106 protein-coding genes and 1 riboswitch (2 of these 107 running past the window's edge) are annotated in these 115,343 nt (G+C 50.7%); of the genes, 36 read left to right on the top strand and 70 right to left on the bottom strand.

Features of this window, described 5'->3' with window-relative positions; translation table 11 throughout:
• The 3 genes from E1H14_RS01745 to umuC all read left to right on the top strand — a co-directional run.
• Nucleotides 1–226, top strand: partial view of a tyrosine-type recombinase/integrase gene (locus E1H14_RS01745; protein ID WP_149389723.1) — the end only. It extends 1,007 nt beyond the left edge of the window; only the last 226 of its 1,233 coding nucleotides appear in the window; its start codon lies off the left edge, out of view; the stop codon is at nucleotides 224–226.
• A gap of 167 nt (nucleotides 227–393) precedes the next feature.
• Entirely contained in the window at nucleotides 394–828 is a 435-nt protein-coding gene (gene umuD / locus E1H14_RS01740) for a translesion error-prone DNA polymerase V autoproteolytic subunit (RefSeq protein ID WP_149389722.1), read from the top strand.
• A 3-nt stretch (nucleotides 829–831) separates the two neighbouring features.
• On the top strand, nucleotides 832–2,100 hold the full coding sequence (umuC, locus tag E1H14_RS01735; RefSeq protein ID WP_149389721.1) for a translesion error-prone DNA polymerase V subunit UmuC: 1,269 nt from the start codon (nucleotides 832–834) through the stop codon (nucleotides 2,098–2,100).
• Nucleotides 2,101–2,270: 170 nt separating this feature from the next.
• On the opposite strand, the gene E1H14_RS01730 is transcribed toward umuC, so the two are convergent.
• From E1H14_RS01730 to E1H14_RS01710, 5 genes are all read right to left on the bottom strand, one after another.
• Entirely contained in the window at nucleotides 2,271–3,287 is a 1,017-nt protein-coding gene (locus E1H14_RS01730; RefSeq protein ID WP_149389720.1) for a helix-turn-helix transcriptional regulator, read from the bottom strand.
• 292 nt (nucleotides 3,288–3,579) lie between these two features.
• A complete protein-coding gene (locus E1H14_RS01725) occupies nucleotides 3,580–7,257 on the bottom strand; it encodes a DEAD/DEAH box helicase (RefSeq protein WP_149389719.1) in 3,678 nt (1,225 codons plus the stop codon).
• The gene (locus E1H14_RS01720; RefSeq protein ID WP_149389718.1) at nucleotides 7,254–9,194 is read right to left on the bottom strand and encodes a phospholipase D family protein; all 1,941 of its coding nucleotides are present in this window, start codon (nucleotides 9,192–9,194) and stop codon (nucleotides 7,254–7,256) included. The genes E1H14_RS01725 and E1H14_RS01720 overlap by 4 nt, the downstream gene beginning before the upstream one ends.
• Nucleotides 9,191–10,591 carry a hypothetical protein gene (locus tag E1H14_RS01715; RefSeq protein ID WP_149389717.1) on the bottom strand — a complete coding sequence of 467 codons (1,401 nt, stop codon included), beginning with the start codon at nucleotides 10,589–10,591 and terminating at the stop codon, nucleotides 9,191–9,193. The genes E1H14_RS01720 and E1H14_RS01715 overlap by 4 nt, the downstream gene beginning before the upstream one ends.
• Before the next feature lie 419 nt (nucleotides 10,592–11,010).
• Nucleotides 11,011–11,853: an SIR2 family NAD-dependent protein deacylase gene (locus E1H14_RS01710; protein ID WP_149389716.1), complete on the bottom strand. Its 843-nt coding sequence runs from the start codon at nucleotides 11,851–11,853 to the stop codon at nucleotides 11,011–11,013.
• 127 nt (nucleotides 11,854–11,980) lie between these two features.
• Between E1H14_RS01710 and E1H14_RS01705 the strand changes: the two genes are divergently transcribed.
• Nucleotides 11,981–12,664, top strand: a complete 684-nt coding sequence (locus E1H14_RS01705) for a hypothetical protein (protein ID WP_149389715.1) — start codon at nucleotides 11,981–11,983, stop codon at nucleotides 12,662–12,664.
• Between the two features lie 296 nt (nucleotides 12,665–12,960).
• Here E1H14_RS01705 and E1H14_RS01700 read toward each other — a convergent pair whose 3' ends face one another.
• From E1H14_RS01700 to E1H14_RS13200, 18 genes are all read right to left on the bottom strand, one after another.
• Complete coding sequence (locus tag E1H14_RS01700; protein ID WP_149389714.1) at nucleotides 12,961–13,308, bottom strand: DUF2493 domain-containing protein; 348 nt, start codon at nucleotides 13,306–13,308, stop codon at nucleotides 12,961–12,963.
• Nucleotides 13,309–13,713: 405 nt separating this feature from the next.
• A complete protein-coding gene (locus tag E1H14_RS01695; protein WP_149389713.1) occupies nucleotides 13,714–14,061 on the bottom strand; it encodes a hypothetical protein in 348 nt (115 codons plus the stop codon).
• 81 nt (nucleotides 14,062–14,142) lie between these two features.
• Nucleotides 14,143–14,667, bottom strand: a complete 525-nt coding sequence (locus E1H14_RS01690; protein ID WP_149389712.1) for a hypothetical protein — start codon at nucleotides 14,665–14,667, stop codon at nucleotides 14,143–14,145.
• Nucleotides 14,664–15,503: a hypothetical protein gene (locus E1H14_RS01685; RefSeq protein WP_149389711.1), complete on the bottom strand. Its 840-nt coding sequence runs from the start codon at nucleotides 15,501–15,503 to the stop codon at nucleotides 14,664–14,666. The genes E1H14_RS01690 and E1H14_RS01685 overlap by 4 nt, the downstream gene beginning before the upstream one ends.
• An 85-nt stretch (nucleotides 15,504–15,588) precedes the next feature.
• Complete coding sequence (locus tag E1H14_RS01680) at nucleotides 15,589–16,050, bottom strand: hypothetical protein (RefSeq protein WP_149389710.1); 462 nt, start codon at nucleotides 16,048–16,050, stop codon at nucleotides 15,589–15,591.
• A gap of 2 nt (nucleotides 16,051–16,052) precedes the next feature.
• Nucleotides 16,053–16,403 (bottom strand): hypothetical protein, encoded by a 351-nt coding sequence (locus tag E1H14_RS01675; protein WP_149389709.1) that lies wholly within the window; start codon nucleotides 16,401–16,403, stop codon nucleotides 16,053–16,055.
• Nucleotides 16,404–16,524: 121 nt separating this feature from the next.
• Nucleotides 16,525–17,412, bottom strand: coding sequence for a hypothetical protein (locus tag E1H14_RS01670; RefSeq protein WP_149389708.1), 888 nt, complete (start codon nucleotides 17,410–17,412; stop codon nucleotides 16,525–16,527).
• Between the two features lie 88 nt (nucleotides 17,413–17,500).
• On the bottom strand, nucleotides 17,501–17,893 hold the full coding sequence (locus E1H14_RS01665) for a hypothetical protein (protein ID WP_149389707.1): 393 nt from the start codon (nucleotides 17,891–17,893) through the stop codon (nucleotides 17,501–17,503).
• A 122-nt stretch (nucleotides 17,894–18,015) separates the two neighbouring features.
• Nucleotides 18,016–19,596 carry a P-loop ATPase, Sll1717 family gene (locus E1H14_RS01660; protein ID WP_149389706.1) on the bottom strand — a complete coding sequence of 527 codons (1,581 nt, stop codon included), beginning with the start codon at nucleotides 19,594–19,596 and terminating at the stop codon, nucleotides 18,016–18,018.
• A gap of 248 nt (nucleotides 19,597–19,844) precedes the next feature.
• Complete coding sequence (locus E1H14_RS01655; RefSeq protein WP_149389705.1) at nucleotides 19,845–23,000, bottom strand: type I restriction endonuclease subunit R; 3,156 nt, start codon at nucleotides 22,998–23,000, stop codon at nucleotides 19,845–19,847.
• A gap of 133 nt (nucleotides 23,001–23,133) precedes the next feature.
• A complete protein-coding gene (locus E1H14_RS01650) occupies nucleotides 23,134–24,114 on the bottom strand; it encodes an Abi family protein (protein WP_149389704.1) in 981 nt (326 codons plus the stop codon).
• 5 nt (nucleotides 24,115–24,119) lie between these two features.
• Nucleotides 24,120–25,148, bottom strand: coding sequence for a RhuM family protein (gene rhuM / locus E1H14_RS01645; protein ID WP_149389703.1), 1,029 nt, complete (start codon nucleotides 25,146–25,148; stop codon nucleotides 24,120–24,122).
• Entirely contained in the window at nucleotides 25,145–26,476 is a 1,332-nt protein-coding gene (locus tag E1H14_RS01640) for a restriction endonuclease subunit S (protein WP_149389702.1), read from the bottom strand. Before E1H14_RS01640 ends, rhuM begins: the two co-directional genes overlap by 4 nt.
• The gene (locus tag E1H14_RS01635; RefSeq protein WP_149389701.1) at nucleotides 26,466–28,172 is read right to left on the bottom strand and encodes a class I SAM-dependent DNA methyltransferase; all 1,707 of its coding nucleotides are present in this window, start codon (nucleotides 28,170–28,172) and stop codon (nucleotides 26,466–26,468) included. Before E1H14_RS01635 ends, E1H14_RS01640 begins: the two co-directional genes overlap by 11 nt.
• The gene (locus E1H14_RS01630) at nucleotides 28,169–29,137 is read right to left on the bottom strand and encodes a WYL domain-containing transcriptional regulator (protein WP_149389700.1); all 969 of its coding nucleotides are present in this window, start codon (nucleotides 29,135–29,137) and stop codon (nucleotides 28,169–28,171) included. Before E1H14_RS01630 ends, E1H14_RS01635 begins: the two co-directional genes overlap by 4 nt.
• Before the next feature lie 418 nt (nucleotides 29,138–29,555).
• Nucleotides 29,556–30,926 carry a Fic family protein gene (locus E1H14_RS01625; protein WP_149389699.1) on the bottom strand — a complete coding sequence of 457 codons (1,371 nt, stop codon included), beginning with the start codon at nucleotides 30,924–30,926 and terminating at the stop codon, nucleotides 29,556–29,558.
• A gap of 38 nt (nucleotides 30,927–30,964) precedes the next feature.
• Nucleotides 30,965–31,210: a hypothetical protein gene (locus E1H14_RS13120; protein ID WP_200834001.1), complete on the bottom strand. Its 246-nt coding sequence runs from the start codon at nucleotides 31,208–31,210 to the stop codon at nucleotides 30,965–30,967.
• Complete coding sequence (locus E1H14_RS13200) at nucleotides 31,207–31,389, bottom strand: hypothetical protein (RefSeq protein WP_235017357.1); 183 nt, start codon at nucleotides 31,387–31,389, stop codon at nucleotides 31,207–31,209. Before E1H14_RS13200 ends, E1H14_RS13120 begins: the two co-directional genes overlap by 4 nt.
• Nucleotides 31,390–31,574: 185 nt before the next feature.
• Nucleotides 31,575–31,715: riboswitch (yybP-ykoY riboswitch) on the top strand.
• Between the two features lie 73 nt (nucleotides 31,716–31,788).
• On the opposite strand from E1H14_RS13200, the gene E1H14_RS01610 reads away from it, so the two are divergent.
• Complete coding sequence (locus E1H14_RS01610) at nucleotides 31,789–32,310, top strand: manganese efflux pump MntP (protein ID WP_327436772.1); 522 nt, start codon at nucleotides 31,789–31,791, stop codon at nucleotides 32,308–32,310.
• 68 nt (nucleotides 32,311–32,378) lie between these two features.
• On the opposite strand, the gene E1H14_RS01605 is transcribed toward E1H14_RS01610, so the two are convergent.
• The 5 genes from E1H14_RS01605 to E1H14_RS01585 all read right to left on the bottom strand — a co-directional run bounded on the left by E1H14_RS01605 (nucleotide 32,379) and on the right by E1H14_RS01585 (nucleotide 36,994).
• Nucleotides 32,379–32,810, bottom strand: coding sequence for a DUF411 domain-containing protein (locus tag E1H14_RS01605; protein WP_149389697.1), 432 nt, complete (start codon nucleotides 32,808–32,810; stop codon nucleotides 32,379–32,381).
• Nucleotides 32,811–32,821: 11 nt separating this feature from the next.
• Nucleotides 32,822–34,381, bottom strand: coding sequence for a multicopper oxidase family protein (locus tag E1H14_RS01600; protein WP_149389696.1), 1,560 nt, complete (start codon nucleotides 34,379–34,381; stop codon nucleotides 32,822–32,824).
• Nucleotides 34,382–34,435: 54 nt separating this feature from the next.
• Complete coding sequence (locus E1H14_RS01595; protein WP_149389695.1) at nucleotides 34,436–34,825, bottom strand: hypothetical protein; 390 nt, start codon at nucleotides 34,823–34,825, stop codon at nucleotides 34,436–34,438.
• Nucleotides 34,826–34,957: 132 nt separating this feature from the next.
• On the bottom strand, nucleotides 34,958–35,977 hold the full coding sequence (gene arsB / locus E1H14_RS01590) for an ACR3 family arsenite efflux transporter (protein ID WP_149389915.1): 1,020 nt from the start codon (nucleotides 35,975–35,977) through the stop codon (nucleotides 34,958–34,960).
• Between the two features lie 84 nt (nucleotides 35,978–36,061).
• Nucleotides 36,062–36,994, bottom strand: a complete 933-nt coding sequence (locus E1H14_RS01585; protein WP_149389694.1) for a sodium-dependent bicarbonate transport family permease — start codon at nucleotides 36,992–36,994, stop codon at nucleotides 36,062–36,064.
• Between the two features lie 173 nt (nucleotides 36,995–37,167).
• On the opposite strand from E1H14_RS01585, the gene E1H14_RS01580 reads away from it, so the two are divergent.
• Nucleotides 37,168–38,115, top strand: coding sequence for a LysR family transcriptional regulator (locus E1H14_RS01580; RefSeq protein WP_149389693.1), 948 nt, complete (start codon nucleotides 37,168–37,170; stop codon nucleotides 38,113–38,115).
• Here E1H14_RS01580 and E1H14_RS01575 read toward each other — a convergent pair.
• The 5 genes from E1H14_RS01575 to E1H14_RS01555 all read right to left on the bottom strand — a co-directional run bounded on the left by E1H14_RS01575 (nucleotide 38,112) and on the right by E1H14_RS01555 (nucleotide 40,960).
• Nucleotides 38,112–38,513, bottom strand: coding sequence for a GlcG/HbpS family heme-binding protein (locus tag E1H14_RS01575; protein WP_149389692.1), 402 nt, complete (start codon nucleotides 38,511–38,513; stop codon nucleotides 38,112–38,114). The two genes, E1H14_RS01580 and E1H14_RS01575, sit on opposite strands and share 4 nt — an antisense overlap.
• A gap of 13 nt (nucleotides 38,514–38,526) precedes the next feature.
• Entirely contained in the window at nucleotides 38,527–38,757 is a 231-nt protein-coding gene (locus E1H14_RS01570) for a DUF2798 domain-containing protein (protein WP_149389691.1), read from the bottom strand.
• A gap of 42 nt (nucleotides 38,758–38,799) precedes the next feature.
• Nucleotides 38,800–39,681 carry an EamA family transporter RarD gene (gene rarD / locus E1H14_RS01565; protein WP_149389690.1) on the bottom strand — a complete coding sequence of 294 codons (882 nt, stop codon included), beginning with the start codon at nucleotides 39,679–39,681 and terminating at the stop codon, nucleotides 38,800–38,802.
• Between the two features lie 137 nt (nucleotides 39,682–39,818).
• The gene (locus E1H14_RS01560) at nucleotides 39,819–40,394 is read right to left on the bottom strand and encodes a YceI family protein (protein ID WP_149389689.1); all 576 of its coding nucleotides are present in this window, start codon (nucleotides 40,392–40,394) and stop codon (nucleotides 39,819–39,821) included.
• Nucleotides 40,391–40,960: a cytochrome b gene (locus E1H14_RS01555; RefSeq protein WP_149389688.1), complete on the bottom strand. Its 570-nt coding sequence runs from the start codon at nucleotides 40,958–40,960 to the stop codon at nucleotides 40,391–40,393. The genes E1H14_RS01560 and E1H14_RS01555 overlap by 4 nt, the downstream gene beginning before the upstream one ends.
• A gap of 77 nt (nucleotides 40,961–41,037) precedes the next feature.
• Between E1H14_RS01555 and E1H14_RS01550 the strand changes: the two genes are divergently transcribed.
• Nucleotides 41,038–42,000, top strand: a complete 963-nt coding sequence (locus tag E1H14_RS01550; protein ID WP_149389687.1) for a LysR family transcriptional regulator — start codon at nucleotides 41,038–41,040, stop codon at nucleotides 41,998–42,000.
• A gap of 1 nt (nucleotide 42,001) precedes the next feature.
• On the opposite strand, the gene fghA is transcribed toward E1H14_RS01550, so the two are convergent.
• The 3 genes from fghA to E1H14_RS01535 form a co-directional block, all read right to left on the bottom strand.
• Nucleotides 42,002–42,850 carry an S-formylglutathione hydrolase gene (fghA, locus tag E1H14_RS01545; protein WP_149389686.1) on the bottom strand — a complete coding sequence of 283 codons (849 nt, stop codon included), beginning with the start codon at nucleotides 42,848–42,850 and terminating at the stop codon, nucleotides 42,002–42,004.
• A 65-nt stretch (nucleotides 42,851–42,915) separates the two neighbouring features.
• Nucleotides 42,916–44,034, bottom strand: a complete 1,119-nt coding sequence (locus E1H14_RS01540; protein ID WP_149389685.1) for an S-(hydroxymethyl)glutathione dehydrogenase/class III alcohol dehydrogenase — start codon at nucleotides 44,032–44,034, stop codon at nucleotides 42,916–42,918.
• A 175-nt stretch (nucleotides 44,035–44,209) separates the two neighbouring features.
• A complete protein-coding gene (locus E1H14_RS01535; protein WP_149389684.1) occupies nucleotides 44,210–45,097 on the bottom strand; it encodes a LysR family transcriptional regulator in 888 nt (295 codons plus the stop codon).
• A gap of 63 nt (nucleotides 45,098–45,160) precedes the next feature.
• Between E1H14_RS01535 and E1H14_RS01530 the strand changes: the two genes are divergently transcribed.
• On the top strand, nucleotides 45,161–45,817 hold the full coding sequence (locus tag E1H14_RS01530; protein WP_149389683.1) for a TIGR01621 family pseudouridine synthase: 657 nt from the start codon (nucleotides 45,161–45,163) through the stop codon (nucleotides 45,815–45,817).
• Nucleotides 45,818–45,826: 9 nt separating this feature from the next.
• Here E1H14_RS01530 and E1H14_RS01525 read toward each other — a convergent pair whose 3' ends face one another.
• Both E1H14_RS01525 and E1H14_RS01520 read right to left on the bottom strand, forming a co-directional pair.
• Nucleotides 45,827–47,017, bottom strand: coding sequence for a response regulator (locus E1H14_RS01525; RefSeq protein WP_149389682.1), 1,191 nt, complete (start codon nucleotides 47,015–47,017; stop codon nucleotides 45,827–45,829).
• A 101-nt stretch (nucleotides 47,018–47,118) separates the two neighbouring features.
• Nucleotides 47,119–47,475 (bottom strand): Hpt domain-containing protein, encoded by a 357-nt coding sequence (locus E1H14_RS01520; protein WP_149389681.1) that lies wholly within the window; start codon nucleotides 47,473–47,475, stop codon nucleotides 47,119–47,121.
• Nucleotides 47,476–47,639: 164 nt separating this feature from the next.
• Here E1H14_RS01520 and E1H14_RS01515 point away from each other — a divergent pair, with 164 nt between their 5' ends.
• Nucleotides 47,640–48,710, top strand: a complete 1,071-nt coding sequence (locus E1H14_RS01515) for an META domain-containing protein (protein WP_149389680.1) — start codon at nucleotides 47,640–47,642, stop codon at nucleotides 48,708–48,710.
• Nucleotides 48,711–48,823: 113 nt separating this feature from the next.
• Here the strand turns inward: E1H14_RS01515 and E1H14_RS01510 are convergent, their stop codons facing one another.
• The 6 genes from E1H14_RS01510 to E1H14_RS01485 form a co-directional block, all read right to left on the bottom strand.
• The gene (locus E1H14_RS01510; protein WP_149389679.1) at nucleotides 48,824–50,593 is read right to left on the bottom strand and encodes a PQQ-dependent methanol/ethanol family dehydrogenase; all 1,770 of its coding nucleotides are present in this window, start codon (nucleotides 50,591–50,593) and stop codon (nucleotides 48,824–48,826) included.
• A gap of 127 nt (nucleotides 50,594–50,720) precedes the next feature.
• On the bottom strand, nucleotides 50,721–51,656 hold the full coding sequence (locus tag E1H14_RS01505; RefSeq protein WP_149389678.1) for a quinoprotein relay system zinc metallohydrolase 1: 936 nt from the start codon (nucleotides 51,654–51,656) through the stop codon (nucleotides 50,721–50,723).
• 40 nt (nucleotides 51,657–51,696) lie between these two features.
• The gene (locus E1H14_RS01500; protein ID WP_149389677.1) at nucleotides 51,697–52,464 is read right to left on the bottom strand and encodes a quinoprotein dehydrogenase-associated SoxYZ-like carrier; all 768 of its coding nucleotides are present in this window, start codon (nucleotides 52,462–52,464) and stop codon (nucleotides 51,697–51,699) included.
• Nucleotides 52,465–52,568: 104 nt separating this feature from the next.
• Nucleotides 52,569–53,504: a substrate-binding periplasmic protein gene (locus E1H14_RS01495; protein ID WP_149389676.1), complete on the bottom strand. Its 936-nt coding sequence runs from the start codon at nucleotides 53,502–53,504 to the stop codon at nucleotides 52,569–52,571.
• Nucleotides 53,494–53,937 (bottom strand): cytochrome c-550 PedF, encoded by a 444-nt coding sequence (gene pedF / locus E1H14_RS01490; RefSeq protein ID WP_149389675.1) that lies wholly within the window; start codon nucleotides 53,935–53,937, stop codon nucleotides 53,494–53,496. The genes E1H14_RS01495 and pedF overlap by 11 nt, the downstream gene beginning before the upstream one ends.
• Nucleotides 53,938–54,075: 138 nt before the next feature.
• A complete protein-coding gene (locus E1H14_RS01485; RefSeq protein WP_149389674.1) occupies nucleotides 54,076–54,528 on the bottom strand; it encodes a cupredoxin domain-containing protein in 453 nt (150 codons plus the stop codon).
• A gap of 177 nt (nucleotides 54,529–54,705) precedes the next feature.
• Here E1H14_RS01485 and E1H14_RS01480 point away from each other — a divergent pair, with 177 nt between their 5' ends.
• From E1H14_RS01480 to E1H14_RS01460, 5 genes are all read left to right on the top strand, one after another.
• Entirely contained in the window at nucleotides 54,706–55,884 is a 1,179-nt protein-coding gene (locus E1H14_RS01480; RefSeq protein ID WP_149389673.1) for an ABC transporter substrate-binding protein, read from the top strand.
• A gap of 14 nt (nucleotides 55,885–55,898) precedes the next feature.
• A complete protein-coding gene (locus E1H14_RS01475) occupies nucleotides 55,899–56,870 on the top strand; it encodes a YVTN family beta-propeller repeat protein (protein ID WP_149389672.1) in 972 nt (323 codons plus the stop codon).
• Nucleotides 56,871–56,885: 15 nt separating this feature from the next.
• Complete coding sequence (locus E1H14_RS01470; RefSeq protein ID WP_149389671.1) at nucleotides 56,886–57,620, top strand: ABC transporter ATP-binding protein; 735 nt, start codon at nucleotides 56,886–56,888, stop codon at nucleotides 57,618–57,620.
• Complete coding sequence (locus tag E1H14_RS01465; RefSeq protein WP_149389670.1) at nucleotides 57,620–58,417, top strand: ABC transporter permease; 798 nt, start codon at nucleotides 57,620–57,622, stop codon at nucleotides 58,415–58,417. The genes E1H14_RS01470 and E1H14_RS01465 overlap by 1 nt, the downstream gene beginning before the upstream one ends.
• A 74-nt stretch (nucleotides 58,418–58,491) precedes the next feature.
• Nucleotides 58,492–58,869 carry a SirB2 family protein gene (locus E1H14_RS01460; RefSeq protein WP_149389669.1) on the top strand — a complete coding sequence of 126 codons (378 nt, stop codon included), beginning with the start codon at nucleotides 58,492–58,494 and terminating at the stop codon, nucleotides 58,867–58,869.
• 89 nt (nucleotides 58,870–58,958) lie between these two features.
• On the opposite strand, the gene rfbD is transcribed toward E1H14_RS01460, so the two are convergent.
• The gene (rfbD, locus tag E1H14_RS01455) at nucleotides 58,959–59,864 is read right to left on the bottom strand and encodes a dTDP-4-dehydrorhamnose reductase (RefSeq protein ID WP_235017356.1); all 906 of its coding nucleotides are present in this window, start codon (nucleotides 59,862–59,864) and stop codon (nucleotides 58,959–58,961) included.
• 412 nt (nucleotides 59,865–60,276) lie between these two features.
• Between rfbD and E1H14_RS01450 the strand changes: the two genes are divergently transcribed.
• From E1H14_RS01450 to E1H14_RS01440, 3 genes are all read left to right on the top strand, one after another.
• Nucleotides 60,277–61,290: an LLM class flavin-dependent oxidoreductase gene (locus E1H14_RS01450; RefSeq protein ID WP_149389667.1), complete on the top strand. Its 1,014-nt coding sequence runs from the start codon at nucleotides 60,277–60,279 to the stop codon at nucleotides 61,288–61,290.
• A 186-nt stretch (nucleotides 61,291–61,476) separates the two neighbouring features.
• Entirely contained in the window at nucleotides 61,477–63,291 is a 1,815-nt protein-coding gene (gene atzF / locus E1H14_RS01445; protein WP_149389666.1) for an allophanate hydrolase, read from the top strand.
• Nucleotides 63,292–63,293: 2 nt separating this feature from the next.
• A complete protein-coding gene (locus E1H14_RS01440; protein WP_149389665.1) occupies nucleotides 63,294–63,998 on the top strand; it encodes a GntR family transcriptional regulator in 705 nt (234 codons plus the stop codon).
• An 87-nt stretch (nucleotides 63,999–64,085) separates the two neighbouring features.
• Here the strand turns inward: E1H14_RS01440 and ssb are convergent, their stop codons facing one another.
• Entirely contained in the window at nucleotides 64,086–64,610 is a 525-nt protein-coding gene (ssb, locus tag E1H14_RS01435; protein ID WP_149389664.1) for a single-stranded DNA-binding protein, read from the bottom strand.
• 148 nt (nucleotides 64,611–64,758) lie between these two features.
• Between ssb and uvrA the strand changes: the two genes are divergently transcribed.
• Nucleotides 64,759–67,593 (top strand): excinuclease ABC subunit UvrA, encoded by a 2,835-nt coding sequence (gene uvrA / locus E1H14_RS01430; protein WP_149389663.1) that lies wholly within the window; start codon nucleotides 64,759–64,761, stop codon nucleotides 67,591–67,593.
• Nucleotides 67,594–67,719: 126 nt separating this feature from the next.
• Here uvrA and E1H14_RS01425 read toward each other — a convergent pair whose 3' ends face one another.
• Nucleotides 67,720–68,985, bottom strand: a complete 1,266-nt coding sequence (locus E1H14_RS01425) for a malic enzyme-like NAD(P)-binding protein (protein WP_149389662.1) — start codon at nucleotides 68,983–68,985, stop codon at nucleotides 67,720–67,722.
• Between the two features lie 212 nt (nucleotides 68,986–69,197).
• The gene (gene rpmE / locus E1H14_RS01420; protein ID WP_149389661.1) at nucleotides 69,198–69,416 is read right to left on the bottom strand and encodes a 50S ribosomal protein L31; all 219 of its coding nucleotides are present in this window, start codon (nucleotides 69,414–69,416) and stop codon (nucleotides 69,198–69,200) included.
• Between the two features lie 248 nt (nucleotides 69,417–69,664).
• Between rpmE and E1H14_RS01415 the strand changes: the two genes are divergently transcribed.
• The 8 genes from E1H14_RS01415 to E1H14_RS01380 all read left to right on the top strand — a co-directional run bounded on the left by E1H14_RS01415 (nucleotide 69,665) and on the right by E1H14_RS01380 (nucleotide 78,542).
• Complete coding sequence (locus E1H14_RS01415) at nucleotides 69,665–71,872, top strand: primosomal protein N' (RefSeq protein WP_149389660.1); 2,208 nt, start codon at nucleotides 69,665–69,667, stop codon at nucleotides 71,870–71,872.
• A gap of 150 nt (nucleotides 71,873–72,022) precedes the next feature.
• On the top strand, nucleotides 72,023–73,783 hold the full coding sequence (gene argS, locus E1H14_RS01410) for an arginine--tRNA ligase (RefSeq protein WP_149389659.1): 1,761 nt from the start codon (nucleotides 72,023–72,025) through the stop codon (nucleotides 73,781–73,783).
• 3 nt (nucleotides 73,784–73,786) lie between these two features.
• Nucleotides 73,787–74,680: an SPOR domain-containing protein gene (locus E1H14_RS01405; protein ID WP_149389658.1), complete on the top strand. Its 894-nt coding sequence runs from the start codon at nucleotides 73,787–73,789 to the stop codon at nucleotides 74,678–74,680.
• A gap of 71 nt (nucleotides 74,681–74,751) precedes the next feature.
• On the top strand, nucleotides 74,752–75,294 hold the full coding sequence (gene hslV, locus E1H14_RS01400) for an ATP-dependent protease subunit HslV (protein WP_149389657.1): 543 nt from the start codon (nucleotides 74,752–74,754) through the stop codon (nucleotides 75,292–75,294).
• Complete coding sequence (gene hslU, locus E1H14_RS01395) at nucleotides 75,294–76,622, top strand: ATP-dependent protease ATPase subunit HslU (protein WP_149389656.1); 1,329 nt, start codon at nucleotides 75,294–75,296, stop codon at nucleotides 76,620–76,622. The genes hslV and hslU overlap by 1 nt, the downstream gene beginning before the upstream one ends.
• 50 nt (nucleotides 76,623–76,672) lie before the next feature.
• Entirely contained in the window at nucleotides 76,673–77,050 is a 378-nt protein-coding gene (locus E1H14_RS01390; protein WP_149389655.1) for a gamma-butyrobetaine hydroxylase-like domain-containing protein, read from the top strand.
• A gap of 72 nt (nucleotides 77,051–77,122) precedes the next feature.
• On the top strand, nucleotides 77,123–77,881 hold the full coding sequence (gene ubiE, locus E1H14_RS01385; RefSeq protein ID WP_149389654.1) for a bifunctional demethylmenaquinone methyltransferase/2-methoxy-6-polyprenyl-1,4-benzoquinol methylase UbiE: 759 nt from the start codon (nucleotides 77,123–77,125) through the stop codon (nucleotides 77,879–77,881).
• A 28-nt stretch (nucleotides 77,882–77,909) separates the two neighbouring features.
• On the top strand, nucleotides 77,910–78,542 hold the full coding sequence (locus E1H14_RS01380; RefSeq protein WP_149389653.1) for a ubiquinone biosynthesis accessory factor UbiJ: 633 nt from the start codon (nucleotides 77,910–77,912) through the stop codon (nucleotides 78,540–78,542).
• Here E1H14_RS01380 and E1H14_RS01375 read toward each other — a convergent pair.
• The 4 genes from E1H14_RS01375 to E1H14_RS01360 form a co-directional block, all read right to left on the bottom strand.
• On the bottom strand, nucleotides 78,515–78,934 hold the full coding sequence (locus E1H14_RS01375) for a CopD family protein (protein WP_149389652.1): 420 nt from the start codon (nucleotides 78,932–78,934) through the stop codon (nucleotides 78,515–78,517). The two genes, E1H14_RS01380 and E1H14_RS01375, sit on opposite strands and share 28 nt — an antisense overlap.
• A gap of 61 nt (nucleotides 78,935–78,995) precedes the next feature.
• Nucleotides 78,996–79,646, bottom strand: coding sequence for an ABC transporter ATP-binding protein (locus tag E1H14_RS01370; RefSeq protein WP_149389651.1), 651 nt, complete (start codon nucleotides 79,644–79,646; stop codon nucleotides 78,996–78,998).
• Nucleotides 79,639–80,397, bottom strand: a complete 759-nt coding sequence (locus E1H14_RS01365; protein WP_149389650.1) for an ABC transporter permease — start codon at nucleotides 80,395–80,397, stop codon at nucleotides 79,639–79,641. The genes E1H14_RS01370 and E1H14_RS01365 overlap by 8 nt, the downstream gene beginning before the upstream one ends.
• A complete protein-coding gene (locus tag E1H14_RS01360) occupies nucleotides 80,394–81,419 on the bottom strand; it encodes an ABC transporter substrate-binding protein (RefSeq protein ID WP_149389649.1) in 1,026 nt (341 codons plus the stop codon). Before E1H14_RS01360 ends, E1H14_RS01365 begins: the two co-directional genes overlap by 4 nt.
• A gap of 171 nt (nucleotides 81,420–81,590) precedes the next feature.
• On the opposite strand from E1H14_RS01360, the gene E1H14_RS01355 reads away from it, so the two are divergent.
• Together E1H14_RS01355 and E1H14_RS01350 are read left to right on the top strand one after the other, a co-directional pair.
• Nucleotides 81,591–82,247: a rhodanese-like domain-containing protein gene (locus tag E1H14_RS01355; RefSeq protein ID WP_149389648.1), complete on the top strand. Its 657-nt coding sequence runs from the start codon at nucleotides 81,591–81,593 to the stop codon at nucleotides 82,245–82,247.
• A gap of 73 nt (nucleotides 82,248–82,320) precedes the next feature.
• Complete coding sequence (locus tag E1H14_RS01350; RefSeq protein WP_149389647.1) at nucleotides 82,321–82,995, top strand: response regulator; 675 nt, start codon at nucleotides 82,321–82,323, stop codon at nucleotides 82,993–82,995.
• Nucleotides 82,996–83,031: 36 nt separating this feature from the next.
• Here E1H14_RS01350 and E1H14_RS01345 read toward each other — a convergent pair whose 3' ends face one another.
• From E1H14_RS01345 to ercA, 5 genes are all read right to left on the bottom strand, one after another.
• On the bottom strand, nucleotides 83,032–85,623 hold the full coding sequence (locus E1H14_RS01345) for a hybrid sensor histidine kinase/response regulator (protein ID WP_235017355.1): 2,592 nt from the start codon (nucleotides 85,621–85,623) through the stop codon (nucleotides 83,032–83,034).
• Between the two features lies 1 nt (nucleotide 85,624).
• On the bottom strand, nucleotides 85,625–86,776 hold the full coding sequence (gene nosP, locus E1H14_RS01340; RefSeq protein ID WP_149389646.1) for a nitric oxide-sensing protein NosP: 1,152 nt from the start codon (nucleotides 86,774–86,776) through the stop codon (nucleotides 85,625–85,627).
• A gap of 214 nt (nucleotides 86,777–86,990) precedes the next feature.
• A complete protein-coding gene (locus E1H14_RS01335; RefSeq protein WP_149389645.1) occupies nucleotides 86,991–88,055 on the bottom strand; it encodes a porin in 1,065 nt (354 codons plus the stop codon).
• A gap of 337 nt (nucleotides 88,056–88,392) precedes the next feature.
• Entirely contained in the window at nucleotides 88,393–89,730 is a 1,338-nt protein-coding gene (locus tag E1H14_RS01330) for an ATP-binding response regulator (protein WP_149389644.1), read from the bottom strand.
• Entirely contained in the window at nucleotides 89,714–90,877 is a 1,164-nt protein-coding gene (gene ercA, locus E1H14_RS01325) for an alcohol dehydrogenase-like regulatory protein ErcA (RefSeq protein ID WP_149389643.1), read from the bottom strand. The genes E1H14_RS01330 and ercA overlap by 17 nt, the downstream gene beginning before the upstream one ends.
• Before the next feature lie 181 nt (nucleotides 90,878–91,058).
• On the opposite strand from ercA, the gene E1H14_RS01320 reads away from it, so the two are divergent.
• The gene (locus E1H14_RS01320) at nucleotides 91,059–92,363 is read left to right on the top strand and encodes an NAD(P)/FAD-dependent oxidoreductase (protein ID WP_149389642.1); all 1,305 of its coding nucleotides are present in this window, start codon (nucleotides 91,059–91,061) and stop codon (nucleotides 92,361–92,363) included.
• 76 nt (nucleotides 92,364–92,439) lie between these two features.
• Here the strand turns inward: E1H14_RS01320 and E1H14_RS01315 are convergent, their stop codons facing one another.
• From E1H14_RS01315 to E1H14_RS01270, 10 genes are all read right to left on the bottom strand, one after another.
• Nucleotides 92,440–94,392 (bottom strand): alpha/beta hydrolase family protein, encoded by a 1,953-nt coding sequence (locus E1H14_RS01315; RefSeq protein WP_149389641.1) that lies wholly within the window; start codon nucleotides 94,390–94,392, stop codon nucleotides 92,440–92,442.
• Entirely contained in the window at nucleotides 94,358–95,485 is a 1,128-nt protein-coding gene (gene pqqE, locus E1H14_RS01310; RefSeq protein WP_149389640.1) for a pyrroloquinoline quinone biosynthesis protein PqqE, read from the bottom strand. Before pqqE ends, E1H14_RS01315 begins: the two co-directional genes overlap by 35 nt.
• Complete coding sequence (gene pqqD / locus E1H14_RS01305; protein ID WP_149389639.1) at nucleotides 95,478–95,762, bottom strand: pyrroloquinoline quinone biosynthesis peptide chaperone PqqD; 285 nt, start codon at nucleotides 95,760–95,762, stop codon at nucleotides 95,478–95,480. Before pqqD ends, pqqE begins: the two co-directional genes overlap by 8 nt.
• Nucleotides 95,759–96,526 (bottom strand): pyrroloquinoline-quinone synthase PqqC, encoded by a 768-nt coding sequence (gene pqqC, locus E1H14_RS01300; protein WP_149389638.1) that lies wholly within the window; start codon nucleotides 96,524–96,526, stop codon nucleotides 95,759–95,761. The genes pqqD and pqqC overlap by 4 nt, the downstream gene beginning before the upstream one ends.
• Nucleotides 96,527–96,550: 24 nt before the next feature.
• Nucleotides 96,551–97,471, bottom strand: a complete 921-nt coding sequence (gene pqqB / locus E1H14_RS01295) for a pyrroloquinoline quinone biosynthesis protein PqqB (RefSeq protein WP_149389637.1) — start codon at nucleotides 97,469–97,471, stop codon at nucleotides 96,551–96,553.
• Nucleotides 97,472–97,541: 70 nt separating this feature from the next.
• On the bottom strand, nucleotides 97,542–97,613 hold the full coding sequence (pqqA, locus tag E1H14_RS01290) for a pyrroloquinoline quinone precursor peptide PqqA (protein WP_003243383.1): 72 nt from the start codon (nucleotides 97,611–97,613) through the stop codon (nucleotides 97,542–97,544).
• A gap of 310 nt (nucleotides 97,614–97,923) precedes the next feature.
• Entirely contained in the window at nucleotides 97,924–99,444 is a 1,521-nt protein-coding gene (exaC, locus tag E1H14_RS01285) for an acetaldehyde dehydrogenase ExaC (RefSeq protein ID WP_149389636.1), read from the bottom strand.
• Between the two features lie 161 nt (nucleotides 99,445–99,605).
• A complete protein-coding gene (locus tag E1H14_RS01280; protein WP_149389635.1) occupies nucleotides 99,606–101,876 on the bottom strand; it encodes a putative bifunctional diguanylate cyclase/phosphodiesterase in 2,271 nt (756 codons plus the stop codon).
• Nucleotides 101,877–101,981: 105 nt separating this feature from the next.
• The gene (locus E1H14_RS01275) at nucleotides 101,982–102,650 is read right to left on the bottom strand and encodes a fumarylacetoacetate hydrolase family protein (protein WP_149389634.1); all 669 of its coding nucleotides are present in this window, start codon (nucleotides 102,648–102,650) and stop codon (nucleotides 101,982–101,984) included.
• 57 nt (nucleotides 102,651–102,707) lie between these two features.
• Nucleotides 102,708–103,889, bottom strand: coding sequence for an MFS transporter (locus tag E1H14_RS01270; protein WP_235017354.1), 1,182 nt, complete (start codon nucleotides 103,887–103,889; stop codon nucleotides 102,708–102,710).
• A gap of 91 nt (nucleotides 103,890–103,980) precedes the next feature.
• Here E1H14_RS01270 and E1H14_RS01265 point away from each other — a divergent pair, with 91 nt between their 5' ends.
• The 7 genes from E1H14_RS01265 to dbpA all read left to right on the top strand — a co-directional run bounded on the left by E1H14_RS01265 (nucleotide 103,981) and on the right by dbpA (nucleotide 111,885).
• Nucleotides 103,981–104,853, top strand: coding sequence for a LysR family transcriptional regulator (locus E1H14_RS01265; RefSeq protein WP_149389633.1), 873 nt, complete (start codon nucleotides 103,981–103,983; stop codon nucleotides 104,851–104,853).
• A gap of 66 nt (nucleotides 104,854–104,919) precedes the next feature.
• Nucleotides 104,920–105,201, top strand: a complete 282-nt coding sequence (ppnP, locus tag E1H14_RS01260; RefSeq protein WP_149389632.1) for a pyrimidine/purine nucleoside phosphorylase — start codon at nucleotides 104,920–104,922, stop codon at nucleotides 105,199–105,201.
• 160 nt (nucleotides 105,202–105,361) lie between these two features.
• Entirely contained in the window at nucleotides 105,362–106,594 is a 1,233-nt protein-coding gene (gene serA, locus E1H14_RS01255; protein ID WP_149389631.1) for a phosphoglycerate dehydrogenase, read from the top strand.
• A 269-nt stretch (nucleotides 106,595–106,863) separates the two neighbouring features.
• Nucleotides 106,864–109,041: a malate synthase G gene (locus E1H14_RS01250; RefSeq protein WP_149389630.1), complete on the top strand. Its 2,178-nt coding sequence runs from the start codon at nucleotides 106,864–106,866 to the stop codon at nucleotides 109,039–109,041.
• Nucleotides 109,042–109,121: 80 nt separating this feature from the next.
• Nucleotides 109,122–109,562 (top strand): NUDIX hydrolase, encoded by a 441-nt coding sequence (locus tag E1H14_RS01245; protein WP_149389629.1) that lies wholly within the window; start codon nucleotides 109,122–109,124, stop codon nucleotides 109,560–109,562.
• Nucleotides 109,563–109,692: 130 nt separating this feature from the next.
• Nucleotides 109,693–110,349 carry a 2OG-Fe(II) oxygenase gene (locus tag E1H14_RS01240; protein WP_149389628.1) on the top strand — a complete coding sequence of 219 codons (657 nt, stop codon included), beginning with the start codon at nucleotides 109,693–109,695 and terminating at the stop codon, nucleotides 110,347–110,349.
• 156 nt (nucleotides 110,350–110,505) lie between these two features.
• Entirely contained in the window at nucleotides 110,506–111,885 is a 1,380-nt protein-coding gene (dbpA, locus tag E1H14_RS01235; protein ID WP_149389627.1) for an ATP-dependent RNA helicase DbpA, read from the top strand.
• A gap of 7 nt (nucleotides 111,886–111,892) precedes the next feature.
• Here the strand turns inward: dbpA and nirD are convergent, their stop codons facing one another.
• The 3 genes in view from nirD to E1H14_RS01220 are tightly spaced (at most 25 nt apart) and all read right to left on the bottom strand, a layout consistent with a single transcriptional unit that may run on beyond the window.
• Nucleotides 111,893–112,243 (bottom strand): nitrite reductase small subunit NirD, encoded by a 351-nt coding sequence (gene nirD, locus E1H14_RS01230; protein WP_200834000.1) that lies wholly within the window; start codon nucleotides 112,241–112,243, stop codon nucleotides 111,893–111,895.
• A complete protein-coding gene (gene nirB, locus E1H14_RS01225; RefSeq protein ID WP_149389626.1) occupies nucleotides 112,240–114,753 on the bottom strand; it encodes a nitrite reductase large subunit NirB in 2,514 nt (837 codons plus the stop codon). Before nirB ends, nirD begins: the two co-directional genes overlap by 4 nt.
• Nucleotides 114,754–114,778: 25 nt before the next feature.
• A protein-coding gene (locus E1H14_RS01220; RefSeq protein ID WP_149389625.1) for an NAD(P)/FAD-dependent oxidoreductase crosses the window boundary here: on the bottom strand, nucleotides 114,779–115,343 show its end. It continues 668 nt past the right edge of the window; the window shows 565 of its 1,233 coding nt (coding positions 669–1,233); its start codon lies beyond the right edge, outside the window — the gene reads right to left on this strand; the stop codon is at nucleotides 114,779–114,781.

The raw sequence follows: 115,343 nt of genomic DNA, 5'->3' as shown, positions 1-115,343 counted from the left end.
GCGCACCCTACTGGATGAAGTCCTGAACTATCGGATCGAGTGGATAGAGCAGCAGCTTGCCCACGAAGTAAAGGATGCGAACGGGAGGAGCTATAACAGGACCAAACATTTGGATCAACGGCGAGAAATGATGCAGCATTGGGCTGATTACATGGATCAATTAAAATCGGCAGCTGGTAAAAACAATGTGATTTGTGCCATCGAAACCAAGAAGGCCTCAGCATGATTGAAGCCAGATGGCACCTAGTAAATCTCATCCTCTCATAGCTGGGTCACTTAGGCTGCCCCTCTGTTGCATGCTGTGAATCCAAAACCGCGAGTTGATAACACTCGAATCCTTTTGATATCTCTCTTATACTGTATATATAAACAGTATCCGCTTAGGTGTCTTTTATGACCGTCACTTTATTAGGATCAGTCGACGTAGACGCACTCAGTAAAACAGCCGTCCCGTTTTACAGCGAATCGGTTCCCTGTGGCTTTCCGAGTCCTGCCGCAGGCTATGAGGATACGCGTCTTGATCTGAATGAACTCTGCATCCCCCGCCCGTCTTCAACCTATATGGTGCGCTGTGATGGCGATTCGATGAATGGGATCGGTATCTTCGCGGGCGACATCCTGGTAGTTGATCGTTCGATCAAAGCCAAGCATGGCGATACCGTTGTAGCAGCGGTTGATGGCGCTTTTACCGTCAAAACGCTGGCATTAAAACCCAAAGTACAACTGTTACCTCAAAATCGACGGTATGCACCGATTGAGATCAAAGAGGGATCTGACTTACAGCTCTTTGGGGTGGTGACACACCTAGTGCGAGCCATGCAGAGGTAGCGCATGCCAATCTATGCCTTATGTGACATGAACTCCTTCTATGTCAGCGCTGAGTTGTTGTTTCGTCCTGACTTGGTCGATAAGCCCTGCATTGTTTTATCGAATAATGATGGTTGTGCGGTCGCTCGCAACGCACCCGCGAAAGCGCTCGGCATTAAGATGGGCGCACCGCGATTTGAGATAGAAGAGATCATTCAAGATCACGGCGTGATCACCTTTAGCTCGAATTACACCCTCTACGCCGATATATCCAATCGAGTCATGACGACCCTTGAGCGTTTGGCACCGAGTGTATTCATTTACTCAATCGATGAAGCCTTTCTCGACTTATCCGGCATGGAAAATCTAGGCTCACTGGCATCCTACGGAAGATCCGTTGTAGATACCGTGAAAAGAGAGGTCGGCATCCCTTGCTGTCTTGGCATATCCACCACCAAAACTTTGGCAAAACTGGCGAACCAAGGTGCTAAGAAATACCCTAAGACAGGCGGTGTAGTCGACCTAACCGATCCACAACGCCAACGGCGCTTGATGGCCATAACCGATGTGGGTGATGTCTGGGGCGTGGGCCGACGCATTGGCAAACGGCTTAAGGCGTTAGGGATTTCTACCGCGTTGGATTTGGCCGATGCAAACCCTGCATGGATTCGAAAACACTTCTCTGTAGTACTCGAACGCACTGTTAGAGAGCTTAACGGAATTGCCTGTATTCCCTTTGATGACAACCCACCCCACAAAAAACAGATCTTCGTGTCACGCTCGTTCGGGCAACGTATCACGCAGTTATCCGATATGCGCCAAGCAATCAGTAGCTATATGACTAAAGCCGCTGAAAATCTGCGTAACGAGGGTATGAATGCCGGCATGGTGACAGTGTTTCTGCGCACCAATGTTTTTAATCAGAACCAGCCTCAATACTCCAATAATGTGTCCAGAACCTTGATGCATCCCTCTAGTGATACACGCGTGCTTGTTACCGTCGCCAACGAACTGCTCAGTAGTATCTGGAAAAGAGGCTATGCATTTATGAAGGCGGGCGTCATGCTCAGCGACTTTTATGAGCAGTCGATTTCACAACAGGGATTATTTGATGTGGCGCCTATTGATAGCCGATCCACACAACTGATGGCCACCTTAGACAAGATCAATCGCCAGAAAAAAGGCCAGGTGGTCTTCGCTCGGGATGGTGTTTCACAAAGCTGGCAGATGAAGCGTGAAAACCTATCGCCCTGCTACACAACGCGGTGGAGTGATTTACCGAAAGTACGGTGACCGATGAGGAGTTTACCTGGAACTACGAAAAAATCTTGTATCGTTGCTCTTCAGTCAGCTGCCGATAACTCATGTGGAAAAACCGTTTTTTTGGTCGAAAAAATGCTAAAACATTTCGGCGGTTGGCCTTCTTCCGATTTGATTCAGCACATAAGTGTTGCGGTTATTATCTAAATTGAAGAATCAATATATTGTTGATGCATAGTTTTGATGAGATCTGCTATCCTAATTCTTAGTTGTAGTGGCTCAAGAACATAAATATCCCCCCCAAACCCCATCACCCACCACTGCGTCTGTAAGTCATCCGGAACTATGGCTTTTAGAGTGATCCATCCATCATCGTCTGGTTCAGACAATGACTGCTGCTGACTCAAGGGTGTCTCGGATAGCAACCAGGCTATTTCTGGCCGTATCTTGGCCACCAACTCTATGTCTTGTTCACCTAGTCGATAACCAAATACACCTTTCTTTAAGTATTCATCAATATCAAAATCTAGCAGTGGCTGATAGACAAGACTGCTTTGTTTAACCAGTTTGATGCGATGAAGAGCAAAATGTCTGATGTCTTCATAGCCATCTACAGTGGCGAGTAGGTAAGTCACACTGTGCCTAACCACTAGACCGAGTGGATGAAGTGTTAGCTGTTTTTCCTCCATTTTTGCTCGGCTTAAGTAGGTCACATCTAAGGCGATGCCTTTTAGCAGTGCATCGGTTACTTCTGCCCAGATAGACGAGTTAATTGGAGCCGGAATCAGCGCTTTACCGTTAGGAATAGCTTTGACATGTCGAGCCCAATCACTAAAACCACTTTCTTTCAATTGTTCTAGGTATTTTCGAGCGGCAGTAAACTGGTTATTGAGCTGAACGATGGCCACTTGAGGAAGCAAACCTTTGAGGTACTCTTCAGCAAGTACTAGTGTAAGCGCCGTGGGTGTGTCGAGAGCAGGAAGGTTACTTTTGAATGCAGAGTCGAATGACCAGCGATAAGGTTTTTGAGACTTATCACAGAGCAAAGGGAAGTTGTTCGACATTTTCTCAAGGTCACGCTGAACACTTCTCAGGTCAACTTGAAACCCACGTTCCTCTAGCAAGGCCTGCAGCGTCGGTGTGGCTCTATAACCCGGTAATCTAGGTATCAGCTGAAGCAACGTGAGATACCTAAACAAAGTATTGTGCTGACTACTCATCCTGATACCATTACATGTTCCTAATTAATTCATAATAACTATTGAGTCCGAATAATACAAAAAAGACTTAAGTCGAAAAAATATTGATTTGATCGATTATTAGACATGTGTTTATGATTACAAAACCAAACACAGTTCTTGCGTAATTGAGCACTGTTTCAAAACAATGTAACTGTTAGCTGTCTCAATTGTTTTAGACATAAGACGCAAAAAGATCTAACAAACCTATATAAATCCAATCGCACGACTTCGACCCAACGTAAAGTAGTGTTAGCAACCATAGGAAAATTGGTTAATTATTCTCCTGCTCTTTAGAGGGAGATTGCGATATGACATAACTAAACCAGCGCTGAAGCAATCTCCGTTGTGTTTGTTGATTGACTGCTGCAGGGGCACACAAGCCAACTCTCAACGCCATTTCATCTTTCTGCTGCGGCTGCCAACAAAAATTCATGAAAGGCAAACGGCTATTCAGCATTAAGCACTTGACGATCTTACATTCTTCAGTAACAGTATCAAGACAGAATATTTTCAGCAGGTCTTTAATTCTGTCAACAGATACAGTGTTTTCGAGATAGTCAGCCTGCCCGTGGAGTGCTTCCAGGCTTTTCCAATCAACCAAGTTTGATGACGGATCTCCAGAAAAGCTTTCTGGCAAGGGAGCAGGGCCGGGAATACGCTGACTCTGATCAATGTGCTGTTCAATGCTCGCCTCCTGGGACAAATAACTTCTCAGCTCATTCGTAAAATCAGCCACTTCCTCTAACCCCTGCCGGATCACGTGAGGCGACAGTACAGCTGGTTCATTAGCCCGCATCAGCAACGGGTAATTCAAGCGTGTATTCAGGAAGAACGGGTGACCTTTTTCTTTTTCAAGCGCAAGGCGGACTAGAGGGTATTTTGAGCTTAACTCAGCTATCTTCTTGTCTAGTTCAGTCTTGCAAAGTTGTTCGATATTTTTAAAGTTGGCCACATGGGCACTGAGGGAAACGATATAAACGGTTTCCGTGACCAAGGCGGACAGTCTCGGCATAAAACCAAGCGTGACGAATATCGGTGGCGTGTTGGATTGCGAGTGCGGCTGGCTAGTGGTCAGGTCAATTTTCAGAAGTGGTCTGGGAGCGGTCTGGCTGGTGTCGACCGGCTCAACCTTTCCATCTTTTTCTTTAATCGCCTCCTTAAACCAGGCTGCCACTTGATCATCCAAAGCTTTTCCAGTTGCGAACTTCACAGGGTAGGAGTCTGGCTGGTCAAATTTTGCTGGATAGGGGTCAGTAATGCCTATCTGCTCTATGGGCACTGGCGTTCGCAAATATTCTTTCCAGTTTTCCAGAGAAGTTGTTTTGACCTCCGGATCAAAGTCACTTTCCAAGCATAAGTCCATACGATCTTCAACCGAGCGCTTTCTTTCAATAAAAGAAGCCACCTGGTCTTCATCAACCGAGTTTTGAAGAAAAGGGTAATGGATGCCGAGCTCCCGTTCCGGCACACCTTGCTCAAGCTTGCGGTGAACACAGCCAAAGAGTCGATCCAGACGGCCTACTCGCTGTTCATTGTCACCCGGCGAGCCCGGCAATCCATAATGATGCACCTGGTCGCAATTAAGATGCAGGTTCACCCCTTCCTGAAACACGGAAGTAGCAACCAGAACATGGGGGTAAAAGGGACTGTTAAAACCAATCATCAGTCGCTTGCGGGAGTGGCCACTTTCACCGCTGGCATACCAGGCAGGGCTCGTCAGCCCAGTGAACACACTCCAGTCATTACGCCAGTCACTCAGTTTCTTACCCGCTATTTTTTCACAAACACTCTCAAAGGTTTCCAGTGCTGCAATGAAGTAAGCCAGCATCCGCGAACCTTTAATCTTTGGCTTAACAAAACCAAAAAACTCCTGATAGCTCTTCTGAGCATCAACTGAGACTCCAGTATCCCTTCGAAACTCAACAAACCATGAGTAAATTTCTACTATGACGGGGCTGGCATAAAGAAAGCCGACTTTCACATAGTTGGAAAAGTGTTCAGCGACTGCTTTATCTTCTTTGGCCCAACGCTCAAGCTTCTCGCGCAGATGGCTAGGAAGCCCTTCGGTCAGCAGCGCCCAGACACTGAAGAGCGTCCTATTTTTATCAAAGAGCTTATCGGGCTTCCGAAGATCACCCACAGCTGCACGCAAATCTGTGGGACTATCCCAGGCTTTAAAACGGCAGTACTCAGCGGCTTTTTTATAGTTCGGCTTTTTACCTTCTGAACCCTCGTTGCTGTAATAATATTGATACCCCCCTTTCAGGTAGTCACTGGAAGGCTCTAAAAATAGTGAAAACAAGCTGTCAGGCCGTATGAAGCGCAAACGGACAAGCGTAGCGTCTGTTTGCCCACCTACCTCTTTCTTTTTCGCTACAAAGAGCTCTGCAATCCGTGAACTGAGGTGGCTCTCCTCAGCAATACCTTCATCTGAGCCTTCATCATCATGTATCCCGGTTTCAGACTCCCCCCTGGCTTTGACATACTGTTTAAAAGCCTCCCTTGAATGCCAAGAGGTTTGATCTAATTCTACCGACGAGCCGGTGTCACCCCAGGCATGAGCGATTTCTTGCCATAGCAACTGGTCATAGCGCTCATTGAGCCTCTGTGTCAGCTCTCTGACTGAAGGAATCCTGCGTACAAAGATCAGATGCTTATAGTTATTGGATTGAATGGAATCAGGTGCTGGTAAACTGGCGACGCATTCCTGAATCAAGGAGTCATATTTAGGATGCTTGGGTAACTGCCCAGTTTTTTTCTGATAACTGGCAGTCAACGCCATAATCAACTCGGTATCCGCTGCCCTGGAAAAGCTGGTTTTATTCTCTTCACCAACACCCTGTACATCGTCCTCTTGCTGGTTCACCCTAAAAGACTCAAACCCCTCAAGGTAGCCATACATCAAGCGAATTCTTTTACCACGCTCTTTACTTGCCCGTGCTTCAACCAGTCGTTTCTGGTAAAGCGCAAAGAACCCTTCCTCTTCAGGACTATTGAATTCTGCGGGCAAGGCCTTTTCACGGCGGTAATGCAGTTTACTGTAGGACTTATCCCCCGCTTCAAGCACTCGCATACGACGCAAACCATATTGCGTCAGGTAGTCTCTGGCACGCTCTGCTTTTTTATCGTGTTTGTAAATAGCGGGAATAAAATAACCCAGAATATTGCCCACATCATCCAGGCGGCTGTGTGTTGGGGTTGCGGTGAGCAACAATACTTTTTGAGCCAAAGGCGGATTCGGATCACTGCCGAAGAAGGCTTTGGCAGCTTCGACCTTTTGAGAGCCACCCCTGACATTTCGAAGATAGTGCGCTTCATCAATGATGAGCAAATCAAAGCCCTCAGCACCTATGACTTCTGCATTCTTGATTTGTTTGTGGATTTCACCTGCTATTTGCCCCACCAGAATTTGAACAGCTTCTGACTTTCCATCCTTGACCTTTTCCCTGTCCTCCTTGGTAAGCAGGTGACTCAGGGCATGAATAGTGGTTAGGTAAAGGTGTGCAGTGCCCAGCTCAACCTGCTCTGCTAGATGCGTTAAAGATCCACAAACCTGAACACTGGGAATGGGGTCGCCATCCACGCCACTTTTTACTTGGTGATCGGTATGCGGATAGTGCCTGGTCACCAGATCAGAAAATTCACGCTTCCAGTTGAAGCAGAGGTCACGGTTAGGTGCCATGACTAGAATTCGGGCATCAGGTTTGATTTTCCAAAGCAGGGCTGCAACACCAAGGGCCTGGAAGGTCTTACCGGTGCCCACTTCATCAGCCAGAAGTGCAACTCCCTGACTAGATAATAGATTCCACAGGTAGGCAACGCCTTCAATTTGTTTGGCTGGCATCGAGTGTTTCTGGTCAGCTGGATCGACCCCCTCCTTTGCCTGCCCAAAATCGATCCATTGAGCCACTGTTTTCGGTGTGAGATAACCCCAAAATGGCTGGCTCATTTTGTGCCCTCGCTGGTTGATCTCGAATACTCTTCTTCAAGCCATTCCTGGTAAACGTCGGAGAGCTCTTTTGGCAAGCTTGGCAGCCTGATTTTAAGATTACTCAAACACTGAGCCAAAGAGCCTTCGGCTTCCCCGCCAAGTTTTTTATTGCGGTCACTTGCCTTAGCCACCAGTAGATTCACTTCCTGCACCAGAAACCAGTTAAAGAGGCTTGGCTGTTCTGCCTTAATGCGTGCCTTTACTTTCTTGTGAAGCTCTAGTAGACACCCAGGCCTTATTCTCACCCAACGATCCAAGGTTTGCGGGTCTTTAACGTTCTCCAAGGTCTGTGCGTAATGCTGGCTGAAAGAAAACATTCGAAAGTAGCTCAGCTGATCTTGCTTACTTTTCGGTTCAGCCGTGGTTGCCATCAAACTTTCACCGGCTTCCTCTTGTTCGCCTTCATCTTGAACTCGGTAGGGCGCGCTATCTTCAGTGGGGTTGCCACCGGACAGCTCAAAGGCATCAAAAAGCTCTTTTAGCCCTGGGTACTCCTGGGCTCTTCGATAACCCGTATGCAACTCAATAATCAGACCAGCATATTGGTTCTTATCCAGCATGGCGGTGTAGCTACGTTGCTTGAGCAGTGCCTGAACTTCTGACACTTCAGCCTTGCCCTCTAGCCTAACTTCACCTTCTGGATTTTCAGCTTGCCAGTATAGAATCATCTCATGGGCAAGATCTGGCAGCGTTAATGTCAGAGGTTGAGGTTTTTCGGAACCAAGCCAAATGCCCTTCACGCTATAGGTGCTGTTCGACCAGTCAAAAAACACCTGGATATCAAAGGGCGGGGTTGGCGGAACAGTCAGGCTTTCTTCATCAAGCAGAGCCTGACTCGCAAATCGACTTTCATTCACCTCCAGCGGTTGTCCGAGGTAAACCTCAAGATCCGTTTTGCTGTCATGAAAAATAAGACCTGCCTCAATATTGCAGTGTTTGTCCTGCCCTTTGACCAGATTGCTTCCCGGTTGAGTAAAGTTCCATGACCCGACAGCTCTTCGGCTCGGTGTTTTCCAAAGCTTGGCATGCGTCATGGCACACTGATCGTCTGAGTCAGCTCCTGATGTAAGAGGGTTAAGAAAGAAACCTAACTGCTGTTGCTCACAGAGCCTTTTTAAGTTTTCGTGCCACCCCGTTCTGATATATTGGTTTTGCACGAGATCAGGCACCAGGCGTACCCAAGAAAACCGCTCTTTCAGCAGCGCTTCTACAAATCTACTGAGATCGCGTGGGAAGTAGGGTGACCAGACAGCAAGGGACTCTCCCTTTTCATCAGCAAGCTGATCTAAAAAGGGTTTGCCCGCTAGGCTATGGCAGAAAACAGGGGCTTGTGAAGAAGAGCCGGAAGGCATTGGAAAGTCTTGAGGAAAAGCCTCACCTACATGGCTCAATAAGGGCTCAAAGAAGCTGCGGATAGAGGCTGCCAAGCCACCATCATCAACTGGAACAAAAGAAAAAACCTCGCGGTTTCGCGCCCAACCGCTGATTGTCAAGTTGGCGCTGCCAGCGCCAAGCTGAGCCCCATTAGTTCCCTCAATGTAAATCACCTTGGGATGAAAAAGGCTATCTTTGGTGAATTTTACTGACTCATTGGAAGCAAGCCGTTCGGGCACTACCGTATGCACCGGCAAGGCCGTACGCTTATTCTGGCTCAATTCAACAAAATGCTTATCACAAAAAACACGAACATCTAGGTTCTTTTCACCCAGCACCTGCTGCATGGCTTCGTAATCCATTCGCGTCCTTGGCTTTTTTTCCAAATGCGAAGCATGCAGGATCAACGGCAGGAGATAGGTTTCTACCAACTCAATATTCAGGTTAAAGGTGGTCATCCAGACACGCTTAACCTCGCCGACCAGTTTTATTGCTGTTTCAAACTCTTTCAATAGTTTCATACACCGTCACCTAAACCCGTCAACAGATGACGAAATTCACGCAGGTAGTAGGTGTTGACCCATCCAGATACATTTTCCTTATCCAGCGGGCTTGAGGTGCGTCCATAATTAACGACCTCGGACTGTTCTAGCCGCAGCCAGGGCAACTGTCCTCGCTGCCCCATAATTTCAGCGTGATATTCCAGTAGAGACTCAAGCTGACTAGTCACGCTTGGCTGCTTTGCAGCACTTAACAGCTTGCCCAAGCGCTTTTTGCCGGTTGCATTCAATGGCTCCTGAATAGCAGATGTCCTCTCAATACTTAAAGCTAAATCAGGCAGGGTGTTGTCGTATAGCCCTAGCTTTTCCCAGCTCGCTTTAATGTCATCTAGGCTTTGCGTTTGTTTCTGCTGAGCAACTCGAAACAACAGGTCCAGTTTGGTCAAAAAAGGCTCTATCGTCAGGACATAGTCAATTTTTTCTCTTTCGGTATCATCTGCAACCATCTTTTGTTGAGCCAGACTAAAAACCTCTTGAGGCTTGACGGAGCCGTTTTCTTTCGAGATTTCCGCGATGGCTTGTGCAATGGCTTTTGCAGCGCCTTCATTCAATCCAGTCACCGACAGCCAGAAATCACGGCTTATTCTCCCTACATTCTGACTGGTTTTAAAAACTTCACGATAAGCTTGTTTTAGATCCTCAGGGACTTCTGCCCAACGCAATTGCTTGGTGTTTTTTTCTAGGGGCACCAGCTCTTTCAAGTGCTCCACCGCTTTCTCAAAGCAACTCTTTAGCTGAGTTTTTTTATCTAACAGCTTATGGAATTCATCCCAAAGTCGATCAGCTTTTGGACCAGTGTAACTATAGCTGGAGTTGAAAAACCCCATATTAACAAAAGGTGTTTTATAACGACCACTAACGCCAAGACCAAGCTGACGAACTAGCAGAAAGTCCTCACCCTCTTTCATGTTACCGTTAAATATCAGCTCTGGGTTCTTATCCTCTTTATCCAAGTTGGTGTGGGCAGTAGAACTCCCATACAAGTTGGTGTGAGCCTTAGAACTCCCAAGAATACCCTGGGTTTGTACTTCAGGATCGGTCGAACTGACTAGAGCGTAGGTAACAAGGTTTTCAAGATAAATCAAGCAGGCGTGGACAAATTGCAGGCTATCCTTCCAATCAGCCTGAAAGGTTTCATCCCTTTGCAGGTAGCGAATCACACCGTGATGCAGAAGATTCAGCGTGTAATTGCGGACATCGTTAGATACAGAGTTCAAGCGACCCTTGAAAATTTTCTGGCCATACGAAGACCAGATTACTAGCTGTCCCAATGGGTCTAAGTATGTTTCACCACCAATATCATCATTATATTCTGTGACAAAGGCTTTAAAAAAACTCTGATCAATTTGAGTTGACACCTAGCACTCCTCGACCGATTGGCAAACAAACCTTAAACATATATAAACAGATATTCCCAGTCACCAGCAATGTTAACTTGTTGTTTAATTGGAATATGTCGACCCACAGCTAACGCACAATTTTGCGTTCGGTGTGCGCAATGGCAACCCACATTTGTTGCAGTCTGGACCATAGTGGTTGAGTTGAAAATATTGGATCAAATGCCAGTCCTCGAATGGAAGATTACCATTCGTAAGTGTGTTGTAGGCATCCACCATCTTTTTGTGCAGGATTATTGCGGCTTGTTGTTTTGAAATACCCTTACTCTGCAATGCAATAGTGTTTGCCAGCGTACCTTCAGACAACGAACGAATCTGCTGCCACTCATCTTCGTTAAGCATCATTTCTGGTTTACTCGTTCTCCAGCAAAACCTCATTTTCATTGAGACACCCCGAAATCGTGACAAAGGGAATCATCTAATGCCATCAACGTTGCTAAGGCACTTCCATTGAGATTGATCCATTCACTATCACTTTCTGATGGTGCGGGTTTGTTTGGATTAATTTGGATGACCGCACTGGCGACCTTAGATAACTGCCAAGTGACATCTTCAACGGTAGTCACGGTAGAACCTGCCCCTATCTCTAAAACCACTAGATTGTCTGTTCGCTTAATCGACTGGAGAAATGTATTCCATCTTTCAATAGCCTGATCATTTGCTGAGTGATGAAAACTTTGATCACCGAACATCATGACATGCGGCCTCATGATTTGACCACATGAGCAGATAGGCAGAGCTCCATTATGAATTTTTAGAAGCAGCTGCTCCGAATTATGTTTAAGACCTGTTTGCCGGCTCTGACAACTCTTGTCACTACAATACATAAAATCGAGAGTACCGTGACAGTGATAGATCTGCTGGTCAGCAAAGCCTGCCTTCAAGAAAAGCTGATCAACATTAGAGGTAAATACAAAACAATTATCCTCCCCCAGCCGTTTGCACCAGCCATGAAGAATTTCATAGCCAAGATGCGGCTTTGAAGCTCGGTAACTACTTATTCGATCAGCATAAAAACTCCAGGATACAACGGGATCATTGAGAAAAGTTGTGTAGCTCGCCATCTTGAAATGATCTATAGATGCATTTTTCCAATAACCTGACTTATCACGAAACGTTGGTAGTCCACTGTCTGCGCTCATGCCTGATCCTGCCAGAATAACGATTTTCTTAGCTTGTGTGATGAAGCCTGCTGCCAGCTTAATTTTCTTTTCTTGTTCCATGAACCTACCTAAAGAGTGTTTCGATGGGATCCAAATATTCAAATTAGAGTTTAACGATTAATGCGACAAAATATGTCGTACAAGGCGGATAAAATAAAACCAAGTGCTGATCAATGATGAGATTTAGATGAACTCCATAAAACAGATCTTACAAGAATGCTTAGGGAATCGTTTTTCCAAACAGGAAATCGATGATCTCGTTTTTCACATACGTGAAAGTTTGCATGAATTAGCTGAACTCAAGCGAGTTCTGGATTTAGTTGAGACGACCGACCTTGCATACACAAAGGAGCCTCGCCGAGAAGTCAAAAAGGTTTTCACAAACCTGATTGTTCATGGGTCAAATCATTTAATCGCGGCTGGTTTTCTCTTCCACCAACTGCCGTTAAACGATCGCTTTGAATGTCAGATCTTCGAAGACGATCCAGAAATTGAGGAAGCCCTGTTTATTCCTTGTCCAGACATCGATTGTGAGAGACCCATTGATCAATGCATTTGTAGAGCCTATGCGCCTATACCGCTTGATCAACTAGAACCCATTCAAAGGTGTCTCTATATCAATTTGTTCAATGGTGACACGGAACCCGATCGACTGAGAAAAGTAGCTGATCACATGACTGCATGGAAAAAGGAACTCGCTAATTGGCTCAATCTCTTTCATAGCTCAACCTCAAAAACTGATCTTCCTTTGAACGCGATTCAGATACTGAATGAATTTCTATCAGTAGTACCAGAGCACTTAGCCGCAGTACAAAAACTCTATCACCAAACAGCCATCATCGATGTGTTTGGACTTGGTCTGATCAATTAGAATGGCAAACAAGGTACTGAAACCTGATGGTTTGCTATTAATGCCACCAGCACTTGGTCTACCAATTTGTGCTGAGCTCTATCCGACCCCAAATCTAACCGCTATCGCCGCTGTTCACACGTTGTGTCAGTAGAGAGCGCGGTTCGATGGGCAAAAGTCAACAAGACCAGATAAGTCTTGGTCGATGATGATCATTATCTTCATCAAGAAGTAGCTACTGTCGGTCAATTAATGGTTTCAATGATTCAAAAACTCGTGGTTAATTGAATATAAGAGAGATCGGATAGCAGTTATCATTAGGGGTTCGTAATGAGCTTAATTATGACTTGTTTGTTTTTCTGTTCCGCATAGTCCAGAGCTGATTTTGTCCCTTTGGACTTGCCATCCCAGAAAGCGATCACAAGATCAGCGGCATCGACGATATCCCGGTTTCGAATCGGACCGGCACCACGACCATATTTTTTCCAATCGGGTTTAAAAACAACTAGCTCAATGCCATGATTCGTTGCATACCGCTCAGCCAGTGAATCGGCACCCTTTGCACCACCAGATATGAGTTTGCTTATCTGATAATCCACTAACGTCTCCTCTAACAGACCATAATCGGCAAATGTTCTTGATCCGATAACAGCAATGCTTTTCATGGTTTATCCTCAATGATGTGCTCAATTGAGTCCATCATATCTACTGGTACGACATTTCCTGTCGCTTGAATGAAATCTGTATCCATTGCTTGATCCTGGGACTTTAAAGTAACCCGCTTTTTTTAATAGGACAGATGCTGGTTAACCGATGAGTGTCAAGTGCCCCAAGCCAAACAGCAAGGAGCTACTCGGCTTGGCAGTGGTGAACCACCAAGTTAAGTGGGCCTCAATAGGCGACCGCAGGAAGTGCCCGTGGTATTTTTGCTGTAACCCACCAACAGCCAACGATGACAGATGAAGTAGGATCACTGGCTCAGGGACTTGATGTTGGCCGCTGACGCGGCCAACAAAAAACCTGCGGCCTATTGACAGGTAGAAGGCTCATAGGTGTTAGGCAACTCTTCGTCAGCGACAATTGCTGTGAAAATATTCAAGTGCGTCTCTATCAGACACCCAATAGTCTTCAACCCAAACTCGCATTTCACCGCGCCCGTCGATATAGATATCTTTGAATCCATAAGAGTGAATTTCACCGAATACTTTATCGCCTTCCCAAATAGTCACCACACCGCCATACCATTCAAGCAGCGAGTAGCCTCCACTTGTTTCGACCACAAAATGGTCGCAGCCCGGCGTATCTTCTAGCACTACAACCCCAGTTACAGACGAAGACACCGCTACTAAGGGGAAAAACACGAGAAACGCGAGAAGGATAAATGTGGCCGTGCATTTTTTTGTTTGTCTTTTGAGCATACTTTCTCCGTGATGGATGCCTAACGCTTGCAGTTGCGGCAGGTGTGGAGTGCAACTACACTGTCCGACAACCTGCACTTGTTAACGGTCATTCGACCTTTTCCTGATCTGAAACCTCGCCAAGAGCATACTTTGTGCACCCAGCACAACATGCCAGCATTCCCTCACTGTCAGGCTAGAAAAGAAGAACAAGAAAAATGAGATCAAAAAATATAGGTAATGATTCGAGCAGATTGGCCACACCATATCAAAAACGCCAAGACCGGCTATCGCCCAAAGAATCAGCGTAACTAATATTAGAAGAATGGCTGCCTGAAAGGTATAGACATACTCTACATACCCGCCGTCTCGAAAAGAGGACATATTTTCGATTTCTGTGCTTTGAAGCAATGCTTGGGCGTTTCCACCCCAAGCAAAGGACAGCCCAATAAATATCCCAGCTACTGGTAATAATAGCGTAACCGCCGCGTCTTTGAGCGGTATGGGGATAAGAAAAGCCAGCGCAAGACCAACAGCAATATGTAATAGAATCCAGCGATCCAGAAATCTTTTAAGACCAGCTCCATTTCCTGAGCCTTTAAAGAGCCATGACCAAAACGTAGTCATGTTTTATCTTGCCCCCGAATCCGCGCATAAGCTTCACGAACCCTCTCCATCAAACCTTTTGGCTCTTGTCGCTCCTCCTCGTCAAACGCAATACTGACCGGGTCGCCTCGTAAATGGCGTGTGACGGGCCGTTGCCCTTCCTTGTGCCTTATCCTCGCTGAGGCATCATTGCCCGTTGATGCAACTGATCGAGTCACTTTCTCAATACTATTTCGATCAAGGTCGTCGCCTTGAACAATGGTTTTTCCCTTTTGTCCACCTGTTGCTTCTATGTACTGCTCCATCGGCTTGTGAAAATCAGCCTCGACGTCGAAAGGATTCGGCTTGCTAAACTCAACAGTGAAACCAACCACGGAATAGGCGCCCCGTATTTGTTTAAGAAAATCCTCTGGGTCCCATATTTCCGATATCTCTATTTTCGCTCCGTAGTCATGCACTAAAGCTTGCTGGTTAAAAAGCTTCTCTAGGCTATTTGCTATACCCTTTACCGTGGGAGAAAGCTTTGATTTTGGTTCTATGGCTAATACGCTGAATTTTTTGTCAAAGTAGACATAGGTGAATGGAGACTCTTCGTCATCCACCTGAGTGAAATCCCCGGTTTCTTCATCATAGAGCTCTTTGCTCTTTTTGGTCGTCCGGCCAGCCGCAAATAAAAGTCCATCATCTCCCACATTCAACACATTACCGACATGCCAAACATAACCTTCTCGAAGCTCTTCAGAAGGCTTGCTCTCGATAACCGTGGTTAAAAACTCTTCTCTTGAAGTGCCGCTTTCAAAGAGAGCACCTTGAGCAGTTTTTATTGCTTTTAGCCGAAAAAGATAGATGCTTGGCACGAATTGCCCTCCTCGTTAACGCCCGCCATAAACGGCGCAAGGAGCGAGCGTCCGGCGACCGCAGGGAGCGAATTTAATGGCCTTGTTATGCACTGACAGCATCTATTCTGACTTTAGTTTTGGTGTAGTTTATTGGCGGATATTCACCGTGATTTTGAAAGTACCACCACAAAAACTGCCCTTCAGCACCAAGCAGAGTGTCGCCAAACTTGCGGTAATCACAAAAGGCGATTTCTATTGCCCCGTAATTTTTTATTACCATGTCAAATTTCAACGAGTTGGCTTTCGATGTGGCATGCAGGCTTGCATGGCGGAAATATCTGGATTTGAAGCTGGTTTTTGTTTGGCCTATGTAAAGGATGCAACTCTCTCCATTGAGGCGAGGCACTGGCTTTGAGGACAAGAAAAAATAGACTATGTTTTTTGCCTGAGCAGCCGCTTCCGAGCCATAAACATTTTCAAAAGCGGACTTTGAAAGCTCACTGATTTGACCCGGTAGGCGCTCAAATTTGGTCACCAAAGATGGCAAGTCATGCTTTGTAATCAAACCTACTGCTCCGTACCCAGATGATCTGATAAATGGGTAGACCCATCAGGCAGCCACTCGATGCTCAAATCACCATCACCAAAACGAACTATCCCTTCTTTTTTGAGCAACTCATTACATTGGCCTCGGTGTGCAATAAAATCATCGAGAAGCTCAATCAGATGCAACTTAAAACCAGACTCCGTAACCTGATCGAAAATATCTTCTTCAAGTGTCCAAGAAGTACCACTCAAGCGGTCTTCATCATCTTCCGCACGGAAAACCACCTCTCCTGTAACTTTTACAATGTCTGAATGTTGTTCGGCCAACGAGGCAAGACGTGCAGCTTCAAAATTTTGATCGAAATTTGACATACATTTTCCTTTTTGCTTATTACTCTTTCAGCTTACGCGACCTGAGCGACAGATTGCGTCACAGAGGTGCATAACGACCAAGGTAAGCCGACCCCTTTTCCCTTTCCGGTGCAGTAAATTGTTAGCTGCGCTGCACATGTTTTGAAAGATTCGAGACGATTATTTTTAGGTGATCTATCAATGACATAACATCATTTGCAGTAATCGAAACCTTTTTCCCTAACCGTTCTGGATGAGTGCCCGTTTTCTTTATATATTCTTCATCAACTACACCCATCTTATGCGCAAGAAGGTGGCGCTTTTGAAACTGATTTACGACGAACTCCCATTCGGATCTATCGAGACCTTCAGCAATATTAATTCCGGATTCTTCGAGTTTTTGCTTGGCTACGTAAATATTCTGAAAGGACAGCTTAGGATATCGGTCACAACAACGCTCTCGTGCAAACCCATCAAATGCCGAAATGCAGTCTTCCAGCCCATTTTCAATTAGCTTACTTTTTATATCTGATGGTGCTTCTTTAGCCAGATCAAGGATTTTTATGACCAGATCAAAGTTTGCCTCGGCTATCTGTTGGGAGTTGTGCTCTGCACAATCAGGGCAGTACCCGAATGCACCATAGATAGCGTACTGCAGGGTGCAGTTTTTGCATTCGACTTTTTCTTCAAGTTCTTTCTCAGAGTAGTAGGTAATGGGAGTTGGCCTTCCCTTTACGGTTATGCCAATAGAAATAAACTGATTTCTTTTTGGCTTCTTCTCCATCTTCTTCATCATCTTTAGAAGATCGCCAGAAACCTTATTCAGAACGACTGACTGGGCATACTCAATCTGCTGTTTTGTCCAAAAATGGTCTTGCGGACCCAAATGCTGACAATAGGGGCAATAACAATCAGAGAAATCAGGGATACCAGTACCCGGCTTTATCTTGAAGTACTTTTCACACTCGGGGCACTCTCTACCCAAGTAGCCTTCTTCGTCTTTTTTGATATCCACAGAGTAGGTTTCCACTACTGATTCCTTTTTTCAGCTAACGCTCATAACACTTGACCGAAAAAGTGTAGCTTTTTCGGTCAAGTGCTTATGCTTGTTAAGCGATTCATTTGCACTGACTAAATTCGATTTCAAAGTTGTCGCCATCCCATATCGTCAACTTACCAGTCCAATCTTTTTTTGGATGGAAAGTATTACCCAAATTGCTAGCAGGTTCTCCAGCAGCCACCGCTTTAGGATTTTTTGACTTAGCAATAATCGCCCGAACAGGGAGATCTTTTTCTTTGGCTATATTTAGGTTTTCTATGAACTCCGAATTTCCGAGCCCCTTCCAACGACTTACTTGGTCTGCGTATGTCATTGTTCCCTTGCTACGTTTCTCAAAGAACTGGTCCCATAGGCTAACCACTAGTTCATTATTTTCACTAATTGCTGAAACAGACCACTGAACATTCTTTTGCTTGGCCTTGAATGCTGCGAAAGACTCCGAAATTAGCATGACTCTCCTTTCCGCTTAACGCTCGCCTCAACTGCCGGAGGCTACTGGCGCTTTTTGTGCGGATTATTGCACAAAAAGTGACAGTAGCCAGAGGTCAGATTGCAGGCGCTTGTTACATGTGTTTAATATTGCTTGCCTAGATTCAAGGCTTTAGCCAACCCATAAAACACTTGATATTCAAGGTCGGTTTTAACTTTAGGAGAAATATTGGAATAATTTCTCTCTTTGAAACACCAATGGATGTGGGCTTTTCCTTCTTTTGGCCGTTCTAGATAACAAAGAACATTTAAGTCATATAGAAATTGCAAAAACTCATTTCTTGAATGCATAAACTGTGGAGGATATCTATTGACAGATTTCAAGTAAGCAATCATTTCTTCATATGCATTACTATATTGCTTATATGTAAACTTATCTTTGCCTTTTAAGAACTCAAAAAATTTAAGAAACGTCTCATAATCATTACCCTGATAATAGAAAGAAAGCTGATCTTTTATCTCACCTAAAAGGTAATTTGAATATGCACGTTGAAAATCCCTAGCTTCAAAATCATCTAATGTGAAACTGTCTTTCGATTTATCTTTGGTGTGATCTTTTATTAATGTCAATAACGTAACAATGTCACGCGGCCTGTAATATGACCAGCGCAAAAAATTAATGAACGAGGTAGGACATTCATATGTATCGAAGACGTTTGGAGAATTCCAAGGAAAATAGTGATCCCAATTTTCACCTAAAGTTTTTGCCTCTCCATTTTGTTGCACACCTAGGAGGTGGTCAGATACTTCAAATATTTTAGATGTTCTATGAGATATGTAATCAGTCTTCCAATCTAAGAAAACTGAATTATCTCGTATTTTTGCATTCTGATTCTGCAGGCCTACAGATTCAAAAATATCCGGTCTTATTAATAGCACAACCCTACAGCGACCCTTTCCTCCTTTAATTGATGGGAAAAAATCAGTATTAACTTCCCATACAGCATTTGCCAACCCTTTAATGCATTCAAGATACTCTTCATAAGGTATGCCAGATGGACGAATGTCGATTCCATCAATAAATAAAAGGTAATTGCTATCTAGTCTGATTTGCTTTATCGCATCTTCAAATTTTTTCTGTATATAAAAAAGATTTGCTTGAAACCGACTTTCGGTGAAAGTGAAAGTTTCACTTTGTTCACCTTTTAACTTGGCATGTTTTGCTAATAATTCGGCTGCCAGCTTGGAATTTTGAACAAATTCTAAGGCTTGAATGATTTCTGGAGAAAATGCACTGTAATAATATTCATTGATAGTTTCTTCAATTGCCTTAAACTTACCAAACTTAGCAAAACTAAAACTATCACCTTCTTCTTCATTGATCTTCTGACACAAAAGAAGATAAATAATAACTTTCCATATATTTGTATAATCAGATAACTGAAGGTGCTTCTCTTCTTTTAAAGTTATAAATTTTCTATACTCAGTTTCTCGAATGTATTTTATTTCTGACCTGTTATTCTTATAAGCACTATTAGACATATATACGGCATATGCTGTTTTTCCAGTGCCTTTTTCGCCAATTAAAAAAGAGATATTTGGTTTACATAGAGACTCTAGATAATCATTTTTTATAAAAACACGATCAAATAGATTCTTGTTTTCACGCATTTTATAATTTTGTGCATCGGCGAAACCAAAATCTAAATTTTCAATATATTTCATCATGCATCCTTTAATATTCAATGCCTTCAACTCCCACTGGCATGTAACAGTCTGTTAATGAGGTCTTCGACCTCATAATAATTATTAACGGGTATACCCTTTAACTCCACACTTTCGCCCACAACTATTTGTTCTAAATGACATTTTTATATCACTAGAAACATAAACAGGTAACCGCATCCCCAAGCCATGTTTCAATCGGGTACCCCCCCCACGAACACAGCGGAGGCACACCACTACTCGTGCCCTCACATCGTCCACGCGTTGGAAAGCACCTCTGCCTGCTTCAGAATCAGTTCAACAGCAATAGGTGCCTCATCCGGCGGATATTTAAACCGCTGTAGGGTGCGCCTGACTAATATTCGCAGTCTGGCTCGTACACTTTCACGTACCTGCCAGTCCACGGTTGTGGAGGCTCTGAGTTTTTGCGTCAGCTCGATGGCGATGGTTTTCAGGATCTCATCACCCAGTTCTCGCACGGCACTTTCGTTATTGGCCAGTGCGTCGTAAAAGGCCACTTCATCCGGGTTCAGGCCAAGGGCTTCATCGCGGGCGAGTTCGGCCTGAAACTCTTTTGCCATGGCGATCAGCTCTTCGATCACCTGTGCCGTTTCAATGCCGCGATTATTGTATCGGCGCAGGGTGTCTTCCAGGCGGTCGGCGTATTTCTTTTCCTGCACCACGTTGTTGCGGGTTTTGGCTTTGATGTTGTCCTTGATCAGCTTTTCTAGCAACTCCACCGCAAAGTTCTTGTAGGGCATACGCCGCACATCCTCCAAAAACTCCTCCGACAACAGGCCGATGTTGGGTTTATTCAAACCGCACAGATCAAACACATCATCCACGCCACCGGCCACGATGGCATTGTCCAGTATCTGTTTCAGGGCGGTGTTTTTTTCTTCCTGCGTTAGTTTCTTGTCGACGCTGGTGTGCTTACTGATGGCGGCTTTGACAGCAGAGAGAAAGGCGATCTCTTTGTGGTACTCACGCGCTTCATCCAGCGTGCTGCACAGTGAGTAGGCTTTGCTCAGGGCCAACACATTATCCAGAAAACGCTTTTTGCCATCATCAAGGCCCAGCACATGGTTGGCGGCGGGAATGAGGACTCGATTAGGGTCTTTTTCAAAGTCGCTGTAATCAAACCCTGCACTTTTCGGGCTGGGTGCAAACATGCCGTGGATGATATCCAGTTTTTCCAGCATCACCGCGAAGGCTTCCTCTGCACTGTGGGTGGGCTCTCCCTTCCCCTTGGCATCGGTGTAGGTTTTCAGTGCCTGTTTCAGCTCGTTGGCGATACCGATATAGTCCACCACCAGGCCACCCGGTTTATTCTTGAACACGCGGTTCACACGAGCGATGGCCTGCATCAGGTTGTGGCCCTTCATGGGTTTGTCGATATACATGGTGTGACAGCAGGGAGCGTCGAACCCGGTCAGCCACATGTCGCGCACAATCACCAGTTTCAGTGGGTCATTCAGATCCTTGAAGCGTTTTTCCAATCGCTTCTTGGTCTGTTTATTGTAGATGTGCGGCTGTAACAGTGGCTTGTCGGATGCAGAGCCTGTCATCACGATTTTGATCGCGCCTTTTTCAGGGTCTGGGTCGTGCCACTCAGGGCGAATGGCCACGATGGCATTGTATAGATGGGCGCAGATATCACGGCTCATAGCGACGATCATCGCCTTACCATCCGTAGTTGCTGAGCGGGTTTCAAAGTGTTTGATCAGATCGGCGGCAACTTCCTGCAGGCGCGGATCGGCACCCACCAGCTTTTCCAGTCGGCTCCATTCGCCCTTGGTGCGTTCACGCTGGCCGACATCTTCTTCATCCTCAACCACCTCTTCCACCTGATCGGAGAGTTCATCAATCATTTCACGATTGATATCGAGTTTGGCCAGTCGAGACTCATAGTAGATCGGCACCGTAGCGCCATCATTGACGGCGTCCTGAATGTCGTAGATCGACACGTAGTCGCCGAATACAGCGCGAGTGTCTTTATCCTCAGTGGCGATAGGCGTGCCCGTAAAACCAATAAACGCTGCATTAGGTACCGCATCACGCATATGTTTGGCATAGCCGAATTTGTAGGTGCCGTCTTGCTTGAGCGTTGCCTTAAGCCCGTATTGGCTGCGGTGGGCTTCATCCGAAATCACCACTATATTGTGGCGATCATTCAGAATCGGGTGCCCCTGCTCCTCTTCCAGCAGTGCAAACTTCTGCACCGTGGTGAAGATGATCCCACCTGAGTCACGTTCGGCCAGCAGTTGTCGCAAGGTATCGCGGTCATCCGCCTGCACAGGTTCCTGTTTCAGTAACTCTTTGGCCGCGCTGAAGGTGGCAAACAGCTGGCCATCCAGGTCGTTACGGTCAGTCACTATGATCAGCGTCGGGTTGTTCATTTCCGGCTGCTGGAGCAATTTACCGGCATAACAGCACATAGAGATGCTTTTGCCTGATCCTTGCGTGTGCCAGACCACACCGGCTTTCTTGCTGCCAGGTACCACTTCGCTGCCATAGGTGGCGCGTCTTTCACCCACACCTTCCTGCTCAGGCGCTTGAGCAGCAATGACTGTGGCATTGACCGCCTCACGCACCGCATGGAACTGGTGATATCCGGCAATCTTCTTGATCAGCCGTTCAGCATCCGTCTCGAAGATGACGAAGAAACGGATGTAATCCAGAAAGAGTTCTGGGTCAAAAAAGCCACGCACCAGGGTTTCCAGCTGCCAATCCAGCAATGGCCGATCATCTTCATGTTTAATGGTACGCCAAGGCATGAAGCGTTCTTGATTGGCGGTCAGCGAACCCACACGGGCATTAAAGCCATCACTGATCACTAGTGCTTCGTTGTAGGCAAACAGATCCGGCACTTCATCTTTGTAGGTTTGAATCTGATTAAAGGCATCCCAGATATCAACGTTTTCGGCATTGGGGCTTTTCAGTTCCAAAACTGCCAGAGGCAGACCATTAATAAAGCAGATAATATCGGGACGGCGCAGCTGCTTGCTGCCTTGCAGAGTGAATTGATTGATGGCCCGAAAACGGTTGAACGCCAGGGTGTCAAAGTCGATGAGGAAGGCACGATCATGGATTACCTGGTCGTCATGCTTGTACTCAACCGGCACCCCTTCCAGCAACAGGCGGTGGAAGGCGCGGTTATTCACCACCGTATCCAGACTGTCAGGCTTGCGGACGATCGCAACCACTTGCTCTACGGCGCTTTCAGGCAAGTGAGGATTGATGCGCCGAATGGCCGCATCCAGATCAGCCTGCAACAACACCTCTCGGTAGTCTGTCCGTTCCGGGGTAACCCCGTCTGGTGCCAGATCAGGCCCGTGAGCCAGCTCCCAGCCTACCTCAGCAAACCAGGCCAGACAGTGTTGTTCCAGTTGATCTTCAGTCATCGGTCAATCCCTTAACAATCTGCGCTTAGGCACAGGGGGCTGAAAAATTATTTGACTACTTAGGTCAGCAGCTTATACTTGTTCTCAATACGCCCGGCGCCTCTTCACAGTCTTACTGTGTACGCGCCGGCTCTCATTTCTGGGCCCATAAATTCCAAGATTGCCACCCTTCAACAACGCCAAAGTCTTCAATTCTCACTGCCCTAGAGGGTGATTCCGGAAATTCAGCGATCACCGCTGCTAAACGCTTATACCAGCGCGTATTGGGGCAAATCACCTTTAACATGAGCTGCATCAGGCAGAAATAATAAAAAGGGCGCGCGTTGTTCATATACTGCCAATAGGCCGCATCGGTTGGAATCGATGCACGCTCCAACACGTTAATATTCCAAAGACGACTATGGTGTGCTGATACGTTTCGAATAAAGTTCAGGCTACGAAGCCAAGACGCAAAAGTATCGCCACTTGGCGCCCCATATTTCAGAGCAATTGAGTCTCGATCAGCAATCTTCATCCCAGCATAGAGTTTGGACATCATGCCAAAATCCCAGACCTCTACAGCCACCCAAATTGGCAGCCTGCCATAATTATTCAGGTAATGCTCAACAAAGGGTTCACGGCGTGAACGCCAAAGATGGCTGCGATACTTCTCAAGCCAAAGCTGATGTTCTGTTTTGCCTTTGGCAAGACCACTCTTTTTAACCTGCTTACTGAAATGGCCATGTAAGCACTTAGGGTTCTCATGTGCGTAGGGGTCATTTCGCCCCAGTTTGTGAGCAATATCCACACGCACGGCCATCTCAATACGCTCCAGTGCATCCAGAGCCAACAGCCGCAGCTTCTTATCAAATACGTAAAGCTGCACCACATCCGCAAAATGGCTCCCTGCCATAAAACAATCTAAACGTCGTGGCGTCTTACTACCCGGAGCTTGCACCGGATCCAATACTCTAAAGGGATACCAATACCCACTAAGACGATAGTAGCCGAGGCGTTCAAGATAGCTTTTGGCGGCTTCCTGATTGTCAGTAAGCATTCCTCGCTGCTTCAACAAAGCAAGCTGGTCATCAAGAGACTTCCAGGGCTTGGATGGATTTTCAAGCTCAACTTTCATAAGTGCTAACCTAACCTACACTGATCCTGTTCGGGTGTATCGGCCTTGAGCAATATAAAGTGTTCGATCAGGCGGATCATCAGTTCTTTCTGATCCGGTAGGCTTTCCGCTACCAGCAACGCCAAAGCCACCAGTGTATTGTCGTTGATCAGCTGCTCGACGGGCTTGGCCAACAGGTGTTGATTCAGGCGCAAGTACCACAAAAACAGAAAGGAACCGCTACGCTTATTGCCATCGGCCAATGGGTGGTTCTTGATCACAAAATACAGCAGGTGTGCGGCGCGGCTGGCAACGTTCGGATAGAACAACTCATCACCGAAGCCTTGCTCTATGGTAGCCAGTGCCGATGTAAGACCATCGCCACGTAATTGACCAAACAGCGCGGTTGCCTCGCCCTTTGCGATTAGGGTTTGCTTCAATTCCGTGATGGCCGCCAACGCTGCATCCAGATTCAGTGACCGCATATCCAGCTGCTTGATGTTCACTTCGGACAATTGTTGTTCGTCATAACCCTGCAACAAGCTCCAAGAACGAGCATAGTCACTGATCACAGCGGCCACCGCTTCACCTTGCGGCGATACCAGTTGCTGATTGCTCAAGGTGCGACTTAACAAGCTTACAGCCTGCTCAAACTCGATGCCTCGTTCAGCGAGACGCTTTTGATTTAGCGTGTAGCCCTGCACCAGATGTTGCTTGAGTACACCCGTTGCCCATTGGCGAAACTGTGTGGCGCGTTTGGAACTGACGCGATAGCCGACCGAGATAATAGCATCGAGGTTGTAGTGCCTAATCTGGCGTTTGACCTGTCGCTTACCCTCTTGGCGAACTACTAAGAATTCCTTAGTAGTTGCCTCTTCGACTAACTCCTTATCGCTGAAGATATTTTTAAGGTGCATCAGGATATTTTCGGGTGTGGTGCTAAATAGCTCACCCATCTGTGCCTGACTGAGCCAAACGGTTTCCTGATCCAACGCAACCTGTAATTCGGCTTGACCATCCGCGCTGGTAAAAATCTGGACTTGTTGTGTGGTCATGCTTCCACCTCGCTTTCAATGTCTGCAACTGACAATTCGCCGGAGAGGAGCTTGGGGAGGAGAGTATCGCGAAGCACCCTTAAGTCTTCGTTTTGATCAATGTTATTGACGATGTGCTCAAAAAGTGAGCTTGCAACGCTTTCGAATTTTATTAGTGCTCTGGCACCTGGATTTAATACTGCTATGGAATGGACAAAGTTCCGATTCAGGCTTGGAACCGCTGATCCAGAATTCAAAGCTTTCAAGTCTAGTGTTTTGAGCAAATGATAAGCATAGTAAGGTCCACATAACCTGAATTGCCGGACATAAAGGGTTGTATTCAGGGGCCAATATTTCTTGAGGCTAAGATAAACATTCCCAATCACGCCACTCCTGCCTGTTATAATTCCAGGAGGCTCCATTTTGTATTCACTATGTGTTCCATGAAGACCACCTGCAGCGTAGATCTCATAAAGACCGTCTTCACGGCTCTTTTGCGGTAGATCAAAACCACGGTGCAACTCGAATAAACTAGACAAGGGAACAGACGACCACCCCTTCGGTACTTCACCCAATTCACTATCCTGCATAGCAGACGGGAACAACTCGGCGGTAGCGTAGAGCTCCGCATACTCTTCTGGCTTTTCGACCTGCATCTGGGCCAGTTGCTTAGCATCCTTACCTGAAATCGCTTGCATAGCGGCGTAATTCATGTAGGTGTCGAGGTCGATATTGATAGGCTGGCCTGCTAACTCACCGGCATAGCAGGCGGGCGAAGCGGACTCATTACCCGATTGTATGGCATGCCAGCGTTCACGGGCAGCGATCTTAGCCTTGACCGGCTCGAAGTCGACAAACCAGCTTTTGAAAATCACCTGCGCCATTTTTTCAAGGTTTTTGCTAATTTGGTTGTTGAGATCTATTTTGTCATCAAAATCACCAAGTATTTTGGCAATCTCATCTTCAGATTTACGGCCTTTATTTTCAACCAATATTGATGAAAGATGATTTCTATTTAAAGTGGGAACACCTGAACCTACATTGAATGAGGTAAAATCAATATTCTTTAGTAAATAATATACGAATCGTTCATTGTGGCCTTTAAAGTCTTTAACCCACAAAGTAGTATTCAACGGCCAAAAGTCTTCAGTTATGTATTGACCACCACCTATACTTCCACTTCTACCAATAACAACCCCTGGAGATTTTGCTTTTGCTACATTGTGATAGCCAGTAATGCCAGTAGAGGCAACAACAGGAATATTACCTTCAACTCTATCTTTATGAGGTAGGTCATGTCCTCTTTGAAGGGTTATAAATTCATTTAGAGGAACAAGATTACCAGTCATAGCCTATCCTCACTAGATTATGCTTAATCGCCTTTTCTAATCGAGCAGAATCTTCGAACTGGGATTTTAATTGCGCTGTTAGTCGCTGCATTTTATCTGGAAAGGGTTCGTTATCCTCTTCAGCATCCGCTACACCAACATATCGCCCTGAAGTGAGTACAAAATCATGCTTTTCAATCTGCTCAAAACTTGCTGATGCACAGAAGCCAGAAATATCTTCATAGCCGATACCTTTCTGCCAAGCATGATAGGTATCAGTAACTTTTCGAATATCATCAGCAGTGAAATCTCGAAGTACACGGTCTTTCATATAGCCAAGGTTACGGGCATCGATGAACAGCACTTGGTCACGGCGGTCACGCTTTTTACCGTCCTTACCCGACTTATCTTTGGTCAGGAACCAGATACAGGCGGGAATTTGGGTATTGGTGAACAACTGCCCAGGCAAGGCGACCATGCATTCGATCAGGTCTTCTTCGATCAGACGTTTGCGAATCTCACCTTCATTGTTGGTGTTGGAGCTCATCGAGCCGTTGGCTAACAGCAGTGCCATGCTACCAGTGGGTGACAGGTGGTGGAGCATGTGCTGCATCCACGCAAAGTTGGCGTTGCCCTTGGGGGGAGTGCCGTACTTCCAGCGCGCATCTTCTGCTAGCGATTCACTCCACCAATCCTTCATATTAAATGGCGGGTTGGCCATGACAAAATCAGCGCGCAAATCTGGATGCTGATCATCAAGGAAGGTGTCGCCGTTCTTTCGGCCAAAATTGAAGTCGATCCCCCGGATTGCCATGTTCATGGCCGCCAACTTCCAAGTGGTTGGATTGGATTCCTGCCCGTAGACAGAAATATGTTTCTTCTGCTCGGCGGGGTCGTAATGCTGTTCTTTCGCATGCTCTTCAATAAATTTGCCACTGGAGACGAAGAAACCACCGGAACCCATCGCAGGATCGTAAACACGACCACTGTAGGGTTCCAGCATCTCGACGATCAGGGTGACGATGCTTTTCGGGGTGTAGTACTGACCACCCTGCTTGCCTTCCGCTAGGGCAAACTGACCCAGAAAGTACTCGTAAACATGGCCCAGTACATCTTTGCTGTGCAGGCTAAGACGCTCACCGTTATAGACCGGCTTGGTGAAAGACGTATCAGAAAAGGTGTTTATCAGGCCCAGTAGCTTGTCATTGTCCAGTTGGTACTGGCTAATGCGGTTGAGGATACCCTTGAGCTTAAGATTGCTCTTTTCGATCTCCTCCAGTGCGTTGTCGATCAACCAAGATACGGAGCGCAGCTTTACGTCATGCCCAGCATCGTCCTGCCACAGCACGGAACCGATCGGCAATACCGCTTTTTCTTTTAGTGTATTCCAGCGTGCGGCTTTGGGCACCCAGAACACATTGGCCTCACGATAGTAGTCCAGTACTTCCAGCTCGTCTCGGAGCGCCTGCTGGTAGTCCTCGTCACTGTCGAAGTCGTCACGCGGTAGATAATAGATGTTGTTGTCGTCATCGTTTTGGAACAACTCTAACAGAGACTCCTGACGCTCCTCGAAGGCATCGGACACATACTTTAAGAAGATCAGCCCAAGGACCACATGCTTGTAGTTGGCCGCATCGAGGTTAGATCTTAGCTTGTCGGCGGCCTTCCAGAGTTTCGCATCTAGGTCGTTTAGGAATTGCTGTTCCGTGTTGTTCATTTGTACCTCGTCATGTCTGAGTCAGACTGGGAAACGCTGAAGTCGGTGTCGGACATCATAAAGCCAGGAGCCAGTCGTAAATTGGTTAAAGGGTACGCAGCATTGCGACAAAGTGTGTCGCTGTTGCGCAGCCATAAATGATACTGATTGGGGGGTAAATGATGGTCAGGGCTCGCATCGACCTGCCAGTGTTGCAGCAGGTAACCGGCTCGCGCAGCACGTGTATTGAGCCGCAGCAGAGGTTGCCCATCCTCTTCGGACATGGAAAAGTCCAGCGCGATCGCCTCTGGATGTTGATGCCCTGGATGGGGAACCAGATCAAGGGTGATGTACTGATTCCACTCTGCATCCGCACCCTGGCGTTCTGACACAGCGACAGGCTTCTCGACCGCGTCCAGCTGAGTAATTCGGGTGCAGACAAAATCCCTGAACTCGCCACGGCTGCGACAATAGCCACGCAGATGCCAGCGCCGACCATTATTCACCAGACTATGGGGTACCACTTGGCGGCGTTTATGGCCAGATGCCAAAGAGAGGTAGGTCATCTCCACCACCAGCCCTTGGCTAATCGCTCGGGTGAGAATCGCCAGAGTTGCTTGTGGGGGTGTCATCAGTGCAGGCGCCTCTTCACAGAATCCAGAGCCCGAGGGAGTCAGGGACAACTTATCACCAAATCCATGAGCCAGTGTGTTCAGGACTGCATGGGTGTCGTGCTGAAACAAGGGCTGAAAGCGGTCGGTGCGGTAATAGCGTTTGTTGTCGAGGCGCAGTATCAGATTATCCGGCGCTAGTTCGCGGTAAAGGGCGAAATCACGCGTACCGGAGGCGACGGCAATGTCGAAGTGCCGCATCAACTCGATGCGGCTCACCGAGCCGTGGTATTGCAGTGAGAAGTCGATGTACGCGAGGCGCTCACGCTGCGCATAAGGCTGACTTTGCAGTATAGACTGACTATTCTCTGGCACGTCCCTGACCTGATTTGATCTAACAATCAGACAACCTTAGTACAGGCACCCACATGATGCAATCATTTTGATTGCGGATATGGAGGCGTAAAGAAGGGTTAACATAGTTTAGTGAGTGTTTGACCTGACATATGCAGATCAAACACCCTAAATAGTAGGCCACTGACCTCCACCACATACCCTTCCCCCCATTCCCAGAACTTCCCAAGACACCAGAAAATACAGGCCTTCCAGCCCATAATGGCTCCCAACGGTTCCCATCCGTACCCAGCAAAGCCGGGGTACATTGGGGGTATAATTGGGGGCACATTCGATACCCCCAGAGGTGATACCCCCAACCCGAATTGAACAGGGGCTATCCATGCCACTGAGCACAACACTTTATAGTTGATTGTTATCATGCTCCATGAAAATGTACTCAGCCTTGATTAGACTGGCGCTCAGCCTTCCATGCGGAAAACTCCGATGGGCGCAAACCGTAACGAGCCAACACACCTTCATGCAACCGTCTCAACTCTTCTATAATTAACGCCTGTAAATCTATTTGTTCGGATTCAGGAATTTTCGCTTTAACGACTTGCTGTATCACAACATAGGGGTCTTGCTCGGGGCTGGTAACAATCAAGTGAATCGTTTGCTTAATAAAATCTCGCCAGGTTAAACGCAAGGGATCTGGCTCTACTAAATCTTGCTTGATAGCCAAATACTCTTGCGTAGAACGCTCATAAGCCCACACATATAGATCACGCAACAATTCGACCCGCGCCATTTCGTATACTCCTAGCGTCGCTCGACTGTAAGCTTGTTCGGGTACATCGAGAAACGTCAACGGACATAGGTTGGCGCGAAACAATGGTAGATTTGCAGCCAAGCGGGAGGTTCGCTTATTGATATCGGCAAATGGCTGTAAATAAGGTAAATGCACCATCATAAAAAAAGACTGTTCAAAGGCGTCACCAATTTGGTTGGCCTTATTTAATACTACCTTCAAAGCATCTTCGATTTGTGCCGGTACCGACAAGGGCCTGTATACGCTCTTACCAATATCAACAGCGTGCTGACGAATCCGCCCCTCATCGGCTGGGTTAGGCAGCAAGTTTTCTGACAGTGCGCTGTGTATATTCATCAAGGTATAGTGATTGAATTCAGCTGTATCGATATTTTCTACCAACAACTCGATAGCGAACTTGTGATTTAAAATCATTTGCGTTTCAATCGCAGCCTTACCCTGAGCCGACTTGCCATGCTCAATGAGTTCGCGTGTATCCAAGCGGGAATAGGTATTCCCCTCTAAATGGCTTGAGGCCCAGGATAAATCTATCAGTAACCGATTCAGAATAGCGCGAGAATAGGTACCAGCCGGTTCTTGGCTATCCGTGGTTTTGCCCATTTTGTGTAATTGCCGACGCAATGACTCTGACAAATACCAGGTTTTATTTGGCTGATAGGAATTCAGAAAATCCTGTTGATAACCTACTGGCTTGCGGGCTTCAAGCGGCAGATTGATGTAACTTAAAATATCCTGGCTATCAGCGGATACAGGAATGAAGGAAGGAAATGCATCTCTATTATTTGTTTGTATGTCAGCTTTGAGCGGGACATCCACACCAAAATATCGGCGGGCACGACCTTCTCCGTGGGCAATCACCAACCCTTCATCAATGAACTTCGCAATTTGACGCTGGGCTGTACGCCTCGCAACATTTGGAAGTTGCGTTAAAAGCTCTGCCAGCGTGACACCTTGAGGAGACTCTTGGATGCAAGCAAGAAGTTCAGTGTTAGAAGACATTGTCGGTTTGGCGCCTTTAAAGGTAATAGATGGCGCAATTATGGCGCAGTTTTCAGAACTGCGCCAAATTTATCGTTTATTATGGCGTGGTTTATAATTTCTTCGAACAGTCGTATTGAGACTCGGGAATTCAAACTAAATGTAGGACGACCTGCATTATTCTTGAAATCATCGGCAAAACTCAGCACATTTCTACCACCTTGGAAGCCAGCCAAATAGCCCACTAACCTTTCGTACAAGCTCAACTTGAGTACATTTATTTGATCGACTTGAGCTTCGCTCATGATTCATCCCCCAGCAAATCCTGCCATGGATCATCTGAAAGACTTTTCTTCGTATCTTCATTTGAAGGTTTTTTCATCTGAGACGCATGCATCGTGCCTGACGCGGAACTCTTCTGTTCAAGTAGCGCCATAACAGCACCAAGCTTCTCCTTGGGTATGAGCATAAGCTCGCTATTCAAGCCCTTAGCGATCAACTCCAAGATATGGCGTGTTTAGCTTTTTGCCAGTCTAACCTTGAGCGAGTGATGCTTAGCTACAGCCTCCCCCTAACTAAATGGATTTTCTGCTTGGTTTTGGGGCTGCTAGTGGACTGCCGGAAGCATCTCGCCTCACCAGGCTGTCCTCACATATAAATTATGCTATTCTTGCGACTTCTTTGGGGAGTAGCCTGCTTCTGTCACAACGGAAGTGTCTGTATCAACATTCTTGGCCTCATGCCATGGTACAGACGCCACGCGGTTGGCGAGACCATCGAATTGACCATGCCGATGTCGGGCGTGTGGTTAATTCGTGGACTCAATTGCCCGACCGGATTCTGATCAATGTCATTTTTTTCGCTTCTTATTCTGGCGCTTGCCATGTCTACCGATGCTTTTGCGGCGGCGGTTGGGAAAGGCGCTTGTCTGTATAAACCGAAATTCCGCGAAGCCCTACGCATGGGGGTAATTTTTGGCACGATTGAAGCCATCACGCCTCTGCTCGGCTGGCTCCTCGGTCAAGTCGCCGTGACCTTTGTGGAAAGCTGGGGACACTGGATCGCATTTGGGCTGCTCACTGCGATTGGTCTGCATATGATTCACGAGGGTTTACAACCGGTTGAAGCCTGTGAGAGCAAACCCACCAGCCACTCCTTCTGGAAATTAGGCCTCACGGCGGTGGGCACCAGCATTGATGCGCTGGCGGTGGGTGTTTCCCTAGCCTTCCTAGATGTGAATATCTTCTGGGCGGCAAGCATGATTGGCTTGGCGACCATGACGATGGTCACACTGGGCGTTCTTTTGGGGCGCACTTTAGGCGCGTTGATTGGCCATCGTGCCGAGATCCTGGGGGGATTGGTACTCATCGGTGTCGGTGCCACCTTACTGATCACACAGCTTTAAGCACCCCTTCCTTGGCAAGAAATAGAGAGAATCCTGGTACTGGTTGCACCAGGATTCTCTACGCAGTCTTAATACTCCGCCCAAACCTCTAGGCTTTTCTTTTCCACGTCAAATGCCAACACCTGATAAGCATCTACACGTCCTGTCTCCATGCCGGGTGAACCATGCGGCATACCCGGCACACTCAACCCAGTAATTTTAGGACGCTCCTGTAACAAACGCAGAATATCACTCGCAGGCACATGCCCTTCAATTAGATACCCCTCAATAATTGCGGTATGGCATGAGGCTAATTGCGCAGGCAAACCGAGCGCTTGTTTCTTCTGATTCATATTTGCATGGTTGATTGCTTCCACCTCAAAACCCGCCTCACGCACATGATCGATCCAATCATTACAACAGCCACAGGTCTCAGATTTATAAACCTTCATACTCTCCGCCAAGACATCTGCCGAGATAAGTAATGAAGCCACACATCCAAGCAAAACTGATTTCAGCATATACTTTCTCCTTACACCACACGAATACTCGACATCATGCCGAGTTCTTCATGCTCAATTATGTGACAGTGGAACATCCACTCACCGGGCTGTTCAAAAACAACGCGCAACTTTAAACGCTGCTTAGGCTGAAGATTCACCGTATCTTGCCAAGCACGGTAGGCCGGTGCTGACCAAGACTGGCCATCCTCCTGCAGCGCCACAACCTGGAATTGTGTTCCATGAATATGGAAGGGATGATCCATATGCGACTGGTTAAAAATCTCCCACTCCTCAACCTGTCCCACCTGCCCTTCAAACATGACTCGACCGGGTTGATAGGTCTGCCCGTTGATCATAAAGCGCATATTTTCATGCGGCTTAACCAGAGGTGGGTGGCCGCCATGATCAGCCATCTCATGTCCTGCCGACAAGAGCGCATCGGAGCCCATCTCCTCACTGAGCGTTAAAGTCCGATAAACGCTCGGGTTCTGCATTTCAGGGATTTGGGTCAAATACTCAGGCAATCTAATTTCTGCTTCGACGGCAAGATTCTGCGTGCGTAACAACATTAGATTTTCAGTGCGACGGTAGTGCTCCGGCTCTTCTCCCATCCAATCTCGATCATAGGGTAGATTCTGTAGCGCAAAGTTTTTGTGACTTTCTGTGGTAGCACGTACCAGAAGGTCACAACGCTGCCCTGGAACCAGCAACAACTCACTCATCAAGACAGGCTGTTCTAGATACCCACCATCGGTTCCTATCAGATGGAAATCATGCTCCTGTAGCTGTAAGCGTAGATAACGCCCCGCACACGCATTAATCAATCGCAGACGAAAGGTGGCACCCGGTGCCACTTCCAGCATGGGATTTCGCAGGCCATTCACCAAGAGAATGTCACCTTCACGCCCATTCATCCAATCCAGATGTGAATGGGCATCCACATGACCTTCAACATCCAAGCGCAAATCCGTCACCATCATTAGATATGAGCGAATTTCTTGAGGTATGGGATCATCTTTGGGTTTGACCCAAAGCACTCCGGCTAAACTCCTGGCAATTTGTTCGGCCAGATATCCATGCGCATGTGGATGAAACCAATGTAAGCCCGCATTACCTTCCGGTACACGGAAACGGTACAGGTGCTCACCTTGCGGAGGGATCACTTCATGTGGCCCTCCATCTTGATCCGCGGGGACTTTGACACCATGCCAATGAATGGTCGTCGGTTGATTGAGCTGATTTCTGACCCGCACCTCAACCTGCCCACCTTCCTCTACTTCTATGACCGGCGCCAATTTGCCATCGTACAACCACAACTCTGATTGCAGATCATAGGTCAACTGCGCCGAGGTCGGCGCGATATCAAACTGACTCTGAAAATTCGGCCACTCGACCTGATTTTGGATTCTGGGTAAAGGCCGTAAATCTAGATGCTGAGGAAAGGCCGCTGCCCAATCTTTTAATGATTTTGCAGCATGTTCCATTAAATGATCGGCCATTTCATGATCATGATCTTTTGGCATGCATGCATATAAAGGTGCAACCATCACACCCGCAAAACTGATGCGGAGAAAGTCTCGACGTAACATAGGAAAACCCTCGTTCTAGTTTTAGCAATTCAATCTAGTGAGCTAAGGAAGAAATCAGGCTTTAGGAGGACGTTCGATACCGAGGCTTTGTTGATCTGCTGGCATGATCGCCATTAGAGACAATTGGACATGAGTTTTTTCGTGTGAAAAACCATAATGATGAATGAGGCCGGTACAGAGGATGCAACAACCGGGGTCGTTACACTCCAGCTCTGGCGCAACGCCATCCGCTGCAGCAAAGCTAAGTGCTTGTTGCTTTTCTAGGGTCAGATGCGATTCACAAGGCGCTTGAGGATATAACGCATTTTCTGAAGCGTGATGTGACGAGGTCATGCCTAACACCGGGGTTGAGATAGGCAGAATCAGCGCCCACAAAAAGGCCGCCATCAAGATGAAGGTCGTAGCGCGGCGATGTATTGTTAGGCGACTGACTGAAGATAACATCAGACCATCTCTTACCTTGAGAAAAAATTAGACTCAGAATAAAGCAAAGAGTTGCAAGCAGGCGGCTTTTTTCTAGAGTCTAGACTAAGGAAACGGAAAGTGAATATTTTCTGGGCAGCAGGCATAACGGGATTAACGATCAAAACACCCCTGTGTGCGATTCGCAAACGCCACCAGCGATAGCATCACAGGCACCTCCACCAGAACCCCGACAACAGTTGCCAAAGCAGCTCCTGAGTGCAAACCAAACAACGAAATTGCGACCGCGACCGCCAGTTCAAAAAAGTTTGAGGTGCCAATCAAACAAGCGGGGGCTGCGATCTTATAGGGAAGACGCAACCAATACGCCGCCCCATAGGCCAGAAGAAAAATACCATAGGTTTGAATCAGCAAAGGAATCGCGATCAATAGAATCGCTTGGGGTTGCTGCAAAAGCGTTGGGGCTTGAAAACCAAAGAGTAGAACCACAGTCGCGAGCAAACCTAAGGTTGACCAGGGTTTGAGCTGAGCCAGGAAGGCTTGAATGGCTTGGTCTTTATGGCGCTGCTGTAACCGATGACGCGTCCAAATGCCGGCCAAAAGCGGCAGAACCACATAGAGCACCGTCGAGATCAACAGCGTTTCCCAAGGCACAATAATATCGCTGATGCCGAGTAACAATGCAGCGATCGGAGCGAATGCAAAGATCATAATGACATCGTTAATCGACACCTGTACCAGAGTGTAGTTTGGATCCCCCTTCACTAATTGGCTCCAAACAAACACCATCGCAGTACAGGGTGCGACACCCAGCAAAATCATCCCCGCGATATACTCACCCGCGGTTTGTGGGTCCACCCAATCGGCAAAAATCACACGAAAAAATAGCCAACCCAGTAATGCCATACTGAAGGGCTTAATCAGCCAATTGACCACCAAGGTCAGGAACAAGCCCTTCGGACGTTTACCCACATCCTTAATCGAAGCAAAATCGATCTGCACCATCATCGGATAGATCATGATCCAAATACAGATCGCCACCACAAAGTTGACATGGAAGGCTTCAAGTTGAGCGATCCCTGCAAACAGTCCAGGTATCGCATTTCCCAAGAGCACACCGACCAAGATGCACAAACCCACCCACAGTGTGAGGTAGCGCTCAAACACACCCATACTCATCTCACTTCCAGATATATTTCTTTTATCATATATCTGGAATATCGAATACTCAAACCCTAATCGATGAGTGTCTCAAGGTTAAAACATCAGCAGCCACTGATGGTAAAAAGGTATCCCTAAGATCACATTAAACGGGAAGGTGATCCCCAGCGCCGCCAACATCGCCAAACCTATATCCGCTTCAGGGATGGCTTGGCGTATTGCCGAAGGAGCCGCTATATAAGACGCACTGGCGGTCATCGCCGCTAAAATCAACACCGAACCTTCCGGCAGCCCCAATGCCACACCCAGCAGGATGCCCGCAAACGCTAAGACCGGCGGGACGGCCAAGGCAAACATAAGTACCGGCCAATGCTGGCGTGGAAAAGGGCGCAAACTGGCCGCAGCCGTTAAGCCCATATCCAGAAGGAAGAGTGCCAAAACCACTTGGAAAGCTCCGGTCAGCAGGCCCGTGACATTTACGCCTTGCTCAGGCCCATACATCCAACCAATCAAAACACCCCCGACAAGAAGAATCACACCACGGTTGGTCAGAGCTTCATGCCAAACCCCAGCAATCTTCTCTCCTGAACTCGGCTGAGCACGGCGATAGAGCCAGATCGCCATGATGATGGCAGGCAATTCCAGCATCACCAGATACAGGGTCACTTCAGGCCCGGTATTCAAGGCATGCGTTTGTGTATAAGCCAAGGCCACCGCAAAGGTCCCGGCACTAACCGAGCCATAATGTGCCGCCAAACTGGCACTGTCTGCCCGATTCAGCTGCACCAGCTTGCGCAGGATGGGGTAAAGGAGACAGGGAATGAGCGCCCCCAGGGCCGCCACTAATAAAAGTTCAGGCAAGAGCGAAAAACGTAATTGACCGTGCAGTGCAAACCCACCCTTAAGACCGATGGTTAACATCAGCATCAGACTCAAGAGATCATAAGCGGCTTTGGGAACGCTTAGATCCGATTTGACCCAACCGGCCACCAGACCCAGCAAAAAGAACATCACCACTATATCCGGCACGGGTTCACCTCCTTTTTTTACAGGCTGAAGCTTCAAGTTTAGGCACCTATCCTGAGAACACCCAAACGCGGATAGGTTGGCAAGGAGAGAAGTTTGCCCTGGACTAATTATTTATACTAATTAAACTTTATAGAAATACTTATAGATGATTATCAATATAGAAGCTGTCTTACATGAAACTTCGCCATCTCACTTTTCGCTTATTGGAAGTTTATGTCGCGGTGATTCGCTCCGGCAGCCTCAGTGAGGCGGCACGCCGTTTACACCTGACTCAGCCGACCATTTCCTTACAACTGAAAAGGCTCAGCGAAGCGGTGGGTGAACCCTTGATCGAATTTCGTCAGGGACATTTATTCATGACGGCAGCGGGTGAAGCACTTTTCAGTGCCTGCCAAGATATGCTTGGGCGCTTTGAAGAACTGCAAGAGCAGTTGCAGGGCCTTCAAGAGGGGCGTAGCGGTCATTTCAGCATTGCTTTAGTCAACACGGCGCAATATATCCTGCCGCGTTTACTCGGGCCTTTTAGCCAAGCCTTCCCGGAAGTGGAAGTCACGGTTGAGATAGGCAACCGCGCCCAGATGATGGAACGCTTCCAGCGCCAGCAAGATGACATCTATATTTTTAGCCACCCCCCCAGCTTAGAGCATGCACTCGCGGCACGCTTTCTGCGCAACCCTCTCGTGGTGATTGCACCGGCCCAACATCCTTTGGCCCAAGCCAAAAAACTGCCACTCAGCGCGTTACAACAGGAGCGTTTTTTGCTGCGTGAACCGGGTTCAGCAACACGTATGCTGTTTGATAGCTGGTTACAAACGCATGGCATGACCCTTCAGCGCAGCATACAAATGGCCAGCAATGAAGCAATCCGTGTTGGGGTTGCCGCAGGGATGGGCATCGCTGTGATCTCACAACATGCCTTACCCGCTGGTAATCAACACCTCGTGGAGCTGGATCTAGACACCCCACCCAGTGAAAGCTATTGGCATTTTATCGTGCGTCGTGAGCATCGACTGGCTTACAGCGCGCGCAACTTTTTACACTTTGTCGATCGGCATCTAGAAGAACATCTCGATGCTCGATACGTCTGCCATGATCTTCACGAATTGTTAAACAGTGTTTAATCCTGGCCACTCAAGGCTGCAATTGCCGCCCGTGCGATCTGCTTGTCTTGCTCCGCACTGGCACCAGACACCCCCACGCCTCCCATCAGCTGACCTTGCAGCCGAATCGGCTCACCACCGGCAAACAGAATCAAGCCTGAGTTACTCAGCTCAAGGCTCTGCAACTGCTCCTGACGCACTAACTCACCCAAAGCCTCCGTTGGCAGCGGGAAGAGCACCGCAGTTTTCGCTTTACGCTGCGCGATATCCACTGAACCTAAGAGCGCTCCCTGCATCCGGTAAAAAGCCAAGAGATGCGCACCTGCATCCACGATCGCGATATTCACCGCGACACCAAGCTGTTCCGCTTCGGCACGCGCCTGCTGCAGCATACGATCTAATTGTTTTTCATTGAACATGCTTACATCCTTTTCAAGGCTTGCGGATTAACTTACCTGCCCAGTGTTGGATTTTCGGTCCACCGACCAGTATCAGAGTGAACGCGACCGGCCAGGCAATATAAAATGCACGGAACCAACGCGCTAAAAAACCCTCATCGATCCCCGTGTTCACCCAGGTAATCACCGCCGTCATAATCACAACCATATAGATTGACATGAAAAAACTGACGACAAAACGTGCCATCTTCGGTGGAAAAACCATACACAACTCCCATTCAATTTAACTAGCCAAATCCTGCAAGGCTTAAACGATTTTTCGATACGTGCGCGTACGTCGCCACAAACCCGCTACAAAGAACGCCAAAGCGATCCAGATCAGCAAAAAAGTCACCATACGCTGTGGCGGTGAGGTTTCTTGCAGCACAAAAACAGCAATCAGAAACTGTAAGGTAGGATTGATATACATAATAAAACCTACCAAGGATAAATCCAGGCGCTTAGTCGCCGCGTTGTAGAGCAGCAGCGGTACAGCCGTCACCACTCCCAGCAGCAGAAGCATCACACTGGTTTTCATCTCACTTCCCAGCGCCAATTGATACTCACCCTGGCTCCAAATCCAACCCAACCAGATCAACGCCATCGGTGTCATCCACAGGGTTTCAACGGTCAAGCCGTTTAACGCATCCACGGGAAACTGTTTGCGCACTAAACCATACAGCCCAAAGCTAAATGCCAAACCCAGTGAGACCCAAGGCAGGTGTCCGAGACTGAACATCTCCCAGAGAATAGCACTCGCAGCGATCACAGCCGCCACCCCCTGCAAGGGATGCAAACGCTCCTTCAAGATTAACCAACCCAGCAGCAGACTGACTAAAGGAGTAATAAAAAACCCAAGACTGGCTTCGACCGCACGCTGCTGTCCGACGGCCCAAATAAACAACAACCAGTTACCGGCAAGAAGCTGTGCGCTCACCGCTAACCAGAACATGCCCTGAGATTGACCCAATAGCCGCCAGAGATCGGTCATGCGCCCAACAATGAGTGTGAAAATCAGCGTCATCGCCAAAGACCAGACAATACGATTGGCCAGAATTTCCGGCGGACTGACATGGCTCAGATGATAGAAATACAGTGGAAAACAACCCCAGAGCACATAGGCTCCTAGGGCCAGCCAAATACCAGGCATACAATCAACTCAGCTAAGAAAAGGCTGACTAGAGTAAGCCCTAGACGACAAAAATACACCTATGTATTGTTTATGATATCCATAACAAAAAAGCCCGCTGCGAAGACGGCGGGCTTTGGACAAACGCTCGACAGGTGTTACTGACGGATACCTTCCACTACGAGATCCAAGTAAACCTTCTCAGCCGCAGGCCCGAGATTAAACTTCATACCAAAATCTGGCAGATTCAGTTCTGTGGTGCCGGTAAAGCCTGCACGATACCCCCCCCAAGGATCTTCTCCCTCACCCACTTTCTCTACAGCGATGGAGATAGGCTGTGTCTGGCCATAAAGCGTTAACTCACCGTCCAACGTGCCTTTGCCTTCACCCAGATCGGTATAGGCAGTACTAACAAAATTAGCCTGAGCAAAACGACTGACATCCAAATAATCACTGCTGCGCAGGTGGCGATCACGCTCAGCATGATTCGAATCAATCGAGGCCACATTCACAGTCACTTCAACCGAGGTGGCATCAAGATTGTCGGCATCATAGTGAAAACGCCCTTCAAACTCATTAAAACGCCCAACCACATAACTCACACCCAGGTGATCGATACGGAAGTTGATCGATGCATGTGCGCCCTGAGTATCGATCACATAATCAGCAGCCAGAGCCGGTGTGCTCATCAAGGCGCCTGCCAGTAAAAGACCATAAACCGGTTTCAACTTCATTCTTTTGTCTCCTTAGTTAAGCCCAGCATACGCTTGAGCGTAAAATCGCGTTCGATAAAATGATGTTTGAGTGCCGCCAACAGATGTATCCCAACTAATAACATCATGGCGCTGGCCGCATAAAAATGTATCTCACCGGCCAAATCCTCTTGGCGATGGAACCAGGGTGATGCCGGGACTTGAAACCAATTAAATACTTGGATACTGCGCCCATCCGCTGTCGACAGGAAATACCCTGAAGCCAGCACCAGCATCAACAACAGATATAAGCCCAAGTGCCCAAGATGCGCAGCCCACTTTTCCCAAGCTTGGCGTGCCAAACTCTCCGGTGTCGGATTGATCAGACGCCAGCTCAAGCGCAGCAGCAACAGCAGAGCCAGTAAGATTCCTAAACTGCGATGCCAATGCGGATAGATGCGATAACCCGGATCGTAGTATCCCAAGGACACGATATATAAACCCAAGGGGTACATTGCCAGAATCAGTAAAGCCATCCCCCAGTGCAGGGCAATACTGATCCAACCATACCCCTGTTGGTCATTACGCCAGTGTGTTTGCCACGCCATCACTTTTCTCCAATTGATCTGCTTGCAGCATAGCCGCGCGATCACTATTCTTCTAATGAATTAAGTGGATACACACTATGCAAAAAGTGAATTTACGTAGCTTAGATCTCAATCTACTGCTCATTCTGGATGTGCTGCTGGAAGAGCGTCATGTCTCACGTGCCGCCTTGGCGTTAAACATGAGCCAACCTGCCGTCAGTCGTGCTCTAGGGCGTTTACGTGAGGGATTAGGCGATCCATTATTGGTCAGAACCGGAGAGGGTTATGATTTAAGTGCACGCGCTCTGGAGCTGAAAGCTCCCTTAAAAGCACAACTCAAACAGCTGCAACAACTTATCTCACCACCTGAATTTAACCCCGCACTGGATCAAAGTTGTGTGCGTATCACCGGTTTGGATTTAGAACTGTCTTTATATGTGCCAGGGCTGATTCGCCATCTGCGCCGTTTAGCACCACAGATGCGCTTTGAAACCCTGCGCCAGGATGGCGACAGTTTTATGATGCTGGATCGAGATGAGGTGGATTTTTGTTTAAGCGGTCTGGCTCCCGCTCATTTTGAAGGCAGCCTGCATCGTTTTTTAGTGGCGGAGATGCCAATTGTCTGTTTGATGGATCAACAACACCCCTTAGCCCAGTCACACCTTAGGGTCGAAGACTACGCGCAAGCACATCATGGCTTGGTCTCCATTACCGGTCGAGGGCCAGGGTTTATGGATAAGATCCTGGCGCAGCGTGGTTGGCAGCGCCAGGTCATGCTCAGACTTTCAGGGTTTACCTCAGTGGCCGATTTTTGCGTCGACAGCAATCTGATTTTTACTCTCCCCCAAGCCGTTGCTGAGCGTATTGCGGCCGGACATCCTCTCTGCCTGCGACCTATGCCTGCAGAGCTGGAGCTTCCACCCGTGCGTTTCTACTGGTATTGGCACGCACGCAACCATCAAGATCCGCGTTGTATCTGGATACGAGAGGAGTTTCAGCGCTATCTATCTGCACAGGAGTCTTCTCTCCACACGGCAGGCCGCAGCACAGCCGTGTATTGATTCACTGCAACAGATGCTGGGCGTGGAAGCGTAAATGCTCCTCAATGAAACTCGCGATAAAGTAATAACTATGATCGTAACCTTCGCGATAGCGCACTGGCACCTCAAGCCCGCGCGCCTGACAAGCCGCCTGCCAGTCGGGTGTGCGCAGCTCCTGCTCAAGAAAATTATCGGCCAGCCCCTGATCGATCAAGGCCGGAAGCAACTCAGCCCCCTGGCGCAACAGCTCAACACTGTCCCAGGCTTTCCAGCGCTCTGGGTCCTCACCTAAATACCGGCTGAACGCCTTTTGCCCCCAAGGGCATGCACTGGGATGCACAATCGGTGCAAAAGCACTCACACTGCGATACCGGCCTGGATTGCGTAGCGCGATCACCAGTGCCCCATGACCGCCCATTGAATGGCCGGAAATAGACTGCAACTCACTCAGCGGCAGATGCGCCTGTAACAGCGCAGGCAACTCCTCCACCACATAGTCATACATTTGATAATGCTCTGACCAAGGCGCTTGAGTGGCATTCAGATAAAAGCCGGCTCCCAAACCAAAATCCCAATGGCCTTCAGGATCATCGGGCACCCCCTCCCCGCGCGGGCTGGTATCCGGCATCACCAAAGCCACCCCCAACTCGGCCGCTACACGCTGCGCACCGGCCTTGGTGCTAAAGTTCTGATCGTTGCAGGTCAGCCCGGATAACCAATAGAGCGCGGGCACCTTCTGTGTTTGCGCCTGCGGCGGCAGATACACGCTCAATTGCATACTGCAGCCGAGACGTTTGGAGACATGCCGGTACTGACGCTGTTCACCCTCAAAACACCGTACCTGGCTGAGCAACTCTAATTCAGACATCATGCCTGCTCCTTAAAACCGAGCAGGGCAAAACCCTAAGGCGGATTTAGCCCTGAAAGAAATGAGCGTTAGAAGTGGATAACGGTGCGGATCGACTTACCTTCATGCATTAAATCAAAGGCTTCATTGATCTGCTCCAAAGGCAAATTATGGGTAATAAAGGTATCCAGCTCATATTCGCCGCGCAGATAACGCTCGACATAACCCGGCAGCTCACTGCGCCCTTTCACGCCACCAAACGCACTGCCACGCCAAACACGCCCAGTCACCAGCTGGAAAGGACGTGTCGAGATCTCCTGTCCGGCACCGGCCACCCCGATAATCACCGACTCACCCCAACCCTTGTGGCAGCACTCCAAAGCCGAGCGCATCACCTGAACATTCCCGATACACTCAAAAGAGAAGTCCACCCCCCCCTCAGTAAGATCCACAATCACTTCCTGAATGGGCTTATCGTAATCTTTGGGATTGACACAATCTGTGGCACCCAGTTTGCGGGCGATCTCAAATTTGGACTCATTGATATCCACGGCAATGATCCGGCTCGCCTTAGCCTGCACGGCACCGATAATCACGGCCAGGCCAATCCCGCCTAAACCAAAGACGGCCACCGTATCCCCCTCTTTCACCTTAGCGGTGTTATGCACAGCCCCCATGCCGGTCGTCACGCCACAGCCGAGCAGACAGACCTTTTCCAACGGCGCTTCAGGATTAATTTTGGCCAGAGATATTTCCGGTACCACGGTGTATTCAGCGAAGGTAGAGGTGCCCATGTAGTGATAGATCGGCTGTCCATCTTTATAAAAACGTGTGGTGCCATCAGGCATCAACCCCTTGCCTTGAGTGGCTCGCACCGCTTGGCAGAGATTGGTTTTGCCCGATTTACAAAACTTACACTCGCCACACTCCGCGGTGTAAAGAGGAATCACATGATCACCCACCTGCAAGCTGGTGACACCCTCACCCACGGCTTCCACGATACCGGCACCTTCATGGCCCAAGATCGCCGGGAACACCCCTTCAGGATCTTCACCCGATAAGGTGTAAGCATCGGTATGGCACACTCCCGTTGCCACGATGCGCACTAAGACTTCACCCTTTTGAGGTGGCATCAGATCGACCTCTTCAATAGAGAGGGGTTGACCTGGGCCCCAGGCCACGGCAGCACGTGTTTTGATCATCTCCATGATGACTCCTTCAATTGAATCAGACAGGCTTATAAAAAGGCATGAAATGCGTATCTCAACGCAAAACTCAGGCTAACTTGTTGATCGCATTATAGAGAGTCTAGTCGTTGAGATTATCGTCTGCCGAACAAATCATTGTTGCTCTAAAGAAATAATCACTCTCAGCGGCCAACACTCAGGCCTGCAGATGTTTGGCTTCAAATTCCGTGCAGAGATAATCGATCAACAACCGCACTTTAGGTGATAGATAACGATGATGTGGATACACCACCCAAACGGCGGAGTCACGCAGTTGATAGGCATCCAACACCGAAATCAACGCTCCCGAAGCCAAGGCTTCTTGCAGATAATATTCAGGCAACTGCGCCAAACCCAAGCCCTTCAAGGCAGCATCTAACACAGCTTGGCCGGAATTGGCTTGATAGCGCCCGGAGACACGCACCTCACGGCGCTGCCCCTGCTCAGCAAAACTCCACTTATCGCGCGAACCCAATAAACACTGATGCTGAGCCAGATCGGTAAGCTTTTGCGGTTGTGGAAAACGTTGGAAATAATCCGGGCTGGCCACCACCCGCTCATTTCGATCCCACAAACGTTTGGCGACCAGGCTGGAGTCATTTAAAGCGCCCATGCGGATCGCCACATCAAAGCCCTCTTCAATCAGCTCGACACAACGATTGGTGAAATGCATCTGCACCTCTAATTCGGGGTAACGCAGCATAAAGTTATGCACAAGCGGGGCGATATAACGCTCACCAAACGTGGTGCCTGCCGTTAAACGCAACAATCCCCGTGGGCTGGCTTGCAGATCGCGAATCTGAGCACGCGCGGCCTGAAAACCGGCAATCAGATGTTGGCAATGCTCATAATACACACGCCCGGCTTCGGTCAGACTCACTTGCCGTGTGGTGCGATATAAAAGTTGAATGCCGAGATCCGCTTCCAAACGGGCGATTAAACGGCTGATGTGTGAGGTCGAAACCTCCAACTCACGCGCTGCCGCAGAAAAACCGCCTAAACGCACCACCTCAACAAAAGCTTCAGTTTGATCCCAAGGCTGCATAACTCTCCCAGCCGCTAAATTCACGTTATACTCAGCGGCCTTGATCCCGCTGGAGCCTTGCTAATGTATCACCTCGTCGCCGACTTGACCGATTTTCTTGTCGTGGATAAGTGCGCCGGCGTGGATTTCCACAGCCAATCCGGTCAGGCCGGTTTGGCAGCCCAGTTAGCGAACGATTTAGCTTACCCGATCTGGCCGGTACACCGACTCGACAAGCTCACCTCCGGTCTGCTGATTTTTGCCAAAAGCGCAGAAGCCGCCGCCGAATTTGGTGAGCTGTTTGCCCAACAGCAGATCGAAAAAACCTATCTCGCCCTGGCCCGAGGCAAACCGAAAAAGAAGCAGGGACGGATTCTCGGGGATATGGCCAAATCACGACGTGGACAATTTAAACTCCTACGCAGTCGTGAGCATCCCGCGATCACCGATTTTATTTCGATCAGTTTAGGGGAGGGATTACGCCTCTATCGACTTCACCCTAAAACAGGCCGCACGCATCAGTTACGTGTCGCACTCTCCAGCTTAAGCGTGCCGATTCTGGGTGATCCTTTATATGGCGGTGAGGCGGCAGAGCGCATGTATCTGCATGCTTGGCAGTTAGCGTTTAATTGGCGCGGTGAAAGGCTACACTTCACCCGAGCACCGAGTGAAGGGGATCTCTTCACTCAGTCTCAAGTCATGGAAATCTTGCAGATTTGGGCAAATACAGGGCCTCAATAACACCTCGCTTCAATGATGATGCGTGTGCAACGCCTCTTGCACCTTCTCCAAAAGCTGTGAGCGATTGTAAGGCTTGATCACATAATCAGCGGCGCCCAACTTCACACACTCCAAAACGATATCACGCTCATGTAAGCCACTGATAACAATGATCGGAATCCGGCTGAGCAGGGAGTTCTGACGAATGCGCCGTGTGGTTTCGATACCATCCAGATCCGGCATCATAATGTCCATCAGAATCAAATCGGGCTGACTCTTTTCCAGAAACTTGAGGGCAGCCAACCCACCATCGACACACTCCACCTGATAGTGTGCTGCACTCAACAACTTACTTAACAAGCTACGCTGGAAAGGATCATCATCCACCACCAGGAGTGTCGGTTGATATTCAGTGGGACGACTCACCTTGGCCGCAGGTGTCGGCTTGCTGCTCACCGCCAGTTCTTCGGCGGCACGCAGCTGCCGGAACATCTGTAACGAAGCCTGTAATTCGGCAAAGAGTGTATCCGCCACCCTTTGTAAGGGCTGTAAGCGCTCGACGCTTTCCACCGCCTGCAACTGCGACAGGGTTTTTGAATACTGCGTGAGAATTTGATCGAGTTTTTGTAATGCAGGCGCCAAGTCATTGCTGCTCGGCGCAGGCGGCGTTGGGCGCTGGGGCTCAGCGAGAGGCAGTGGTTCAGACAGCAACTGATCCGGTAAAGGCCTGGCCGCCGCTTGCGCTTTGAGTTGCTCAATGCTGTGTTTTTGCTCCTCCAGCTGACGCAAAAGAAGCTTAGATTTCTGATTATGTTCCAGATCATCCACCGCGGCAGAGATCGACATCAGCAAACGGTAGGGATCATAACTCAGCGGCCAAAAGACAATATAGTCATTAAATTTGCGCGCCTGACACAAGTCAAACGCCTGGCGCACATCCGCTTTTTTACACAGGGTAATCACCCGATAGGGTTTCAACGGCTGTTGTAGATGGCGTTCAAACACCAAGTCAGCCAAGCGCTCAGCCGCTGCCAAGGATTCATAACCCAGCACCAAAACATCAGCATAGGATTTGGCGAACTCCTGCACGAGGTCGTGCTGTAGATCCGACACCTCAAAGATGCATTTCTCATAGTACTCATGCAACTGCGCCTCTAACACCTCGACTAGGCTTTTACTGTCCGTAGCGATAAAGAGGGTAGACCGCGAATTCTTTAACATGATGTTGTGCTACCTGTCACTGCTATCAATCCCTAGTCCTTCTTTCCCGCTTCAGCCTAGGCAAGGCCTAGGGTACGGCGAATAGCCTAGAACTCTGTTCCTTAAAGCCCGGCTAACGCCTGCTCAACCTGCGCCAAAACCGCCGCCACCGCTGCAGGCCCCTGTGCGCGCATCTGCTCTATAGTCGTCAAATCAGCTGTTTTTGCCGCCTGCTCTAACTGCGCAAACCAATCACCTATCGGCAGGGCCCCGACCGAGCGTGAAGCCGATTTTAATCGATGTGCACAGAACTGCACGCGCGCGATCTCAGTCTCAGGCTGCCAAAGCTCGAGGCTGAGGCTGCGTAAAGAGGCTTGATACTCCTCTAAAAGACTACAAAGAATTTCAGGTTCATCCCCTACCAGATCTTTGAGGACCTCAAGATCTAACATCGCCCACTCCCTCTCTTCTATAACCATGCCTTCTCTTCCTTTGCTGAGCTGTCCGCGCGAAGTGATCCATTCATCTGCTAAGATTGAACAACACTTCACTGAGCCGACTCTAAGCCAGTGCTCGCTGGGTTGAGACAGACCCGGCTGAGTCGGTGATTCTCTCTATTTTTATACTGCCAAGGAACTGCCCCATGTCTCGGAACCCCTGCAAAATCATCGGCCTGGGTGCCACGCTGATGCTCTTAACGGCCTGTGCTCAAAACTCGATCCATCTCGACTTAGCCGCCCCAGATAAGGTCAAAGTGCCGCAAACGGCCAGTTCCTATCAAGGCACTTTACCCTGTGCCGACTGCCCAGGCATTGATATGCATCTAGATCTCTTACCCGATGGACGTTATTTCCTCCAAGAAGTTTACCAAGATCGCAGCCCAGAACCGCTGCAAAGCTTTGGCCGCTGGCAGCTGGATGGCACACGCTTGATCTTACAACAGCCGGAACAGGAACTGATCTTTTTTGCGACCCGCTCTGGCGGTTGGTTAAAAGCCGATACTGAAGGGCGTCCGATCCAATCACAACTCAACTATAGCCTGCAACCTGTACCTTGGCAGCCACTGAAACTGGAAGGGCCGATCCAGGGTATGTTGCTCTACTTTGCAGACAGTGCGATCTTAAGCGAATGCCGCACTGGAGCGCTCTACCCGATTGAGATGAATAACACTTGGCTGGAGTTAGAGCGCAGTTACCTCAGCAGTCGTTCCGGTGCTGGAAGTTACCTCTACCTGGAAGCTCAGGGGCAACAGATCTGGACACAACCGGAAGAAGGCCCGGCACGCCACCACCTGCATCTGCAACAGGTGCAGAACACCACAGCCAATGCCACCTGCCCCGTCAGCCCAGCTGCGATTGAGGGACAAAGCTGGCAGCTGAGCGCCTGGTCACCCTTGGCTCTTGATCTGCCCGACTTAACCCAGTTTCAAGCCGAGCAGTTGCCACAGCTCACGCTAACAGGCCAGCAGATGTCGGGTTTCACCGGCTGTAACAGCATGGCAGGGCCTGCATTATTTGAGGGGAATCGTTTGAATTTAGGCCCCGTCGCCAGCACTCGGCGTTATTGCCACGACACGGCCGAGCTGGAAAGTCAGTTTCTGCCTCTTCTTGAGCAAGTCACCTACACCGGTCTCGAAGGCAATGCCTGGGTTTGGTATGACGCCGACATGCGCCGCTTAGCCAGCTTTCAAGCTCAGACACCCGAAACGCCCTGATACTCAGGTGCTTGGAGAGTGATTCGACGACCCTCAAAACGAAAAAACCGGTTGGGGCGAACCCCAACCGGTGATAGGTAGAACACGACCTTGCGAGTAAGACTAGACCTGAATCACTCGTAAGCTTTTGGCAGTTTAAAGGTAAAGACCGAACCGCCTTGGTTGAAGTTGCTCACACGCTGAGCCACTTCACCTCCCCACAGAGGAACCGCACCACCCCAACCGGAAACGACAGAGACATACTGCTCGCCATCCATTTCCCAGGTGACAGGTGTACCGACGATGCCCGAACCGGTGTTAAAGCGATACAGCATTTCACCTGTTTTCGCATCAAACGCCATCAGATAACCTTCTGGGTTACCCGTGAAGACCAGATTAGACTTGGTGGTCATGACACCGCCCCACAGAGGTGCGTAGTTGTTATGACGCCATACTTCTTTTCCAGTTTTCGGATCGATCGCGCGCAGTACGCCGATGTAATCATCATGAATTGGACGAATCGTGAAGCCCGCACCTAGGTAAGCCGCACCTTTGCGGTAAGCAACGTCTTCGTTCCAAATGTCCATTTCCCATTCGTTAGAAGGTACGTAGAAAAGACCGGTTTCCTGGCTATACGCCATCGGCATCCAGTTTTTACCACCCAAGAAAGAAGGAGCTGTGGTCACCGTTGCCCCCTGAGGGCCATCGGTTTTAGCAGGGTTACCTGGACGGTTTTCTGGAACAAAGATCGGACGACCGTTTTTATCCAAACCGGAAGCCCAAGTGATCTTATCCACAAATGGGAAACCACGGATAAAGCGACCATCTTCACGGTTCAAGACATAGAAGAAACCGTTACGGTCAGCGGTTGCCACCGCTTTAATGGTTTTGTTGCCTTCTTTGTAGTCAAAAGGAATGACTTCGTTCACGCCGTCATAATCCCAACCATCGTTTGGAGTAGTCTGGAAAGACCAAACGATTTCACCCGTATCTGGGTTCAACGCCAAACGTGAAGAAGAGTAGAGGTTGTCGCCAGGGCGCAGATGTGAGTTCCAAGGTGCAGGGTTACCGGTACCGAAGAACAGCAGGTTGGTATCGGGATCATAGGTACCGCCTAACCAAGTCGCCGCACCACCGGTTTTCCACAGATCACCTGGCCAGGTTTTGCCAGCTTCACCGCCGGTGATGCCTTTCTCGACCTGTTTGCCATCTTCATAGACATAGCCCATATGGCCTTCTACTGTCGGACGCGTCCACAGCAGATTGCCGGTTTTAGCATCATAGGCTTCAACTTTACCGATGACACCAAACTCACCCCCAGCCACACCGGTAATCACTTTACCGTTGACGATCAGAGGAGCGGCTGTGATGGAGTAACCTTCCTGGTAATCCGCAACGGTTTTACGCCAAACAACACGACCTGTGTCCTTATCCAGCGCGACTAAACGCGCATCCAGCGTACCGAAGATCACCAGGTTGTCGTAGACACCCACACCACGGTTGATCACGTCACAGCAAGGCATGATGCCATCGGGCAGACGTGCATTGTACTCCCACAGCTCTTCACCCGTGCGCGCGTCTACCGCAAACACACGTGAATAAGAGGCCGAAACGTACATAACGCCGTCCACGACAATCGGCTGAGCTTCTTGACCGCGCTGTTTTTCACCGCCAAAAGAAAACGCCCAAACCGGGCGCAGATCTTTAACGTTGTCTTTGTTCAGCTTGGTCAGCGGGCTGAAACGCTGTTTTTGCAATCCCATACCATCAGTGACGATACGATCAGTCGTCAGATGATCTTGCAGGATGTCTTTATCGGTTACTGCCGCTTGCGCGTGCATACCCAGCGTCATAGCTGCGAAAAGTGCACTGACAGCGAAGTATTTACCATGGCCTAATTTCATCTTAATCACCTTTACGGAATTATTTTTTATTTTTCCCAGATATACATCAGGAGCCTGTTCATTGTTGGCCGCGACCACAAGTCACACCATCCATCCCTCGTTTAGAATTTCTAGTGCGTTGGTATTACTACTGTGTAAAAACGGCCTGCTCATAGTGTCGATAAAGATGCGTGACACTGCGCTCGAACTCCTGGCGTACCTGTGCCAACTCGCTAAACGCCTGTGGAATAGGCAAACGCATCACCTCACTGCTACTCAGCCCCTCGGCGGCAGCCCCCTGCAGAGTTTCATGCAACCAAGCAAGATAGGCTGAAGTCTGCTTGAGCGCCGTTAAGTCACTCACCACCTCACCATGACCCGGCAACATCTGCCGAAACTCCATCTGGGCCAGTCGCTCCAGATCCTGTAACCAGATCTCTAACCCTGGCGTATCCGGGGTGGTCGCTGCACGCTGGTAAAAGACTAAATCAAACGGAAATAACACCCCGGTGGTGTGATCCAGCAAAACCAGGTCGGCTCGCTCGCCAGAGTGTCCAGAAAAGGCGAACCACTCAAAGCGATGTCCGCCGATCTCTTCAACACCCGGCTGAATCGTCTGAGTCGGCACCACCACCTCGGTCCCACGCATCCAGTCACCCACTAGGCGGTACATATTCTCGGCATAGGTTTCACCGCGCTCGGCGATGAGGCGCTGGGTCGCTTCTAGGGACAAAATCGGTGCCGGTAAAAATGCCTGATTGCCAAAAAAATGATCCGGATGATGATGGCTGTTGATCACTTTTAAGATGGGCTGATCAGTGATCTCCGTGATCTTTTGTTTGAGTGCCTCACCATATCGCCGCGAGGGACCGCTATCTAAAACGATCACGCCTTCGGAGGTGACAATAAAGGCACTGTTGACGATATCCCCACCATTCTGGCGACTAAAGTCTTCGGTGGTACCTATGACAACCCAGGTGTTTTCAGCAATCTGGCGCGGTTGTAAATCATAGTTCAGCGCCCAACTGGCACTGCTCAAAGCCGCGCACATCAGCGCCAAGAGCCAGGTGATTAACGTTGGCATAAACTTTCCTCTCTATCTTGTCTGCAAACCGATGCCTAGGTTAAAGCGCGCGCTCAAATTCATTACCATCGTTATCACGCAACCACAGCGTGACATCCGCTGCACCGGTCGCGGTATCAAAGGTAATCACTGGATTTTCAGACACAGCAGGAGAGAGTTGCATCTGAATCAGCACCTCACCACTCGGTCTGCGCACTTGCAGTTCTTCGAGGTAAAAACTGGGGATATTGGCGACCAGACCCGAATCCATCGGATGCATCACCTGCAACTTAAAACGATCGCCGCTAGCGCGTGAGAAACGCCCGGCACTGATCTGGCCAAGAGAGCTGACCCAATCATCTTGCATTCGGCTCTCACTGGGCAGAGTACATCCACCGCCAGCGGCATCCACATAACCACTGCCCACGCGCCATTCACCGGAGGTCAACTGCACGGCGACACGCACTGGAGTACTCTGTTGTACTTTAAAGGGCAGGGAAACTTGCGGTAACACCCCGGCTTGTGGGCGGTAGGTAAAGATGTGTTGAATAGGGTTATAGTCAGCCCAGGCGATCATCTGTTGAATGGGTTCATTCAGGCCGCTGGCATCTACCCCTAAGGGAACCTGCATAGAATCTTCAGCAAAGCTTGGCAGCTCAACGCGGATACGCTCATCAAAGCTGTAGGTGGCATCACCGATAAACATCTTACGGGTGTAATCCCACATCACGCTGTCTTCTGTTTGCGCAGCAACGAGGGGGCTGATGGCTAAGGCAACCACCAATCCGGCTCTGGACCAACACGCAGCCCAGCTTTTTCTCTTACACATAGGGCATCTCCTAATTATTATGTATGCCACAGTCTTGGTAAGCAGCAACACTTCCGACTGAGGGGCAGCCGGAAGTGTTGTGTTATTGCGATTGAATCTTGAGATCAGAAATCAAAAAACGCAGGTTTTTCATAGGTCAGGCCGTAACGCTGGTAGATCTCTTGCAGCTCCCCGTTTAAGACCAGGGGTTCTAAAATACCCTCGACTAGATAACCCAGTTGACGATCAGCTTCACGCACCGCGATACCAATATCCCAATGGGGTTTGCCCATCGCGGGGAAGGTGGTATCCCCCATCTTAAAGCGCTCATCAGAGTGCTGATTAAGTAACCATTCCAGCTCACCCCGCATCCCCATGGCAGCGGCCACCTCACCTTCGGTCATGGCCAGAAACGCCTGTTCAGGGCTGCGGAAATGGCGAACATTTTTACGCAAATTGCCGTTAAAAACCGATGTCAGCATAAAGGCAGGAACGGTTTCCATTTCCACCCCAATCGGGTGGTATTGAAACACGGCGAGAGTGCGCACCTGTTCAAGGCGCTGAGTATCATGCGCTAGCTTCCAGGTTTCACGCTGGTAAGGCGACATCATCACAACTAAATCATTCTGATAGGCATAAACGCCCTCTCCGATGTAACCCCGCATGTAGTTGAAATCCTTGTCATAGGGCACACGCAACATAACGTCCGCCACTTTTTTACCCGACAAGCGTTCATGCTTATGCTCATGATCTAGGACGTGACCACGCCAGAGATAGTTGCGCAGATCATCACTCAGATCCTCATCAGGCAACATCCAGAACAGATCCAGTTCAAGCCCCATCTCATCCGCAATCAGGCGTGCGATCTCAACGTCCACCCCGGCAGGCTCACCGGCATCATTAATAAAAGAGTAAGGCGGGAAATCTTTGTAGACAGCGATACGGACAAAGCCTGATGCCATCAATTCATCGAAGGGTCGTGCACTTGCCTGCCCCCAGGGGAGCAGGACAAGTAGCAAAGTTAAAGCAGTACAGGATTTCAGCAGTCGCTTAATGCCCATGACTCACAGTCTCCAACCAGGCTCTGATCGCCCAGACGGCTTCTTGGTCCATATAATCCGCCATACGCGGCATATAGACACGACCGTCACGAACAGAACCTTCGCGTACACGGTAGAGGTACCATTCATCTCCTTCGATACCATCTTCCATCTCACGTAAATCTGGCGCTATGCCCCCTGAAATCGCTTCCAAACCATGGCAACGTGCACAGTTTTGGTTGTAAGCCGAAGCACCGATTTTCACCGCTGCGTCATATTCAGGATGTCCAGGACGGTAAGGGTTCTCTTCCAACCACTCAGTTCCCAGTGGCGTTAAACCCTTAGTTTCGACGGCCTGAGGTGTCACATCTCCATGCGCCAGAACCAAGCCGGACAAACCGGCAGAAAACAACGCAACAGTGAACAAACCGGCTTTTTTGCTAATTGGCTTCATAATGCTTCACCCATTTTTAGACTTATTAAATTGATCTCTATTTATGCTTGTAATAGTGATCAAAATCGGCTCGGTTTTTCATTCACCCTTGGGTGGCTTTATTTGATACTTAGGTACTAAACGAAACGACCTGAGTATTTATTCAACGATGATATGACCTTCCATACCCCGTGATTCATGGCCTTTGATGAAGAAAGGAAACTTACCTGGGCGAATCGGTACAAAGAAAATTTCAGCCTCACCCTTGGCTTCAAACTCGAGCTCATTCAGACCGACACCCTTAATCTCAACGCCGCCCGCTTCGACCTTGCGGATATAGATGTTTTCAAAGAAGGCCGGTGCACGCAGGGCATACTCTTTTAAGCCGGAGGCCTGTATCTTGAGGCGGTAGGATTTCCCTGTTTCCAGGCGATACTCTTTAGGCTCCATAAAATAGTCGAGCAACTCGGCATCGGTGAGCTTACCCAGTGTCAGGGCGGGCAAACGTTCAGGGCGCTGAGTTAAATCCCCCGCTGCAAACGCCACACCCGAAAAGGACAAAGCCAAACCCAAAATCAGGGCTTTAGCTGGAAAAGCGATACGTGCAGACATAGTGTCTACTCCTTTATTATGTTTATCAGGATTTTGTTATATCAGCCTATCTCAGCCCCCTTTTAAAAAAATGCTACTTAAGAAGTAAATAATTACTACTTTACTAACATTTCCCTCCCCAGCCCCGGTGTCTAGCATGAATAAGGTCATTACCTAATTAAAAAACGCATGAATCTTATGAAAACAATAAAACACTCTCTGCGTTCTTCCGTACTGTCTGCGATGACGCTCCTCGCCTCTTCAGCACTGAGCGCCAGCGAACTGGACATACGCATTGCGTATTTGGGCTACTTAGAAGATCGGGGGCCGGTGCTCTCAAACAGTTTTCCTGAGCCTGAGGATTCGGGTTTGCGCGGTGCGGAAGTCGGCATTAAAGACAACAATACGACCGGACGTTTCTTAAAACAGCGTTATCATCTCGAGGCGCTACAATCTGACAACCCTGAACAACTGCTGGAGAAAGCCCAAAGCCTCTATGCCGAGGGTGTACGTTTTTTTGTCGCCAATCTCCCCAAAGCGGAGCTTAAAGCACTGCATAGCCAAGTCGGAGAGGGTTCGATCATCTTTAATGCGGGCAGTAAAGATGATGCCTTACGGGTCAATGAATGTATCCCGGATATGCTGCACACCATCCCTTCACGCGCCATGCTGGCCGATGCTCTAGGGCAGTGGCTGGCGGCAAAACGTTGGAATAAATGGTTATTAATCACCGGACAACACCCTGATGATCAAGCCTATGCCGCTGCCGTTAAACGTGCCGCAGAACGCTTTGGCAGCCGCATCATTGAAGAAAAAAGCTGGAGTTTCGACACAGACCTACGCCGTACAGCTCAGCAAGAACTGCCCGTCTTTACCCGCTCGCGTGACTATGATGTGGTGATTGTTGCCGATGAGCGCGGGGATTTTGGTGAATATCTTCCTTATAACACCTGGCTACCACGCCCTGTCGCCGGCACTCAGGGCATGACGCCTGTAGCCTGGCATAAGGTGGTTGAAGCTTGGGGGGCGGCTCAACTGCATAGCCGCTTTGAGGATCATGCCGAGCGCTGGATGAATGAGCAGGATTATGCCAGCTGGGCGGGTGTACGCACCCTCGGAGAAGCGGTGACACAAACGCGCAGTGATGATCCGGAAACTCTGCGTGAGTTTATCCTCTCCGATAAATTCCAGCTCGCCGGCTTCAAAGGCCGTCGTCTGGAATACCGTCATTGGAGTGGTCAGCTGCGCCAACCCATCCCCTTAGTGCACCCACGTGCGCTGGTGTCCCTATCTCCACAAGAAGGTTTCCTGCATCCAGTCACAGATCTTGACACCCTAGGGTTTGATGCCCCGGAAAGCCAATGCCGAGTAAAATAACAAGAGGTTCTATCATGTTTAAAAAACGTCTTTTACCCACTCTCCTTGCCAGTGCTTTGCTGGCCAGCAGTTCTGTGTTTGCAGGCACCGCGTTTGTTTCCAACGAGCGCGACAACACCATCACCGCGATCGACACCAAGAGTTGGGAGGTGATCAAAACCTTTGATGTAGGTATGCGCCCTCGCGGCATTTTGCTTAATAGTGATTACAGCAAACTCTATGTCTGTGCCAGTGACTCAGATCGAGTTGAGGTCTATGACGCCAAAACCTTCGAGTTCATCAAGGATCTACCCTCTGGCGATGATCCTGAGCAGTTTGCTTTGCATCCGAATGACCGTTTGCTGTTTATTGCCAATGAAGACGATGACATCGTCTCCGTCATCGATGTCGAAACCAATCAGGTACTGCGCCAGATAGAAGTCGGTATTGAGCCTGAAGGGATGGGGGTGAGCCCCGATGGTAAATGGGCGGTGAACACCAGTGAAACCACCAATATGCTGCACTGGATCGATACCGAAACACTGGAGTTGGTGGATAATACACTGATTGATCAGCGCCCTCGTCATGTCGAATTTACCCATGATTCCAAACTCCTCTGGGCTTCTGCTGAGATCGGTGGCACCGTCACCATCTTTGATGTGGAAACCCGTCAGGAAGTACACAAAATCAATTTCGCCATTAAAGGTGTTCACCCAGATCGCATCCAGCCCGTTGGCATCCAGCTCACCCAAGATGGCCGTTATGCCTTTGTTGCCTTAGGCCCGGCAAACCATGTCGCGGTGATTGATGCCAAGACCTATGAAGTACTCGACTATCTTCTGGTCGGACGGCGCGTTTGGGGGGTGGGTCTGACACCGGATGATAAATACGTCATCTCGACCAATGGTGTGAGTGGTGATGTTTCGGTCATCGATGTGGATAAAATGCAGGTGATCAAGACCATCCAGGTCGGGCGCTATCCTTGGGGTGTCGTGGCGGCCCCCTAGTCCGAGGACAAGAGCATGAGTATCGAAGTGCGTGATCTGAGCTTTCATTATGCTCAGCGAGCCGCCTTACACGACCTGAACTTCAGCCTTAAAACTGGAGAGTTTGCGGCCTTACTGGGTCCGAATGGCGCGGGAAAAACCACGCTCTTCTCTCTGCTCACGCGTTTACATCGTCTGCAACAGGGACAGATCCTAATCGCCGGTATCGATCTGGATGTCAAACCACGCCAGGTGATGCGTCACCTCGGCGTGGTCTTCCAGCAAAGCACACTCGATCTGGATCTCAGTGTCCTGCAAAACCTGCAATACCACGGCGCTCTACACGGCTTATCCGCCCAGGAAACGCGGCAACGTGCCTTAAAAGCCTTAGAACCCTGGCAGTTAGCGGATCGTCTGCATGAGCGTGTGCGGAATCTGAATGGCGGCCACCGCCGTCGTGTCGAGATTGCCCGCGCCCTGTTACACCAACCCTCTGTCCTACTACTTGATGAAGCCACCACCGGTTTGGATACGCGCGCTCGGCAAACCCTGAATGAGCATGTTCGAGAACTCTGTCAGCAGGAGGGATTAAGCGTGCTCTGGACCACTCATCTGATCGATGAAATTCAGCCTAAGGATCGGGTGTTGATTTTACATCAGGGCCAACTCCTAGCCGATGATCAAGCCGCTCACCTGTGCCAGCAAACAGGCCAAGCACAGATGCAGCAAGCCTTTGAGCAGATCACGGGTTTATCGAAGGAGATGAACTGATGTTTAAACTGGGTCTGCATGCCTTTAACGGTATTCTACGCCGTGAATTCCAACGCTTTGTCCAGCAGCGCTCGCGCTTTCTGAGTGCCCTGGTGCGCCCACTGTTATGGCTGGTCGTGTTTGCGGCAGGCTTTCGTGCCGCGCTGGGCTTATCGATCATCCCGCCCTATCAAACCTATATCACCTATGAAACCTATATAGTGCCTGGGCTAGCCTGCATGATTCTGCTGTTCAACGGTATGCAAAGTGCGCTATCCATGGTGTATGACCGTGAGATGGGCAGCATGCGGGTGTTGCTGATGAGTCCTCTGCCACGCAGTGGATTATTGCTGTGTAAGTTGATGGCCATCGCTCTAATTTCATTACTCCAGGTGTATGCGTTTTTTGCCATCGCACTGCTGATGAACATTCGCTTACCCTATGCCGGCTTGTTTGCCGCACTCCCTGCGCTGGTGCTCACTGCGGTTTTACTGGGTGCCATCGGTTTATTCTTATCCTCGCGTATTCGCCAATTGGAAAACTTCGCTGGGGTGATGAATTTTGTTATCTTCCCCATGTTTTTTATGTCTTCCGCTCTCTACCCTCTCTGGCGTATGCGCGAGAGCAGCGAATGGCTCTACTGGATCTGTAGTCTCAACCCCTTTACGCATGCGGTGGAGTTAGTCCGTCATGCCCTCTATCTACAACTGAATACTCAAGCGCTCCTCATTACACTGGCGACCACTCTAGTGTTTTGTGTATTGGCTGTACTCGGTTTTCGTCCGGAACGTATTACCCAAAGCGCAGGACGCAAATAAGCCGAGAGAAGCTTGCTTGCCAGAAAGGCTTGTGACAGAGTCTGGCGCTGACTTGATTATAGGGGTATCTATCTATGTATATGGCGTTCAAACACCTGCATCTCACCTTTGTGGTGCTGACTCTCGGTTTCTTCCTGCTGCGTGCGTTACTTTTGCTGGCTTATCCTAAGGCGTTAAAAAAGCGCTTGCTGAAAATCCTGCCGCATGTGATCGACACTCTGCTGATTCTCTCCGCCTTGGGTTTGTTGGGGGTGATGCAGATGAATCCTTTCCAAGTGCCTTGGGTACTGGCTAAGATTTTGGGGTTGCTGGCTTATGTAGGTTTTGCGCTCTACGCCTTTAAATGGGCTGCGAATACTCAAGGGCGTTTACTGGGCTTAGTCTTAGCCGGTGCGAGCCTGGCTTATATTCTGCTGGTCGCTGTACAACGCACCCCTCTGCCTTTTTTCTAAGGCTCGCTCTCTAAGGATCTCAAGCCAACCAGATGAGGCCAAGCGCCTGTAGAATCGGGGCTTGAGGCTGCAAGCAGGGCAGTCCGCGGTTAGAGGCGGATCTGCCCATAATACTCACGAATCAAACGCTGTAGCTCACTGCGCCAAGGGCGCTGGCGAATCCCAAAAACATTCAGTATTTTTTTGCATTTCAGCACTGAAGTCGCAGGGCGCAAGGCTTCATAAGGCAGATCTGCCGAGCCGACCGGCTGAATTTTTGCCACCTTCAAATCTTCATACTGCCGCGCCGCCGCAATCAACGCCTCGCTAAAACCATAACGCGTCGTCACTTCCGCACCACAATAGTGAAAGATGCCCCAGGGTTCTGCCCCACAACTGAGTTGCTTCAGGATTGCCAAAACAACACGTGCTAAATCATGTGCCGAGGTCGGGCAACCGCGACGATCATCCACCGCCTGCAGCACACTCTGCTCACGTGCTTCATTCAGCAAACGCAGCATAAAGTTATCCCCACGCTCGCTGAAAATCCAACTACAGCGCAGAATGATATGCTGAGGTAATAACTGCTGGAGATACAACTCCCCTTGTAGACGGGTCTGCCCATACACCCCCAGCGGCGCGACCGGATCTTCTTCGCTATAGCCACTGGCATAATGACCATCAAAAACATAGTCCGTAGACAGATGGATCACGGGAATGGAGAGTTCTCCACAAGCCAGCGCCAAATTCCGAACCCCTTCGGCATTAATTTGCAGCGCTTTTTCCGGCTCACGCTCGGCACGATCGGCACTGTTAAAACCGGCGGCATTGATCACATAGTCCGGTAGATAACGATCCAATTGAGCCATGATCTGATGCGGCTGGGTGATGTCTAACTGCTTACGCGGCAGCGCCGTGACCTGAAAAAACGGATCGGACTGCGCCAGACGGGCAATCGCTTGTCCGGATTGGCCATCGCCTCCGGTAATCAGAATTTTGATGGGATCCTGAGACAAACTGTGCCCTCTAGAGATGAAGGAGATAGGTAATGTTTTGCACGATTTCTTGCACTGCACCATATCATTCTCTCACGCCGATGCAAAACCTTCATAAGTGTTTAAATTGCCGTGTTTAAATCTGGAGGTTTGCATTGGGAAAGGAGGGTGCTGCACCTTGGGCTAAACGCCTTGATCTACTTAAGAAGTCTACAAGATTATAAGATTCCTTGGCTATGGATACGAGGCGACAATCTGACTGTTTACCCGCCTCACGGCGGCCTGATCCATCTCGCGTCGCTGTCACCCCAGGGTGGTGAACTCCAATAGCTTGCGCACTGAGGACAGATCGGCTGCAAAGAAAGGATAGCCCCAGAACTTTCCTCTCGTTATACATACACCTTAGCTTTTTAATCACCTATCTGGATGCGGCATGACACTGAAACTGAACGTTGTGGATCAATCCCCGGTACAAGGGCAACCGAGTGACCTTTCTCCTGTGCACCTGAGTGTTGAATTAGCCCGTGCCTGTGATCGTCTCGGTTACCATCGTTACTGGTTGGCAGAACACCATAACAGCCTCAATTTTGCTGGCCCCTGTCCAGAAATACTCATCAGCCACATCGCCAGCGTGACACAACGTATCCGTGTCGGCAGTGGTGGGGTGATGCTCACCCACTACAGCCCTTATAAAGTCGCAGAACAATTTAGCCTCTTGGCCACGCTCTTCCCCGATCGTATCGATCTCGGCATCGGCCGTGCCCCCGGTGGCGATGCGTTGGCCACTCAGGCTCTGGCGTATCCAGCGCGTCCAGGACAGGAAGACTATGCTGAGCAGGCCTGGTTATTACAAAATCTACTCGAAGGCACCCTACCCGCTAACCACCCCTATCAGCGTCTGCAGCTACTCCCCGGCCAGAGGGCAAAACCGCAAACCTGGATGCTGGGCTCTAGCGGGGGCAGCGCGGCACTGGCTGGCCAGGTTGGGATGAAGATGGCGCTGGCACTCTTCATCAGCCCTGATCCAGCACCCGTGAGTGTGATGCACGAATACAAACAGGCTTGGTATGCCGCCGGGCATTCGGGTGAACCTGAAGTCAACCTTGCCGTCGCCGCTCTGTGCGCCAGCAGCCGTGAAGAGGCGGAGTATTTAGCCGGCCCGGCCGTGTATTGGAAAGTCCGCCTCTTCCGCCAAGGTATCCGTGAACGTGTGCAGAGCCCTGATCAGGTACAGCAACTGAAAAACCATTTGAGCCCCTCGGATCGAGCGTTTTATGACGCTCTGATCGACTCGATGGTCTTAGGCAGCCCAGAAGAATGCGCGCATAAACTGGAACACCTGGCCGACCACTACGCTACGGAAGAGATCGCGATTCTGACCGTCACCTATGACTTTAAGGATCGTCTGCACAGTTATGAGCGCTTAGCGCAGGCGCTCTTAACCTAAACCACCGCAGGTGAGTAAAACGACCCAAAATAAAACAGACACGCCTTCTATGCGATCTGTCGGTGCAGCCTGCCTTTAGATGCCGCGACAGATCGACTCTTAACCTTTTGAAAAAAGGTGCTTTTACATCCGTGGCACTCATTTTGCTTTGTCTTGTATACAAGATGGAATACTAGTGAGAGCATCATGACATCCTTAAGCACCCTCGGCTGGACCTTGAAAGACTGGCAAACAGCACACCAAACCCCTCAAGGTTATGCCTACCTTACAGAACTCATTGAACAGATAAATCAAGCGACAGACTGTGCTTGGATCAGCCGCCTTTCCTTAACCCAGCTGCAAACAGATTGGCAGGCACTGCAGGAGCGTCGTGAGCAGGGTGAAGCCTTACCCCTGTTTGGCGTGCCCTTTGCGGTTAAGGATAATATTGATGTCGCGGGTTGGATCACCACCGCTGCCTGCCCCGCCTTTGCCTATCTGGCTGAGAAGGATGCCAGCGTAGTACAGCACCTGAAACAAGCCGGTGCGCTCTTGATCGGCAAAACGAACCTAGATCAGTTCGCCACCGGCTTAGTCGGCACACGCTCACCTTATGGTGCGGTTCCCAATAGCTTCAATCCTGAGTACATCAGTGGCGGCTCTAGCTCAGGCTCCGCTTCAGTGACGGCTCGCGGGTTAGTGCCTTTTGCTCTAGGTACGGATACAGCAGGCTCTGGCCGTGTCCCCGCTGGTTTTAACAATATCGTTGGCCTGAAACCGACTCGCGGCTGGTTCTCAATCCAAGGCGTAGTGCCTGCTTGTCGCTCTCTCGATTGTGTCTCGGTGTTTGCGCTTACCACAGCAGATGCCCTACAAGTGGCGCAAATTTTAGGGCAGAAACAGGATCTCGAAGATGCTTACTCACGCCAACCACCCGCTGCTACACCGACCCGAATGCCTGAGCGGCCTAAGTTTGCCATTCCCGCACAACTTGAATTCTTTGCCGACCCCTTCGCCGAAGAGGCGTTTGCGAAAGCACGCGCCGAACTGAGCCGCTTAGTGGATTGGGTCGAGATCGATTTTTCACCCTTCACGGAACTGGCTGAACTTCTCTATCAAGGCCCTTGGGTGGCGGAAAGAACGCATGCCATCGGGGAGTTATTGCAGCAAGCACCTGAGCAGATCGAGAGCACGGTGCGCAGTATTGTGACAAAGGGATCGGACTACTCCGCCATCGACTGCTTTGCCGCCGAATACCGCCGTCAAGAGCTGGCACGGATGATTCAGCATACACTTTCTCAGGTCGATGCACTGGTGGTCCCCACCTCGCCCAGAATTCGCACCCAAGCAGAAATGCAGCAAGAACCGGTGTTATACAACTCCCAATTTGGTACCTACACCAACTTCACCAATTTGGCCGATCTCTCAGCATTAGCCTTACCAGCCCCCTTCCGTGCAGACGGTCTACCTGCCGGAATCACGCTGATTGCCAATGCCTGGCATGATTTTGCCCTGGCCGACTTCGGCCAACGCTGGCAAGCCCATCTAGCCCTGCCACTCGGTGCCACCGGCCAGGCCTTCCAACCTGCAGCCGAGGATGTCAGCACTCTAGCCCCCGGTGCCGTCAGGGTGGCCGTGGTCGGTGCCCACCTGCGGGGCATGCCGCTCAACTTCCAGCTAACGAGCCGCCATGCCGCCTTTGTCGAAGCCACCCAGACCGCACCTGAATATCGTCTCTATGCCCTAGCCAACACCACCCCCCCCAAGCCTGGATTAGCACGCGTAGCGGACAAGGGCGCATCGATTCTTGTCGAGCTTTGGGATATCCCTCTGGCACACTTGGGTGCCTTTGTTGCCGAGATCCCTGAACCCCTAGGCATTGGCAATCTGTTGCTGCAAGACGGGCGTAACGTGAAGGGTTTCATCTGTGAGCCGCTGGCACTGGAGAGTGCAAAAGATATCACCCACTTCGGCGGCTGGCGTGCGTACATCACCGATTTGAAAAAATCTCAAGAAAACTGAGCATGCAGCGCGCCCGTGTAAAATCTCCCAGACAAAACCTCGCAGATCGTCTCTATCAACAGATCAAAGAGCTGATTTTTAACTTTCAACTTTTACCGGGAGAGTATTTCAGTGAAGCAGAGATTGCGCAGCGTTTTCAAGCCAGTCGCACGCCGGTACGAGAAGCGCTCTACCGCCTACAACAAGAGCAATATGTTGAGGTACATTTTCGTAGCGGCTGGCAGGTGAAGCCCTTTGACTTCAAAGTTTTTGAGGAACTTTATGACCTGCGTATCCTGTTGGAATGCAGCGCGATTGAACGCCTCTGCAGCCTGCCCTCATTACCCGATAGCCTGCAGGCCCTGACCCAAATCTGGTGCCTCAGCCAAGATGAGCGCCGAGCAGATCTCTCTCTCTGCGAGGAGGATCGGGAGTTTCATCACCAATTGCTGGCCGCTGCCGGGAATGGAGAGATGACGCGCATCCATACAGAGATCAGCGAACGGATTCATATCATTCGACGTTTGGATTTTACCCAGCCAGAACGGATCCAAGCGACTTATGACGAACACGCCGCGATTTTGTCTGCAATACAACAAGCGGATAGCGAACAGGCCAAATTTTTACTGCAGACTCACATCCGCCAGAGTCGTGATGAAGTGCGTAAAATTACCCTGCATCGACTGCAAGAAGCACAGCGCCAGCAGGCGTCATCCATGTCAATCTAAGGCTGATAACAGAGAGGCTGATAACAAAAAGGGCCACTGTTTAGCGGCCCTCTCTTTTTTCAATATTCTTGATTTTGTCTTAGTCATTCAGAAGGGTATGTCATCATCAAAATCATCAAAGGCGGGCGGTTGGTTCTGTGCCGGTGGCTGATTCTGAGGACGAGCTGGTGCACTCTGGCGCGCTGGCGGAGCCATTTGTGCAGCCGGCTGACCATAACCCATCGGGTCCGGTGACTGGCTGTACCCTCCGGGTGCCGCTCCCATCCCTTCACCACCACGTCCTTCCAGCATCTGCATCTCGCTGGCCACGATTTCGGTGGTGTAACGATCCTGGCCCTGTTGATCCTGCCATTTGCGCGTGCGCAATGAACCCTCAACATACACCTTAGAGCCCTTCTTCAAATACTCACCCGCGATTTCAGCCAAACGGTTGAAAAAGACAACACGATGCCACTCGGTGCGCTCCTGCGCCTGACCTGTCTGCTTATCTTTCCATGTTTCGCTGGTTGCCAGGTTGATGTTCGTTACGGCGTTGCCATTGGGCATATAACGAACTTCTGGATCTCCACCCAGATTTCCGATCAAGATTACCTTATTGATACCTCGTGCCATTTCTCTCTCCAGTCAACTATTTTTGTCGACCCCTTGCTCTCCTTGCCCGGGGTGGTGCGTAAAAAATCAGAATAACACAGCCAGTGCGTTTTGGCTGAACTTCTAAAAGCCTATAATACTTCTTTTTTTCACTTCACCCGGAGCGGTAATGGATAAAATACTGGTGAGGGGTGCGCGTACCCACAACCTGAAAAATATCGACTTGGATATCCCTCGTGATCAGCTCATCGTGATTACAGGCTTGTCCGGTTCCGGCAAGTCCTCCTTAGCATTTGATACCCTCTATGCAGAAGGCCAGAGGCGCTATGTAGAATCCCTCTCGACCTATGCTCGACAGTTTCTCTCGATGATGGAAAAACCGGATGTGGATCACATCGAAGGTTTATCACCGGCCATCTCCATTGAACAGAAATCAACATCACACAACCCGCGCTCGACGGTGGGGACCATCACCGAGATCTATGATTACCTGCGTCTATTGTTTGCACGTGCGGGGGAGCCTCGCTGCCCAGAACACGACCTTCCCCTCGCCGCGCAGACGGTTTCACAAATGGTGGATCAGGTTTTGGCGCTTCCAGAAGGCAGCAAACTCATGCTTCTGGCTCCTGTGGTAGATGGGCGTAAGGGCGAACATCTGCACACCCTGGCCGAACTGCGCAGCCAGGGCTTTGTACGTGCACGCATCAACGGCTTAGTCGTTGATCTCGATTCCGCACCGGAGCTGGATAAGAATAAAAAACACAGCATCGAAGTGGTGATTGATCGCTTTAAGGTCCGTGCCGACTTACAAACTCGTTTGGCGGAATCCTTTGAAACCGCACTGCACCTTACGGATGGTCTGGCACGCATCGCCTGGATGGACGATGAAGAGCAGAGCGACATCATCTTTTCCGCGCGTTTTGCCTGCCCAACCTGTGGTTACAGCATCCAAGAACTGGAACCACGCATGTTCTCCTTTAACAATCCACATGGTGCTTGCCCGAGCTGTGATGGTTTAGGCGTCAAACAGTACTTTGATCCAAACAAAGTTATACAGGATGCCAGTCTAACCCTCTCTGAAGGCGCGATTCGGGGTTGGGATCGACGCAGTCTGTATTACTACCAACAGCTCTGTGCCGTGGCAGCGCATTATGGTTTTGATATGGATACCCCCTATCAAGACCTCAGCCCCAGCCAGCAAAAAGTGATTCTTCACGGCAGTGGCCGAGAAAATATCGAATTCCGTTACGCCAATGATCGTGGCAGCCTGATCAGCAAGCATCATCCGTTTGAAGGGGTACTAAACAATTTAGAAAGACGCTACCGCGAAACCGAATCGGACATGGTGCGTGAGGAGTTATCAAAATACATCAACATGCAGCCCTGTCCCAGCTGTGAGGGGACACGTTTACGCCGTGAAGCCCGCCATGTTTATATCGATGGCCGCACTCTGCCGGAAATCGTACGGATGGCGATTGGTAATTGCCGCGACTACTTTGAACAACTGAGTCTCACCGGCAAACAGGGTGAAATTGCCGATAAGATTCTGAAAGAGATCCGCCAACGCCTAACGTTTCTGGTCAATGTGGGTCTTGATTATCTGTCGATGGAGCGCAGCGCCGAAACCCTCTCGGGCGGTGAAGCGCAACGCATCCGTTTAGCCAGCCAAATTGGCGCAGGATTGGTCGGTGTGATGTACATCCTGGATGAACCTTCAATCGGCTTACATCAGCGCGACAATGATCGCCTGTTAGAGACCCTTAAGCACCTGCGCAACCTAGGCAACACGGTGATTGTGGTCGAGCATGATGAAGATGCGATACGTCTTGCGGACCATGTGATTGATATTGGCCCTGGTGCTGGGGTACATGGCGGACGTGTGATCGCTGCCGGCACACCTCAAGAAGTGATGGACTGCGAAACCTCTTTAACCGGCCAATACCTCAGTGGACGCCGACGTATTGAAGTGCCGAAACAGCGCCACCCCGTGAATCCAGAGCAGATGCTGAAACTCTTTGGTGCACAGGGCAACAACCTCAAGCACGTCAACTTGGAGATTCCAGTCGGCCTACTCACCTGTATCACCGGTGTCTCGGGATCCGGTAAGTCTACACTTATTAACGGCACTCTCTATCCGATTGCGGCCACCGAGCTGAATCATGCCACCACGCTCGATGCAGAAGCCTATGAGCGCATCGAAGGTATCGAGCATTTTGATAAGGTCATCGATATCGATCAAAGCCCGATTGGACGCACGCCACGTTCCAATCCAGCGACCTATACCGGCATCTTCACCACAATTCGTGATCTTTTTTCAGGCACTCAAGAAGCACGTTCGCGGGGTTACAAACCCGGACGTTTCAGCTTTAACGTCAAGGGTGGACGCTGTGAAGCCTGCCAAGGCGACGGGGTGATCAAGGTCGAGATGCACTTCCTACCCGATATCTTTGTGCCCTGCGATGTCTGCAAAGGCAAACGCTACAACCGCGAAACCCTGGAAGTCAAATACAAAGGTAAAGGGATCGATGAAGTTCTGGACATGACCGTTGAAGATGCACGTGAATTCTTTGATGCCATCCCCGCACTGGCGCGCAAACTGCAAACCTTGATCGATGTAGGCTTGAGTTATATCCGCCTCGGTCAAAGTGCCACCACCCTCTCTGGCGGTGAAGCCCAACGTGTGAAGCTGGCTAAAGAGCTGTCTAAACGCGACACTGGTAAAACCCTGTATATCCTGGATGAACCGACCACTGGCCTGCATTTCTACGATATTCAACAGCTCTTGAATGTCCTCAATCGATTACGTGATCATGGCAACACCATCGTCGTCATCGAGCATAATCTGGATGTGATCAAAACCGCTGACTGGATAGTGGATCTAGGACCAGAGGGTGGCACGGGAGGGGGTGAAATTATTGCCACCGGCACGCCGGAGGCGATCGTCGAAGTCGCTGCGTCCCATACCGGTCGCTTCTTGAAGCCACTTTTACAGGCGCAGGCTTAAGGCGCGTCCTGACCTTTTGACTGCACACAAAAAACCCCGTGAGTCCAAAACCTTCACGGGGTTTTCAGTCTTTGCTTAAGTACGACCTGAGGTCGCACTTAGAGCCAGATGTTTACTGAGCGCTGATTAACCCAATTCCGCTTCGCTACGGATTGGATAGTGTGCAGGCATCGGCAAACGTGCCACACCGCTATTGATCGCCGCTTGCGCCACCGCATAAGAGATGCGGCCCAGCAAACGTGAATCTGTCGCTTTTGGCAGGATATACTCGCGGCCGAATTCCAATGAGTCCAAACCATAGGCTGTCAAAACTTCCTGGGTGACTGGCTCACGTGCCAGTTCTGCCAGAGCTTTCACAGCTGCAGCTTTCATCTCTTCGTTAATGGCGGATGCACGCACATCCAACGCACCACGGAAGATGAAAGGGAAGCCCAATACATTGTTAACCTGGTTCGGGAAGTCGGAACGGCCTGTTGCCATGATCACATCGTCACGCGCCGCTTTGGCCACTTCTGGACGAATTTCAGGATCAGGATTCGCACAGGCGAAAACAACGGGATTAGCCGCCATTTTCTTCAGCTGTTCAGGTGACAGCAGGTCTGGACCAGACAGACCCAAGAATACATCGGCACCCTCGATGGCATCATCCAGAGTACGCTTATCTGTTTCAGTAGCGAACGCCGCTTTTTCGGCGGTCAGGTCATCACGACCAGAGTGGATCACACCCTTACGGTCGATCATGTAGATATTCTCGACTTTCGCGCCCATGTTAATGAGCAGCTTCATACAAGCGCTGGCAGCCGCACCGGCTCCTAAGCAGACAATAGAAGCCTCTTCCAGCTTCTTGCCCGCCAGTTCCAAAGCGTTGATCATACCGGCCGCCGTCACAATCGCGGTACCGTGCTGATCATCGTGGAACACAGGAATGTTGCAGCGTTCAATCAGGGTACGCTCGATTTCAAAACACTCAGGTGCTTTGATATCTTCGAGGTTGATACCACCGAACGTTTCAGCAATACGTGCAACGGTATCGATAAAGGCCTGCGGGCTTTCCGCATCGACTTCGATATCGATTGAGTCAATATTCGCGAAACGTTTGAACAACAGCGCCTTGCCTTCCATGACAGGTTTGGAAGCCAAAGGACCCAGGTCACCCAGGCCTAGAATGGCTGTCCCATTGGAAATCACGGCAACCAGGTTACCCTTTGAAGTGTAACGGTAAGCGGCATCAGGATCCTTGGCGATTTCACGCACCGGTTCTGCCACACCTGGAGAGTATGCCAGAGCAAGATCACGAGCAGTCTCAGCAGACGTTGAGAGCTCCACACTGATCTTACCGGGACGAGGAAACTCGTGGTAATCAAGAGCAGCTTGTTTAAAATCTTGAGACATGGTTGCTGTTTCCAACTAAGGTTGTAGTTAAACGGCCTTGCATCATATCGAAAAGCTATGTAGTGAACAACCGCCAAAAAGGCGCAGACACCTTCTACTTACGGCTTTATGCATGAGCTTATAGCCGTAAGTAATAACCCTAATCCGCAGGCCGTGATAAACAAAAAACCTCCCGCAGGAGGTTTTTTGAATTCTAAGCACGCAAGAGGTGCTTATTTTTTCAGTGAACGCGCACCAAAACGCTTGTTGAAGCGGTCTACGCGGCCACCAGAAGTCGCTTCTTTCTGCTTACCGGTGTAGAAAGGATGGCACTGGCTGCATACGTCCAAGCTCATCTCGGCAGCGCCCAGAGTAGACTTGGTAGTGATGACGTTGCCACAAGAGCAGGTCATTTTGATTTCAGTGTAATTTGGGTGGATGCCCGCTTTCATGATTAAAACCTCATTGGATTCATGATGTGCCGCCACCTGATCATTTAATAAGTGTGTCAGGCACCGCACTGATAAGGACTGGCTGACTGCAAGGCACTGCACCAACAACCAGGGATCTAAAACAAGGTGGCAGATTATACGGATGCCGAACACGTGCCGCAAGCGTATCACTTGGTTTACAGCTATTTTATCCTGGAAAAATTCCCTCTAGACTGTCCTCTATCTGAACTGACAAAGACCCCCCACTTGTGATTATCCAAGTTGCCTTACCCACCCCTTTGCATCGGCTGTTTGATTACCGCTTAGCTGACTCGCTCGCCGCCAAGATTCAACCGGGTTGCCGGGTGCGCGTACCCTTCGGCAAACGCCAACTCATCGGCTTGGTCGTGGCCTGTGATGTTGAATCCGAGTTTGAGCCGGCACGCCTGAAACAGGTACTGGAAGTACTGGATCACTCAGCCGTTCTGGATGCGGAGTTGATGCAACTCGCACGCTGGGCAGCACACTACTACTTTTATCCCGAGGGCGAGGCGCTGATGCAGGCCTTACCCAGCCTACTCCGTAAAGGTGAGCCCGCGCACTTTGTCCATGAAACCCTTTGGCGCGCCACTCCTATCACCGGCACCCTTAAACTCGCCGCGAATGCGGCACGTCAACAAGCCTTACTGGATCTTCTTTTACGCAACCCTGAAGGCGTGAGCCGTGATCTGATTAAACTCGAAGGCATCAGTAGTGCTACCTTGCGCACTTTTGCCAGCAAAGGCTGGGTCGAGTCCTTTACCCACCACCCGCGTCCTCGGCACGCCGATGATGTCCAGGCAGGGGATCTTCTACGCGAAGCGCCCATGACACTTAACACAGAGCAGGCTCTGGCACTTCAGCAATTTTTGGCACCTAGCGGCTTTCATATACACCTACTCGAAGGGGTCACCGGTTCAGGCAAAACCGAAGTCTATCTGCAGGCCATTCAACACTGTCTAGAAGCCGGTCAGCAGGTGCTCATTTTAGTCCCAGAAATTGGCCTCACCCCGCAAACGGTTGCACGTTTTAAAGCGCGTTTTAATGTGCCTGTTTTGGCTCTACATTCAGGCTTGAGTGATCGTCAACGCTTAGATGCTTGGTTACAAGCACGCGATGCCAGTGCCCGTATTCTCATCGGTACACGTTCCGCCATCTTTACCCCCCTGGCGCGCCCTGGGCTGATTATTCTAGATGAAGAACATGATGCTTCCTTTAAGCAACAGGATGGTTTTCGTTACTCCGCACGCGATCTGGCCTTGGTGCGTGCGCGCAATCTACAAATTCCGGTACTACTCGGCAGTGCCACGCCCTCACTCGAGAGCCTGCACAATGTTGAACTGGGCCGTTTTCAACTCAGTCGTTTACAGCAACGAGCCGGGGGTGCCGAAGCACCGCGCTTTCATCTACTAGATCTGCGCGGCCAAAGCTTACGCGCAGGGATATCCGACCCTCTACTCAAGCGTATTGCCGAGCACTTAGAAGCAGGCACTCAGGTCTTGGTGTTTTTAAATCGTCGTGGCTTTGCCCCTTCACTCATCTGTCATCAATGTGGTGCCGTGAGTGAGTGCACACGCTGTGATGCCCGTATGACGCTGCACCGCTCCCCGCCCCATCTACACTGCCATCACTGTGATCGGCAAACGCCGATTCCGCGCACCTGCCAGCAGTGCGGCAGTGAAGATTTACGCCCTAACGGTGCCGGTACCGAGCGTACGGAAGACTTCTTAAGTCAGCAGTTCCCGAAAACCGAAATCCTGCGCATCGATCGCGACAGTACCGCCCGCAAAGGGGCAATGGACAAATTGATGCACAGAATCCATCAAGGTGCGCCTTGCATTCTGGTCGGCACCCAGATGCTGGCGAAAGGCCACCACTTCCCTAAAGTCACGCTGGTGGCGATCTTAGATGCTGACAGCGGTCTCTTCAGCGCAGATTTTCGTGGCATGGAAAAAACCTCACAATTAATTCTTCAGGTCGCAGGACGTGCCGGACGCGCTCAAGATCCCGGAGAGGTCGTATTGCAGACACATCACCCCGACCACCCTATGCTGCACGCACTGATTCATCAAGGGTACAACGCCTTTGCCAGGGATGAATTAAAACTGCGTGCCGCCGCCGGTCTACCCCCTTATAGCCACCACGCTCTGCTTCGAGCTGAAGCGAGTCAGAGCGGCTGGGCCGAAGCTTTTTTACGCGACCTACGACACAGCCTAGAAGACAGTCTGCAACGGCCTAGCGGCTGCCACTGGTCAGGCCCCTTTCCAGCCCCAATGGAAAAGCGCGCCGGACTCTACCGCGCACAACTGCTCATTCAAGGACAGGAACGCCGCGCTCTGCATCAACTCCTCACCCTACTGCTGCAGATGCTGGAACAACATCCGGGACGCTCACGGGTGCGCTGGTCGATTGACGTGGACCCCTTAGATGCCTATTAACCTTGTTTGCCGCCGGGGTCAAAACATCTCAAGCTCGACCTCAACCCAAACGCGTTTCAAATTGGCATTGTAGCCCCTGCGCGAATTATAATGCGGGATGGATTTTCCCGGCCTCATCCCCGGAGCACTTACGACCCTAAGGGTATACTGATGAAAGAGCATATAGCCGATCTGATTCAAACAGCCTTGAACACCCTGATTGCAGCGGGCAACTTGCCAGCTGAGCTGCCCAGCAACATTCAGGTTGAGAATACGCGTGATAAAACGCATGGCGATCTTGCCAGCAACATCGCCCTGACCTTGGCGAAAGCGGCACGCTGTAATCCACGCCTACTGGCTGAACAGATCTGTGCCGCCCTCCCCACCTCCGCACAGGTGGTAAAGACCGAAATTGCCGGTCCTGGATTTATTAACTTCTTCCTCAACTCCGCTTCGGTTTATGCCGTGATTGAGCAGGTTCTTGATCAGGGCGCAGACTTTGGCCGCAGCGCACCGAATTCTGGGCCACGCGTGCAGGTCGAGTTTGTTTCGGCCAACCCCACAGGCCCCTTACATGTAGGACATGGTCGTGGTGCAGCCTACGGTGCCACCGTGGCCGACTTATTGGAGGCCGCAGGCTTAGAAGTCGAGCGCGAGTACTATGTGAATGATGCTGGTCGTCAGATGAATATCCTGGCGGTCAGCGTCTGGTTGCGTTACCTCGAAGAGCAAGGTTTGGATCTAGACTTCCCTGCCAATGGTTATCAAGGCCACTATATTCGCGATATTGCCCATCGCCTGGCACAAGATGCCGGTGCGTCCTTAGCGCATAGCCAAGAAGCGGTGTTCTCAGACCTGCCAGCCGATGAGCCTCAAGGAGGGGATAAAGAGCTGTATATCGATGCCCTCATCGAGCGTGCTCAGACCCTCCTGGGTGAAGCCGGTTATCAACAGGTCTTTAATGCCGGACTGGACGCCATCCTGGGTGACATTCGTGAAGATCTCGGTGAGTTTGGCATCGAGTATCAAACCTGGTTCTCTGAACGCTCTCTGACACACAGTGGTGATGTCGATCTTGCCTTGAACATCTTGCAAGAAAAGGGGCACCTCTACGAAGAAGAGGGTAATCTTTGGTTCCGTTCTACCGCCTTCGGGGATGATAAAGACCGTGTCGTGCGCCGTGCAAATGGCCAGACCACCTATTTCGCCTCTGATATCGCTTACCACATGAACAAGTTCGATCGAGGATTTGACCAGGTGGTTAATATCTGGGGCGCGGATCACCACGGTTATATCACGCGAGTGAAGGCCGCGATTGCCGCTCTAGGCTATGATCCCGATAAACTGACGGTACGCTTAGTCCAGTTTGCCATTCTTTATCGTGGTGAAGAGCGTGTACAGATGTCAACGCGTTCGGGCTCCTTTGTCACCCTGCGCGAGCTGCGCGAAGAGGTGGGCAGTGATGCTTGCCGTTTCTTCTATGTCACCCGCAAAGCAGAACAGCATATGGACTTTGATCTTGAGCTGGCCAAATCACAATCCAAAGACAATCCGGTGTATTACATCCAGTATGCCCACGCCCGCGTCTGCTCGGTCTTGCGCAAGCTGGACGAAGCAGGATTAGTGCTGGATCTGGCTCAGGGCCGTGCGGCGCTCGCACGTCTAGACAGCGAGCATGAGAAGGATCTGGCCGTGACTCTGGGTAAATATCCTGAGTGTCTACAAAATGCCGCTCTGAACTATGAACCGCATGTCCTGGCGAACTATCTGAAAGATCTCGCCAGTGATTTCCATACTTGGTACAACGGCCATAAAATGCTGATCGAAGATACCGAGCTGCGTAATGCACGCCTCACGCTCAGCTTGGCCGTCCGCCAGGTCTTGGCTAATGGTTTAAACTTATTGGGCGTAAGTGCCCCGGAGCAGATGTAATCTATGGCGCGTCAGGATTTTGCGCAAAAACGCAGACAAGGGAGTTCCGCGAGCCGTCCACAACCAAGTCGGCCCGCCCCTGCCAGCAAAAAGCGCAAAAGCGCCAAACCCTGGCCACGCATCATCCTGACCCTGGCCGCTCTGGGCGGCCTGCTGACCTTGCTCTGGAGCCTGCTACAAACAGATCGTCCAGAAAAACCTATGGTGGAAGCACCCAAACGCGTAGAGCCACGCCAAACTGAGCCACGCCAAGTCGCCCCCGCACCTGCGCAACGCCCAGCTCCGGCACCCGCTCCAAGCCCTACACAACCCGCCACCACGGATACACGCTTACCTGCTGTGGTCGAAAAATCCATGCCGGCCGCTCAACCGAGCCTTGCCGTTGCTCCCCCACCTGCACCGGTCGAGCCGGAGACACCGGATGTCCCCGAGAGCCGCTTTGACTTCTACAACATTTTGCCGCGCAATGAGATTCAAGCACCGCAAAATGTATATCACTCGACGCCAAAAGCCCCCAGTGTCGCGGCTCTGCCTCCAGCGACTCAAAACACCTCGCAGCCTCCCAGTACTCAGGCCACTACCCAGGCCAACACTGCGGTGAGTCCAGCGAATCCTAACCTCAGCCCCCCCACGCCCGCACCTTCTGCTACAGCCGCCAGCAGTTCACGTTATTTGCTGCAAGCGGGTTCTTTTCGCAGCGAAGAAGATGCCGAACGCCTCCGCGTTCAACTCCTGCTCACCGGCTTACCAAATGCCCACTTGGCACGCATCAATACAGACAGCGGCATTTGGTACCGTGTTCGCACCGGCCCTTTCCAGAATGATCGCGAACTCAGCCAAGCCCGCAGCCAGCTCAATGCTTTGGGCATTACGCCATTTGTGATTCCACAAAACTGATCTCAGTGACCTTGAAATCTGCCAGCGCGCCGCCATATCCATAACAATTTAGCGCTACAGGATGAGAGATCATGACAACGATTGTTTCTGTTCGTCGCGGTGACCAGGTGGTCGTCGGGGGCGATGGCCAAGTCTCCCTTGGCAACACCGTAATGAAAGGCACCGCTAAAAAGGTCAACCTCCTGGCCAAACATCAAGTCATCACCGGCTTTGCAGGCAGTACAGCGGATGCCATTACCCTGCGTGATCTGTTTGAACAGCAACTGGATAAACACCAGGGTAATATCGTGAATGCCGTGATCTTTCTGGCGCGGGAATGGCGTAGTGACCGTGTGCTGCGTCGTTTAGAAGCCTTAATGCTGGTGGCGAACAAAGAAAAAACCTATCTCATTTCCGGTAACGGTGACGTGATCGAGCCAGAAGATGGGGTGATTGCCATAGGTTCTGGGGGTAACTACGCCTTGGCTGCGGCGCGTGCACTGGTGGAAAACACAGAACTCAGCGCCCGCGAAATCGTCGAAAAAAGCCTGCATATTGCAGCAGGCATCTGTGTGTTCACCAACGACAACCTGACCATCGAACAACTCGAAGCCCGCTCTGGAGGTAACGCCTGATGTCTGACATGACTCCTCGTGAAATTGTCCACGAACTGAATCGACACATCGTTGGCCAGGAGCAAGCCAAACGCTCAGTCGCGATTGCACTGCGTAATCGTTGGCGACGTATGCAACTTGATGCGGCATTGCGCCCCGAAGTGACCCCCAAGAATATTCTGATGATTGGGCCGACAGGGGTCGGCAAAACCGAAATCGCACGCCGACTGGCCAAGTTAGCCAATGCGCCTTTTATTAAGGTGGAAGCCACAAAGTTCACCGAAGTCGGTTATGTCGGTCGTGACGTGGAAACCATCATCCGCGATCTGGTCGAGATGTCAGTTAAGATGGTGCGCGAACAAGCGATGGAAAAAATGCGTATCAAAGCGGAAGATGCCGCAGAAGAACGTATTCTCGATGCTTTATTACCACAAGCACGTAGTGGCTTGAGTGAAGAGCCTAGCCGCACAGACAGCGCCACGCGCCAAATCTTCCGCAAAAAGCTGCGCGAAGGCCAACTGGATGACAAAGAGATCGAAATCGAACTGGCACAGCCCAAAGTCGGAGTTGAGATCATGGCTCCGCCGGGCATGGAAGAGATGACCAATCAACTGCAGAGCATGTTCTCAAGCTTTGGTCAGGCACGTAAACAAACACGCCGCCTCAGCGTCAAAGAAGCACTGAAATTGCTGATTGATGAAGAAGCCGCCAATTTGGTCAAAGAAGATGACATCAAACAACAAGCGGTTGAGCGTGTTGAGCAAAATGGCATCGTGTTTATTGATGAGATCGACAAGGTCTGTAAACGCGGTGAATCTGGCGGTGCCGATGTCTCGCGTGAAGGCGTGCAACGTGATCTTCTGCCTTTAATTGAGGGCTGCACCGTGACCACCAAATACGGCATGGTGAAAACGGATCATATCCTTTTTATCGCCTCTGGAGCCTTCCACCTGGCACGTCCTTCGGATCTGATCCCAGAGTTACAAGGGCGCTTACCTATCCGAGTTGAGCTGCAAGCCCTGACCCCTGAAGATTTCCGCCGCATTCTCACCGAACCTACCGCCTCGCTGACCGAGCAGTACCGTGCCTTGCTGGCGACAGAAGGCGTAGAGATCGAATTCACCGAAGAAGGCATTCGCCGTATTGCCGAACTGGCTTATGAGGTCAATGAGAAAACCGAAAATATCGGTGCGCGTCGTTTGCATACTATGATGGAGCGTCTGCTCGAAGAACTGTCCTATGCCGCCGCTGATCGCAGTGGTGAAAAGGTGCGTATCGATGCCGAGTATGTGAATACTCAACTTGACGCCCTCAGTCACAACGAAGATCTCAGCCATTATATTCTTTGATCGACGACCGGCCCTGAAGGGCCGGTTTGATCTCTGCTAGGAGATTCACCATGAGCATCATCCCACGTCCCAGTGATGTACGCTTGCATAAAAAGTCGCGCACTCTGGAATTGGTTTATGCCGATGGCAGCCATGAACTCACCGCTGAATTCCTGCGTGTGCACTCCCCTTCTGCCGAAGTCCGTGGCCACGGAATTGGCCAGGGGGTGCTACAGACCGGCAAAAAACTAGTCGGGATCACAGGCCTGCAGCCAAGCGGCAACTATGCTTTAAAGATCATTTTTGACGACGGCCATGACTCCGGCCTCTATACCTGGGATTATCTCTACGACCTGGCCCACAATCAGGAAAGTTACTGGCAAACCTATTTAGAGGCACTCGAAGCAGCAGGTGCCTCACGCGATGGCGGTCTGATTGCACGCGGCTGATGCACCCTGCTCAGGGGGGACAAAGACGCAGGGTCTGGTACAATGCAAGTTTTCAACTAAGGCGTAAATTCCATGAATGATGAGAAGCAGGACAACACCACCCACTTTGGCTTTCGTCAGGTACCTGTTGAAGAGAAAGCTAAACGTGTCGCCGATGTATTTCATTCGGTTGCAGGCAAATATGACCTGATGAATGACCTCATGTCCGGTGGTATTCATCGTTTATGGAAGCGCATCACCCTCGAACGTAGCGGCGTACGCCCGGGTTATCAGGTCCTCGACATTGCCGGGGGTACCGGTGATCTCACCCGCAAATTCTCGCGTTTAGTCGGCCCACAAGGCAAGGTTGTGCTGGCGGATATCAACGACTCCATGCTTAAAGTAGGGCGCGATAAGCTGATCAATACTGGGCATGCCGGCAACATCGAGTATATTCAAGCGAATGCGGAAGCGCTGCCTTTTGCGGATAACACCTTCGACATTATTACCATCGCCTTCGGTCTACGTAATGTCACCGATAAAGATGCCGCACTGGCCTCAATGCGTCGCGTCTTAAAACCCGGCGGTAAGTTAATGGTGCTGGAATTCTCCAAAACCGATCATCCCGCGCTGACAAAACTCTACGATTTTTATTCGTTTAATATTCTGCCGCAGATGGGCAAATTGATCGCTGGCGATGCCGAGAGCTATCGCTATCTCGCAGAATCCATCCGTATGCATCCCGACCAAGAAACCTTAAAGGGAATGATGGAAAATGCCGGCCTCGTGAACTGTCATTATGACAACCTCACCGGCGGCATCGTCGCCCTGCATACCGGCATTAAACCCTGATTAAGGCGATACGCCAGAGGAGTCCATCATGCCCAAAGCCATGCTCCAGGCTGCTTGGATCAGTAGCGCTGAACTAAGCCTCAACGCGATTCTCCAGCTCGATCCTGTGAGCCTAGAGCGACTCAAGGCACTCTCTGGACAGGTGATTCGCCTGGAGATGACCGAACCGTCTTTTCATCTCTGCCTACTGCCGCATGCGCAAGGGCTGGATCTGCTGCAACACTGCGAGGCGCGTCCTGATCTCACCCTGCGTGGCAGCGCCAGCGCTTTTCTGCAAATGGCACAAAGCCCTGATATGCAATCACAGATGTTTGGCAAAGGCATTTCACTGGAGGGCGATCTTGGGCTGGCCAATCAGCTGAAACAACTGATCAGTGGTTTTCAGATCGATTGGGAAGAGTGGTTAGCCAATATTCTGGGGGATACCTTAGCGCACCCCTTGGCCCAGGGTTTACGCCAAAGTGCGGCTCAGGGGCAACGCATGGCCTCCAGCCTCACCGCCTCTCTGTTAGAGTATTTACAAGAGGAGGTCCGCCTACTGCCACCTCATCCAGAAGTCGATGCTTTTTTAGATGAGGTGGAGCAAGTCAGAGATGATGTCGAGCGCTTGGAAGCACGCATCCAACGTCTGCGTCAGAAGGGCTTAAACACTACAAGATAAAGAATCGCAATAAAGATCAGCAGAGGGATCTCATTAAACAGACGGAAAAAACGGCCACTCTGAGTTAAGAGATCCTGCTGCATTTTTTGTAGATAGTGGCGGCAAGTCAGGTGATAAGCGATCAACAGCCCGACACAAAGCAATTTAGCGTGAATCCAACCACCGCCAAACCCAAAGCCTAACCAGAGCCAGACTCCAAAGATTAGGGTAAATACGGCCATAATCGTCATAAACCCATAGAGCTTACGCCCCATAATCTGCAAGCGTGCGACCTCTTGCCCCGCTGCTTTGCCCTCCACATAATGCACAAAAATACGTGGCAGATAAAAAATGCCCGCCATCCAACTGGTCATCGCCAGCAGGTGCAAGAGTTTCAGGGTGAGATAACTCATAGAGTCTCCTTAGAGCGCCATCGATTGAATTCAAACTTGTTGCAAGATCTTACCCTAAAGCTCAGGCTGTGTATGCGTGCAGCTGCTGCTGAAAATCGGGGGCTTGTGGATCTAGCTCCGCGCGAATCTGGGCCGGCTGGCCTCCGAGAATCAAGACACGATCCGCCAAGACTTCAGCATCCACCGGATCATGCGTGACCATCAGCATCCGCGTTTGGGGATAGGTTTGATGCAGGCGCAGAATTAACTGACGCATCTGCTCGGCACTCTTAGGATCCAGCGAAACCAGGGGTTCATCCAACAAAATCAAATCCGGCTGTATGACCAAACAACGCGCCAAAGCGGCGCGTCTTGCCATCCCCAAGGACAACTGGTTTGGGTAAAGATCTTGAGCCGTATGCAGATCGACCGCATGGAGCAGTTCATCGATCAGCGCGGGCTGATGACACACCAAAGCCAGATTTTGCCGCAGGGTGCGCCAAGGCAAAAGACGTGGCTCCTGAAACATATAGCCGATTTTAGGCTGGCCGCCACTAAAACGGATCTGACCGCTGAACTCGGTATCCAACCCCGCCAGAATATTCATCAAAGTGGTTTTTCCGATCCCAGAAGGCCCCAGCAAACAAACGCGTTCACCGGCGTCCAAACTCAGGCGGATTTCCCCCAAAATCGGGCGTACCAGTACCTTAGCGTGCAGATGTAACTCAAGCATGGCGTTTAACCTCCTGCCAACGTCGCGCGCGCTGCTCCAGTGGCTGTAAACCTAACCACTCAATCAGTTGCACCACCGCGATAAAAGCAAAGCTGTAAGCCAAGATCATCGCCACATCAAACATCTGAAACGCGACATGTAGCTGAAAGCCCACCCCATTCGAGCGGCCGAGCAACTCCACAACCAGGACAATTTTCCAGATAAGTGCCAATCCTCCGCGCATGGACGCCATCAGATACGGGAAAAGTTGCGGCAACCACAAATCCCAAACCTTCTGTTTAAAGCTGAAGCCATAGACTTGCGCCATTTCCGCGAGTTTTGGATCCAGACTCCGGGCACCCTCACGCATGTTCACGGCTACATTTGGAATCTTATTTAACACCACCGCGAGGAGTGCTGCCGCCTCCACCAAGCCCAACCAAACATACAGCAGAATGATCAGGACTAAAGCGGGTAGATTCAGCATCAACACCAGCACGGGATCCAGCACTCGATTCACCGGTCGCAAGGCGCCCATGAATACCCCAAGCAAGACACCCAAACACATCGCCGCCGTGAAGCTGATGAACACGCGTTGTAAGGTTGCCCAAAGATGATATCCCAGTGCGCCACTTTGGGCTTCGATCTGCATCAACTGCCCGACCTGCCAAGGCGAAGGCAACAAAGGATCTTGTAGCCACAGAGCAATCCCCTGCCAAACACAGCCTAATAGCAACAAAACCAATAACTGCTCAAACACACGCTGCTTCATTTGTCCTCATCCCAAAGGAAGAGACGTTGAATCTGCTCAAGACTCAAGACGCCACCTGGATTCAACTGAGCGCCTGAGTGAGGCGAAGTCGCTTCAGAGACGTGTAAGGCCTGCCAGAAACCTTCGATCGCGGCGATCTCGGGTCCACTCAAGTGAGTGTTGGGTACGCCCTTCTGATATCCAGCAATCAGTGCCGCTTCGATCTCTGGACTGGCCGCACGCAATAAGGGGCGTATCTCTGACCAGGCTGTCGCCGTTTTCAAATCTGCTTTCGTTTGTACCACCGCCTGAGCAAAGGCCTGACGTAAGGCCAGTTGTGCACCAGGCGCTGAACGCCGCGCGATATAACCCAGCATCGGCAGCGCTTCACCCAAACCCAAACTCTGCACCAGATCACTTTCTGCCAAAGCGGCACGATAACCGCCCTCGGCATGCAGCTGGGCGGCAAAGGTCCAATAGGTCAAAATGGCATCCACGCGCCCACGACGCAACTCTTGGTTTAACAACGGGGGAGCGGCAAAAGTCACCTGGGCATCACGCTGTAGATCTAGGCCCTGCAACCTAGCCGCTTGCTGAAGCAACTGCCATCCCTTACCCTCAGGCCCTCCGGCCACGCCTAAACGTATACCGCGAAGATCCTCAAGACCCTGCAGGCTAGAGTCCGCAGGCACCATCAACTCACCGACTGAACTAGAGAAAGGAATAAACACTAGATCATCCCCGAGCTGTAAGCGCTGTAACGCCCAAAGCCAATCTGAAACAATCCAATCCACATCCCCACTCATCAAGGCTAAACGCCCCGCGGCACTATTCGCCAAACTGCGCAGCTGCAACTGGAATCCCTGCGCCCGATCATAACCTTGATTCTGTAAGTGGCTGAGCTCCCAGTGCGCGGTGCCATATTGTAAAACCCCAACACGTACAACCGGCTCAGTCGCCCAAGTCAGACTGGCCAAAAGACTCAAACAGCCACTCAGCAACAGGCCTCGCATCCAAACGACACCTAAGGCGATCCCATGCATTTTCCGCCTCCGATTCGTTACCTCATTGTTTCTTTTCACCTTAGGGAAGCGCCCTGGCTGCCGGAATAGTACTTTGGTGCCTGTTTTTTTCGTCGATGGTCGAATTTAGATTCTTCCTTAGGCCGTGTGTAATCCTGTTCAAGTGTGAAAAGTTCCTAGAAGGGGAAAACATTGCCAGAGTTTCAAGCAGGCTTAACCTTCAGATCTAGGAGTGGATTCTCTTTTGCCCTAGTGCTTGTGCTCGCCTTGGGATCTAGCCAGGTCGATGCCATCCAGCAGGCAAAAGCCGAGGTGCTGAACCCAACCGATCTCTCAGGCGTGCCGCATTTTTCCGCCGAGGGTTATCGCATCGGGTTTTATCGCAGCCCAACGCCAGAGCAGGCCGAAGGTGGTCAGCGCATTGAGCTAGACGCTCTACAGGCACTCTTACTCGAGCGCCCCGATACCACCTTGATCGATGTGCAACCGACGACCTGGCGTGAGGGAATTTTTATCTACCCAGAAGGACGACAAACCCTTCCCGGCAGCACCTGGTTACCCAATGTCGGCTGGGGAGAAAGCGAAGAACACTGGCAGGAGTATTTTGCCAAGCATTTGTACCGACTCAGTCAAGGACAGCGTGATCACCCTATCGTGATCTACTGCACAGCCGATTGCTGGATGTCCTGGAATGCGGTGAAGCGGGCAGCCAATTGGGGCTATACCCAGCTTTTCTGGTATAGTGAAGGCAGTGATGGCTGGTATGAGGCGGGATTACCTTGGGTGAAGGTCGATCCCGAACCCTGGTCTGCTGAAGACTTCCTAAATGCCACGGGAGTGATTCCCTAACCGGAGACCAGACTCCTCAAACACGGATGCTTGGAATTTCTGCCCTGATAATAACGATAAGCAGGATAAGACTGTGTATAAGATACTAATCGCTGATGATCATCCTTTGTTTCGTGAAGCGATCACGCATGTGATTCGCAGCCATTTTGAAGGCTCCGAACTGATCGAAACCGAAGATCTCGAATCAACGCTCAGCCAAGCACAATCAGATGATGAGATCGACCTCATCCTTCTTGATCTGAATATGCCCGGCATGCAAGGACTCAATGGTCTGATCACTCTGCGTAACGAGGCCCCAACCATTCCTGTGGTGATCGTGTCGGCAGAAGATGACAAACAGATCGTGCTGCAAGCCATCACCTGTGGCGCTGTGGGTTTTATCTCCAAATCGTCACCCCGCGCGCAGATGACCGAAGCCCTGCAACAAATCCTCAATGGCAATGTCTATTTGCCCCCGGATATTATCCGTCAAAGCACCCAGGATACGCGCCATAAACGCCGCAACGCCAGTGGTGCACCCGAGGTGCCTTCTGAGCTATTGATGTCCTTAACTCGCCGCCAGCTCCTGGTACTGGAGCGCATGGTGAAGGGGGAATCTAACAAGCAGATTGCCTACAACCTCAATATCGCGGAAACCACGGTCAAGGCCCATGTTTCAGCGATTCTGTCGAAGCTGGGTGTGCATAACCGTGTACAGGCTATTTTAGCCGCCAGCGATATCGATTTTTCCAATTATCTACGCCGCTAAACGCTCTCTCTCGGCTGCAGGATTAAGACCCTCGTATCAGGCACTGATCGAGGGTTTTAACAGATGGGTCAGCGTGGCTTTTAACTTTCCGGGTTTCACGGGTTTGTTCATCAGCAAATAACCACTCTCACGAATTGACTGTTTTAATTCGTTACTGTAATTCGCGGTGATCATTAGAACCGGTGGACGATCACTGCGGCGCTGCAAGATTTCCTCGACCACATCTGTTCCGATCACATCATTATCCAGGTGATAATCTGCAATTAAGAGATCCAAGGCACCGCTGCCAATATTGATCTGCTCACTCAGATGCTCCAGCCCCAAAGCCGTCACCACCTGACACCCCCAGCCTTGTAACAGAGTGGCCATACCGGCACAGATCGCTGGATCGTTATCGATCATCCAGATCTGCGCCCCCTGCAAGCGTGCATCGTAATCCGAAGTTGCCAGTGGTGGCAGCAGGCTTTGTGGTGGCAACTCACCCAAAGGCAAGGTCACACTGAAAATGGAACCGCGCCCCTCCTCCGAAGCCACTTTAATCGGATGCGACAGCATACGGCTGATCTTATCCACGATCGCTAACCCTAAACCCAGGCCTTTATCCTGTGCCGCGCCCGGCGGGTGAATACGTCGGAATTCAAGAAAGATTTCGGTCAGCTTATCACTTGGAATACCGCGCCCAGTATCACACACCTGAATCTCAATCTGGCCGTGACGGCGACGACATCCCAGCAGAATACGGCCCCCTCTCGGGGTGTAGCGTATGGCATTGGTTAGGAAGTTGCGCAGGATACGCGCCAAGAGGGTGATATCACTCAAAACCACCGCCTGGCAGCCCACAAAAGAGAAGTCCAGCTCCTCACTGCTGGCAATCTGCCGATATTCAATGGCCAGATTTTCTAGCAGATCACTCAATCGGAAGGGAGCGGGATCCGGTTTGATCACACCGGCATCCAGCTTGGAAATATCCACCAGGGTGCCCAGTAGGTTCTCAACATCTTCCAGCGAGTTACTCACCGCTCCGACCAGATGCGCAATCCGCTCCGGCATGGACTGATCCAACAAAGCTCCCGTAAACAAACGGGCCGCATTCAGGGGTTGCAAGAGGTCATGACTGACCGCGGCCAGAAATTTAGTTTTCGACAGATTCGCCTGCTCGGCTTCCTGCTTCGCATCGAGAAGCCGTGTTTCAACTGCCTTACGTTCAGAGATCTCCTGACGCAACTGCTGGTTTAGTTCGGTCAGCTCGGAAGTACGCTCACGTACACGCTGCTCGAGATTTTGGTAGGCCTGCTGCAAGGCTTCAGAAGTGCGCTTACGCTCGGTGATATCTCGGATCAAAACGAAGAAACCCACCGCTTTACCCTGAGCATCCAGGTTGGGCACATAGGATTTCAACATATACCGGTTTTCACCCGCCGCGTTTTGCTCCTCCACCTCAAAAGTCACACTTTCACCGGCTAGGGCGCGTGTCACATAGGGCTGCAAACGCCGAAAAGAGGCTTCACCATGCGCACGCAAAATACTTTCGCCGAGCAGCGAACCACGCGGCCAACCATAAAAATCATCATAAACCTGGTTGGTGAAGCGGTAACACATATCCGCGCCCAGATAGGAGATCAAGGCGGGGACATGGTCAGTAATCAAGCGTATCCAGCTCTCACTCTCACGCAGGTTCTCCGCGTAACGGTGATGCTCGGTAATATCGGTATAGGTGTTCACAAAACCACCCGAAGGCATGGGATGAGTTTTGATCTCCAGCACGCGCCCATCGGCCAAGCGCTGCTCACGCTCGGGCATGATCGGGCCTTGTAGATTGGGCTTAATCAGCTCCACCTCTGTTTTTGCCATCAGCTGGGCAAAATCATGTGAATGGCTGGCATCTATATCAGGAAGTGAGGTAAGGGAAAGAAAACGATGATTCCAAACCTCCAAGCGTCCTTCAGCATTGACCAAGGCCACACCTTGCGACAGGTTATCCACCGTGCTCTGCAGCAAACGTGACTTCTGCTCCAGCGCCTGCTCGCGACGTGCCGCTTCACTGGCTTTGAGATCCGTAATATCGGTGTAGAGGACCACCAAGCCCCCCTCACCAGTCACTCTTTCCGAAACCTGTACCCAGCGCCCATCCGCCAACTGATAGATCGGCTCTTCCGGTGCATCCGTTAGATGCTCACGGGCAATAATGCCATGCATCTCGGCTAAACGGCGGAGATCGGCAATGGTCACACCGCGCTCGATCTGTACGCCTGTGCCCTGCCAAAAATCGCGGAATTTATTGTTAAACAGAAGAATGCGGCGTTCGCTGTCAAACAGTACAAACGCATCTGAGATACTTTCAATCGCGTCGATTAAGCGTTGATGCGCAGTCGCGGCTTCGGTGTTCGCCGCTTTTAAGGCCTGATTACTACGCTTAAGCTCCGCCATGGTTAAGGAAAGCGCTTCGGTGCGCTCACGCACCTGCTCCGCCAAAGCCGCAGAATGTTCAAAAGCAGCGTAGGGGGCGGCAGACACCGAGCTTCCGGTTTCCACCCGCTCAATCAAAGCGGCATTAATACGCTTGAGCTTAAGATTTTCCGCTTCCAGTGCGTCTAAGCGTTGCGACATCGCCTGGCTGATTTCGCTCATTCTAGCGACTCCGCCCAATGACCACACCGGTGAAGGTTTGATTAATGTGCACCCCATCATAGTGTTCGCCGTAGGTGTTAAAACCCACCACCTGATGCTGCATCAAAAACCGCGATGCTTCCTGCGCTTGATCCAAATGCTCGATCTCTAAGCGCCGCAAAAAACAGTCACAGCCAATGGTTAATAACGGCGGCCCGATACGCTGTTCTGTATCCTGAAAACGCTGAGCTAAATCGGGCATGATGGGTTGTGATTGCAGGGGTGTCAGGACAATGCCATTGCCGACCGCACAGTAGAATGTCAGGCTCAGGTCTTCATTCATGCGCTGTATCGAGCGCACATAGTATTCCTGACCGACTTTGACGCCAATCGGATGAAGAGCAAAGACCTCAGGGTTCAGCGCCTCAGGCGGCACCCCCACTAGGCGTGCATACACCTCCCCCGCAGGCTCCGCATTCAGTTCATGCACAGTACGCGTTGCCGCATCCGCAGCCGTCACCACCAGCTTTTCTGCTTGTGGGCGCAGATGATGCGTACTAAAGACTTCAAAATCTAAAGGCGTATTCACCAGAATCATCACCGCCGCTTCGGTACGGAACTGTCCCTGAGCAAACACATGCGTGCGTGCCAGTTGAATATCATCGCCCGCCGAGCCACCAAAGTGAGGAATACTGCCCAGCGCAGAATCCAGTGCTACCAACACCAACTCCTCCTGACTGGACAAGCCATCGAGAAGTGTCATGGCAAACAGATGTCCCTTGAGCGGGGCAATATGACGGCTGCGTCCACGCACAATCAACTCATCTACAAGTTTTTGTGCTTCTTTCAAACCAAAGCCAGCCAACTCCTCAACCAGGCCTATCTCAACGGAAAAATACTGGCGATGAAAACCTATGGCACAGAGGCTGCCACGATCATAACCTTGAGGCGTAATCTCACCGGCAGTGGTACAACCGGCGAGCGGAATCTCTCCGAAGGCTTGATTCAGCGCCTGCTGTAAAACAGACAAGTCATACTCCGCCGAACAGAAAAACAGCACAAAACCGAGATCCGGAGTGATCAACTGTTGCGCCAACTCCTGGGCGGCGACCTGTGCATCACTGCTACGTGAATAGGCGGTGCGGACAGGATCTAGTGTCAAGGGCGCATTCATTGGCCACTCCCGAAGGTATCTATAAGCATCTCATTATAAGCATTATAGGAAGGCGAATCCGGGCTGGTTATTCTACTTGCGGGTAAAAAAGCAGTACTTTTGTACAGACTAAGCCCTAGAGGCAAAGTAGGAAGGGGTCACAGCATAACGCAAACAGGCCGGTGCTGAAGGGGGAAGGGCACCGGCCTGTTCAGGTTTAAAGCAGGGTCAAGGATTACCAGCTGAAGACAGCACCGACTGCGAAGGTATCGGTATCAGGTGTCGCAGAACCTTTCAACTTGTTGGTTGAGTACTCAGCGACCATCTTCAGATTACTATTGATATCATAGAAAACCGCACCGCCCTGAAGGTTGTTTTTGGTGCCATTCTTGTTATCCGTTTCACCATAAGAAAGAACACCTTTGACAGCATTGTACTTGTAAGATGCCTGAACCAAGTAACCACTGGATTTGCTGGCAGACAGCAGAGTGTCGCTCGCAAACGCAGTACTGATTCCCTTCTGATCAAATCCAGAAGCTGTCAGCGCAAAACCACCAAGACCGACCTTAGCACCGTACGCCACACCACGCGCATTCACGTCATTGGTTTTGCCCGATGCGCCTCCCAACCAAGCAGAGAACATACCGCCATCAAAGTCCGTGGAGTAGGTCAACTCAGTTTCAAAACGTGGCTGCTTGCTGTTCTGCGCTCCATTATTATTGGGATCCAAAATACCCGCTGCCAACTGGAAACCATTGACATTCGGTGTACGGTAAGTGATCTGCGCATTCGGGTTCGCGTAAGGATAACCCGCCGTGATGTTACCAAAAGTTGTTCCGCTTGTTCCCTGTGGCGCTAAACCTACCCCCATCAGCAATTCATCATTAAAGATATTGCTGCGCGCATAAAGACCAAAATCCTTACCGAAAAGCACCTGACCGAAGTCACCATCTACCGTTGCGTAGAACTGACGTACATCGATACCTGTGTCGGTTTTATTGTTGTCATCCGTGTTAACGTCATTGATAGTCACCCAAAAAGAGGAACGTGCACCTACGGTGATACCATCCATCTCTTTAGCCGCATTAAAACCTATGTAGTTTGGCAGGAAGCCCATACGCACACGCGATGTTTGGGTATCACCCTGATCCTGATAGGTGTAAAAAGCGTTCAGAAAACCGTCTGCGCTGAATGAAGTACCGCCCTGATCATACAGAGTGATACCGGCATTCGCCTGTGACATCAGGCCAACCGCGATCATAGCAGGCAAGGCTTTTTTAAGGATTTTTTTATTGTTCATCGTTTTCCCCAGGGCTCTAGTTCAAGAGTCGTTCGTATCAGGTTAAATGGATCTAAGACCTGACGGATTATCCCGAGCTGACGCCCCCACCCCCATCATCCCCGAGCAGGATTTTGCTGACGCTTTCGAGGCAAACACCTTGGTGCTATAGCCTCTAAATACTAAGTTCTAAGACCTGAACTTAGGTCGGAAAATATCAGGGACAACCCTAACACAATGATTTTAATAATAAATATTATTCAATAAAAAGGCGCAGTTTGAGGTAAAAAACGCTGAATGTAAGGGAAAGCCTCAAGCTTAAAAGAAGGGGCTTAAAAGAAAGGACTTAAAAAAGGAACTAAACCAGAAGATGGCTGATTAACGCACGCAATTTCCCCGGCTTCACTGGCTTATTCAAAACTGGGATCTGCGCATCCCGAAATGCTTGGCGCGTATGCAGAGAACGATCTGCCGTCACCATTAAAGCCGGCTGCTGCATCCCATCTTGACGCAGGTGATGCAGCAGCGTCAGCCCATCTTCACCTTCGTCTAGGTGATAATCGATTAATAGCAGATCGATAGAACCCTCCAGCAACACTTGGCGTGCGCTGGGCAAATCACTGGCGACCCAAACCTGACACCCCCAGCCCGACAGCAAAGCACGCATACTGCTTTGAATACTCGGCTCATTATCAATCACCAGCAGCCTTTTACCAGCCAGATGATCGGAATCACTCAAGTAATTGAGGGCTTGTAAAGGCTGCAACGGGGCAGGCGCCATCACCCTCAGGGGGACTCGAATACTGAAACAGGACCCTCGCCCTGCACGTGATTTCAGCTGCACAGGATGTTCGAGCATCCGCGCCATACGCTCAACGATGGCCAGACCCAAGCCCACTCCACCACGATTCTGGCGGCGTCCTTGCAACTGGTGAAACTCGCGAAATACTGCTTGTTGCTGCTCAACGGGAATTCCACAGCCGGTATCCCAGACCTGGATTTCCAACTGATCCTGACGCCGACGAAACCCCAAAAGCACACCGCCCTGGTCGGTATAACGAAAGGCATTGGTCAACAAATTACGCAAAATGCGGCTGAGTAAGCGCAGATCGGTATACAGATGCCAATCCGCGCTAAAGGGCGTGATGCGAAATTGCAAAGCCCGGTCTTGTGCGACAGAACTAAATTCAGCACGCATGCTGCTGACCAGGCGCGCTAAAGGAAAGAGTTCAGGATCGGCCTTTAATGCCTGCTGATCCAGTTTAGAGATATCCAGCAAATCCGCGAGCAGCTGCTCGGCACCCTCTAAAGAGAGATGCAAACCCTCAACTAACTGTTTTTCTGTTTCCGGCAGGGTGCGTTCACGCAAGGCGGCAACCAATAGCCGCGCCGCATTTAACGGCTGCAACAGATCATGACTGGCCGCCGCCAAATAACGATCCTTGCTACGATTCGCCTCTTCCGCCTGCTCCTTGGCCTCGGCCATCGCCACCTCGGCTGCACGGCGAATCGCCACCTCTTGTGACAAGCGCTGATTCAGCTCGGTTAACTCCTGTGTACGCTGCTCGACCCTCTGCTCCAGTTCTTCGTTCAGCTGTAGCAGTTCACGATAATAGGTTTTGCGTGTCGACTGGTCACCCAGGCCGATGAGATCGGCAAAACGTGAATCCTGTTCCGTATCAGAGGGCTTCTTCATAGAGGCTAGCAAGATCTCGATGGTTAGATTTACGTGGGTTCGTCAAAATACAGGGGTCTTTAATAGCGTTATCACTGAGGTAAGGGATATCGGTCAAATGCACGCCCTGCTCACCCAGCTTTTGATAGAGTCCGACCTGACGCTTAAAGCAGATCACGTGATTCATTAAGCGTTTTTTAATTTGTGGACTGCTCAAGCCACGGGTATCGATCCCCAAGGTATCGGCCACCACTCGAAAACGGTCTTCAGCACTGGTGTAGTTAAAATCAATCACATGCTCTAACAGCATGGCATTACACAAACCGTGCGGCAGATCCAAATAGCCTCCCAGGCTATGCGACATGGCATGAACCGCACCTAGGATCGCATTGGAAAAGGCCAAACCGGCTTTCATCGAACCGAGCATAACCTGCTCACGCAGATGGCTGTCTTCCGGCTGCTCAACCAACAACACCAGATGATTATTAATCAGACGAATCGCATCCAAGGCATGCATATCGGTCAAGGCACCACTGCCGGTGGAGACAAAAGCCTCAATCGCATGCACCAGTGCATCTACGCCCGTACAGGCGGTTAAGAAAGCATCCATCGTCCGGGTCGTATCGGGGTCGATCAACGCCACATCAGGTACGACCGACTTACTTACGATGGAAAACTTCACCCGGTTCTCTTGATCGGAGATGATGGCAAACTGTGATACATCAGCCGAGGTGCCTGCTGTCGTCGGGATAAAGATTAACGGCGGAATTGGCACCTGAATTTTATCGATGCCTTCAAATTCAAGAATACTGCGTCCATGCGTGGCGACGATGCCGATACCTTTAGCGCAATCCATCGGACTGCCACCGCCAATCGCGATAATCACATTACAACCTTTTTCGCGATACAGCTCGGCCCCACGCATCACTTCTTCTACACGAGGATTCGGGGAAACTGAGGTAAAGGTTTCATAGGGCATTTGCGCGCTTTGCAAAATCTCTTCGATCTCTTGCACCCAACCGGCCGCAACGACACCAGGATCTGAAACCAACAGGACACGCTTCGCACCAAAAGTATTGGCGTAGTTGGCCGCCATTTTTCGCGCACCACTGCCAAAAATAATTTCCGGTGAGACGAACTTACGCAAACTGGATACTGCATTACTCATTACGACTAGCCCAGCCACCGAATGTCGGTGATCATCTATTTTTATTATGGACTGGCTATTATGACGATCCAGGCTCTTTAGGGCTAGGATCCGCCGCCTTGAGTCGTCCGGTACTTTGGTCGGATAAAAAATAGACGCTCGCGCTAGTGCAGTTTTGACCTAACAAGCAGATACTTTAAGTATGAACAAGACACCTTCTCTCTATCAACATCTGGTTATTATCGGCGGCGGCGCGGGCGGTCTGGAGCTGGCTACACGCCTGGCCAAACGCTACAAGCGTAAAGGCTTACAGATCACTTTGGTGGACTGTGAACCCACGCATATCTGGAAGCCCTTGTTGCATGAAGTCGCGACAGGTTCTTTGGATGCCGGACTCGATGAACTCAGCTACCGTGCACAAGCGCGTAGTGCCGGTTTCCAATTCCAGATCGGCCGCATGGAAAGCCTGGATAGAGAGCAGCGTTGTATCGGTTTAGCGCCCGTTTGCGGCCATGATGGAGAAGTCATCCTACCTGGACGTACTCTTTTTTATGACTATCTGGTGATGGCCGTTGGCAGCGTCAGCAATGATTTTGGCATTCCCGGCGTGCGCGAACACTGCACTTTCCTAGACAATCGCCATCAAGCTGAAGTGTTTCACCATAGCCTACTCGACGCCTGGTTAAAAACTAGTAGCACACCCGACAGCTGCTTACGCATCGCACTGGTCGGCGGAGGCGCAACCGGTGTTGAACTCTCGGCTGAACTCTTTAACTGTGCACGCGAGTTGCGCGCTTACGGTGTCACGAAAGCCGATCGTAGCCGTTTGGAAGTCATTCTGATCGAAGCGGGCTCTCGCATTCTGCCCGGCTTACCCGAGCGTATCTCCAGTGCCGTCACCTATGAATTGGGTAAGCTCGGTGTGAGTGTGCGTACCCAAACCCGAATCAGCTCCGTCACCGAGGATGCGCTGATCACGGATACCGGAGAAAGGATTGAGGCGCAGTTGAAGGTCTGGGCCGCCGGTATCCGTGCACCCTCTTTCTTAAAAGAATTGGATGGACTGGAAACCAATCACCTCGGTCAGCTCATTGTACAAGCGGATCTGCGTACCACCCTAGATGAGCGCATCTTTGCACTCGGTGATTGCGCCAGCTGTGAACAACCCGACGGTACGCGCGTCCCCCCACGCGCCCAAGCCGCACATCAGATGGCCAGCTATCTGTTTAAACATCTACCGAAAATTCTCAAAGAGCAGCCCCTACCGCCTTATCTCTATAAGGATCATGGTTCGCTGGTGTCTTTAAGCCGTTACAGTACAGTGGGCAGTCTGATGGGTAATCTGACCCAAGGCAGCATGATGATCGAAGGCCGAATCGCACGTTTGGTTTACGTTTCCCTCTATCGTATGCATCAGCTCGCACTCTACGGCTATCTAAAAACCGGACTGATCACGCTAGTCGATCGCATCAATCGCGTCATTCGACCGCGCTTGAAATTGCATTAATCCGCGATTGGCTGGGTTTATGCCTGGTTTATGTTGGATTCTCATCCATACAGAAGTCTCTTATAAGTTGTTTTACCTACTTGCTGTCGGCAAAACAACTCCGATAAAAGGCTAGTTCTTGTTCCAAAACGGCCACTTGATGCTCAGCCTGACGAAAGCCGTGGCCCTCTCCGGCAAAATAGTGTGCAGCCACCTTGACACCCTTTTCCTGCAGCGCTTGCACTAGGGCACGAGTTTGCGCCGCGGGGACGACGGCATCTTCACAGCCTTGAAAAAAGATCACAGGGGTTTGCCAGTTCTCCACCCAGTTCAGAGGAGAGCGGGCATGATAAAGACTCATCGCCGACTCGTTCTGTTTGGACGAGAGGGGGGCAATTAACCAATCCAAATAGCGAGATTCAAACTTGTGCGTGGTCTGCGCCAGTTGGAGTAGATCCGTCACACCATAAAGGCTTGCACCGGCACACCAACGCTGGCTGCGCGCCATCGCCATCAGTGTGGTATAACCACCGGCACTCTGCCCTCTTAAACACAAACGCTGAGGATCTACCCAACCCTGCTCAGATAACCAATCCGCGACAGTTTCGATATCTGCGACCTCAGCCTCTCCCCAGCGCCCCGCTAAAGCCAAACGATAGTCACGCCCGTAACCACAGCTGCCAAGATAATTCACATCCACGACAGCAAAACCTTGATGCGTCCAAAATTGGATGCGTGGATTCAATACCGGGTAGGTGGTGGAGGTAGGACCACCATGACTGAGGACAAGCAAGGGGGGGCGTTGACCGGGTGGCCAGATACCAGGTTGAGGGGGATAAAAAAACGCGGGTATCGTCTCTAGGCCTGGATGATGCGTCTGTGGCAACGAGGTGTTGCGCGGTACTTGCAAGCCTTTTGGCAGACTCACAGGCGCTGCGGGACGCTCCCCTCCAACCAGAAAATGCACAGCACCTGTCTCAAGATCCAGCGTTAGAATACCGGCAAAAGCCTCGGCTGACTGGGCAATAAAGCAGACTCGGCCCTGATGCCAAACTAAACTTTGTATCAAGGAACAGGGTAAATCATAGACTTGCCAGGTCGCATCCTGGAAACACCAACGCCGCAGCTGGGACACCCCCTGATCCTGTGCCACGACCAATAGATCCCCGTCCGGTAGTTCTAAATAACTGACTAAACCCATGACCCAAGGGGGAGTGGTCAACTCTTGGGTTAGATGAGGATGGATGGCCTGCGGAGTTTGTCCAGGCTGAAGTTGATAGAGGTTCCACCAGTTATGTGGATCACCCAAAGCGAGTAACCGGCCATCGCGTAAAAAGCGTGGCTGCAACCAGGCGGCGGACGGATATTCGGGCGTGAGATACTCGACTTCAGCCGCGGGGCTGGACGCCAGCTCCCAATATGCGATGCGCGTTTCTAACCAGGGTTGATGTGGATGGGACCACTCAATCCAGGCCAACCCCGAGCCATCAGTGGCCAGACTTAAACCGACATAGAAGTCAGCCCCCTGCTGCGCAACACGGACTAATCCCGTCTGCAAACAGATGCTGACCAACTGATGGCGCGGTTCCTGTTGAGATGACTCAGCCTGCGCTTGCTGCGCCCCTCTGTTTTCAGCCACCGCCCACAAACAATTGCGCTGGGCATCATACACAAGATCAGCAAAACGTAGCGCCAGAGTCGAGGTTAAGCGCCGATGTTCGGGTGTCGTGCGATTTTTCCAGCGTGTCAGCCAGATCTGTTGATCTTCAGCATCCACCCACGCCAGATCTTCACCCACCCAAGCCCAGGCACCGCCACCATACTCATACACTCGGCTGCGCACCGACTGTGCGTGCGGGGTCAGCGCTTCTGGGCCGTGCGGGGTCGCACGCCAGATGCGGTTACGTCCTGTCTCTGGCGCATAGGCCACCCAGGCCAACTCTTCGCCCTGGCTACGCAGCATCGAGTACTCAGCCAAACCGGCCACCGCCTGTTCCGCTTGGGCAAAGGAGCGCTCAACCGCGACAGAAGATGCGTGAGTTACGTTCATTGCGGTAGGTCATCTCTCTTTCCTCTGCTAACTCCGCCTCCTGGCGTGCCGCGAGGATCCGATGATGTTCCGGTGATTTACTGCAGACCGGATCGGTCGCGTGCATATCCCCAGTGAGCATAAACGCCTGACAGCGACAGCCTCCTAAATCCTGCTCTTTTTCATCACAGGAGCGGCAAGGTTCTGGCATCCAGGCATCCCCACGGAAGTAGTTAAACCCGGGAGAGGTCTGCCAAATCTCTTCTAACGACATAGTTTTTACATTGGGAAACTCGATCGGCAGCATCCGCGCACTATGGCACGGCAAAGCTGTTCCATCCGGAGTCACCGTCAAGAAAATTTCGCCCCAGCCATTCATACATTTTTTTGGCCGCTCTTCGTAATAATCGGGCGTCACAAAAATCAGTTTTAGCGGATTACCTGCGGCCTGCAGGCGCTGACGATACTCTTGGGTAATAGCTTCAGCTTTTTCCAGTTGAGCACGTGTAGGGAGGAGCGCGGCACGGTTTTCAAATGCCCAACCATAATACTGGCAGGTCGCCAGCTCTACATAATCGGCTTCCAGCTCAATACACAGCTCGATAATACGATCAATACGATCGATGTTATGCCGATGCGTGACAAAATTGAGCACCATGGGGTAGCCCTGAGCTTTCACTTCACGCGCCATCTTCAGCTTCTGCTCAAAGGCTTTGGCCGAGCCAGCCAACATATTGTTGACCTCCTCGTCCGAGGCTTGGAAGCTGATCTGGATATGATCTAAGCCGGCCTGACGAAAATCAGCCATGCGTTCGGCGTTGAGCCCCAGACCCGAGGTAATCAGGTTCGTGTAATAACCCAAATCCCGAGCCGCTGCGATCAACTCAGTCAAATCTTGACGCACCAGAGGCTCACCCCCGGAAAAACCCAATTGTGCCGCACCCATTTCACGCGCCTGAGTGAAAACATCGATCCACTCTTGCGTCGTCAACTCAGCACCGGCGCCGGCAAAATCCAAAGGATTGCTGCAATAGGGACATTGCAGTGGGCATTTGTAAGTCAGCTCCGCCAGCAACCACAGGGGTTGGCGGCTCGCAATTTCAGGCTTAATCATAAAGAATCCAGTTTAACGCTTGAGCATGCTGAAAAAAGCCAAGCACATCCTCAGCCAAATCCTCAGCCTCAGGGTATTCCGCTTGCAACTGCTCGATCAGCTGGGCAATGCTTGCTTCACCCTTGACGCGAGTCAGGATCGCCCCGGCACTGGCATTCAGTTTCACCATCCCTTCTGGGTACAGCAGCACCCAACAATCCTGTGCCTTTTCCCACTGTAACCGAAACATCGGATTCAGACGTGGAACCTGTTCAAGCTGGATCGCAACGGCACTCATTTGAACAACCCTCGGTGATAAACCCTCTCCTGAGTCACGGTATGGTAAGGCGCACGATCCAGTTCATACGCCATGCTCATGGCATCCAACATGCTCCAGAGCACATCCAGCTTAAACTGCAAAATCTCCAGCATACGCTCTTGCGCTTCACGGGTTTGGTAATGCGCCAGCGTAATGCGCAGACCATGCTCAACATCACGTCGCGCTTCTGTCAAACGCTTACGGAAATACTCATAACCCTGAGGCTCGATCCAAGGATAGTGTTGTGGCCAAGCATCCAAACGCGACTGGTGGATATGAGGCGCAAACAGCTCCGTTAAGGAGGAACTCGCGGCCTCTTGCCAAGACGCACGACGCGCAAAGTTCACATACGCATCCACTGCAAAACGCACACCGGGCAACACATGTTCTTCAGAAAGAATCTCTTCTCGCGTTAAACCGACTGCTTCACCGAGACGCAACCAGGCTTCAATCCCGCCTTCGGCCTGATCATCGCCATCATGGTCGATGATACGTTGTACCCAGTGGCGGCGAACCTCACGATCCGGGCAATTGGCCATGATCGCAGCATCTTTCAGCGGAATATTGATCTGATAATAAAAACGATTGGCGACCCAACCACGGATCTGCTCAGGTGTGGAACGACCAGAGTACATCGCCTGATGATAGGGATGATGAATATGATAATACTGCCCTTTGCTACGCAGCGCGGCTTCAAACTCGTCTAAAGACATGGGCAAGCTTTTTACATTGGTGGGTTTCATACACAAAACTCCCATTCAAACGGATTATAGTTCTAGGCTCATGCCGTCATAGGCGACTTCAATCCCCTGCGCAGTCAGCTGAGCGCGCTCAGCAGAGTCTTCGCGCAGAATGGGGTTGGTGTTGTTGATATGGATAAGGATTTTGCGGGGTTTCGTCATCCCTTCGAGAAGCGCGATCATGCCGTCTTCACCGGATTGTGGTAGATGTCCCATATGGACACCGAGCTTATCACCCACGCCGGCCACCAGAAGTTCATCTTCCTGCCAAAGCGTCCCATCGACTAACAAGCAATCGGCTTGTTTCATCACCTCCACCAAACGGCGATCCGGACGACCTAAACCCGGCGCATAAAACAGACTTTTGCCGGTGCGTGTATCTCGAATCAACACCCCGATGTTATCCCCAGGATGCGGATCATTACGGTGCGGAGAGTAAGGGGGTGCGCTGGACTGCAAGGCGAGAGCAAAAAACTCCAACTCAGGGGCTGCCGGAATATGGAAAGGATTCAGCGCAGCCTGTGTCGGAATCTCATGATGCACCAGACCACCATGCCAGTGACTGAGCATATTAAACACAGGAAATCCGCTAGTCAGATCCTCATGCACTTGGCGTGTACACCACACCTGATGCGGGCAGCCTTCACGCAGCATCAATAAGCCTGTGGTATGGTCAATCTGACTATCCATTAATACGATGGCTGCGATTCCGGTATCACGTTTTGCACGCGCCGGTTGTAAGGCAGGAAAAGCTTCGATCTGAGCACGAATATCGGGCGACGCGTTAAACAGAACCCAATCGATCCCGTTACTGCTGACAGCAATCGAGGATTGTGTGCGAGCTTTAGCTTGAATACGGCCTGCGCGGAATCCCGCACAGTTGTCGCAATTACAGTTCCACTGCGGAAAGCCTCCACCGGCAGCGGAGCCTAGAATCTGAATCTGCATCTGTAATTATTCTCATGGCAGACAAGGAGGGCTCAGGATGCCGACCTAAGGCCGGCATCCTGCTATGGGCTTAGCGATTTGCGAAGTACATAGTAACTTCAAAACCGATACGCAGATCGGTATAAGCAGGTTTAGTCCACATAATAGACTCCTCTTATTGTTATAGGTGACAGTATTGACACCCCTTTGATAGTAGGATCAGTTGCCAAGCACCTACATGGTACTTTGGAACTAATTTCCTGCTCATTTTGTGGCGCTCTTTGTAGCGCTATCCGTGGCCTCGTCTGTCTCACTGCCATCAGACATCGCGCAGATCAGACATAAAAAAACCTCCCGTAGGAGGTAATAGGATGCTTGGCAGAGCTAAGCAAGGATGCCACCAGGGTAGTGGCATGGGGGAGCAGGCACATCCTTGTGCCAGGTAACCAAATGATGAAGCTAACCGACAGAGCTTAGAAAAAGCCGAGTGGGTTGATGTCGTAGCTGACCAGCAGGTTCTTGGTCTGCTGATAGTGATCCAGCATCATTTTGTGCGTTTCACGACCCACACCAGACTTCTTGTAACCACCGAATGCAGCATGTGCTGGGTAGTGGTGGTAACAGTTGGTCCACACACGACCAGCCTGAATGCCACGACCCATGCGATACGCCAGGTTCATGTCACGCGTCCACACACCGGCACCCAAACCAAATTCAGTATCGTTGGCGATTTCCAGCGCTTCCGCTTCGTCTTTGAAGGTGGTCACAGAAACCACTGGACCAAAGATCTCTTCCTGGAAGACACGCATTTTGTTGTGGCCTTTGATCAGGGTTGGCTGAATGTAGTAACCCGTATTCAAAGAGGAATCCAACTGCTCTTTATCACCACCGGTCAGAATCTGCGCACCTTCGGCACGACCGATATCAAAGTAGCTCAGAATCTTATCGAACTGTTCCTGGGATGCTTGAGCACCGACCATGACTTCGCTATCCAGCGGGTTGCCACGCTTGATCAGCTTGATACGATCAATCACCTTAGCGATGAATTCATCGTAAATATCTTCCTGAACCAGCAAACGTGATGGGCAAGTACACACTTCACCCTGGTTGAAGAAGGCCAGAACCACACCTTCAACACACTTGCTGACAAACTCATCTTCCTGCTGCAGCACATCTTTAAAGAAGATGTTCGGTGACTTACCACCCAATTCAACCGTAGAAGGAATGATGTTTTCTGCGGCACACTTCATGATGTGTGAACCGACTGGAGTCGAGCCGGTGAAAGCGATTTTTGCAATACGCGTGCTGGTTGCCAGCGCCTGGCCTGCTTCCGCACCGTAACCGTTGACGATGTTCATCACACCGGCAGGCAGAAGATCCCCAACCAATTCAGCAAACTTCAGAATAGACCAAGGTGTCTGCTCAGCAGGCTTCAGAATAACGCAGTTACCGGCTGCCAGGGCAGGTGCCAATTTCCAAGCCGCCATCAGCAGTGGGAAGTTCCAAGGGATAATCTGGCCGACGACACCCAGCGGCTCATGGAAGTGGTAAGCCACAGTCTTTTCGTCGATCTCACCGATGCTACCTTCCTGTGCACGGACACAGCCCGCGAAATAACGGAAGTGATCCACGGCCAGAGGTACGTCAGCATTCAGCGTTTCACGCACGGCTTTACCGTTGTCCCAAGTCTCAGCAACCGCCATCATCTCCAGATTCTGTTCGAGACGATCGGCAATCTTCAGCAGGATGTTTGCGCGCTGGGTAACAGAAGTACGTGCCCAAGCGTCTTTTGCAGCATGCGCCGCATCCAATGCCAGTTCGATATCTTCAGCACTGGAGCGTGGAATTTCACAGAAGGCTTCGCCATTCACAGGGGAGATGTTTTTGAAGTACTGACCTTTGACCGGTGCGACCCACTGACCACCAATATAGTTCTCGTAGCGGGGTTTGACAGATGTGACCGATCCTTCTTGGCCTGGCTGTACATAGATCATAATATGAGCCTCTTGTTGTTATAGACTGACTCTAAAGTGAGTCGCGTTCGTTTCAGAGTTCATATTAGTCAGGCATCAGCCAATCCACGTATTATGCATTGGCACACAACCTTTACACCTTTGGTACTAAATCAACCTATTCGGGTGAAGGGTTTAGGTCTTTAGGCGCGCTCAGACAGCCGCATTAAACGCGCTTCCAGTTCGGCACAGGTTTCCGGCCGTGCGTAAAAATACCCTTGATATTCATGGCATTGCAAATCGGCCAAACATTGACGCTGAGCATCCGTCTCAACCCCCTCGGCTACCACTTTCATACCCAGGCTCTGCGCCATCGCCAGGATGGTGCTCACGAGTACCAGATCTTCTCGATTCTCCGGTAAGCCACTGATAAAACTCCGATCAATCTTCAAGCGTGGTAAACGCAAACGACGCAGATAATTGAGTGAGGAGTAGCCGGTACCAAAATCATCCAAGGCCAAACTCACCCCCAACTGCTGCAAGCGCCGGAGGACACGCGCACTGCGGGTGAAGTTCTCAAACAAATAGGTTTCCGTGAGTTCCAACTCCAAATACTTAGCGGGCAGTCCCGTTTTCTGCAAGACTTCCGCCACCTGGCTGACAAAAGCACTGCGGTTAAGCTGCCGCGCCGATACGTTCACCGACACACGTAAGGCATAGCCTTGCTGATACCAACGCGCCGCATCTTCACATGCACGCCTGAGCACCCAAGCACCGAGAGGATGAATCAGGCCATTCTCTTCCGCCAAGCCAATAAAACGATCCGGTGGAATCATCCCTTTTTCCGGATGTGGCCAGCGTATTAAGGCCTCAACGCCGACAATTTGATTGCTCGCCAAACAAACTTGGGGCTGGTAATAAATCTGTAGCGATTGCTGCTCCAGGGCGATCCGCAAATCCGCTTCAAGCTCAAAGCGCTCACGGCTACTTTGACTCATATCGGCCTGGTAAAACTGGAAACCCTTGCGTCCCTGCTCTTTAGCACGAATCAGGGCCGTATCGGCATGTTTCAAAAGATCTTCTGGGCTGCGTGCATCGCGTGGGAACAGACTAATCCCCAGCGTAGTCGCCATATGGACTTCACGCCCCTCCAGCTCAAAGGGCATCTGAAAAGCGGCCAACAACCTCTGTGCAACCGCTTCGACCTGGGCATCACTGCCTCGGTAGGGATAGAGGAACAAAAACTCATCGCCCCCTGAGCGCGCCAACGCCTCGTCTTGCCCAACAAAAGCCCGCAAACGGGCCGCAACCAAGCGTAAAAGTTGGTCGCCGGACTGATGTCCGAGGCTTTCGTTAATGGCTTTAAAACGATCCAAATTCAGAAAAAGCAAGGCCATCTTCTCCTGAGGCTGGGCTTGCTCAATCTTTTGATGTAAGCGCTCATACAACTGCAACCAGTTGGGTAAGCCGGTTAAGCGATCAAAATTAATCAGCTGGTGTATCTGTTGCTCCGCTTCACGCTGACGCAGATAAGCATCACTTAAACGTGCCAACAAGGGTCGCATCACCAAGGCCGTGACCAACACCCCCGCCGCCAAGAGTAATAACGTCACCATGAGCGGCCAGGCCAGAATTTTCATGGTTGAAGCATAAAGCTGGCTGTGAGAGTGCTGACTGAGCAACATCCAATCCGGGTGCTCTTGCAGAGTATGGTAAAACACCACCCGATCCAGATCGGTTTCTTTATACAAACCTTGAGTCTGCCCACGCCAGTTGGGCAACTCTTCACTGAGGCGCAGCGCCAAGAGCGGCGGCAAGTCTTGAGCTGAGATCCTTTGCATACTCGGCAGATAGATCAGATGCAAAGATTCACCGGATTCACTCTGAGCCTCTAACCACTGCAGCAAGCTTTGCATGCCAAACAGGATCAGATCACGTCCGACCAACCGCCCTTCAGGATCACGAATATCCGACGCCACCAGATAACTCGGACCAGTCTCTGCTTCCCAGAAACCCCGCACCAGCGTGGCGGCATCATCCACCGCCAGCAAGGCACGCTGTGCGGCTTCGGGAGGCACTTCGCCCGTACGCACCACCTCCTGGCCTAACTGATCCATACGCAGCAAACCTAGGGCATCCTCACTGGCTCTTAGAGGTTCCATCAGACGCGGTAGGGTAAAGGTTTGCAGCGCCTCTAATGTCATTTCGCCCTGATTAAAAGCACTGAGCGCTTCTCGGATCTGGGTACGGCTGGAGATCTGGCGTGCCACTTCATCAAAGCGGCTAAACAGCTGATCGAGTGTCTGCATCTGACTGAGCACTCGTGCAGCGGCCTGCTGCTCGGAATGTCCACGCACTTCGCGATATAAAGAGAAGACGGTTGCGGAAGCAACAAGTAGACCTGTCAGCAGAATACTGAAGGCAGCAAAGCGCAGAATACGCTGGCGAAGAAGATCGGTGGTGAGTTTACGCACCTAGGCAGGTCCATGCTTTTTTTCTGCCACCTTAACAGCTTTTAAATCCGGGGTTAAGCACTAATAACCCCGAATTTTAAAGGATTTTTTCTAGGGCAAACAAAGCTAAAGAGTGGATTCAGCCACCTGAGCTTCGGCCACAAGCAAACCTTCAAGTTCTAAAGTCAAACGATCGCCCGGCTCTAGGACTCCCACTCCGGCAGGTGTACCCGTCAAGATGACATCTCCAGGCTGGAGGCTGAACCAATGGCTGATGTAACTCAACAACGCGGGGATGGCGGTTAACATCTGTGCACTGCAACCCTGCTGCCGCAATTCGCCGTTAATATGCAGTGATAATTGCAATCCATGCAGCTCCTCACCCTGATAGGCCACCCAATGACTGATGGGGCAAGCACCATCAAAACCCTTTGCCTTTTCCCAAGGATGTCCCTGCGCTTTAAGCTTATCTTGGACTTCCCGTAGCGTTAGATCTAAGGCCAAACCTAAACTATGAATAGCCGCTACACAGGATTCAGGCTCAGCTCTGACCAGTGGCTGACCTATCAATAGCGCCAGCTCAGTCTCATAGTGCACAGCCCCCTGCCCCTGCGGCAATTGTATCGGCGTATCCAAGGCAACCAGTGCCGAAGCCGGCTTCATAAATAGAAGGGGCTCACTCGGTACAGGATTATTTAATTCCCGCGCGTGTTCCGCATAATTACGCCCCACACACACCACCTTACCAACCGGCAAGGCTAAAGGCTGCCCTAACGCATTACGATGTTGAAACAATTGCACTCTCCTTTTTGTTGCCGAATCTATGATCTATCCTGCCCAAAGGACTGGAATTTAGCTACATGATCTACGCGCCAGCACATAGGCCATACCTGCTGTCAGCGTAAAGGCTAGACAGGAACCCAGCACAACTCCAGACCACTGCCACTGCTGCCAAAAGGGGAACAGATATAAGCCTCCTAAACTCGCACCCAGATAATAGAACACCAGATAAAGTGCAGACGCACTGGCTTTCGCTTGTTGGGCATGACGCCCCACCCAACCACTGAGGACCGAATGGCACCAAAAAAAGCCGTAACTGTTGATTAAAAACGCCACAGTCAACAGCGGCAAGGTGCCGTGCAAACTTAACAAGCTCCCTAAAATTAATAGGGTGATCGCCATCCGCATACACTGCTCTGGCCTAAAACGTTGCAACAAACGCCCCGACAAAACCGATGCCAGAGTGCCACTCAGATAGGTCAAAAACAAGGCACCTAGCCACGCGGTAGGCAGGCTGTAAGGCGGCTCATGCAATACAAACGTGATGTAGGTGTATTGATTCAAAAAGATGGCAAAGTTAATCCCACCGATCAAAAATGCCAGCAATAAAGTGGGTGACTTAAGGTGCTCGTAGAGATGCTGAAGGAGTGTTTTCAGATGCCAAGGCACAGGCACAAATCCCCGTGAGGAAGGCAAAGCCCAAAGGACAAAAAATGCCACGATCCAGGTCATCCCTCCAAGAGCGGCAAAACTCATCGGCCAGCCCCACATCTCTGCAACATAAGCGCTGAGTAGACGCCCGACTATGCCACCCAAGGAGTTCGCGGCGATATATAAACCGACCGCCGCAACCATCGCTTGAGGGCTGAACTCATCGCTCATATAAGCAATCGCGACCGCGGGCACACCCGCCAGGAACAATCCCTGCACGGCTCGCCAAATCAATAAGGCTTGATAGCCCTCGACCCAAGCCATCATCAGCGTCGAAAAGGCGACGCCAAACAGAGTCAGTAACAAGAGTCCGCGCCGCCCCAGGATATCGGACAGCGGCCCCAACACAAGCAAAGCCAAACCAAGCACTAAAGTAGCCAGCGTATACAGCCAGTTAGCCGCCAACTCTGAAACTTGAAAATGCTGTGCCAGCATCGGCAGCAAAGGCTGTACGGCATGCAGATTGGCAAAGACTAAAAAAGAGGCCAGGCACAATGCCAAGGTGGCACGCCAATACGCAGGGCTGGAAAGAGCGATCATCATGTCTCACTCAAAGATAAAGAGAGGCAGGCTAACACTGGCTTTAGAATAATAAAAATATATACTTATTATTCTAATAATCAGGGTTTCTTATATGAATCTGAAGCATCTGCGCTATTTTGTCACCGTTGCGGATATGGGTAGTTTTACCGCCGCCGCGGAAAAACTGCATCTGGCCCAGCCTGCTGTGTCGATGGCGATTCAGAAGCTGGAAAAGCAGTTAGGGGTTCATCTCTTTCACCGCCACGAGCGCCAAATCAGTCTCACCGATGAGGGGCGAGAACTGATGCTGCATGCCCGGCGTGTGCTGATCGCCGCCGATGAAACCGAGCTAGCGATGCTCGAACTCAGCGGTTTGCAACGGGGTGAAGTGCGAATCGGTATTCCAGGGATGCTCGGGTCTTATTATTTCCCACCCATTTTAATGGCTTTCCGTCACCGTTATCCTGATCTCAAACTGGTAGTGATTGAATCCGGTACACGACGCTTGCAGCAGATGTTAATTGCCGGTGAGATCGATATTGGTGTCATTGTGGAAGATGATCCCTCATCCGATCTGGAAGTCTGTCATTTCCTGCGCGAACAGATGATGGTCGTAATGGCGGCTGACCACCCTTTAGCGGCGCATACCCACATTCGTTCTGAAGACTTTTTTGCTGAAGAGTTGGTACTCTTCAAAACCGGCTACTTCCACCGCGAAGTGATCGACAAGCTGGTACAACGCTCAGGTTTAAATCCACATATCGGGTTTGAAACCAATCTCATTCCTTTAATTAAACAGATCGTTAAACAAGGGTTTGGCATCAGCACTCTATTAGAGATGGTGATTCAAGATGAACCCTCTCTGGTGGCCCGCCCTTTTGCTGAGCCCATTTGGCTGGATCTGTGTCTCGCTTGGCGCCGTGGAGGCTACCTTTCACGCGCCAATCAGACTTTTATTGAATTCATGGCGGCACAGCAGGCATGACAGCCTGCCCTCGCCTGCTTTATGATTAGCCCCCTTTATCTATCCATCTTTCATGGGAGTTTCCTCATGCTCAGCGTCAATCAGTATTTTGATGGCAAAGTGATGTCTATCGGTTTCAGTGATGCGTCCGGTCCAGTGACCTCCGGTGTTATGGCACCCGGCGAATACACCTTTGGCACCAGCCAGAAAGAACTGATGAAAGTGACCTGTGGTGAATTGGTTGTCAAACTACCTGGCAGCGATACTTGGCAGAGTTTTCCTGCCGGAACTGAGTTCACCGTAGAAGCCAACCAGTCTTTTGATCTGCAGGTAGCCGTTCCCACCGCTTACCTGTGCTTCTACAGCTGATTCACTAAGCTCCAGTAACGCGACAAGCGGATTGTGATTCATCTTTTCTTGAAGAAATACCATCCGCTTGGTTCGGCGTTCCAGCACTTCCCTGTGGTAAACTGCGTTTCTAACTTGATCCCTAGCGATCCCTGTTCACTGAATTGATGAGCTGCCGAAGATGAGTAAACCGACTTCACTGGATAAAAGTAAAATCAAAATTTTGCTGCTGGAGGGTATTCACCAGTCTGCAATTGACACCTTTATTGCCCACGGTTACACCAACATTGAAACCCACAGCGGCTCTCTACCCGAAGCCGATCTGATTGAGCGCGTCAAGGATGTGCATTTCATTGGTATCCGCTCACGCACTCAGCTGACGGCTGACGTGTTTGCTGCCGCCGAAAAGCTGGTTTCAGTCGGTTGCTTCTGCATCGGCACCAACCAAGTGGATCTGACGGCTGCGACCCAGGCCGGTATTGCGGTCTTTAATGCCCCTTACTCCAACACCCGTTCAGTGGCTGAATTGGTACTGGCAGAATCCATCATTCTGATGCGCGGTGTGGCCGAGAAGAACGCTAAAGCCCATCGTGGTGTTTGGCAGAAAACGGCGAAGAACTCCTACGAAATTCGTGGTAAAAAACTGGGCATCGTCGGTTATGGTAGCATCGGTACTCAGCTGAGCATTCTGGCAGAAGGGCTCGGCATGGATGTGTACTTCTATGATGTCGTCACCAAACTGCCTCTGGGCAATGCTAAGCCAGTGGGAACTTTGGCCGAATTGCTGGCAATCAGTGATGTTGTCACCCTGCACGTCCCTGAACTGCCGTCGACCAAAAACATGATGGGTGCAGCACAGTTTGCGCAAATGAAAAAGGGCAGCATCTTCTTGAATGCCGCGCGCGGCACTGTGGTGGATATTGATGCGCTGTGTGATGCACTAAAATCCGGCCACCTGCTAGGGGCCGCGATTGATGTCTTCCCAGTTGAGCCGCGCACCAATGACGATGAGTTCATCAGCCCGCTGCGCGAGTTTGACAATGTCATCCTGACCCCACATGTCGGGGGTTCCACTATGGAAGCTCAGGAAAACATTGGCTATGAAGTCTCTGAGAAGCTGATCCGCTACAGTGACAACGGCTCTTCGATCACTTCGGTCAACTTCCCAGAAGTGGCGTTGCCCGAACATCCCAACTGCCACCGTTTATTGCACGTCCACAACAACGTGCCGGGCGTTCTCTCGAAAATCAACAATGTTTTCTCCGAGAACAACATCAACATTACCGGTCAGTATCTGCAAACCAATGATAAGGTCGGTTATGTGGTGATCGATGTCGACGCGGACTACTCCGCCATTGCGCTCGACAAACTCAGTGCAATCGATGGCACCATTCGCTGCCGCCGTCTGTTCTGATCATTCGCATGGCTCGGATTGAGCGACACGCGGCTCAATCCGATTGAGACAGCGGAAACCACCCATTTCCGCTCTCTTCCTTAGGCTCACCCAGCCGACTTTTGGACTCAGATCTGAGTCGAGAATTTCTCATACTTTAGGCGGCATCCTGACACAAAGCCGCATTTTTACGCTATTGTCGCGTTGCACAAACGACTTTTAACCCTACCCGAAGCATGCTGCCTCGTGCCGGCTCGGGACGGAATACCAAAAATTTTGAGGCATATACCATGAGCCAACGGGTACAGATCGGCGGCCTGCAGGTCGCAGAAGATCTTTTTAACTTTATCAACAACGAAGCTCTTCCAGGCACAGGTGTCGAACAGGACACTTTCTGGCGTGAGTTTGATGCTATTGTCCATGATCTGGCACCTCGTAACCGTGAACTCCTGAGTATTCGTGATCAAATGCAGGCGCAGATCGACGCTTGGCACCTGGCACACAAAGGTCAGGCATTTGATGCGACAGCTTACAAAGCTTTCTTAGCTGAAATTGGCTACCTGCTACCCGAAGGAGAAGATTTCAGCGCGACCACCAGCAACGTAGATCCTGAAATGGCCCTGATGGCCGGTCCCCAGCTGGTGGTTCCTGTGATGAATGCGCGTTATGCATTAAATGCTGCGAATGCACGCTGGGGCAGCCTCTATGATGCCCTTTATGGAACCGATGCGATTCCCGATACCCAGGGCGCTGAAAAAGGCGAAGGTTACAATCCTGCACGCGGCGCTAAGGTCATCGCTTTTGCGCGTCAGTTCCTGGATGATGCCGCACCTCTGGCACAGGGTTCACATAAGGACTCTGCAGGTTACAGCATCCAGAACGGCCAACTCAGTGTTGTCCTGCGTGATGGCAGTGAAACCCCTCTGGCCAATCCCGCTCAGCTCATCGGTTACAACGGTGAAGCCAGCAATCCAGATGCGATTGTTCTGCAACATCATGGCCTACATTTTGAAATCCAGATCGACCGCGACAGTCTGATCGGCAAAAGTGACGCCGCCGGTCTGAAAGATATTCTGATGGAATCTGCCCTGACCACCATCATGGATTGTGAAGACTCAGTCGCCGCCGTTGATGGCGATGACAAGGTATTGGTCTATCGCAACTGGTTAGGCTTGATGAAAGGCACCCTGACCGAAGAGATCAGCAAAGGGGGTAAAAGCTTTACCCGCAGCATGAATGCGGATCGTCGCTACACGGCACCGAACGGCAGCTCCGTCACACTGAAAGGCCGCAGCCTGATGTTCGTGCGTAATGTTGGCCATCTGATGACCATCAGCGCGATTCTCGATAAGGAAGGCAATGAGATTCCTGAAGGAATCATGGATGCGATGGTCACCACGCTGATCTCGATTCACGATCTTAAAGGCAACAGCCCCTTCCGCAACTCCACGACCGGTTCAATGTACATCGTAAAACCGAAGATGCATGGTCCCGTAGAAGTGGCGTTTGCCAACGAACTCTTTGGCCGTGTTGAGCAGGCTCTGGGCTTGGCAGCCTTTACCCTGAAAATGGGGATTATGGATGAAGAGCGTCGTACCACGGTGAACTTGAAGGAGTGTATCCGTGCGGCAAAAGAGCGTGTGGTGTTTATCAACACCGGCTTCCTTGACCGTACCGGTGATGAAATGCACACCTCTATGGAAGCAGGCCCGATGCTGCGTAAAGGCGATATGAAAACCACCGCCTGGATCAAAGCTTATGAAGACTGGAACGTCGACACAGGCCTGATGTGCGGATTACAGCGCCGTGCGCAAATTGGTAAGGGTATGTGGGCAATGCCCGATCTAATGGCTGGTATGTTGGAGCAGAAGATCGCCCATCCAATGGCCGGCGCCAACACAGCTTGGGTACCCTCACCGACTGCGGCTACCCTGCACGCTTTGCATTACCACAAGGTAGATGTCTTCGCACGCCAGGATGAACTCAAATCACGTCCACGCGCCAGCCTGGATGATATTTTGACCATCCCCGTTGCACAGAATCCCAATTGGAGTGCCGAAGAGATCCAGCAGGAACTCGATAACAACGCTCAGGGTATCCTGGGTTATGTTGTGCGCTGGGTGGATCAGGGTGTCGGCTGCTCTAAAGTACCTGACATCAACGATGTAGGGCTGATGGAAGACCGTGCAACTCTGCGTATCTCCAGCCAACATATTGCCAACTGGCTACACCATGGCATCTGTTCGGAAGCCCAGGTTAAAGAAACTATGGAGCGTATGGCGTCTGTCGTAGATCGTCAGAATGCGGCCGATCCACTCTATCGCCCTATGGCTCCTAACTTTGCTGACAGCGTTGCCTTCCAAGCTGCTTGTGAGCTGGTATTTGAAGGTCGTGCACAACCGAATGGTTACACTGAACCGGTTCTGCACCGTCGTCGTATCGAAGCTAAAGCCAAGTTTGGCGCTTAAGTTAGGTCCAACCTGCTGTGCCTTAACGCCGCTTCTATGAAGCGGCGTTTTGCTTTTCATCGTCTATTGGAGGTTTTTCTATGCGTTTCCTACCCCATGTCACCGTCGCAGCGCTGATTGAACAGGAAGGGCGTTTTTTGCTGGTGGAAGAAGGCGATCCCAAGGCTCCTGTGTTTAATCAACCGGCAGGACATATTGAAGCCCGTGAAACACCCGCGGCGGCCTGCATACGTGAAGCCTTAGAAGAAACGGGTTGGTCTGTCGAACCCTTGTATCTTTTGGGAATCTATCTGCTCGATCTCGGCCCAGAGAAAACCTACTATCGTTTTGGCTTTGTAGCCAAAGCAATTGAAAAAATCAGCGATGATCTCGATCAGGGGATTCTAGGCCGCCACTGGCTGACACTTGAGGAGATTCGCACACTGCACCAGCAAGGCCGTTTACGCAGTGATTTAGTCATGCAACTCATCGAGGACTATCTCGCCGGACGTCAATTTCCGCTGGACCTGATTCGTACCTAAGACAAGACGTGGATCTTTTGCTCTGCTCAAACGCTGCGCAATTAGATCAAATTTTCTAGCGAAATATTTCAGATGACAGCGCTCGGGTTTGGGTATATAAAACGCATCCCAACCCTTTGAGTGGCCCTCTGTGTTATCTCAACCTGATCTTCTTCTTTGCGCACAACTTTGTGATGACGTCGCGGATGCGCTCGTCAATCAAGGCTATTTCTGTCAGGATCACGCGCTTCCACAGACACTGACTGCGGCTTTACTCAACAATTTACAGCAATTGGAAGAGGAAGAAGCCTTGCAGCCCGCAGGTATTGGCCGCCAACAACAACACCAGCTGAATCGTCGTATTCGACGCGACAAGATCCACTGGTTAAGTACCGATGATCCTGTGCAAGCGACTTATCTGGCTTGGATGCAGGCGTTACAGCAAGGCCTGAATCAACGTCTATTCATGGGATTGTTTGATTACGAAAGCCATTTTGCCCACTACCCACCGGGGGCGTTTTATGCACGCCACCTGGATGCCTTTCAAGGACGGAGTAATCGGGTACTGACCAGCGTTTATTATCTGAATCAAGATTGGCAAGAGGCAGACGGCGGTGAGTTGTTGCTCTACACCGAGGAACAGAGTACCGCCCTGGCAGAGATACGACCTGAAGCGGGGCGCTTACTGATTTTTCTGAGCGATCGTTTTCCACATGAAGTGCGACCGACACAACGCGATCGTTATAGTATTGCGGGCTGGTTTCGTATTAATAACAGTCTAAATGGACAAATAGATCCGCCAAGTTAAGTGCCTGCCAATCACCACTCAAGCAGATCTAGATGTCCTCAGATGCCAGCGGGCAAGCCTGCAACTCTCTTTTCCATCGTCTTTAATTGTTCATTTCCCCTGCTTTCAAGAACAACCGTGTTAAACTGAATTTTTCAATCGATGAACGGAATACCTGTGAGCTCAGCCCCTTTTAGCCAACTGCCCTTACCCCCTCGCGCCCTCGAAAACCTGACACAAATGGGTTACACCCAGATGACGGAGATCCAGGCTCAAAGCCTACCTGCTCTGCTGTCGGGCCGTGATCTGATTGCACAAGCTAAAACGGGTAGTGGTAAAACGGCTGCCTTTGGCATCGGGCTGTTAACACGCTTGAATCCCAAACTCTTTGCCGTACAAAGTCTGATTTTGTGTCCGACACGTGAATTAGCCACCCAGGTCGCTAGCGAATTAAGACGCTTAGCGCGCTACCTCGATAATATTAAAATTCTAACCCTCTGTGGGGGGCAGCCAATCGGGCCACAAATTGGCTCACTAGAGCACGGTGCTCATATCTTAGTCGCCACTCCGGGGCGACTATGTGACCACCTACGCAAAGGTACGGTAGAGTTAAATCAACTCAACACCTTAGTGCTGGATGAAGCCGATCGAATGCTCGACATGGGCTTTGAAGCCGATATTCGTAGCATCATCGGGCAAACCCCTGAAAAGCGTCAAACTCTGCTTTTCTCAGCCACCTACCCCGAGCAAATTGAAGCCATCAGTGCCGCTTATCAGTTTGATCCGCTACGCATTGAGGTCGAAAGTCAGCATGATGAAGCCAGTATTGAGCAGCTTTATTGTGAGTGCAGTGCTGAGCATAAAGCCGATACACTCGCAGCGCTCTTACAAACTTACCAACCCGAAGCGGCCGTGATTTTCTGTAACACCAAGCAGATGTGTATCGACCTAGCACAAGCATTACGCCCTTACAGTCTCAGTGCTTTAGCGTTACATGGTGATTTAGAACAAAGAGATCGTGATCAGGTTTTGGTGCGCTTTAGTAATGGCAGCTGTCGCTATCTGCTCGCCACCGATGTTGCTGCACGGGGTTTAGATATTGAGAGTGTGGAGTTGGTGATCAATGCCGATGTCCCACAAGATCCTGCCGTGTATACACACCGAATTGGCCGTACCGGCCGTGCTGGACGCTCAGGTCGCGCTATCACGCTCTGTACGCCCCGAGATGGTCAGCGTTTAGCACGTATTGAAGCCTTACAAACACAGACGTTAACTCGATTAGAACCGACACCGGAACCCGACCCCTCTCGCCAGCCGCCCCCTGCCACGATGGTCACTCTGTGCATTGCCGGTGGACGCAAAGAAAAACTAAGGCCTGGCGATCTACTCGGTGCCTTAACACGCAATACTGAGATCGATGGCTCTATGATTGGCAAGATCCAAGTCGGCGACCATCATGCTTATGTGGCTGTGGCACGCCCTTTGGCCGCCACAGCACTTGAGCATCTCCGATCCGGCAAAATCAAAGGACGCCAATTTAAGGTTCGACGTATCTAAAGGCTGATTAGATCGCTAACCAGACACGCTCTCCCTGAATGCGTACCGGCCAGGTACGCACAGAGACACTTTCATCCTCCCAACAAACTCCTGTTTCTAAGTCAAAATGCTGTTTGTATAAGGGTGCAGCGACAGACCAACGTCCGTCGCGCTCACACAGCAAACCATAAGCCAGGACCTCTGCCCCCGAGAAGGGGTCTTGATGGGCTAAGGCATACACACTCGGTGAGTGCTCTGGAAGATAATAGAGTGCAACCCCTTCTTCCTCTAAGAGCAACGCCACACCGGAACCGGGCACGAGATCTTCAAGGTGACAAACCTCTTGCCAGACTTGTCCTGCTGGATGCATCGCATTCATACTCTTTCCTCTGTAATGTCACGTGCCGGAATCATTTGTCCGCGCTCTTCGACCCACTCCAAACGCGCACGTCTAGGATCTTCTGCATTGATGTAACTGCGGAAACGTCGACGCTTAGTCGGATCTTGAACCGCGGTTTTCCATTCGCACTGGTAGCTGTCCACCACCGCTTGCATGCGCGCTTCCAGTTCTGCACCCAGGCCCAGACTGTCTTCAATCACGACCTGGCGCAGATACTCCAGCCCGCCCTCCAAGGATTCCAGCCACACCGAGGTACGCTGCAAACGATCTGCGGTGTAGACGTAGAACATCAATACACGGTCGATATAACGTACTAGGGTGGCATCATCCAGATCGGTGGCAAACAGATCGGCATGTCGTGGACGCATTCCTCCATTACCACAGACATACAGATTCCAGCCCTTGTCGGTGGCAATCACCCCGATATCCTTGCTCTGAGCTTCGGCACATTCACGCGTGCATCCCGAAACGGCCATTTTGATTTTATGCGGCGAGCGCAAACCCTTGTAACGATTCTCCAGTTGAATCGCCATGCCCATGCTGTCCTGCACACCGTAGCGACACCAGGTTTCGCCTATGCAGGATTTCACCGTGCGCAGGGATTTTCCATACGCATGTCCGGTTTCAAATCCCGCATCGATCAACTCCTCCCAGATGAGCGGTAGTTGATCCAGGGTGGCGCCAAACAGATCGATACGCTGCCCTCCGGTAATCTTGGTGTAGAGCTGATACTTCTCCCCCACCTCACCGATCTTAATCAACATTTTGGGCGTGATTTCACCACCGGGAATACGCGGGACCACGGAGTAGGTGCCATTTTTCTGCATATTCGCCATGAACGTGTCGTTAGTATCCTGCAAGGGCAGATGCGACGGCTCCTGCACATGTTCATTCCAGCAACTGGCTAGGATTGAAGCGACCGCGGGTTTACAAATCTCGCACCCTCCACCCTGACCGTGCTTTTCCAACAGCTCGGCAAAGGTACGCACACCTTCCACCCGCACCAGATGGAAAAGCTCCTGGCGGGTGTAGTTGAAATGAGCGCAAAGATTGCGATTCACGCTGACGCCACGCTGCTCCAGCTCATGCTCCACAACCGACTTCAATAAGCTGGCACAACCGCCACAACCGCTGCTAGCTCGTGTGCTACTTTTCACCGCCTCAAAACTCAAAGCGCCTTCGTCCATGGCCGCACACACCGCTCCCTTGGTCACATTGTGACAGGAGCAAAGCACGGCGCTCGCCGGTAAGGCATCCGCTCCTAATGCCGGTGCCGCAGCGGTACCCGGAAGAATCAAGCTTTCAGGCTGAGCGGGAAGCGACAGACCGTTCAGTGCATATTGCAACAGCGTGTCATAGTAACTATTGTCTCCGACCAGAATGGCACCGAGCAGCGTCTTACCATCCTGCGAGACGACTAAACGCCGATACACGCCATTTTGCTCATCCAGATAACGGTAATTGCGTGCCCCCGCCGTGTGTCCATGCGCATCGCCAATGGAGCCGACATCAACACCTAAGAGCTTGAGTTTGGTCGACATATCCGCACCGGTGAACGCAGCGGACTCTTCACCTAATATGGCGGCCACGGCGGTTTTTGCCATCTGGTAACCGGGGGCGACCAGACCGAACATCTGTCCTTGCCAACTCGCACACTCGCCTATGGCATAGACATCCGCCACCGAGGTTTGGCAGTTTGAATTGATGCAGATTCCCCCGCGTTCAGCCAGCGCCAAACCGGCCTGACGCGCCAGCGCATCCTGTGGCCGGATACCGGCAGAAAAGACTAAGAGGTCGGTCTCCAGATGCGATCCATCGGCAAAGTTCAAGCGCAAACGCTTTTCCTGGCCGGATTCAATCAAGGTCGTAGATTTTTCCAGCCACACCTGAACACCTAGGGCTTCAATCTTATCTTTCAAGACTTGACCGGCTTCATTATCCAATTGGACAGGCATGAGTCGCGGGGCGAACTCCACAACACTGGCCTGCAAACCCAACTGTTTCAGGGCATTGGCTGCCTCCAAACCCAAAAGTCCACCACCGATCACAACACCCGAGGTCGCCCCTTGGGCACTTGCGGCAATAGCATCCAGATCCTGCAGAGTCCGATAGACATGGCAATGCGCCTGCTCACGACCTGGAATGGGTGGCACAAAGGGGTAAGACCCTGTGGCCAATACCAACACATCATACTCATAACACCCCTTGGCGGTGTGCAGAGTCCGATGCTCCGTATCCAAGGCCTCAACACCCTCCCCTAAATGCAGATGTATATCGGCGTGTTGGTATAACTCTGCCTCACCTAAACGGAGCTGTTCGGCGTCCCAATGCTCAAAATAGCTGGAGAGATGAACACGATCGTAGGCGGCCACGGGCTCTTCTGCCAGTATATGCAGCTCATAGCTACCCACAGGTGCCTGTGCCTGCCACTGCTCAACAAAGTGGTGTCCCACCATGCCGTTACCCACCACAAATATGCGCTTTTTCATAATGCTGTTACTCCCAGGCGCAGCGTCAGGCTGCGGCCTCTTCTGGTCTCAATTCGCTGATTTCAGTCTGTCCGGATAAGAGGGCCAGTGGATCTTTGATCACCTCTTGGGCACGGATGAGCCGCACTAGATCTGGGCTGGATTGGGTATCACCATAGAGTATGGCACCCTGTAAACGCCCTTCTTGACGTAATAAGCGGGCATACACCCCGGCTTGTGCATCCAGCAATACCACATCCTCTGGACTCGGTTCGGCACTGATTTCGCCACAGGAAAAGAGCGCGATACCGGATATTTTCAACTGCGTGGCCTGTAAGGGTTCCTGATAATGCACCGCTTGCCCGGCCAGTATTGCCGCCAGTACCTTGGCCTGTTCCCAGATCGGGGCCACCAGTCCATAGGTCTGCTCACCCAATTGGCAGCACTCTCCCAAAGCAAAGATGTCCGTATCGGAACTCTGCATCCGGGTGTTCACCTGAATGCCACGCGCCACTTGCAGCCCTGCTGCCTTAGCCAGATCGATGCGAGGCTGAATGCCGAGGGCACACACCACCGTTTGGGCCGGCAAGAAGTCACCGCTTTTTAACTGC

It is taken from the genome of Nitrincola tapanii (assembly GCF_008368715.1).
GTDB classification, from domain to species: domain Bacteria; phylum Pseudomonadota; class Gammaproteobacteria; order Pseudomonadales; family Balneatricaceae; genus Nitrincola; species Nitrincola tapanii.
This window is presented reverse-complemented; position numbering and strand designations above follow the sequence as displayed.

Coding starts and splice junctions, on each gene's coding strand:
- umuD (WP_149389722.1), top strand. CDS start 394: ATGACCGTCACTTTATTAGGATCAGTCGACGTAGACGCACTCAGTAAA.
- umuC (WP_149389721.1), top strand. CDS start 832: ATGCCAATCTATGCCTTATGTGACATGAACTCCTTCTATGTCAGCGCT.
- E1H14_RS01730 (WP_149389720.1), bottom strand. CDS start 3,287: ATGAGTAGTCAGCACAATACTTTGTTTAGGTATCTCACGTTGCTTCAG.
- E1H14_RS01725 (WP_149389719.1), bottom strand. CDS start 7,257: ATGAGCCAGCCATTTTGGGGTTATCTCACACCGAAAACAGTGGCTCAA.
- E1H14_RS01720 (WP_149389718.1), bottom strand. CDS start 9,194: ATGAAACTATTGAAAGAGTTTGAAACAGCAATAAAACTGGTCGGCGAG.
- E1H14_RS01710 (WP_149389716.1), bottom strand. CDS start 11,853: ATGGAACAAGAAAAGAAAATTAAGCTGGCAGCAGGCTTCATCACACAA.
- E1H14_RS01705 (WP_149389715.1), top strand. CDS start 11,981: ATGAACTCCATAAAACAGATCTTACAAGAATGCTTAGGGAATCGTTTT.
- E1H14_RS01700 (WP_149389714.1), bottom strand. CDS start 13,308: ATGAAAAGCATTGCTGTTATCGGATCAAGAACATTTGCCGATTATGGT.
- E1H14_RS01695 (WP_149389713.1), bottom strand. CDS start 14,061: ATGCTCAAAAGACAAACAAAAAAATGCACGGCCACATTTATCCTTCTC.
- E1H14_RS01690 (WP_149389712.1), bottom strand. CDS start 14,667: ATGACTACGTTTTGGTCATGGCTCTTTAAAGGCTCAGGAAATGGAGCT.
- E1H14_RS01675 (WP_149389709.1), bottom strand. CDS start 16,403: ATGTCAAATTTCGATCAAAATTTTGAAGCTGCACGTCTTGCCTCGTTG.
- E1H14_RS01665 (WP_149389707.1), bottom strand. CDS start 17,893: ATGCTAATTTCGGAGTCTTTCGCAGCATTCAAGGCCAAGCAAAAGAAT.
- E1H14_RS01660 (WP_149389706.1), bottom strand. CDS start 19,596: ATGAAATATATTGAAAATTTAGATTTTGGTTTCGCCGATGCACAAAAT.
- E1H14_RS01655 (WP_149389705.1), bottom strand. CDS start 23,000: ATGACTGAAGATCAACTGGAACAACACTGTCTGGCCTGGTTTGCTGAG.
- E1H14_RS01650 (WP_149389704.1), bottom strand. CDS start 24,114: ATGAAAGTTGAGCTTGAAAATCCATCCAAGCCCTGGAAGTCTCTTGAT.
- rhuM (WP_149389703.1), bottom strand. CDS start 25,148: ATGACCACACAACAAGTCCAGATTTTTACCAGCGCGGATGGTCAAGCC.
- E1H14_RS01640 (WP_149389702.1), bottom strand. CDS start 26,476: ATGACTGGTAATCTTGTTCCTCTAAATGAATTTATAACCCTTCAAAGA.
- E1H14_RS01635 (WP_149389701.1), bottom strand. CDS start 28,172: ATGAACAACACGGAACAGCAATTCCTAAACGACCTAGATGCGAAACTC.
- E1H14_RS01625 (WP_149389699.1), bottom strand. CDS start 30,926: ATGTCTTCTAACACTGAACTTCTTGCTTGCATCCAAGAGTCTCCTCAA.
- E1H14_RS13120 (WP_200834001.1), bottom strand. CDS start 31,210: ATGAGCGAAGCTCAAGTCGATCAAATAAATGTACTCAAGTTGAGCTTG.
- E1H14_RS01610 (WP_327436772.1), top strand. CDS start 31,789: ATGTCTACCGATGCTTTTGCGGCGGCGGTTGGGAAAGGCGCTTGTCTG.
- E1H14_RS01605 (WP_149389697.1), bottom strand. CDS start 32,810: ATGCTGAAATCAGTTTTGCTTGGATGTGTGGCTTCATTACTTATCTCG.
- E1H14_RS01600 (WP_149389696.1), bottom strand. CDS start 34,381: ATGTTACGTCGAGACTTTCTCCGCATCAGTTTTGCGGGTGTGATGGTT.
- E1H14_RS01595 (WP_149389695.1), bottom strand. CDS start 34,825: ATGTTATCTTCAGTCAGTCGCCTAACAATACATCGCCGCGCTACGACC.
- arsB (WP_149389915.1), bottom strand. CDS start 35,977: ATGGGTGTGTTTGAGCGCTACCTCACACTGTGGGTGGGTTTGTGCATC.
- E1H14_RS01580 (WP_149389693.1), top strand. CDS start 37,168: ATGAAACTTCGCCATCTCACTTTTCGCTTATTGGAAGTTTATGTCGCG.
- E1H14_RS01575 (WP_149389692.1), bottom strand. CDS start 38,513: ATGTTCAATGAAAAACAATTAGATCGTATGCTGCAGCAGGCGCGTGCC.
- E1H14_RS01570 (WP_149389691.1), bottom strand. CDS start 38,757: ATGGTTTTTCCACCGAAGATGGCACGTTTTGTCGTCAGTTTTTTCATG.
- rarD (WP_149389690.1), bottom strand. CDS start 39,681: ATGCCTGGTATTTGGCTGGCCCTAGGAGCCTATGTGCTCTGGGGTTGT.
- E1H14_RS01560 (WP_149389689.1), bottom strand. CDS start 40,394: ATGAAGTTGAAACCGGTTTATGGTCTTTTACTGGCAGGCGCCTTGATG.
- E1H14_RS01555 (WP_149389688.1), bottom strand. CDS start 40,960: ATGGCGTGGCAAACACACTGGCGTAATGACCAACAGGGGTATGGTTGG.
- E1H14_RS01550 (WP_149389687.1), top strand. CDS start 41,038: ATGCAAAAAGTGAATTTACGTAGCTTAGATCTCAATCTACTGCTCATT.
- fghA (WP_149389686.1), bottom strand. CDS start 42,850: ATGATGTCTGAATTAGAGTTGCTCAGCCAGGTACGGTGTTTTGAGGGT.
- E1H14_RS01540 (WP_149389685.1), bottom strand. CDS start 44,034: ATGGAGATGATCAAAACACGTGCTGCCGTGGCCTGGGGCCCAGGTCAA.
- E1H14_RS01535 (WP_149389684.1), bottom strand. CDS start 45,097: ATGCAGCCTTGGGATCAAACTGAAGCTTTTGTTGAGGTGGTGCGTTTA.
- E1H14_RS01530 (WP_149389683.1), top strand. CDS start 45,161: ATGTATCACCTCGTCGCCGACTTGACCGATTTTCTTGTCGTGGATAAG.
- E1H14_RS01525 (WP_149389682.1), bottom strand. CDS start 47,017: ATGTTAAAGAATTCGCGGTCTACCCTCTTTATCGCTACGGACAGTAAA.
- E1H14_RS01520 (WP_149389681.1), bottom strand. CDS start 47,475: ATGGTTATAGAAGAGAGGGAGTGGGCGATGTTAGATCTTGAGGTCCTC.
- E1H14_RS01515 (WP_149389680.1), top strand. CDS start 47,640: ATGTCTCGGAACCCCTGCAAAATCATCGGCCTGGGTGCCACGCTGATG.
- E1H14_RS01510 (WP_149389679.1), bottom strand. CDS start 50,593: ATGAAATTAGGCCATGGTAAATACTTCGCTGTCAGTGCACTTTTCGCA.
- E1H14_RS01505 (WP_149389678.1), bottom strand. CDS start 51,656: ATGCCAACGTTAATCACCTGGCTCTTGGCGCTGATGTGCGCGGCTTTG.
- E1H14_RS01500 (WP_149389677.1), bottom strand. CDS start 52,464: ATGTGTAAGAGAAAAAGCTGGGCTGCGTGTTGGTCCAGAGCCGGATTG.
- E1H14_RS01495 (WP_149389676.1), bottom strand. CDS start 53,504: ATGGGCATTAAGCGACTGCTGAAATCCTGTACTGCTTTAACTTTGCTA.
- pedF (WP_149389675.1), bottom strand. CDS start 53,937: ATGAAGCCAATTAGCAAAAAAGCCGGTTTGTTCACTGTTGCGTTGTTT.
- E1H14_RS01485 (WP_149389674.1), bottom strand. CDS start 54,528: ATGTCTGCACGTATCGCTTTTCCAGCTAAAGCCCTGATTTTGGGTTTG.
- E1H14_RS01480 (WP_149389673.1), top strand. CDS start 54,706: ATGAAAACAATAAAACACTCTCTGCGTTCTTCCGTACTGTCTGCGATG.
- E1H14_RS01475 (WP_149389672.1), top strand. CDS start 55,899: ATGTTTAAAAAACGTCTTTTACCCACTCTCCTTGCCAGTGCTTTGCTG.
- E1H14_RS01470 (WP_149389671.1), top strand. CDS start 56,886: ATGAGTATCGAAGTGCGTGATCTGAGCTTTCATTATGCTCAGCGAGCC.
- E1H14_RS01465 (WP_149389670.1), top strand. CDS start 57,620: ATGTTTAAACTGGGTCTGCATGCCTTTAACGGTATTCTACGCCGTGAA.
- E1H14_RS01460 (WP_149389669.1), top strand. CDS start 58,492: ATGTATATGGCGTTCAAACACCTGCATCTCACCTTTGTGGTGCTGACT.
- E1H14_RS01450 (WP_149389667.1), top strand. CDS start 60,277: ATGACACTGAAACTGAACGTTGTGGATCAATCCCCGGTACAAGGGCAA.
- atzF (WP_149389666.1), top strand. CDS start 61,477: ATGACATCCTTAAGCACCCTCGGCTGGACCTTGAAAGACTGGCAAACA.
- E1H14_RS01440 (WP_149389665.1), top strand. CDS start 63,294: ATGCAGCGCGCCCGTGTAAAATCTCCCAGACAAAACCTCGCAGATCGT.
- ssb (WP_149389664.1), bottom strand. CDS start 64,610: ATGGCACGAGGTATCAATAAGGTAATCTTGATCGGAAATCTGGGTGGA.
- uvrA (WP_149389663.1), top strand. CDS start 64,759: ATGGATAAAATACTGGTGAGGGGTGCGCGTACCCACAACCTGAAAAAT.
- E1H14_RS01425 (WP_149389662.1), bottom strand. CDS start 68,985: ATGTCTCAAGATTTTAAACAAGCTGCTCTTGATTACCACGAGTTTCCT.
- rpmE (WP_149389661.1), bottom strand. CDS start 69,416: ATGAAAGCGGGCATCCACCCAAATTACACTGAAATCAAAATGACCTGC.
- argS (WP_149389659.1), top strand. CDS start 72,023: ATGAAAGAGCATATAGCCGATCTGATTCAAACAGCCTTGAACACCCTG.
- E1H14_RS01405 (WP_149389658.1), top strand. CDS start 73,787: ATGGCGCGTCAGGATTTTGCGCAAAAACGCAGACAAGGGAGTTCCGCG.
- hslV (WP_149389657.1), top strand. CDS start 74,752: ATGACAACGATTGTTTCTGTTCGTCGCGGTGACCAGGTGGTCGTCGGG.
- hslU (WP_149389656.1), top strand. CDS start 75,294: ATGTCTGACATGACTCCTCGTGAAATTGTCCACGAACTGAATCGACAC.
- E1H14_RS01390 (WP_149389655.1), top strand. CDS start 76,673: ATGAGCATCATCCCACGTCCCAGTGATGTACGCTTGCATAAAAAGTCG.
- ubiE (WP_149389654.1), top strand. CDS start 77,123: ATGAATGATGAGAAGCAGGACAACACCACCCACTTTGGCTTTCGTCAG.
- E1H14_RS01380 (WP_149389653.1), top strand. CDS start 77,910: ATGCCCAAAGCCATGCTCCAGGCTGCTTGGATCAGTAGCGCTGAACTA.
- E1H14_RS01375 (WP_149389652.1), bottom strand. CDS start 78,934: ATGAGTTATCTCACCCTGAAACTCTTGCACCTGCTGGCGATGACCAGT.
- E1H14_RS01370 (WP_149389651.1), bottom strand. CDS start 79,646: ATGCTTGAGTTACATCTGCACGCTAAGGTACTGGTACGCCCGATTTTG.
- E1H14_RS01365 (WP_149389650.1), bottom strand. CDS start 80,397: ATGAAGCAGCGTGTGTTTGAGCAGTTATTGGTTTTGTTGCTATTAGGC.
- E1H14_RS01360 (WP_149389649.1), bottom strand. CDS start 81,419: ATGCATGGGATCGCCTTAGGTGTCGTTTGGATGCGAGGCCTGTTGCTG.
- E1H14_RS01345 (WP_235017355.1), bottom strand. CDS start 85,623: ATGAGCGAAATCAGCCAGGCGATGTCGCAACGCTTAGACGCACTGGAA.
- nosP (WP_149389646.1), bottom strand. CDS start 86,776: ATGAATGCGCCCTTGACACTAGATCCTGTCCGCACCGCCTATTCACGT.
- E1H14_RS01335 (WP_149389645.1), bottom strand. CDS start 88,055: ATGAACAATAAAAAAATCCTTAAAAAAGCCTTGCCTGCTATGATCGCG.
- E1H14_RS01330 (WP_149389644.1), bottom strand. CDS start 89,730: ATGAAGAAGCCCTCTGATACGGAACAGGATTCACGTTTTGCCGATCTC.
- ercA (WP_149389643.1), bottom strand. CDS start 90,877: ATGAGTAATGCAGTATCCAGTTTGCGTAAGTTCGTCTCACCGGAAATT.
- E1H14_RS01320 (WP_149389642.1), top strand. CDS start 91,059: ATGAACAAGACACCTTCTCTCTATCAACATCTGGTTATTATCGGCGGC.
- E1H14_RS01315 (WP_149389641.1), bottom strand. CDS start 94,392: ATGAACGTAACTCACGCATCTTCTGTCGCGGTTGAGCGCTCCTTTGCC.
- pqqE (WP_149389640.1), bottom strand. CDS start 95,485: ATGATTAAGCCTGAAATTGCGAGCCGCCAACCCCTGTGGTTGCTGGCG.
- pqqD (WP_149389639.1), bottom strand. CDS start 95,762: ATGAGTGCCGTTGCGATCCAGCTTGAACAGGTTCCACGTCTGAATCCG.
- pqqC (WP_149389638.1), bottom strand. CDS start 96,526: ATGAAACCCACCAATGTAAAAAGCTTGCCCATGTCTTTAGACGAGTTT.
- pqqB (WP_149389637.1), bottom strand. CDS start 97,471: ATGCAGATTCAGATTCTAGGCTCCGCTGCCGGTGGAGGCTTTCCGCAG.
- exaC (WP_149389636.1), bottom strand. CDS start 99,444: ATGATCTATGTACAGCCAGGCCAAGAAGGATCGGTCACATCTGTCAAA.
- E1H14_RS01270 (WP_235017354.1), bottom strand. CDS start 103,889: ATGATGATCGCTCTTTCCAGCCCTGCGTATTGGCGTGCCACCTTGGCA.
- E1H14_RS01265 (WP_149389633.1), top strand. CDS start 103,981: ATGAATCTGAAGCATCTGCGCTATTTTGTCACCGTTGCGGATATGGGT.
- ppnP (WP_149389632.1), top strand. CDS start 104,920: ATGCTCAGCGTCAATCAGTATTTTGATGGCAAAGTGATGTCTATCGGT.
- serA (WP_149389631.1), top strand. CDS start 105,362: ATGAGTAAACCGACTTCACTGGATAAAAGTAAAATCAAAATTTTGCTG.
- E1H14_RS01250 (WP_149389630.1), top strand. CDS start 106,864: ATGAGCCAACGGGTACAGATCGGCGGCCTGCAGGTCGCAGAAGATCTT.
- E1H14_RS01245 (WP_149389629.1), top strand. CDS start 109,122: ATGCGTTTCCTACCCCATGTCACCGTCGCAGCGCTGATTGAACAGGAA.
- nirD (WP_200834000.1), bottom strand. CDS start 112,243: ATGAATGCGATGCATCCAGCAGGACAAGTCTGGCAAGAGGTTTGTCAC.
- nirB (WP_149389626.1), bottom strand. CDS start 114,753: ATGAAAAAGCGCATATTTGTGGTGGGTAACGGCATGGTGGGACACCAC.